A 109,401-nucleotide genomic window follows, 5' to 3' on the forward strand; every position below is an offset into this window, starting at 1 on the left:
GCCGGCCTCGCGGGTGTAATAGCGGATCAGATCGCGGATCGTGTCTTCCGGCACGATCAGTTCGCCATCCTTCAGACCATGGTCCGCCAGTTGCTTGGGCAGGACGTGGCGCTTGGCAATCTCGACCTTCTCGTCCTCGGTGTAGCCCGAGACCCGGATGATCTCCATCCGGTCCATCAGCGGCTGCGGCATGTTCAGGCTGTTCGCGGTCGTCACGAACATCACCTGGGACAGGTCGTAGTCCACCTCCAGATAGTGGTCGCCGAAGGTCGAGTTCTGGGCCGGGTCCAGCACCTCCAGCAGGGCCGACGACGGATCGCCGCGCCAGTCCGATCCCAGCTTGTCGATCTCGTCCAACAGGACGAAGGCGTTGGTGGTCTTGGCCTTCTTCATCGACTGGATGATCTTGCCGGGCATGGAGCCGATATAGGTCCGGCGGTGACCGCGGATCTCGCTCTCGTCGCGTACGCCGCCCAACGACATGCGGACGTATTCACGCCCCGTCGCCTTGGCGATGGACTTGGCCAGCGAGGTCTTGCCGACGCCGGGAGGGCCGACGAGGCACAGGATCGGACCCTTCAGGCTGCCGGTGCGGGCCTGGACCGCCAGATACTCGATGATCCGTTCCTTGACCTTCTCCAGGCCGAAGTGATCCTCTTCCAGGATGTCCTCAGCCTTGGCCAGGTCGATCGGCTTCTGCTTGGCCTTGCCCCACGGCACGGACAGCAGCCAGTCGAGATAGTTGCGCACGACGGTCGACTCCGCCGACATCGGGCTCATGTTGCGCAGCTTCTTGACCTCAGCCTCGGCCTTGGTCCGCGCTTCCTTGGACAGGCGCGTCTTACGGATGCGCTTCTCCAGATCCATGATCTCGTCGCGCGCATCGTCGGTCTCGCCCAGCTCGCGCTGGATCGCCTTCATCTGCTCGTTCAGATAATATTCGCGCTGGGTCTTCTCCATCTGGCGCTTCACGCGCGAGCGGATCTTCTTCTCGACCTGAAGGACCGAAATCTCGCCCTCCATCAGCCCATAGACCTTCTCCAGCCGCTTGGGCACGTCGAAGGTTTCCAGCAGGCCCTGCTTGTCGGCGATCTTGACCGACAGATGGGCCGCGACCGAGTCCGCCAGCTTGGAGGCGTCGGTGATCTGGGGGATGGAGCTGAGGGCCTCGGGCGGAACCTTCTTGTTCAGCTTCACATAGTTTTCGAACTGCTCGACCACGGCGCGCAGCATGGCCTCGGCCTGCGAGGCGTCGCCGGCTTCGTCTTCGATCTCGACGGCCTCGGCCTCGAAATACTCCTCACGGTCGGTGAAGCGGGTCAGGCGCGCGCGGCCCTTGCCCTCGACCAGCACCTTCACCGTGCCGTCGGGCAGTTTCAGCAGTTGCAGCACCGAGGCCAGCACGCCGATGGGATAGATGGCGTCCGGCGACGGATCGTCGTCGACGCTGTTCTTCTGGGTCGCCAGCAGGATCTGCTTTTCGCCCTTCATGATCTCGTCCAGCGCCTTCACCGACTTCTCGCGTCCGACGAAGAGCGGCACGACCATGTGCGGGAAGACGACGATGTCTCTCAGCGGCAGGACGGGCAGGATTTTTGGTTCAGTCATGATGCGTACTCCTGGGCCATTGATCATCTCCGGCCCGCCGTCAGGGTCCGCCGGGCAAGAGGCCCGACCGGCGCATGACGGCCCGTCGATTCCGACGGCGTTCGGATGAGTATGTGGTTTGAAAGACCCGCGGTTCAAGCGTGACCGCGGAACGGCCCACATCTGCGTGGCCACAAGCCCTTCCGATCACGTCGCTTTAGGTCCGCATTACGCCCGGCGGCGCTTTCGACATGGCCGCTTTACGGGGATCGGGCGTCTTCTGCCGCTCCAAGGAGATGACCATGAGCCGTTCCCACCTGCTGGCCGAGACCCTGAAACGTCCCGCCCCAGCGCCGACAACCCTTCAAATGGCGCTGACCTTCATCGGCGCCCTGTTCGGCGCCCCGATCCGCAAGGGCTGCGCGCGATGATGCAGGGCCATGTCGAGGGCGGCGTGACCCGCGCCGCCCCTCCCCGACGATACAGGGTCGTGCCTCGCGCCAGCGGTTGGGCCGTGGCGGTCAACAACGCCTGCACCCGCCCCCTGCCCGATCGCATCTCGGCCGAACGTCTCGCCGCCCGACTTCAGGCCGAGGCCGACCGCCTGAACCGCGACCAACATCGCCTCACACAATGATAATGCCGCTAGCCTCACCACCCGCGTTCGAAATCCTGACGATCCAGCCTGTCGGCGATCGCTGGCGCATCACCTCGAGCGACGGCCTGTTCGAAGGCGTCTTCACCGACGCCAAAAGCGCCGTCCGCTGCGCCAGAGCCGAGGCCGACGCCCACCCAGGCCATATCCTGATGCTGGCCGAACCCGCCTGATCGCCCCAGATCAAGAAAAAGGCCGGAGCGAGATCGCTCCGGCCTTCGTCATTTCAGGACTCTTCGCCGGTTCAGGCGGCGCCGTCGGCCTTCTTCTTGGAGGCTTCCGAGTAGATCAGCAGGGGCTGGGCCTTGCCGTCGATGACCTCGGCGTTGACCACCACCTCTTCGACGCCTTCGAAGGTCGGCAGTTCGAACATGGTCTCCAGCAGGATGCCTTCCAGGATCGAGCGCAGACCGCGTGCCCCGGTCTTGCGGGTGATGGCCTTTTTGGCGACGGCGATCAGAGCGTCGTCGGTGAAGGTCAGTTCGACGTTCTCCATCTCGAACAGGCGCTTGTACTGTTTCACCAGGGCGTTCTTCGGCTCGGTCAGGATCGTGACCAGCGCCGTCTCGTCCAGGTCTTCCAGCGTCGCCAGCACGGGCAGACGGCCGATAAACTCGGGGATCAGACCGAACCGCATCAGGTCGTCAGGCTCGACACCCTTCAGGATGTCGCCCGTGCGACGTTCGTCGATCTCCTTGACCTGGGCGCCGAAGCCGATCGAGGCGCCCGCGCCACGTGCGGAAATCACTTTCTCCAGGCCGGCGAAGGCGCCGCCGACGATGAACAGGATGTTGGCGGTGTCGACCTGCAGGAATTCCTGCTGCGGATGCTTGCGACCGCCTTGCGGCGGCACGGAGGCGACGGTGCCTTCCATGATCTTCAGCAGGGCCTGTTGCACGCCTTCGCCCGACACGTCGCGCGTGATCGAGGGGTTGTCCGACTTGCGCGATATCTTGTCGATTTCGTCGATGTAGACGATGCCGCGCTGAGCCCGCTCAACGTTGTAGTCCGACGCCTGAAGCAGCTTCAGGATGATGTTCTCGACATCCTCGCCCACATAACCGGCCTCGGTCAGGGTCGTGGCGTCGGCCATGGTGAAGGGCACGTCGATGATGCGCGCCAGCGTCTGGGCCAGCAGCGTCTTGCCCGAGCCGGTCGGCCCGATCAGCATGATGTTCGACTTGGCCAGTTCCACGTCGTTGTTCTTCGTCGCGTGGTTCAGGCGCTTGTAGTGGTTGTGGACGGCGACCGAGAGCACCTTCTTGGCGTGCGCCTGGCCGATGACATAGTCGTCCAGCACGTCGCGGATTTCCTTGGGCGTGGGCACGCCGTCGGTCGTCTTCTTGAAGCCGATCTTGTGCTCTTCGCGGATGATGTCCATGCACAGTTCGACGCATTCATCGCAGATGAAGACGGTCGGGCCCGCGATGAGCTTGCGGACCTCGTGCTGGCTCTTTCCGCAGAACGAGCAGTAGAGGGTGCTTTTGGCGTCGGTGCCGGCTGCTTTGGTCATAGACCCTTATCTCACTCCCGCGGGGCGGACCGAAATGGCCCGAAACGCGCTTCCCTCACATTGATTCCAGCACTCTGGATGCGAAGGTCTTCAAAAAATGACAATCACCCATCACACGTTCCGGAACAACCCCGAAGGCGGCAAGGGATTGTTGCAGTGCGTGGATGGATCAGTGTCGACGGGGATCAAGGCGAATGTCTGACATGGGTATCGTGCAGGAAATACGCCAGTCCACGGCGAATGGACCTGCCATCGTCGCCTTCGATTTCGACGGCACGCTGACGATTCGCGACAGTTTCACCGAGTTCCTGCGCTGGCGCGCCGGTCCGGGCGCCTGGGCGCTGGGGTTGGTCAAGCTGGCCCCCGCGCTGGCCGCCTATGCCAAGGATCGCGACCGGGGCCGGATCAAAGCGGCCTCCGTCAGGGAGTTCCTGCTTGGCGTGAGCCGTCAGACATTGGAAGTGGAAGCCGCAGTCTTCGCCGAAGAGATCTGGCCGCGGTTCATGCGACCCGATGCGCTTGAGGTGTGGAACGACTGGGGCGAACGCGGCGCGCACCGCGTCATCGTGACCGCGTCTCCTACGACGACCGTCGCGCCGTTCGCCCGCAAACTGGGGGCCGAGGCCCTGCTGGGCACCGAATTCGTCTTCGACGCCAACGATCGAATCACCGGCGACTTCGCCGGCCCCAACTGTCGGGGTGAGGAGAAGGTGCGGCGGCTGAAGGCGGCCTATGGCGAGAACATGACCCTGACGGCCGCCTATGGCGACACCTCGGGTGACACCGAGATGCTGGCGATGGCCCAGCAGCCCGGCTTCAGGATCTTCCGCCAAAAGCCCTGAGGCTTAGTTGCCGTCGGCGTCCACATCGAACACCATCGCCTTGCCGCGCGAGGCCGGATCCCAGCCGGCCTCGATCGCCGAGGCGATAGCGGTGCGGACAGCGTCGACGTTGACGCGCTGCTTCTCCACATCCGGTCGTCCATTGGGCCGAAGCGGCGGCGGAAATTGGACGACGGCTTCACGCTTGAAGTCCGCGTGGCGAAGGGACACAGCCATGCCCTCCCAGACGTTGCCGCCCTTGGGCTGAGGTTGGCGACGAAGCTCCCAGACGTAGCTTTCGCCATCGACATCGACCGTGCCGCTTTGATCTCGTGTAAACTGCATGGCGGTTCCGATAGCACAAAATGAAAAGGGCGCGCCGCAACGGGCGCGCCCTTTCGTCTTTCGACAGCTGTCTTAGTTGCCGGGCGTCTTCACGCCGTCGGCGTCAGCCTGCTCGCGGCGATCGTAAACATGGTCAACGATGCCCCAGGCCTTGGCTTCCTCGGCCGACATGAAGTGGTCGCGATCCAGGGTCTTTTCGACCTCCTCATACGTCCGACCGGTGTGATGGACATAGATCTCGTTCAGACGACGCTTGGTGTAACGGATGTCGGCGGCATGCAGTTCGATGTCCGACGCCTGACCCCGGAACCCGCCCGAGGGCTGGTGCACCATGACCCGCGCATTCGGCAGGGCGATGCGCTGGCCAGCGGCGCCCGCCGTAAGGATCAACGAGCCGGCCGAGGCCGCCATACCCATGACCACGGTCGAAACCGGGCTCTTGATGTATTGCATGGTGTCATAGATCGCGAGCGCCGAGGTCACCTGACCGCCGGGGCTGTTGATATACATGCTGATCTCCTTCTTCGGATTCTCCGATTCAAGGAACAGCAGCTGGGCGCAGATCAGTGACGCCATACCGTCCTCGAACGGTCCCGTCAGGAAGATGATCCGCTCGCGCAGCAGGCGCGAGAAGATGTCGAAGGAGCGCTCGCCGCGGCTGGACTGCTCCACCACCATCGGCACCAGGTTCATGTTCATCAGTTCGATCGGATCGCGCATTTAGCCTTCTCGGATGCAGTGGCGACGATTCAGCGTCGTCAGCCGGTTATGCTGCATATCGCGTTCGATGACACCCTGCGCAAGACGCCGGGTTCAATCGGACTGCGCGTCTTGCTGGTTCGCCGCTGCACGACGCCCTTTCTGTAGTCGTTCCGCGACCGCCGCCTCCTGCGCAGCAGCGGATGCGCGATCGGGCTCCGCTTCATACAGCGCCTGCAGATAGGCGCGATCCCAGTCCGTGAGGCCGGTCACGTTCTGGGGATCACCAAATAGATTCAGCACAGTGGGCTGATCGGAGTAGTCGGCGCGGGGATCGACCTGGGCCACGACGACCATCGCGGCATAGTCCATCAAAGCCGGCAAAAGCACGCCACTGGCCTTGGTCATATCAATGACGACGGTCGCAGAGTTCAGGTCATACCGCAGCGGCGACCTCATGCGGCTGACGTTCCGCGATCCAATCGAAGGCGGCTCTTCACCGGCGACACGGGCCGCCAGTTGGCCCGTGTCTGCTGAGACCGGCAGGGAAATGTGCCACCATCGCACTGGCGCATCGCTGGTTTTGAACCGTTCCAGCGCCGCCAAACCCATGTTGGTGTTGTCGATTGGAGGACGGAAGCGACGACGCCAACCTTCCACCAGTGCCGATGCGACGCTGGGACCATCCTCTGTGGCGATTATGAGCACATTGGCCGAGCAGCCAGGCTCGCCCACTCGAATTTCAAGGTCATGAGCGATTTCGCCGATGCGATCGGCAAGCATCTGACCGTAGGGCGCCTTCAATCCGGCGACGCTAACGCACAGCGGCGTATTCCACCGTCCAAGCCGCGCACCGGCGGGCGCGGTCGCAACACGCTGGACAAACTGGCGCGCAGCCTGCCGCGGCGACTGACCCTCGACCGTGATTTCCTCCAGGTCTGTCGGCGGCGGCTGTCCCGGATCCTGCGCCTGCGCGCCTGCGGTAATGAGGGCGGCCAGAGCGACAGCGGAAAAAGACATTGACGACATACCTGAAAAGCAAAATGGGCCCGCACTGCGGACCCATTCGACTTACAATCCAGACGCCACAACCGCCAGTTACGGTCGTGTAATCGAGCGGAAAATCAGCCCTCGTCCTCATCTTCCTTCAGCAGCTCTGCCTTGGTGATCGGCTTGTCGGTCACGTCGGCGACGCCCACGATCAGGTCGACGACCTTCTCTTCGTAGATGGGCGCGCGCATCTGGGCGGCGGCGTTGGGGTTCTGGCGGTAGAAGTTCAGGACGGCCTGTTCTTGGCCCGGATAGTTGCGGGCTTCCTGCAGGATGGCGGCGTTCAGTTCCTGGTCGGTGACCTGGACGTTGTTGGCGCGACCGATTTCGGCCAGCACCAGGCCCAGACGCACACGGCGTTCGGCGATCTTGCGGTATTCAGCCTTCAGATCTTCGTCCGACTTGGAGGCGTCTTCTTCCGGCAGACGACCAGCGGTCTTGTCAGCCTCGACCTGCTGCCAGATGCCGTCGAACTCGGCGGCCACCATCTTCGGCGGCAGCGGGAAGTCGTGGGCCTCATCCAGCTGGTCCAGCAGGGCGCGCTTCAGCTTGAAACGGGCCGCGCCGGCGTACTGCTGGTCCAGGTTGGACTTCAGCAGTTCCTTCAGCTTGTCCAGCGACTCCAGACCGATGCGCGTGGCGAAATCGTCGTCGATCTTGGATTCGGCTTCCGCCTTGATGGCCTTCACCTTGATGTCGAAGGTGGCCTTCTTGCCGGCCAGATGGGCGGCTTGATAGTTCTCGGGGAAGGTGACCTCGATGGTCTTCTCGTCGCCGACCTTGGCGCCCGTCAGTTGCTCTTCGAAACCGGGGATGAAGCGGCCCGAGCCGATCACCAGGTCCGCGTCCTCGGCGGCGCCGCCTTCGAAGGGCTCGCCGTCCAGCTTGCCCAGGAAGTCGATCGTCAGTTGGTCGCCCTCGGCGGCCTTGACGGTCTTGCCCTTCTTGTCTTCGTAGGTCTTGGCCTGACCGGCCAGTTCCGTCAGGGCCTCGTCCAGATCGGCGTCCGACGCTTCGTAGGTCGGGCGCTCCAGCTTCAGGGTCTTGGGATCGACCGGCTCGAAGTCCGGCATGATTTCCAGCGACATTTCATAGGCCAGGTCTTCCTGACCGGCGATGACCTTGTCCATGTCCGAGGTCAGCTTCATCTCGGCCGGCGCGGCGGGACGGATCTTGGCCTCGTCGAGCGCCTTCTGGCTGGTTTCGTTCAGCTCGGCGTTGATGATCTCGCCCATGAACTCACGGCCGAAGGTCTTCTTGACGTGGGCGACCGGCACCTTGCCCGGACGGAAGCCCTTCAGCTTCACCTGCGGGGCGACTTCCTTGACGCGGGCTTCGAGCTTTTCATTCAGCTCCGCGACGGGAATGGTGACCGCGATCACGCGGCTGAGGCCTTCGTTCGACTTTTCGACGACTTGCATGGTCGGGATTCTGACGCTCTGGGGCGCATGAGCCATCGAGACGGCCGGCGCGGAATGGATAAAGCAAGAAGGCCGCCCCGTGTGGAGCGGCGCCTCGAAGCCCGCCCTTATGTCGAGAAGGGCCCGAAAGGTCAACGCGGGCGTAGTCAGAGCCGGTGGTTTCGCGGCCTTTGCGTGGCTATGTTGACCAAATGAGCCAACCCGCCTCCCCCATCGGCGTCTGCGTCACGCCCGTCACCCCGCTTCAACAGAACTGCACGACCGTCTGGTGCACCGCCACCAACAAGGCCGCCGTGATCGATCCCGGCGGTTCGGTCGATGCGGTCCTGGGCGAGGTTGCGCGACGCGGCCTGACGCTGGATCAGATCTGGATCACCCACGGCCATCTGGATCACGCGGGCGGCGCGGCCGAAATGCAGGAGAAGACCGGCGCCCAGATCACCGGCCCTCAGAAGGCCGACCAGTTCTGGATCGACCGAATCGTGGAGAGCGGCCGGATGTACGGCCTGCCCGACGCCCGCCCCTTCACGCCCGACCGCTGGCTGGAGGATGGCGACACGGTATCGTTGGGGGAAACGATCTGGGAGGTGCGTCACTGCCCCGGCCATACGCCCGGGCACGTCATCTTCTTCAATCGCGCGGCGCGATTCGCTCAGGTCGGCGACGTTCTGTTCAAGGGTTCGGTCGGTCGCACCGACTTCCCGATGAGCGATCCGCCCGCACTGATCCGCTCCGTGATCGAAAACCTTTGGCCGCTGGGCGACGACGTCACCTTTGTGCCGGGCCACGGGCCGATCTCCACCTTTGGTGAAGAGCGACGGACCAATCCGTTCGTGTCTGACGCCGCAATGCGACAGGCCCCGATCCAGCGAGAGCCGTCGGGGCCTGCCTGAGCCTGCTGATCGCGTGGTTTATCGACGCAGGATCATGCCGATGATGACGCCGATGCCCAGTGCATAGAGCGTCGCCTTCATCGGATTGTCCTGAATGTCTTCCTGCACGCGATGAACGCGTCCGGAAATCTTCTCACGCACCAGGCCCGCATCTTCTCTGACGGCCTGACGGACCGACGTGGTCTTGCCAAAGCTGCGGCCCTCGCCTTGGGCAAGAATTGCGTCGGCCTGTCGGTCCAGACGTTGGGTCAGATCATCGTCCTCCAGGACGATGTCGTCGGGTGATGTCGCGCTTATCGGGGTGTTGGTCATCTCGATCTCCGTGGTTCGCTGAACAAACCGGTGTTGCGACCCATGGTTCCTTTTTGAACGCGGGCGATCAGGGTGCGTTGGTTGATCGCACAAGGAGCCGCTCATGACCTATATCGAACCCACTCCGACCACTCCGCAACCCGAGATCCAGCCTGAGCCGGCGCAGCAGCCGGAAATACAGCCTTCAGACACGCCCGATGAAGTTCCGCCGATGGAACCGGATGGTGGCGGCGAAGGTGATTCGCGGCCTTACGGTGCTGGGTAAAGTCAAACTCACGAGCCCTTGAGGATCGCGACAGTAAAACGGAGTTCCCGACGGAACCGTCACCGAGTCACTGGGTTCACTTCAGCAAGCGCAACGGCAGCACTGAAAGGAACACGATGGACAGCCAACCCACACGCCCCTCCGGCGTTTCCAAGCGAGGTTTCGCCTCCATGGATCCCGAACGTCAGCGCGAAATCGCGCGCAAAGGGGGCGCAAGCGTCCCCAGCGAAAAACGCAGCTTCTCCCAAGACCGCAGCCTCGCCGCACAGGCGGGCCGCAAGGGTGGAGAAGCGTCGCACGGAACCAAGAAAGACGCGGACGCCGCCGACGGGCAATAGTCGGCGAAACTCGATACAAACAGGGCGGCCCATCGATCGATGCGCCGCCCTTTTTCTTGTCCGCGATCAGCCGCCCATTCGGCTCAGGCGCGCAGGACCGCCAAGGCCACGCTCGGCGCCGGAGAGGTGTCGATGCGGACGACCGTCCAGCCGGCGGCGGCCGCCATGGTCTGGATCGATCCAGGCGTGAACTTGCGCGAGCTTTCAGTGTGGATCGTCTCGCCGGTCATAAAGCGGAATGTCCGATCTCCGATGCGCGCGGTCGTAGGCGCGATCGCTTGCAGATGCATTTCCATGCGCGAGGCGTCCGGGTTCCACACGGCGCGGTGAACAAAGGCGTCCACGTCGAAATCAGCATCCAGCTCGGTGTTGGCGCGGATCAGAACATTGCGATTGAACGCCGCCGTCACGCCCTGGCTGTCGTCATAGGCGGCGACCAGGATCGCAGGGTCTTTGACCAGATCGACGCCCAAAATGAACAACGCCCCCTCGCCCAGCATCCGACGCGCCGCGGCCAGGAATGCTTCGGCCTCGTCAGGTTGCAGATTGCCGATGGTCGAGCCGGGGAAGAAGCCAATTCGCCGTCCCGACGGCAGGTCTTCGGGCAGCGGCGCCAAATGCTCGAAATCTCCCAGAACCGGCTGCACGCGCAGCTTCGGATAGTCAGCGCGGACGCGAATGGCGGCGTCCATCAGGGCGCTCTCGCTGATGTCGAGGGGGACGTAGGCGCCGAGCTCGGTGGCGGCGTCCAACAGAATCCGCGTCTTCTCGCTGGCGCCGGATCCGAACTCGACCAGCACCGCATCGGGGCCGAAGTCGGCTGTCAGTTCCGCCGCGCGATCGCGCAACAGCGCCATTTCCTGCCGGGTCGGATAGTATTCGGGCAGCAAGGTGATGTCTTCGAACAGACGCGACCCGTCCGCGTCATAGAACCACTTCGGCGGCACGGCCTTTTGCGCACGCGACAGCCCTTCGATCATATCCTTTCGAAAGGCGGCGGTTTGGGCGTCGTCCGCTGCGGCGTCTCGCGCCACGGTCCGATCTTCAGCCAGTCTCAAACCCATGAAGGCCCACCTCTGTTGCGGATAGAAGAAGTTGCGATAGGTGATGCGGTCATGGCCCGGCGGCGTGGCGAAAGATCCGCCTCGCAGCACCATCTGATTGGCCATGAACTTGCCGTTGTATTCGGCGGCGGTGCCCGGCGTCGGCTGAAAACCGGGATAGGGCGCATAGGCGCTGGACGTCCACTGCCACACTTCGCCAGCCAGGTTCGAGAACGCATCAGGCGAAGAGGCGGCGGCATGTTCCCATTCCGCCTCGGACGGCAGTCGCTTGCCGGCCCAACGGGCAAAGGCGTCGGCCTCATAAAAGCTGATGTGGCGAACCGGCGCAGCAGGATCGACAGGTTTACGCCCCGTCAGACCCATCACGGTCCAGTCGCCATCCGCCAAACGCCAATACAGCGGCGCGGTCCAGCCCTCAGCCTTGACCGTCGCCCAGCCGTCCGACAGCCACAGCTCGGAACGCGAATAGCCGCCATCCTGGATGAAGGCGATCCAGTCGCCGTTTGTCACCAGATCCGCAGCCAGAGCGAACGGCTCCAGCCAGACGCGGTGCGACGGCCCCTCATTGTCGAAGGCGAAACCCGATCGGTCGTGGCCGATCGTCACCAGACCGCCTTCGAACGCCACCGTTCCAACGCGCGTGTTTTGAAGCGCCTCGGCTCTGGGCTCAATCTCATAGGCGGCGGGGTCGAGCGGAGAGCGCGACATCAGGTTCAACATATCCATCAGGAAAAGCTCCTGATGCTGCTGGTCGTGGTGCAAGCCCAGCTCGAACAGATAGCGTTGATGGCCGCTGGTCTCGCCCTGTGCCAGCCAGGCGACCATGCGGCGGTCGATCTCTCGGCGATAGGCCAGGACCTCATCGACGGAGGGGCGAGTCATCAGCCCGCGCTGGTCCCGCCTGACCCGCTCGCCCAAAGCCTCATAGTAGGAGTTGAACAGCTGCTGAAAACGCGGATCGACGGGCTGGTATCCGGGATCGGACGACAGGATCATCGCCTCGAAAAACCAACTGGTGTGCGCCAGATGCCATTTCCCTGGGCTGCAATCCGCCATCGACTGAGCTGACAGATCCTCGGCAGACAAACCTTCAGCCAGAGCGATCATGCGCGCGCGAACGGACTTAAACCGCGCCACGTCTGACGCAACCCGCGGGTCGGGCTCGGAGCGCGCATTCATGTCAGCTGTCCCGTCCGACACCAGCCCCAGCGCCTTGTCAGTGCCGAACAAACGCACCAACAAGGCCAAGGTTCCCAAGCACTTGGCGTTCGGGATCACATATCAGCGCATCGGGCGGCCGCCATGTTTGGCGTATTCCAACCGCGCGATGGTGCGATTATGGACTTCGTCCGGGCCGTCGGCGATGCGCAAGGTGCGGACACCCGCGTAAAGCTCGGCCAAAGGCGTGTCGCCCGAGACACCGGCGCCGCCGAACGCCTGAATGGCGTCGTCGATGATCTGCAAAGCCATCTTCGGCGCGGCGACCTTGATCTGGGCGATCTCGGAACGCGCGTTCTTGGCTCCCGCCTGATCCATCATCCAGGCGGCCTTGAGCACCAGCAGGCGGCACATCTCGATGTTGGTGCGAGCCTCCGCGACGCGCTGTTCCCAGACCGAGTGTTCCGCCAACTGCTTCTTGAACGCCGTCCGGCTCAGCAGCCGCCTCACCATCAGTTCCAGCGCCCGCTCGGCTGCGCCTATCGTGCGCATGCAGTGGTGAATACGGCCTGGGCCAAGCCGCCCCTGAGCGATCTCGAAGCCCCTGCCCTCGCCGGCGATCAAGTTCTCGACCGGCACGCGGACATTTTCCAGCACGACCTCGGCGTGGCCGATCGGCTTTTCGTCATAGCCGAACACCGACAGCATCCGCTCGACGCGGAAGCCAGGCGTGTCGGCCGGCACGATGATCTGCGACTGCTGGGCGTGGGATGCGGCGTCCGGATCCGTCTTGCCCATGACGATGGTCACGGCCAAATTCGGATGGCCCATATTGGTCGACCACCACTTGCGGCCGTTGATGACATAGTGGTCGCCGTCCCGCTCGATCCGGGTCTGGATGTTGGTGGCGTCGGATGAGGCGACTTCAGGCTCGGTCATCAGGAAGGCCGAACGGATTTCGCCGGCCATCAGGGGCTTCAGCCAGCGCGCCTGCTGTTCGGCGTTCCCGTACATATGGAGCACCTCCATATTGCCGGTGTCGGGGGCGTTGCAGTTGAACACCTCGGCCGACCACAGATGCCGCCCCATCATCTCGGCCAGCGGCGCGTATTCCAGATTGGTCAGACCCGCCCCGTGTTCGCCGGGCAGGAACATATTCCACAGTCCGGCTTCCTTCGCGGCCGCCTTCATCGTCTCCATGACCGGCGGCTGACGGTTCGAATCCTCGCGCACCTGGGCGAAATATTCGGCTTCGCGCGGGATGACCTGCTCGTCCAGGAAGCGACGGACGCGGGCGTGCCAATCCAGGGCGCGGTCGGAATGTTTGAAGTCCATGTCGTTTCCTCTTTCCCGTTCGCGTCTCTGCCGGACGCTCGATACGAAAACGGCGCGGTCCCTGGTCGGGAGCCGCGCCGCCATAGCTGGTCGTTCAGACCGGCATCAGCGCTTCAGCAGCGGAGCCAGTTTCTGGGCGATCATCATGTCGCCGGCGATCTTCAGCTTGCCCTGCATGAAGGCCATCATCGGGTCCAGCTTGCCTTCCGACAGGGCCATGAAGTCATCCCACTTCATCGAGACGGTGGCGTCGGCTGGCTTGTCTTCGTTGGTGACCGTATTGGGCGTGGAGGCGCCATCGATGTAGATCTTGCCCTCGTCGCCGAGGTCGAGCTTGACGGTCTTGCCGAGGCCGGAGTTGTCGCCGACGGCGCCGCGGATGTGTTCGGTGACTTGTGCGAGATCGGGCATTGGGGGCGTCTCCCTGTTGGACGTTGTGAACTACGGGTTAGCCCGCATCGGCGGGGGCGCCAAGATCACGTCGGGGAAAGCTCGGTCACTTCTCGTCAGCGGATCTGGAAAACAGGCTGGCTGCGCCTAGCGCGACCATGAAGAAGGCAAACGCCGTCACGATAGCGGCGACGAAGGGAACAGCGGATTGCGGCATTGGAAATCTCCTCTGCCCCCGCTCTGCGCCCCATCGCGCCAGCGCGCCTTGATCAGGATCAAACCGCTATTTGTCGGGATCGCCGTCGCGGAACCGCCACTTCATCACAAGCACGCCGGACGCCATCACCAGCGCGCAGGCGTTGGCGACCGTGACAGGCCAGGCCTGCGTCATGACGCCATAGACGACCCACAGCACGAAACAGGTCACCGTCAGTGAGTAGGTCTTCAAGCTGACCGACGACGCGTCGCGCTCCTTCCAGATCTTGACCGCCTGAGGCGCGAAGCTGGTGATCGAGCAGATCGCAGCCGCTGAGCCGACGATATTGCCGATCAGGTCGCTCATGCCGCGATCGTCGACATGACGTTGAGGCTAGATCTGCACATGCCGCACTCTCAGCGGCCGCCCCAAAGGATGTCAGCGTCGGACGCCAGGCGGCGGCCGTCTGGCCTGGGTCACCTGTTCGAAGGCGTAACCCAGCGAAAGGATGCGCGCATCGTCCCACTTCCCGCCGAGGAAGCTGATTCCCACCGGCATTCCCCGATCGAAGCCCATCGGCACGGTCAGGTGCGGATAGCCGGCGACGGCGGCCAGCTGGCTGGCCGATCCCTGCATGTCGTCGTCGTCCTTGGAATCGTTGGTCCAGGCGCGCGACGTGGTGGGCGCGATCAGGGCGATGACGCCATTCTCCCTCATCAGTCGATCGATGCCCTCCGGCCCCGCAAGTCTGAGCGAGTTCGCGCGCGCCTCCAGATAGTCGGCGTCGGTCAAATCGCCCATCGCCTGGGCGCGCTCAAAGATGTCCTGACCGAACAGCACCGTCTCGCGCGGTTCGGCGGCGTTGAAGGCGATGACGTCGGCCAGGTTGCGGGTGCGGACCTGCTGCGGGTCGGTCGAGGCCAGATAGACGTTCAGATCGTGCTTCAGCTCATAGAGCAGCACCTTGAACTCGGCCGCGCCTATGACCCGGCCATCCGGTCCCTCGGGCAGATCGACCAGGACGGCGCCGGCATCGCGCAGGGCCTTCAGGTTCTGCTCGAACACCGCCTGGGTTTCTGGCGAGTAGCCTTTCAGGAACCGCATCACCCCGATCCGCGCGCCGCGCAGCGCATTGACGTCCAGCCCGGCGGCGTAGTCGACCTTGCGCGCATCGGCCTCGACCGTCGCCGGATCGGCCGGATCGGACCCGGCGATGACCGTCAGCACCCTGGCCGCATCCCTGACGGTCGTCGCCATCGGCCCGGCGGTGTCCTGCGAATGGCTGATCGGCACGATGTGGGTGCGCGAGACCAGGCCCACGGTCGGCTTGAACCCGACCACGCCGTTGACCGACGCCGGGCAGGTGATCGACCCGTCCGTCTCCGTTCCAATGGCGACGGGCGTCAGCCCCAGCGCCACCGCCGCCCCGCTGCCGGACGACGATCCACAAGGCGTGCGCGCGGGATCATAGGGGTTCAGCGTCTGGCCGCCGACGGCGCTCCAGCCGCTGATCGAGTCCGACGAGCGGATATTGGCCCACTCCGACAGGTTGGTCTTTCCGACGATCACGGCCCCGGCGGCGCGCAGTCGCCCGACCAGCGGCGCGTCCCGTCCCGGCGCATTGTTCGCCAGCGCCAACGACCCGGCGGTGGTCGGCATGTCCGCCGTCTCGATATTGTCCTTCAGCAGTATCGGCATGCCGGAAATCGCCGACACGCCCCGGCTGGGTGATGTCGCGGTCCAGACCAGCACCGAATGGGCGCTGTCATTGGCTCGCCCCGCCGCGACCACGGCGGATGCAGTTGGATAAGCGCCCTGCCCGGTCGCGCAGCCCGCAAGGGCCAGCGCGACCGCAGCCGCCGGAATCAATCGGCCTTGGGTTCGGCCCGCTTGCCGATCGTGCGGTCCAGGAAGTCGAGATAGGTGCGCCATTGTTGCAGTTGCCTCGGATCGCCGCGGACGCCGTGCCGCTGGCCGGGATAGAGCATCATCTCGAACGGCACGCTCTTGGCCTGCAAGGCGTCGATGACGCGCGTCGCATTGCCGAAGATGACGTTGTCGTCGGCCATGCCGTGCAGCAGCAGCAGCCGCCCCGTCATGTCATCCAGTCGCGGCAGGACGTCGGTGGCGGCATAGCCTTCCGGATTGGCCTGGGGCGTGGACATATACCGTTCGGTATAGTGGGTGTCGTACAGGCTCCATTCCGTCGGCGCCGCGCCCGCCAGCGCCGAGGCCAGGCCGGCGTCCTTGTCGGTCAGGGTCAGCAGGCTGAGGAAGCCGCCGAAGCTCCAGCCCATCACCGCGATATGGTCGGCATCGACGTAAGGCAGGGTCTTCAGCCATTGCGCGGCCTGGGCCTGATCCTCGACGGCCGGAATGCCCAGACGGCGATAGATGCTGGTCTCGAACGCCTGCGACCGATCACCCTCTCCGCGATTGTCGACGCGGAAAACGATGTAGCCCGCCTCGGTCAGCAGTTGGTTGGTCAGGGGCTGCCAGCTCTTCTGCACGCCCGCCCCGGTGCCGGGGCCGCCATAGACCTGCATCACCACCGGATACTTCTTGGACAGATCGAAATCGGGCGGCGTGGTCATGCGCCAGACCAGGGTCTGGCCGTGGCTCTGCATCGTGCCGAACTCAGGGGCGCGCAGGCGCGAGACGTACGGGGCGAACGGATGGCTGGCGTCGAGCTTGTTCTCTTCGATCCAGCGTACGCGCGTGCCGTCAATGCGGTATAGCGCCGACTGCGTCGGGGTCGCCGGGTCCGAATAGTTGCCGACATAGGCCGTCGCCGGCGCGTTCACGGACACCGTCCACCAGCCGCCGCCCGGCGTCACCGCGACAGGATCGACCGTGCGGTTCAGATTGGCGCGGAACATCTGCTGCTCGATCGGCAGTTCCTTGCCATCGCGCATCGAGGCGGTGAAATAGACGTCGCCGGTCTGCTCGTTGACGCCGTCCAGGTGCTTGACCGGATAATCGCCGCGCGTGATGGCCCGCAGGCGACGCCCGTTGCGGTCGTACAGATACAGGTGCCGCCAGCCCGAATCCTCATTGGACCAGATGAACCGGCCGTCAGACAGGACGCGGAAGTCGTCGTTCAGATCGACCCAGGCCTGCGCCTTCTGGCTCAGGATCACGCGTGACGCGCCGGTCGTCGGATCGACGCTCAGCAGGTCCAGTGTCTTCTGGTCGCGCGATTGACGCTGGACATACAGGGTCTTGCCATCGCCGGACCAGTTCACCCGCGCCAGATAGATGTCGGTGTTGGATCCCAGGTCCACCTTGACCCGTCCGCCGCCCTGCAGGTCGCGCACGTACAGTTCGACCACCGCATTGGGTCGCCCCGCGCGAGGATAGCGCTGCTCGACCATCGTCGCGCCGTCGCCGGTGATCTCGAAGCGCGGCACGATATCGACCGGGCTTTCGTCCACGCGCGTCATGGCGATGTAGCGCTCGTCGGGGCTCCACCAGTATCCGGTGTCGCGATCCATCTCCTCCTGGGCGATGAACTCGGCCGTGGCCCAGGTGATCAGACCCGCGCCGTCGTCGGTGATCGGCGTCTCCTTGCCGCTCGCCAGATCATAGACGACCAGATTCTGATCGCGGACATAGGAGACATAGCTGCCCTTCGGCGACACCTTGGCGTCGATCTCGTCAGCCGGCGTCTCGGTCAGGCGGCGCACCTTGCCGTCCGCCCGGTTCGCCAGGAAGATGTCGCCTTCCAGCGGCGCCAGGATGTAGCGGCCCTGCTGGTCCCACGAATATTCGACCACGCCGCGCGCGCTGATCCGCATCCGCTCGCGCCGGGCCTTTTCGGCCTCCGACAGTTCGCCGGCGTCGGGCACCAGCGCCCGTGCGTCGATCAGCTTGTAGGGCTCTCCCTCGCCCGTCGGCGCGGCCCACAGGTCCTGCACATCCACATTGTCCTCGCGCGAGCGCAGGAAGGCGACCAACTGGCCGTCCGGCGACAGGCTGACCCCCTTGGCCACCGGCCCGTTCAGGCTGGGGCTGGAAAAGACCCGCTCGGGCGTCAGGATGTTGGAGGGCGTCTCCTGCGCAAGGGCCGAACTGGCGGACAGGAGGATGGTCGAGGCGAGAAGAAGGGTGCGCATGGGTCGGGACGCTAGCGGTGCTTCTGCAAGCCGTCACGAGGAAATGTCGTCGCCGGGTGAAAGGCTTGTCCTTCCCTGCGAGGGGTTCTCAGATTAGAGAGACGGCACGATGACAGACGCCGCCCTCTCCCCCGCCCCCGTGAAAGCCAGTCCGTTTAACGAGCTGGAGGTTCTGTGGGTGCGCCACTGGACCGACAGCCTGTTCAGCTTCGGCGTCAAACGGCCCGAGGACTTCCGCTTCCGCTCGGGCGAGTTCGTGATGATCGGCCTGCCGGGCGAAGATGGCGGAAAGCCCGTCCTGCGCGCCTATTCCATCGCCAGCCCCTGCTGGGCCGAGGAGTTGGAGTTCTTCTCCATCAAGGTCGCCGACGGCCCCCTGACCTCGCGCCTGCAGAAGATCCAGCCCGGCGACACCGTCCTGATGGGCAAGAAGCCGACCGGCACCCTGGTCCTGGACGCCCTGACCGGCGGCGAGCGCCTGTTCCTGATCGGCACGGGAACGGGTCTTGCGCCCTGGCTCAGCGTCGCGCGAGACCCAGAGACCTATTCCCGCTTCGGCCATGTCTATGTGATCCACACGGTCCGCAGCGTCGCCGACCTGGCCTATCGCGACTTCTTCACGCGGGAAATTCACGACGACCCCCTGATCGGCGACGAGGCCAAGGCCCAGCTGACCTATTACCCCACCGTGACCCGTGAGGATTTCCAAACCCCCGGCCGGATCACCGACCGCATCAAGTCCGGCGACTTCTTCCGCGACCTGGGCCTGCCCGAGGGCTTCAACCCCGCCCGCGACCGCGCCATGCTGTGCGGCTCCATGGCCATGATCAAGGAAGCCGGCGAACTGCTGGAGACCTATGGGCTGAAGGAAGGCTCCAACGCCGAACCGGCGGACTATGTGCTGGAGCGGGCCTTCGTCGGTTGACGGCCTTGGCTTGGGCGGCCTGACCCGCTAACCCGACGCCATGTCAAAGCCTGCCCTAGTCGCCGTCGACGCGCGCGTCGATCCCGCCGAATGCCAGTCGATGGCCGAGGTCCGCCAGGGCGTCGACGCCCTGGACCGCGCCCTGGTCGCCCTGCTGGCCGAGCGCCAGCGCTACATGGACGCCGCCGCCCGCATCAAACCCGACCGCGACGCCGTCTTCGACCAGGCCCGGATCGACGACGTGGTCGCCAAGGTTCTGGTCTCGGCCGAGGCCCACGATCTGTCGCCCGACATCGCCGAACCCGTCTGGCGCCTGCTCATCGACCGCTGCATCGCCCACGAGTTCGCGACCTACGACCGCACGCGCAGCTGAACGCGACAAGCCCGACTAGGTCTTGAGGCTTCTCAGCATGATTTCGTGCCGATAGGCCGCGACATCAGCCAAGGCCGTCGCCAGCGCATCGCGCACCCGCTCAACCGCCGGCGCGGCCAGCTTCTGATCCACCGCTTCCGCCTCGGCGCAGATCGCCGCCAGGTCTCGCGCGCCGATGCCCGCCGCCGCGCCTCGGATCGTATGGACCCCGTCGCGCCAGCCCTCGACCTTGGGATCCAGCATGACGGACCACAGGCCGGCCTGATTGACGAACAGGCCCAGCACCTCCTCATTGATGGCGTCGTCCCCGCCCGTCATGCCGTTCAGCACGGCGAAATCGACGGCGCCCGTCAGATCGCGCAACGCCATCAGGCCGCCGTCTCCTCGCCCTTGGCAAGGCGGGAGTTCCGCGAGGACCACAGCAGATAGATCGCCACGCCGACCACGTTCCAGACCACGAAGCCGATCTGCGTCACCGGCTTCAGGCTCAGGAAGAAGACCAGGCAGCCGATCACGCTGACCGCTCCAACCACCGGCCACAGCGGCGCCTTGAACACCCGCTTGCGACCCGGCTCGCGGATGCGCAGTACGATCAGGCAAACCCCGACCGAGCAGAAGGCCGCCAGCGTCCCGGCGTTGGCCAGAGACGCCAGTTCGTCCAGCGGCAGCAGCCCCGCCAGGATCGCCACGACGATGGCGGTGAACACGGTCACCACCGCCGGCACGCCCCGGCTCGACACCTTGGCCAGGCGGCGCGGCAACAGGCCGTCGCGCGCCATGCCCAGGAAGATGCGGCTCTGGCCGAACAGGAAGGCCAGCAGGACAGTCGGAAGCGCGATCACCGCCGCCGCCGCAATCCACTGGGCCGCCGTCCCCTGTCCCATCTGGCGCAGGATCAGGGCCAGCGGCTCGGGACTGCTGGCGAAGGTTGCCACCGGCCGCGCACCGATGGCCGCGGCCGCGACGACCAGATACAGCGCCGTGCAGATGAGCATGGAGCCGACGATGCCGATGGCCAGGTCACGCTCGGGCTTCTTGGTCTCTTCCGCCGCCGTCGAAATGGCGTCGAAACCATAGAAGGCGAAGAAGATGATCGCCGCCGCCGCCATCACCCCCGTCTGGACGAATGGCGCGCCGAACCCATTGGGCATGAAGGGCGTGAAATGCTCGGGCTTGAAGGCCGGCAGGGCGATGGCCACGAACACCACCAGCGCCGCGATCTTGATCAGGACCAGCACCGCGTTCAGTGTCGCGCTTTCCTTGGTGCCCAGCAGAAGCAGGCCCGTCACCACCCCGATGATGGCCACGGCCGGCAGGTTGATGATGCCCCCCGCATGCGGCCCGGCGACCAGCGCCGTCGGCAGATCGATCCCCAGCCCGCTCAAAAAACCGACCGCATAGCCGGACCAGCCCACCGCCACGGCGCTGACGACTAGCGAATATTCCAGGATCAGGCTCCACCCCACGACCCAGGCGATCAGCTCGCCCAACACGGCGTAGGAATAGGTGTAGGCGCTGCCCGCCGTCGGCATCATGGTCGACAGCTCGGCATAGGCAAGAGCCGCGCAGGCGCAGACCAGTCCCGCAAGGCCAAAGCTGATCAACACGGCCGGGCCCGCCAACCCCGCCCCGACCCCGATCAGCGTCAGGATGCCGGTGCCGACGATGGCCCCCACGCCCAGGGCCAGCAGGTGTGGCCAGCTCAACGTCGGCTTCAGCCGCGGTCCGTCGTGCGGCGCCATCATGGTGTCGATCGATCGACGCCGGTTCCAGAAGGCCATGATGCTCGCTCCCCCGCCGCTTGCCGCGACTGATTCCACGGGGACCATACTCCGTCGCAGAAAGTTTGCGAAAGCGCTTGCCAACCCCCGAACCGCTGGGTAGTAGGAGCGCCCTTCGGCAAGGCCTCGCCTCCGAAGACGCAGACGATCGGTCGGGTGATTAGCTCAGTTGGTAGAGCAGCTGACTCTTAATCAGCGGGTCGTAGGTTCGAACCCTACATCACCCACCATCGTCTTCCTCTAGCTTCCCAACAGCCTCTTGGATTTCGCGCGGCGTGGCTTAAATGCCGATGCCTGCCGCTGAACGGAATCCGACCTATGGCCGACTACGACTACGACCTTTTCGTCATCGGCGCCGGTTCGGGCGGGGTGCGGGCGGCGCGGCTGACGGCGCTGGATGGCAAGAAGGTCGCGGTCGCCGAGGAATATCGGGTCGGCGGCACCTGCGTCATCCGTGGCTGCGTGCCTAAGAAGTTCATGGTCATGGCGTCCGAGGTCAGCCACGCGCTCGAGATCGCCGAGGGCTACGGCTGGTCGTTCGACAATGCGAAGTTCGACTGGCCCACCTTCCTTGAAGCCAAGGATGTCGAGATCGCGCGCCTGTCCGGGATTTATGCCGCCAATCTGGGCAAGGCCGGGGTCGAACTGGTCCACGGCCGCGCGGTTCTGCAAGACGCCCACACGGTCGAGATCGTCGGCAAGGATCGCACAATCACCGCCGAGAAAATCCTGATCGCCACGGGCGGCCGCCCCTGGAAGCCGGACGAACTGCCGGGGATCGAGCACGCCATCACGTCCGAAGAAGCCTTCCACCTTCCGGAACTGCCCAAGCGTATCCTGATCGCAGGCGGCGGCTATATCGCGGTGGAGTTCGCCGGCATCTTCGCGGGGCTGGGCGTGGAGACAACCCTGATCTATCGCGGCCCCAACATCCTGCGCGGCTTCGACGACGATGTGCGCGCGCACCTGGCCGGAGAGATCGAAAAGCGCGGCATCAAGGTCATTCTGGGCTGCCAGCACGAGAAGATCGAAAAGACTGACACCGGTCTGGTCAACCACCTCGAAAACGGCATGAAGCTGGAGACGGACGTCGTCATGTTCGCCACCGGCCGCATCCCTTACGTCAAGGATCTGGGATTGGAGAGCGCAGGGGTCGATCTGAATGAGGCCGGCGCCATCAAGGTCGATCCCCATTCCAGGACGACGGCGGACAACATCTGGGCCATCGGCGACGTCACCGACCGGATGAACCTGACGCCCGTCGCCATCCGCGAAGCCGTCGCCTTCCATCAGACGGTCTATCGCGACAATCCCCAGCACTTCGACTACGAGGCCGTGGCCACCGCCGTCTTCAGCCAGCCGCCGGTCGGGGTCGTGGGCCTCAGCGAGGCCGAGGCACGTCGCTCCTGCTCCAACGGCGTCGATGTCTATGTCACCCGGTTCCGGCCGATGAAATACGCCTTCACCGGCTCGGATGAGCGGGTGCTGATGAAGCTGGTGGTCGATGCCGACAGCCAGCGGGTGGTCGGCGTCCATATCGTCGGCCCCGACAGCCCCGAGATGATTCAGTTGGCCGCCATCGCGGTAAAAGCCGGCTTGACCAAGGCGCAGTGGGACGCCACTTGCGCCGTCCACCCGACCATGGCGGAAGAGCTGGTCACGCTGAAGGAGAAGCAGTCGGGCGCGACCTCGGCCGGCTGACGCTTGCCCTCAGGGCCTGGGCCGCTCGCGGAACCGTTCCAGCAGGTCTAGCCTGGCGCTGAAGGGCACGGGCGTCACGGCCGGTCCCCGATTGCCGAAGTTCATCAGCCGGGTGTCCACACGGGTAGCCGCAGACCAGCGCGGCCGCCCGACGCCGTTGGGATCGCCCGAGCGCGCGAAGGCGGTCCAGTAGCCCATCATGGCCTCCGACGCCTTCCGGTCCCGATCCTCGACCGGATACGGCAGGGTGTTCAACGTGCCGAACACATAGGGCCGCTCGATCGCATGGGTCGCGCCGCCATGCGGCTCCGGATTCTGCGGCGACGAGATATCGAACCGATAGAGCCAGGCCGGATGGCCCGCCTTGGCATGCAGCCGCGCCAGCATCCGGGCCGGCTCGGAGAACACCAGATCCGTGATCGCCAGCTTGTCGAACGCCTCCAGCCCGCCATAGGCCTGGACGGCGTCGGCGCGCTCGAGCCAAGTCATGTCGTCGTCGATCTGACCATAGCCGTTGCGATCCGTGGGCCGCATCCACCAGAACTCGGCGCTGTTGCTGCCGATGATGAAGGGCACCGGGGCCTGACGCCCCGCCTTGAAGGCCGCCTCTACCGTGGACGGCACGACCCGCCCGTCGATCAGCGTCAGGTCGCCGTTGGCGAAGACCGGAGGCGGCGTCAGGAACAGATCGGCCGGCGCCGCGCGCAAATCCGCCGCCGTTCGCAATCCCGCGCCATAGGCCCAGACCTCGCCGCGCTCCCGCGCGGAGGGCGCGCCATAGGCGCCCTTACGGTCCAGCGGCGTCTGCAACTCCCGCCCCAGGCCGGACTGAACGATCGCCCGATCGAACAGACCGCGCGCCGGCGGAGAAATCATCAGCCGCGTGACGATAGCCCCGCCCGCCGATTCGCCGAAGATGGTCACGTTCCTGGGGTCGCCGCCAAAGGCCGCGATATTGGCGCGCACCCATTTCAGCGCCGCCGTCACGTCCATCAGACCGTAGTTGCCAGCCGCCTCGCCTGCCGGCCGCTCGGCCGCCAGCGCCGGATGATCGAAGAAGCCCAGCCGCCCCAGTCGATAGTTCAGCGTCACCACGACCATGCCGCGCTTGGCCAGGTTCGTTCCGTCATACAGCGGCGCGGTTCCCGACCCGTTCACCAGGCCGCCGCCGTGGATCCAGACCATGACCGGCGCGGGCTGAGCCGCGCTGATGGGCCGCCAGACATTCAGGTTCAGACAGTCCTCGCTCATCGGCAAGGGACCGACGCCGGGGTCGCCGTTCGGGGGCGCCTGGATGCACAGCGGACCGTAGGCCGAGGCGTCGCGCTGGCCCTGCCAGGTCGGCGCGGGACCGGGCGGTCGCCAACGCCGCTCCGCCGTCGGCGGCGCGGCATAGGGAATGTTCTTGAACGCCGCCACATCGGCATCCGCGCGTCCGTTCAGGACGCCTTGCTGAATGCGGACGGTAGGCTGGTCGGCTGCGGGCGCCATCATGAGCGAGAGGGTGGCGAAAACGCCGGCGATTGTCATGCGCACTGATTAGCAAATTACAGCGGCGCGCCAATCATCTTGCGATCACAGATCACGACACACGGTGAGAGAACCGATTTCAATGTGGCGCGTTATCGCCAAGCTGTGCGGGGTAGGCGTTGAACGAAACAGTGAAATCAAGCGACCTGACCGTCGATCTGGGCGCGGCCTTCGAGGCATCGCCCAATCCTTACGTGCTGATCACGCCTGACCTACGCATCGCCGAGGTCAACCAGGCCTATATGGATGTGACCGGAGCCAAGCGCAGCGATGTGCTGGGTCAGCCTCTCTTTGCTGCCTTTGACTCCGGCCCCGGATCCGATGCCCCTGAGAATGTTCGACAGGTCCGCGCCTCGCTTGAAAAAGCGCGAGACACACGACAACGCGATCATCTCGCCGTGGTGCGCTTTTCGATGCCTCGAGTGCTGGCTGACGGCACCGAAGGTTTTGAGGAACGCCTCTGGAGCGCCACCCATACGCCCATCCTGAACGCCGACGGCGAAGTGGTCATGCTGCTTCAGCACACCACGGATGTGACGGATCTGGCACCCGTCATCCGCCCGGATGAGCCGACCACCGCGCTGGACGCCATTGTCGGCGGCTCGGTCCTGCGTCGCGCCCAGTCGGTGCAGGAGGACAATCGTCGACTGGAGACCGAGCGCAATCGTCTCGTCGAAATGTTCATGCAGGCGCCCGGCTTCGTCGCCATCCTGTCCGGGCCGGACCACCGGTTCCAGATGCACAACGACGCCTACAGCCAGCTGATCGGCCACAGGGATATCGCCGGCAAGCCGGTCAGACAGGCCCTGCCGGAACTGGAAGGCCAAGGCTTCTACGAGTTTCTCGACAGCGTCTTCGCCACAGGCGAACCCTATGAAGGCCGCGAAAGCGCGGCCCAGCTCCAGCGCAAGCCCGACGGGCTGCTCGAAACCGTCTATCTCAACTTCATCTATCAGCCGATCCGCGACGACGCGGGCGCGGTCGTGGGCATCTTCGTTCAGGGCCACGACATCACCGAAAACGTCCTGGCCGCGCAGCGTCAGAAGCTGATGATCGACGAACTGAACCACCGCGTGAAGAACACCCTGGCCACGGTCCAATCCATCGCCATTCAGACGGCCCGCTCCAACACCGATCCGGCCAGCTTCGCCGAGACCTTCCAGTCCCGGATCATGGCGCTGTCACACACCCATAATCTGCTGACGCAAAGCCATTGGGAGGGCGCCGACCTGCGCGCCATGTTGGAGCATGAGACTGAAGCTTACGGGCCGACCCGCATAAGCCTGAATGGCCCGCCGGTGTCGCTGGAGCCCGCCGTCGTCCTGTCTCTGGGCATGATCTTCCATGAGCTTGCGACGAATGCCGCCAAATACGGAGCGCTGCACACGCCGGACGGTCGCATCCTCATCGACTGGGGTCTGGCGGATCAGCGCGACCGCAAACTGAAGCTGAGCTGGCGCGAAATCGGCGGCCCCAAAGTTACGGTTCCGGACAGAAGAGGCTTCGGTAGCCGTTTGATAGAACGAAACATTCGACATGATCTGGCGGGCGAGATCGATCTGGTCTACGCCCCCGATGGATTGATCGCGGAACTGACGGTTCCACTGGACAGGACGGCCGCACAATGACTCAACCTCTGACCGGTCGCCGTGTCCTTGTGGTCGAGGACGAGTCGCTCGTCGCCATGCTTCTGGAAACGATTCTGGAAGACATGGAATGCGTGCCGATCGGTCCCGCCTCCAATGTGGATGACGGTCAAAAGCTGGCTCGGGACACGGAAAATCTCGACGCCGCCTTGCTGGATGTGAACGTCGCCGGCCGTCAGGTCTTTCCCGTCGCCGAGGCGTTGAAGGAACGCGGCGTGCCGTTCGTCTTTTCAACCGGCTATGGCGAAGGCGGTCTGCCCGACGAATGGCGCGGCCAACCCACGATCCAGAAGCCCTTCACTGAAGCCGCCATCCGCGACGCCCTGATGAAGGCCATGGGTGTCGCCGGCGTTTAGAAACCTGCTTCAGTGCTGTTATAAAGAAGCGGCTTGCCGACCCAATAGCAAAGCTCGGCTGGCCGCGAGATGTCCCAGACGGCGAGGTCGGCAGCCTTGCCCAGTTCCACAGTGCCGATTTCGTCCAGCAGGTCCAGCGCCCTCGCCGCCTCCCGCGTTGCGCCGGCCAAGGCTTCTTCCGGCGTCAGACGGAACTGGACGCAAACCAGATTGAGCGCAGTGGTCATCGAAGCGACGGGCGAGGTGCCCGGATTGCAGTCGGTGGCGACGGCCATACGCACGCCGTGGCGGCGCAGGAGATCGACGGGCGGGGCCTTGGTCTCGCGCAGCATCAAATAGGCGCCCGGCAACAGGACGGCGACCACGCCCGCGGCGGCCATGGCGGCGACGCCTTCCTCGGTCGCATGTTCGATGTGATCGGCGGACAGAGCCTGATAGCGCGCCGCCAAGGCCGCACCGCCGCCGTTCGACAACTGGTCGGCGTGCAGCTTGACCGCAAGGCCGAGGGCGCGCGCCCTGTCGAAGAGACGCGACACTTCTGCAGTGGAGAAGGCGATGGGCTCGCAATAGGCGTCGACCGCATCGACTAGGCCCTCGGCATGGGCGGCGGGCAGGATCTCGTCGATGGCCAGATCAACATAGGCGGCCCGGTCGTCGCGATATTCAGGCGGCACGGCATGCAGACCCAGATAGCTGGTGCGGACACGCACCCCGCCCTCGCGCCCGATCCTGCGCGCGACGCGCAGCATCTTCAGCTCCGTCTCAAGGTCGAGACCATAGCCGGACTTGATCTCGACGGTGCTGACTCCGGTGGCCTTCAGCCCCGCCAACCGCGTCATGGCGGAGGCGAACAGGTCATCTTCCGACGCGGCGCGCGTGGCCTTCACCGACGAGACGATGCCGCCGCCGGCCCGCGCGATCTCTTCATAGGTCGCGCCGACCAGCCGCTGTTCGAACTCGGCCGAACGGTCGCCGCCGAACACTAGGTGGGTGTGGCAGTCGATCAGGCCAGGCGTGATCCATCGCCCGTCCAGCCGCACGGTTTGAGCCGCCTCCACAGCCTGCAGGTCAGCGCGTGGCCCCACCCAGGCGATGCGGCCATCGGCGACGACCACGGCGGCGTCATGGATGGCGCCATAAGGGACCGGTCCCTCGGCCATGGTGGCGACATGGCAATCGATCAGCAGACGATCGGCCTTCATCAGCGAGGCTCCTTTGCTAAAACGGGTGAATGGGCTGACGAGAAGCGCGCCATCAGATCGTAGCGGTCGCCGGGAAAAATCTGCCACACCCGCGTGACCCCCTGTCCGTCCCGCCATGTCCGGCGTTCGACGCACAGGCAGGCGGCGCCGGGCTTGAGTTCCAGTAGGCGTGCGGCGCGGGCATCGGCCGCGATCGCTGAAATGCGGTTCTCAGCCTCGGTCCAGGGCGCCGAGTCCAGCAGCCAGCTTCCCGGCGGAACCGTATGAAAATCGACGTCTATGGCTTGAGGCGCCGCGCCGAGCGCGATGAGCCTGTGTTCCAAAGCCAGGGGCGCGCCGTCGGCGCTGTGCAGACAGGTCAGGTCCAGCAGAAGACCACCGGATGCCAGTTCGATTTCGTCCTCACCGTCCGGCTTGCGTGCGATCCGCTCCAGCAGGACATAGCCGTAAGCCTGCCCGCGCTCGATCACCTCGGCCCGCAGGTCGGGAATAGCCAGGACGGCGGCGTGGGCCTTGGGTTGGGCGACGAAGGTGCCGGCGCGACGTCGGCGCGTCACCAGCCCCCGCCCCGCCAGTTCCGAAATGGCCTTGGACACCGTCATGCGCGAACAGTCGTAGCGTTCGGTCAGCTCATGCTCGAACGGAATGCGGTCGCCGGGCGATAGCGCGCCGGACAGGATAAGCCCCTCAAGATCGGCATAGATGCGGCGATGCAGGCTCACCCCAACACCGCCGACAAGGCCTTGCGATAGCGCGCCTCGATGCCGTCCCGCGCGATATGGCGGCCGTCTTTCACGACCTCCCGCCCCGCGCGCCACACCGAACGGATCGAGCCCGCCGGCGCGCCGAAGATCCAGCTGTCGAGCACCGCATCGCCCGACCGTCCCGCAAAGGCGACGCCGCTCGTATCCAGCGACACGATGTCCGCCGACGCCCCGACGCTCAGACCCGACGCCGCGCCCGTCGCCTGGACGCCGCCCGCCAGCGCGCGATCGAACAAGGCGCGGCCCGTCGAACGTTCAGGGTCCGCCATGACGGCGCGACCGCGCAGCGCCAGCCGCTGGCTGTACTCCAGCATTCGCAGTTCCTCGGCGACGCCGATCTGCACGTTGGAATCGGTCCCGATGCCGAACCGCCCGCCGGCGCGCGTGAAATCGACCGCCGGGAAGACGCCGTCGCCCAGATTGACCTCGGTGATCGGGCACAGGCCGACGACGGCGTCGCGCGCGACGACGCCGCGCCACTCGGCCTCAGTCACATGCGTGGAATGTATCAGGCACCAACGCGGATCGATCGGCGCATTGGCCAGGAGCCATTCGACCGGCCGCGCGCCCGACCAGGCCAGGCAGTCCGTGACCTCCTTGGTCTGTTCCGCCACATGGATATGGATCGGCCCATCGCCCGCCAGCGAAGGCATGGCCGTCAGTTCATCCGGACTGACCGCGCGCAGGCTGTGCGGCGCGACCCCGACCACGGCGTCGGGCAGATCGGCGGTCAGGGCCCGGCATCGCGCGACCAGATCGGCAAACCCGTCCAGATTGTTGATGAAACGCCGCTGTCCATGCGCCGGCGGCTGTCCGCCGAACCCGGCATGGGCGTAGAAAACCGGCAGCAGGGTTAGGGCGATGCCCGTCGCCTGCGCCGCCGCTACGATCTGCGCGGCGATCTCGGCTCGGTCCAAATAGGCCGCGCCCGACGGGTCGTTGTGCAGATAATGGAACTCGGCGACGCGGGTGAAGCCGCCCTCCAGCATTTCCATGAACGCTAGGGCGGTGATGGCCTCGATCTCTTCCGGACCGCCTCGATCCAGAAAGCGGTACATCAGCTCGCGCCACGTCCAGAAGTCGTCGTCCGAAGGCCCTCTAGCCTCGGTAAGGCCCGCCATGGCGCGCTGAAAGGCGTGGCTGTGGACATTGGCGACGCTCGGCAAGGCGATACCGCCCCCTGCGTCCACCGGGCTGCGCGCAACGTCTGTTTCCAGACTGACGATCCGCCCGCCAGCCACGCCGATCCTCACGTCGTGTGCCCAGCCGTCCGGCAAAAGGGCCGCCCCGAACCAGAGGGTGCGATCCACAGGCTGCGGCGGAAGGGTCACTGGACAGGTCCATGTCATTGCGATCAATATGTCTAGACATACCACGATGGATCGATTTGGCGAGGGAGGCCGAACGGATGCAGGACTGGCTGACCATCCACGAAGGTTCGGCCCCGCTGGTGATCGGCCTGCCGCATACGGGTACCGACATTCCGGCCGCCATCAAGGCGCGGATGACCTCACCCTGGCTGGCCCGCAAGGACGCGGACTGGTGGGTAGATCGGCTGTACGACTTCGCGATCGACATGGGCGCAACCTTGGTGCGCACGGGCGTGTCGCGCAGTGTCATCGATGTGAATCGCGATCCGTCAGGCGTCTCCCTCTATCCCGGTATGACCACGACCGGCCTGTGCCCGACCGAGACCTTCGACGGGGAGCCGTTATATCGCGCAGGTCAGGAGCCCGACGCGGCCGAGATCGCCGAGCGACGCGCGACGTGGTTCGATCCCTATCACGCCGCCCTGCAAGCCCAGCTGGATCGACTGCGCAGGTCCGGTCCGGTCGTCCTCTACGACGCCCATTCGATCCGATCTGTCGTGCCGCGCCTGTTCGAAGGCGAACTGCCTCAGTTCAGTATTGGCGACAACGACGGCGCCACCTGCGCCGGTGAGCTGACGCAGGCTGTCGACAAAGCCTGTGCGATCAGCGGCGACAGTGTCGTCGTCAACGGCCGCTTCAAGGGCGGCTGGACCACGCGCCACTACGGCCGTCCCGAGGCCGGTCTTCACGCCATCCAGATGGAACTGGCTGACCGGGGCTACATCCTCGATCCCGCCGGCCCGGTGTCGCCGAACAACTGGCCCAGCCGCTATGAGCCGGACCGCGCCGAGCCGATGCGCGGCCATCTGCGCCGCATCCTGACCGCCTGCATCGCCTTCGCCGAGAGCCAACGATGAACACGCCCAACGCTCGGATCGTCCGCAGCCCGCGCGGACCGAAAAAGACCGCCAAGACCTGGGCCGCCGAGGCGGCCATGCGCATGCTGATGAACAACCTCGATCCCGAGGTTGCCGAGCGGCCTCAGGACCTCGTCGTCTATGGCGGCATCGGCAAGGCGGCCCGGGATTGGGCGGCGTTCGACAGGATTGTCGAGGCCCTGCAGGCGCTCGAGGCCGATGAAACCCTGCTGGTGCAATCGGGCAAGCCGGTCGGCGTCTTCCGCACGCATGCGGACGCCCCGCGCGTGCTGATCGCCAACTCCAACCTGGTGCCGAAATGGGCGACCTGGGAGCATTTCAACGCACTCGATCGCAAGGGTCTGATGATGTACGGCCAGATGACGGCTGGATCATGGATATACATCGGCACCCAGGGCATTGTTCAGGGCACCTATGAGACCTTCATGGAGGCCGGTCGCCAGCACTACGGCGGCGACTGGTCGGGCAAGTGGATCCTGACCGCGGGCCTGGGCGGAATGGGCGGGGCCCAGCCCCTGGCCGCGACAATGGCCGGTGCTTCCTGCATCACGATCGAATGCCAACGCAGCCGCATCGAGGTCCGCCTGCGGACACGCTACGTCGACGTCATGGCCGAAACCCTGGACGAGGCCCTGGCGCTGCTGGAGCAATCGTTCCGGCACAAAAAACCCTTGTCGATCGGCTTGTTGGGCAATGCAGCCGATCTGTTGCCTGAAATGGTTCGCCGCGGCGTGCGGCCCGATCTGGTCACCGACCAGACCAGCGCGCACGATCTGATCAACGGCTATCTCCCCTCGGGCTGGACCGTCGCGGAGTGGGAAGACAAACGCGTCAGCGATCCCGACAGCGTCGCCGCCGCTGCGCGCGCCTCCATCGTCGCTCATGTGAAGGCCATGCTGGACTTTCAGGCGATGGGCGTGCCGACCACCGACTACGGCAACAACATCCGTCAGGTCGCCTTCGACGCGGGCGTGACGAATGCTTTCGACTTCCCCGGCTTCGTGCCCGCCTACATCCGCACACTGTTCTGTCGGGGGATCGGTCCGTTCCGCTGGGCGGCCCTCACCGGCGATCCGGAAGACATCAAAAAAACAGATGCGGCGATGAAGCGCCTGTTCCCCGAGAACGCGGGTCTGCATCGCTGGCTTGGCATGGCGGGCGAGCGCATTGCCTTTCAAGGGCTTCCGGCCCGTATCTGCTGGATCGGATTGGGTGATCGACACCGCGCCGGTCTGATGTTCAACGACATGGTGGCGTCGGGCGAACTGTCCGGCCCCATTGTGATCGGCCGCGATCATCTGGACAGCGGCTCGGTCGCCAGCCCGAACCGCGAGACCGAGGCCATGGAGGACGGATCGGACGCCGTGTCCGACTGGCCGCTGCTGAACGCTCTGTTGAACACGGCCTCTGGCGCCAGCTGGGTGTCGCTGCACCACGGCGGCGGCGTCGGCATGGGCTATTCTCAGCACTCGGGCGTCGTCATCGTCGCCGACGGCACGCCGGAGGCCGCCCAACGGCTTGAGCGAGTGCTGTGGAACGACCCCGCGACGGGCGTCATGCGTCACGCCGACGCCGGCTATGAGATCGCCCGCGCGGCCGCGCGCGAGCACGAACTGAACCTTCCGAGCCTGAAGGCCTGAGCCATGACCGCGATCACCCTCGGCCAATCGCCTCTCACCTTGGCGCAGCTTCGTGCGGTGCTGGAGGGGGCCGCTACCGTCTCATTGACGCCCACCGCCTGGACCAATGTGGACAGGGGCGCAGCGACCATCGCCGCCATCGTGGCCGAGGGGCGCACCGTCTATGGCGTCAACACCGGCTTCGGTCTGCTGGCCAACACCTCCATCGCGCCTGAAGATCTGGAAACGCTGCAGCGTAATCTGGTCCTCAGCCACGCCTGCGGGGTCGGGCCGCTACTGCCGGATGCGGTGACGCGTCTTCTGATGGTGCTGAAGATCGCCAGTCTGTCGCGCGGCGCCTCGGGCGTTCGGCGCGAAACGCTGGAGGCCCTGATCGCCCTGGTAAACGCGGACATCCTGCCCTGCATTCCGTCGAAGGGATCGGTGGGCGCCTCGGGCGACCTGGCGCCCCTGGCTCATATGTCCTGCGTCCTGATCGGCGTGGGCGAGGCGCGGCTGAACGGCGAAACCTTGGAGGCCGAAGCGGCTCTGGCGAAGGTCGGCCTTACGCCTCTGACGCTGGGCCCGAAGGAAGGCCTGGCCCTGCTGAACGGCACCCAGTGTTCGACGGCGCTGGCCCTTGCCGGTCTGTTCGCGGCCGAGGCGGCGTTCGCCGCCGGAATCGCTGCCGGAGCCTTGTCGGTCGATGCGCTGAAAGGTTCCGACGCACCCTTCGATCATCGCATCCACGCCCTGCGCGGCCAACCGGGCCAGATCGCCGTCGCCGCCCGCCTGCGCGAGTTGATGGCCGGCTCCGCCATCCGCGACAGTCACCGCGACGACTGCACCAAGGTACAGGACCCCTACTCCCTGCGCTGCCAGCCCCAGGTCATGGGCGCAGTCCTTGATGTGCTGACCAGCGCCGCCGCCACGCTGGCGCGTGAAGCCAACGCCGTGACCGACAATCCGCTGGTCTTCATCGAGGATGGCGACGTGATCTCGGGCGGAAACTTCCACGCCGAACCCGTTGCTTTCGCTGCCGATCAGATCGCCATGGCTCTGTGCGAGATCGGCAATATTTCGGAACGTCGCACCTCGATCCTGGTCGATCCCAAGATGAGCGAACTGCCGGCCTTCCTGGTCAAGGAAAGCGGGCTGAACTCCGGTTTCATGATCGCCCAGGTGACGGCGGCCGCCCTGATCGCCGAGAACCGCATGGTCGCCCATCCATGCAGCGTGGACACCGTGCCGACCAGCGCCAATCAGGAAGACCACGTCAGCATGGCCACTCACGGCGCGCGGCGCCTGCTGGACATGGCCGAGAACACGGCGACTGTCGTCGGCATCGAGCTTCTAGCGGCGGCGCAGGGGCTGGAATTCCATCGGCCGCTCACCAGCTCGCCGGCGCTGGAACAGGTTTTCGCCATCGTGCGAGAAGCCGCCGCCCCCTATGCCAGCGACCACTATTTCGCTCCGGACATCGCTCGCGCGACCGACGCCGTGCGCGCGGGTCGGTACCGGATCTTTGCGGCGGACCTGCTACCCTCGGCCTGATCCGGCTCAGCCGCCGAGAACACCCAGGTGTTCCAGCAGGATGGCCGTGCCCAGACCGATGAGGGCCACGCCGCCGATGATCTCGGCCGTCTTGCCGAAGCGCGTGCCCACGGCCTTGCCGATCAGCATGCCGATGGTGGTCAACACGAAGGTGGTGAAGCCGATCGAGGCGGCGATCACCCAGATATTGGCTCCGATGAAGGCCAGCCCCACGCCGACGGCCGCAGCGTCGATGCTGGTGCCGACCGCCGTCGCCACGAGCGCCCAGGGGCCGGACCGGCGCGGCGCCTCATCTTCGTCCGCGCCGCGAGGTTGAACGCCTTCCCAGATCATCTTGCCGCCGACGATCAGCAGCAGGGTGAAGGCGATCCAGTGATCCACCTTTTCGACCAGCCCGGCGGCGATGATGCCCAGTCCCCAGCCGATCAGGGGCGTGATCGCCTCGATCACGCCGAAGACCAGACCGGCCTTGACGGCGTCCTTGACGGCGGGTCGATGCGACGCCCCGCGTCCGACGGCGGCCGCAAAGGCGTCCGTGGACATGCTGAGCGAAAGAATGGCGATGGCGCCTGGGGTCATGAAACAGCACTCGACCGGACGCGTGACAGCGGTCCTGCACCGGCCGGTCGCGGCGTCAGGACACGCTGGTCTCGCTAGGCGGTGATTCCGCTGATCGCGCCACGCGCCGAAACGCGAGTATGTTGACGCGATCCCGACGACGAACGCCGGAAGCTACTCCCCAACAGGAGGCGGCTCTCTACACGCCGCTTCGCGCGCTTGGCAACCTCGCAGGTCGATCAGCCGCCCGACTTAGGAGCCATGACGGCGCATCATCACGCGCCGAGGCCGATGCGCCCGCCGGTTGGCGCTCGACCGTCAGGGCGTAGGCGCCCATCTGATTGGGTCCATAGGCGCGAGCGCGCACGACATACCAGCCGTCGTCCGGCGCGGTCCAATCCAGCTTGGCGTGCGCGTCGGACAGGCTGTCGTCATCTGTGGCCAGGCTGGTGAAATCGCCGTCTTCGTCTTCCTTGCCCAGGTCGATGAAGGAGTCGAAGGCGTTCGAAACCATCGTCAGACGCAGCTTCTCGTCCTTCTTGGCCTGGAAGCGGTAGGCGTCGAAAAAGGCGCCTTCGTCGCTGAGCGCGGCGCTGTTCGACAGGGTTCCGCGCACGGTCGACCCGATCAGCAGGCTGCCGGGCTTGGGCTCTGGCCCGCGATCCAGCAGTTCCAGCGAATAAAGGCCCTTGCCCTCCGCATCCAGCGGCATGGCGCGGACCACATAGTTCCCGGCCGAAGGCAGGGTGAAGTTCAGCCGCGAATCCGTGCCCTCGGCCAGGCCGTCGTCATCGCTGGCCAGGGCCTCGAACTCACCGTCGGCCTTGCCGATCTCCAGATAGGCGTCGAAGTCGCCGGACCGCAGGATCGCCTGGACACGCTGACCTTCCGTTCCAGCAAAGACATAGGCGTCATAGCGTTTGCCATCGTCGCCCTGGGGGTCCTCGTCGGTGATCTCGCCCTCCACGGTTTGACCCAAAGTCGCCGTGGTCGGCGGCGGCGGCGGCGCGGTTTCGGTCAGCTTCAGCGTATAGTCGCCCTCGGCCTCGTCGCTGAATCCCCGCGCCTCGATGATGTAGTCGCCGTCGGCGTCCAAGGTGCGCGCGATGCGGGCGTCGGTGCCCGAGCCGGCGCCGTCATCATCCTCCGCAAGGACGGTATCGTCCGAAGCACGGCGAAGCGTCAGATAGGCGTCGAAGTCGCTCGACTTCATCTCGATGGCGACGCGCTGGCCGTTCGTTCCGGTAAAGCGATAGGTTTCCGCGCGCTGGCCACCGTCGTTCGTGGCGCTGTCCGAGCCCAGTTCACCCTTGATCTCGTCACCGATCGCGATGGGCTTTGACGGCGGCGCGGGCGGCGCCTCTGCCAGGCCCAGTTCGTAACGACCCAGCCCGTCTTCCAGCGACGTGGCCCGGATCACGTATTCGCCGGCCGTCGGCGCCGTGAAGGTCAGGCGTGAATTCAGCCCGCCGCCGGGCGCATCGTCGTTCGAGCTGATCTCGATGAAATCGGGACCGTTCATCCGCCCTACCCGCACCAGAGGATCGAAGGCCTCGGAGTCCAGCGTCACGACAAACCGATCGCCGGCATTGGCGCGGAAGGCGTAGGCGTCATAGCGGCCGCCGTCCTCCTGCTCTGGATCGCGGGCCGTAAGTTCGCCGCTCTGGGTCGCCCCAACGCGAATGCCGCCGGGTCGCGGCGCACGCGGCGGCGCCGGGCGTTCCTGCAACGACAGACGATAGTCGCCGCCGTCCAGTCCGCTCAACGTCCGGGCCCTCAGAACATAGGTCCCCGCCTGGTCAGGCGTGAACCGCAGCCGCGCATTGGTGCCGTCCCCCAACCCGTCGTCGTCGGACGCCAGCGGCTCGCCCGCTGCGCCGTCGTCGTAGACTTCCAGATAGGCGTCGAAAGCGTCCGATCTCAGCGTAGCTTCCAGCCGCTGCCCCGCCCGCGCCTCGAACCGATAGTCGTCGTAGCGATATTCGTCATCCGCCGCCTTGGCGTCGCCGTCCGTCAGGGCGCCGTTCACATTGGCGCCGATGCGCAACGGCTGCGCGTCTTGGGCCACGGCCGGCGCGACCGCCCACAAGAGGGCCAGGGCGCTGACAGCGGCGGCGAGCGACGGACGGTTCATGAATTCCTCCAGCATAGGCTGCAGATCATAGACGCCGAACCGTGACGGCTGTAAATCGCCGCCATCCTGATTTCCCGCCAGACGGAGCTGCCATGTCGGCCCAATCCACGCCTGCGACCCTGATCGACGGCAAGGCCTTCTCGGCCGCCCTGGTGGAACGCGTCGGCGCGGCCGTCGCCCGGCTGGAGGCCGCGCACGGCGTCAAACCCGGCTTGACGGTCGTCATCGTCGGCGAGGATCCGGCCAGCCAGATTTACGTCCGCAACAAGGGTGAGACGACGCTGCGCGCCGGCATGCGCTCCGACACCCACCGCCTGGCCGAATCGACAGGCCAGGACGAACTGCTGGCCCTGATCGCTCAGCTGAATGCGGATGCGGGCATCCACGGCATCCTGGTCCAACTGCCCCTGCCCGCCCACATCGACGCAACGGTGGTTCTGGACGCCATTTCGCCGGACAAGGATGTGGACGGCTTTCATGTCGTCAACGCCGGTCGTCTGGCCGTCGGCCTGCCGGGTCTGGTCCCCTGCACCCCCCTGGGCTGTCTGATGCTGCTGAAGGATCGGCTCGGCGATCTGTCGGGCCTGAACGCCGTCATCGTCGGCCGTTCCAACATCGTCGGCAAACCAATGGCGCAACTGCTGCTGGCCGAAAGCTGCACAGTCACCATCGCCCACTCGCGCACGCGGGATTTGCCCGAGGTCTGCCGCCGCGCCGACATTCTGGTCGCCGCCGTCGGTCGGCCCGAGATGATCAAGGGAGACTGGATCAAACCGGGCGCGACCGTCATCGACGTGGGCATCAACCGCGTTCCCACGGACGATCCCGTCAAGGCCGCCGAGGGCAAGACCCGCGTTGTCGGCGATGTCGCTTTCAAGGAGGCGGTCGAGGTCGCCGGCCGCATCACGCCGGTGCCGGGCGGCGTCGGCCCCATGACCATCGCCTGTTTGTTGGCCAACACCTATTCGGCCGCCTGCCGCCTCAACAATATCCAACCGGAGCCATTGGACGCTTGATGCATTCATTGGGCCGGTGAATAGTCCCGCTGAACGGCGCTATCGCCGAACGGGAGATGTCATGGTCCGCCTCAATGCCCGCGCCGTCGCTCTGACCGGTGCTCTGATGATCGTCCCCGCCGTGGCGGGCTGCGGCTACAACACCATTCCGACCAAGCAGGAACGCGCGGAGGCGGCCTGGGCCGGTGTGCAGAGCCAGTATCAGCGCCGCGCCGACCTGATTCCAAACCTGGTCGCGACCGTTCAAGGCGCCGCGATCCAGGAACGCACCACTCTGACCGACGTGATCAACGCCCGCGCTCGCGCCACCTCGGTCAACGTCTCGGCCGACGACCTCGATAATCCGCAGGCCTTCCAGCAGTATCAGGAAGCACAGGGCCAGTTGTCCGGCGCCCTGTCGCGCCTGCTGGTGACGGTCGAAGCCTATCCGCAACTTCAGGCCAACCAAAACTTCCTGACCCTGCAGTCCCAACTGGAAGGCACCGAGAACCGCATTCAGATCGCGCGCCGCGACTACAATGAGGCCGTGCGCGACTACAACACGACCTTGCGCACCTTCCCGCAGGTGATCTGGGCCAAGACCCTGCACGGCGGGTCGCAGCCGATGCAGTTGTTCACCGCCACCGCCGCCGCCCAGTCGGCGCCGCAAGTCAACTTCAACCTGAACGCCCCGCCCGCCAACGCCTCGGCGCCCGGCGGCGGCGCACCGGCCGTGGCGCCGGGCGCGATCCCGCCCGCCCAGTGACGACCATCCAAGCGGCGGCGCGGCGTTCGCCGGGAGTCGCCGCCCTCCTTTTCAGCCTTGTCATCGCCTTGCTGCTGGTTCTGCCGGCGACGGCGCAGAGCAAGATCGACTTCCCGCCCCTGACCGGCCGCGTGGTCGATCAGGCCAATCTGCTCGATCCGGCGACGGAACAGGCCCTGACCGAAAAGCTGGCGGCGCTGGAAGCCAGTTCGACCGACCAGTTGGTCGTCGTGACGGTCAACAGTCTTCAGGATCAGGAGATCGAGGACTACGGCTATCAGCTGGGTCGCGCCTGGGGCATCGGTCAGAAGGAGAACGATAACGGCGCCTTGCTGATCGTCGCACCGAATGAACGCAAGGTCCGCGTGGAGGTCGGCTATGGGCTGGAGCCCATTCTGACCGACGCCTTCTCGTCCCAGGTCATTCGCAACGACATCCTACCGTCGTTTCGAGACGGCGATTACCAGGCGGGCGTGATCAAGGGCGTCGACGCCCTCATAGCTCAGTTGTCGCTCGACCCGGCGGAGGCGCAGGCGCGCGCCCAGGCCGCCGCGGCCGAGCAAGCCGACACCAAAGGCGAATCCATCATTCCGCTGGTCATCATCGCCGGGCTTTTCCTGTTCATCTTCTTGATCGCCATGCGGTCCGGACGCGGACGACGCAGCAATGTCAGCTCAGTCCTGTTGTGGGCGGCGTCAGAGGCTCTGCGGAACTCCGGCAAAGGCGGCGGCGGTTGGGGCGGTGGCGGCGGCTTTGGCGGTGGCGGGTTCGGCGGTGGCGGCGGCAGTTTCGGCGGCGGCGGCGCGTCGGGGGGATGGTGATGCAGATCACGGACAACGACCGCGCCCGCATCGCCGAAGCCATAGCGGCGGCCGAGCGTCAGACGTCGGGTGAAATCTTCTGCGTCGTCGCGCGTCGTGTCTCGACCTATGTGGACGTCAGCCTGGCCTGGGCGGCGGCGATGGCGCTTTTGGCCCCGATCGTCTTCGTTCCGTTCGTGCTAGATCTTCGCTGGCCCAGCGATGGCTGGGAGGCGGCCCACCAGGCCGCGCAAGAGGCCACGACGGCGCAGGCCTTGGGCCTTTATGCCCTGTCGCAGGCCGTCGTCTTCGTTGCTGTCTTTCTAATGACCCGTATCCCAGCCGTGCGCCGTCTCGTGACGCCCGCCGGCGTCAGGCGCGGCCGCGTCAGGGAGGCGGCCCTGCATCAGTTCATGGCCCAAGGCGTCCATGTCACGCAGGAGCGCACGGGCGTGCTGATCTTCGCGGCGATGGACGAGCATCAGGTCGAACTAATCGCCGATGAGGGCATCTACGCCAAGGTCGATGAGGACGCCTGGGCTCAGGCCGTCGCCGTCCTGACCCGCGAACTGCGCGCCGACCGCCCCGTCGGTGGTTTCGCGGCCGCCATCGGTCTGTGCGGCGAGGTTCTGGCCCGCCACTTTCCACCGCGCGCCGACAATCGCAATGAGTTGCCCGATCATCTGATCCTGCTCTGATCGTCGCATCGGGGTCGCATTCGCGGGCCAGAAGGCCTAGCCCACGGTCAACGTTCAAACAGCCGCCAGTTCATGCCTCGCCTTCTTACCTACAATGTCCACCGCTGCGTCGGCACGGATCGCCGTCTGGATGTCGGCCGGATCGTCGCCGTCATTGCCGAATTCGAGCCGGACATCGTCTGCCTGCAGGAACTGGACGTGGGCCGCGCGCGCACGGGCGGGGTCGATCAGGCCGAGGCGATCGCCGACGGTCTGGCCATGACCTCGCGTTTCCATCCAGCGATGCGGGTCGAGGCGGAACAGTACGGCGACGCCATCCTGACCCCGCATCCCGAACGGCTGATCCGCGCCGGCGCCTTGCCGACGGTGAGCGGCATTCCGGGCCTGGAACCGCGCGGCGCGATCTGGTCGGAAATCGAGATCGACGGCACGGCCGTCAACGTCATGAACACCCACCTGGGTCTGGTTCCGCGCGAGCAGCGGCTTCAGGCCGCGGCTCTGGCCGGATCCGGCTGGATCGGCGGATGCGAGGGACCGATCCTGCTGGCCGGCGATTTCAACGCCACTTCGATCACACGCCCCTATCAGACCCTATGCCGCACCCTGCAGGACTGCCAGCGTCAGTTGGGCCAGAAGCCCAGCGTAAAGACCTTCCCGTCGGCCTTCCCCGCCATTCGCATCGACCACTGTTTCGTCAGCCCGCATATCCGCATCCGCGCGGTACGATCCGCCTTCTCGCCCCTGGCCCGCGTCGCCTCGGACCACCTGCCGCTGATCGTCGATTTCGAGGTCGTTCAACCCGGCGCGTGACCGCCCTCGGACGCTGGTCGCGTGCGTTGCGAACGGTTCAGACGCTTCCAAGGCCGCCAGGCGTCGCTGGACGACGTCGGGTCGCCCAACTGCCATTCGGCGAACATCCGCTGGATACGCGTCGGCGGCTCCGAGCCCAGCGGCTTCAGCCGATCGGTTTCGAAGTTGCAGATCGCCTGCCCCACCGAGCCGAAGACGCCCTCGACCGCCGCATAGTCTTCCGTCGCAACGCCCAGCCAGTGAGCAATCGTCCGGTGACGGTGCGCCGTGATGAAGGCCCGACCGGCCGCATCGACAGGCTCGGCGGCGATGTCGCATTCTGTATCTAGGCCCATCGACCGGTTGTTCAGATTGGTGGACCCGATCCGCAGAAGCCGATCATCGATAATCGTCACCTTGGCATGGACGATGATCCGGTCGCCGTCGGCGGTCAGCGGGGCGAAGGCGAAAAAGCGGTTGTATTTGTCCGCCTGCTCCAGCCGGTGCAGCACCTCGGCCCGGGCCGTGTCCATGGTCATGCTGTCGAACCAGCTCGGGCTCTTGGCGGTCGAGATGACGATGACTTGCGGTCCATCCACCTCGGCCAGTCGTTCGGCCAGCGCGGCGGCGATGACCGGCGAGGTGAAATACTGGTTTTCGATATAGATCAACCGCTTGGCGCGCCGGATGGATTCCAGGTGCAAGGCCTCGCTCTCGCGCACCTCCTGCCGCCCCGACCATTTCGGCTCGGTGCGGGCGATGCCGACGGGCACGTCCGTCATCTGCACCGGCACGCCATCGGGCCAGGGATCGTCCTCGACGTCGTCCGCGATGGTGCGCTCCCAGGTCGCCTTGAACCAGCGTTCGCGCGCCAGATCGCCCAGCGCCCGCGCCGCAGGGCCGTCCATCACGCTCATCACCTCGTGACGCGCCTTGCAGATCAGGCCGCTGGGGAGGGCGCGGCGCGGGTCGCCGTCCAGATGTTCGTCGGAATCCCAGCGATCGGTCGAGATGTCGCCGCCGCCGCAGAAGGCCACCTTGTCGTCGATGACAACCACCTTCTGGTGATGACAGGCGCCGATAGGGCCGGGGGAATCGAGCCGGAACTCCACCATCCGCTTACGGAACCAGCGCTGCGCCTTGTGCGGATAGAAGCCTTGCGACGCGGCGATCAGCAGCGGCGATTTCCAGATGAGCAGTCGCACATCAAGGTCCGGCTTCTTCTTGACCAGCATCCGCAGTTGGCGACCGATCTCGGCCGATTTGTCGCCGGGCCGCGTCTCCGGATCCAGATGAGTGCGTGGATCGAACTGCCATCCCAGCAGCACGATGGAGCGTTGGGCCTTGTGAATCGCAGACGAGAGGGCGTCGAAATAGGCCTCGTTTTCCATCAGCACCGAAAAACGGTGCGCGACGGCGGACGTCCACAGGGCGGGGCCCGGTTCCAGCAGGCTGCCTTCGTAACTGTCGCCGGCTAAAGTCATGCGACCTATCTGTCTGATTCGCGTGACATGGTGTCGAAGCGCCTGCATCCTCCGTTCCACGCGCGTGTCCTTCGGTCAATCTTTCAGGGCGGGATTGTGACGTTCGCCGATTTGGCGCATAAGGAGCGTAGCCATACAGGCTGCGAGGGAGGGTAGAATGCAGGCGCTTGTCGAACTGATCGCTGGCTTCATCGCCCTGCTGGCCGCCGCCGTCCTGACGCAGTTCGGCGTCGACACCCACAACCCCAACCACGGCGACCGCGAAGTGCGTCGTGTGGTGGAGTGTCGTGACACCGGCTCCAACACCACGCTGCTTTCCGAATCCAAGCGCGACTGCTGAACGCTGCGGCGCTTTGCGCTGCATGACGCGGTTCATCGACAGGTTGCGGGCTTGAGTCGGTTTCGTCCGCATCGATCATGCTCTAGGGTTTCCTCGGCGCTGTCGGACGCCCGCGTAGAGATCGAGTTTTTGAGCTTATGAAGTCTCCCAAACGGCCGCCGCTGAAGCTGACCGACGACGAGGCCGTCGCGCCGGCTGATCTTTCGTCCTCAGATGAAATGCCGGTCGAGGAGGCGACAACGTCGCTCGACCCGATCTCCGAGCCTAATTTCGAGATCGTGCAGCCGACGTTTGAGCCCCCGATGTCGGAGCGTCGTCGCCGTCGCCTGCTGGAAGAGCAACGGCAGGCCGAGGAACGCGCCCTTGCCGCCGAACGGGGCGCCGCCCCCGTCAATGCGAAACCGACACCAGAGACTCCTGTCGACATGGCCGTCGCCGCCGGTCAGCCGCCCGCGCCGTTCGAGCTGTCCAAACCGCCGGCTGTGAAGACCGTTCAAGCCAAGGCCCAGCCCGAGCCGTCCGGGCGCCACGCCTATTTGATCGCAGGCGTCGCCTCCGCCCTGTGGATCGGCGGCGTCGCGTCCTGGGCCGCATATGAGTTCGGCGCCGGCGGGGCCGAACTGGACCCGCTGCGGATCGCCATCTACGCCCTGATCGCCCTGGCCCCTGCGGGCCTGGCCATCATGCTGGCCCATGCCGTCCGACAGGGCGCCGGTCTGGCCGCAGAGACGCGTCGCGCCCGCCAACTGGCCGAGGCCCTGGTGGCCCCGACAGCCCTGGCCGCCCAGCAGACCGGCGAGGTGCTTCAGTCGCTGCGCTCCGACATCGATCACGCCACTCTGGCGGCGGAACGCGCACGCAACGACATGGCCCTACTTCGAGAGGCGCTGGCCCAGGAGACAACGCGCCTGAACGAGGCGGCCGAGAACGCCGGCCGCACTGCGCGTCGTCTCACGGAAAACCTAGGCCGCGAGCGCGACCAGATGCAGACTCTGGGCATCCATCTGGATACGCAGGCGTCGGGCGTCATCGACGCTGTAGAGCGTCAGTCGCGAATGGTCGCCGACGCCTCTGATTTGGCTCAGGCGCAGCTTCGTGAAGCGGAGGCCGCCCTCGCCGCGCGCGCCGCCGACCTCGCCGCCGCCGCAGGCGAAGCCCAGGACGCCGCCCGCGTGGCGTCCGACGATCTGGCGCGCCAGACCATCCGACTTGAGAACGCCGGTTCGGGCGTCGCCGAGCAGATCCAGTCCGTCGAGGAAGGCCTCAGCCAGCAGCGCGCCGCCCTGGTCACCGCCGCCTACGCCCTGCGCACCGATCAGGAGGATTTTTCGGCCCAGGTCGAAAGCCAGCGCGCTCAACTGATCGAGCATCTCTCCGCCACGCGCAGCGCCGCGGGCGATCTGGATCGCACCACCCAGACCTCGGTCGAGTCCATGCGCGATCTGGTCGAGGCGGCCACCGACCAGTTCCGCGCTCTCGTCGACATGTCGCAACGCGAGGCCGACGGCTTCGACTCCGCCACCAAGCTCGCCCTCGACCGCTTCGAGGCCCTGGCGGCCGAGGCTCGCGACGCCCTCATGGAAGAGACACGCCGCGCTCTGGAGCAGATGCGCGCCACGGCCGAGGATTCTCGCGCCGCCGCCGCCGACGCCGCCGAACAGGCGCGTCTGCGCACCGACCGCCTGGGCGAATCCTTGTTCGACGCGGCCCAAAAGGCCGACACCGCCGCCGACGCCCGCATCGCCGACGCCCGCCGCATCGTCACCGAAACGTCCGGCTTGGTCGAAGAGACCGGCGAGCGGATGGTCAGCCGCCTGGAAACCCTGGTGGCACGTCTCAACAGCGCCTTGTCAGAAATCGACACCGCCGTCGCCGACATCGACGAGCGCGCTGCGCGCCTGCCTCAGGAAGCTCGCGCTCGCGCCGACGCCGTGCGCGCCACGGTCGAGGAAGGCCTGGCCTCCCTTTCCGCCGCCTCGCGCAAGGCGGCCGAGGACACCGAGGCGCTGGATGTCGGCTTCCAGGATCGCGTGCGCCGAAACTACGACATGCTGACCGAGGCCGTGCGTCTGATGGGCGTGGTGTCGGGCGATACGACGCCGGCGCGTCGTCGCGAGCCGGCCGCAGAGATCGAAGCCCGGCCCGAACCTCGTCCCGAGCGCCGGACCGATCGCCCAACGCCTCCTGCCACGCCGCCCGTCGAAGAGCGGCGATTCGGTCTACGCAGTCGCCTGCGGCTCGAGCCTGCAGAGACGCCCCCGCCGGCGACGGACAAGGGCCTGGATTGGAGCGATCTGATCGACGGCGACGACGACAACGAGGCGCCGCTGGAGTTGGACACGCCCTCCCCTTCGCCTGCCGAGGCCGAAGCCCTGTCCGACCGGGTCGCCGCCGCCATTCGGCGCATGGGGGTCGATCCCAACGCCCTTCTGCCTCGTTCTCGCGTCGAAGAGGCCGCCCGCGCCTTCAGCAATGGCGACCCCGACGCCGCGCGTCAGATCGTGCGTCGCGTCGCGCCGGCCGCTGTCCGCAGCGTGTCTCGCCGTGTCCTCAGCGACGCCGAACTGCGCGCCGACGCCGAACGCTATGTCCGCAACTTCGCGGTCATGCTGAACGCTTCCGCCCGCGCTGGAGACAGCGCAGCGGTTCAGTCCAGCCTGGCCTCGGACAGTGGTCGCGCCTTCATGTTGCTGGATGCGGCGGTCGGCGACCTGGGCTAAGACTTTTGCGGACTTGACGGCGTCCGGAAGTTACAGCCTCTTGCACGTCACCGAACTGTCATGGATGGGGCTATGGCTGGCACGATGAACCAAATCGACAGTCGTGCCAGTGGTGATCGCCGCCCTGGCATCATCATCTGCGCCTATGACGGCGACGATGACGGGTGGGATTTGGTCGAGGATCTGTCGGGCGAAATCTGGAGCCCCAGCGGGGCCCGCGCTGTGCCTATCGCCGCCGCCGATCCCGACGAACTGGCCTCGACCCTGGCCGCCCGTCTCGGCAGCGGGGAATGCCGGGCCGTCCTCCTGGTCGGACGCACGCAAAAGGGCGCAGGCTTCCGGGTCCAGATGCGCGCGGAAAACCGCACTCTCGACTACAAGCACCGCCTGTCCAGCACCGGGCCGGGCGTGGCCCGCACCACGGCGCCCGTCGCCGACATGGTTCGCGCCCTGACCGCAGCCGGGCTGCAAGCCGACGCCTCGTCCGACATCGAGGAGGACGCCGGCTCTTACCTGCTCTACCGCGTGCTCTCGGACCTTCCGGATGGGCCGCTGACGCCATCGATCGGCCTGCTACGCGCGCCCGCCCCCGCCAACGAAGCGGCGGTGCGCAAGGGCGTCAAGGCCGCCGCCTCGGCCATGGCCAGCCACCTGACGCCGCTGCCGCGCGCCGGTTAACCTTCCTGGGTCGCAGACATCGGCGAACTGGCGGTTTAGGGTTTCGAAATGACAGTGAGTCGCAACCTGATCATCTTCGCCGCATTGAGCGGCGCCTTGGCCGTGGCGCTGGGCGCCTTCGCCGCGCACGGCGCCGGGCCGCAGATTAAGACCCTGCTGACCACCGGCGCCCAATATCAGGTCGTCCATGCGGTCTTCGCCTTCACCTGCGCCCAATGGACCGGTGGCGGCGGGCTGGCGCGGCTTGCGGGCTGGCTCGGATCGATCGGCGGCCTGATCTTCTGCCTCGCCCTGGCGGCGATCGCGTTTCTCGGTGTGCCGGCGTTCGGCGCCGTGGCCCCGATCGGCGGCCTGTTGATGATCGCCGGCTGGCTCTGCCTGGCCTTTGCGGCCTTGCGTTCTCGCCCCTGATTCCCTCGTAGAAAGACCAAGCATCCATGGCCTTCCCCACGCCCGCCGAGCCGCGTCGTGTGCTCCACCCCGAGATCGAGGCCTATGCCTCGGGTTGGATGCCGACCGAAGGCGTGCATGAAATCTATTATGAGGAATCCGGCAATCCGCACGGCCTGCCGGTCCTGGTTCTGCACGGCGGGCCTGGCGGCGCGGTCAATCCGGGCATGCGCCGCTTCTTCGATCCCGCCGTCTATCGCATCATCATGTTCGACCAGCGCGGTTGCGGTCAGTCGCGGCCCCACGCCTCGCTGGACGACAACACGACTTGGACTTTGATCGACGATATTGAGCGTCTGCGCGCCCTGTGCGGCGTCGACAAATGGGTCGTGTTCGGCGGGTCCTGGGGTTCGACCCTGTCAATGGCCTATGCCATCACCCATCCTGAGCGGGTCATCGCGCTCTTGCTACGCGGCATCTTTCTGCTGACGAAGAAGGAGTTGCACTGGTTCTATCAGGACGGCGCCTCGATGATCTTCCCAGACGCCTGGGAACGCTTCATCGCCCCCATCCCCGAGGCCGAGCGCGGCGACCTTATGGCCGCCTATTACAAGCGGCTGATCGGCGATGACGTCGCCGAGCGCGAACGGTGCGCCGTCGCCTGGTCCAGTTGGGAGGGCGAAACTGTTAGCGTCGAGGGTCCCAACGCCCGCCCGGACAAGTTCGCCGAGCCCGACTTCGCCGTCGCCTTCGCGCGGATCGAGAACTGGTTCTTCACCAACGCCGGCTTCTTCGAGGAGGACGGATGGCTGCTGAAGAATGTGGACCGGATGCGGCATATCCCGTGCTGGATCGCGCAGGGCCGATTCGACGTGGTGACGCCGATTTCAGGCGCCTGGGCGCTGCATCGCGCCTGGCCCGAGGCCCATCTGGACATCGTCGGCGACGCCGGCCACGCCTCATCGGAACCGGGCATCGTCGACAGTCTGGTGCGCGCCGCTGACTGGGCCGCAAGCCTTAAGGCATGAAAAAGCCGCCGCGCAGGCCAGCGCGGCGGCCTTTCGATTCTGGAGAAATCAGAACCGCTTTGCGGTTCGATTGTCGATGCTCCACGCGCCTGGGCCGGCGGTGAAGATGTACAGGAAGATGAAGCAGTACAGGATGGCCGTGTCGCCGCCGTTCACCGCCGGATAGGGGCTGCTGGGGAAGTGGAACATCCAGTACGCCACAGCCATTTGGCCCGAGGCGATGAAGGCGGCCGGACGCGTGAACAGGCCCAGGATCAGCATCAGGCCCGTGATCAGCTCGATCACGCCGCCGATGCCGAACAACGACATCAGCTCTTGCTGACCGGGCTCGGCCCCGGCCGGAAAGCCGAAGACCTTGATGACGCCATGCGCCAGGAACAACAGGCCGGCGACGATCCTGAGCGCCGCCAAGGCGCGGGAAGACCAGCCATTCACTTGATTGAACATTCTCTTTCCTCGCCTTTTTGATGCGTTTGTTCACGGTCGGATCGGGCCCGACCGTGAAGCTTGATCCGAAAATCAGGCGGCGTCCACCAGCACGATCTCGGCGTCGGACAGCGCCTTGACCGTCACGACATCCTCCTGAGCGATGGCCGCGCCGTCGCGGGCGTTCAGCCGGACGCCGTTGACCTCGACCTCGCCCTTTGCCGGCACCAGATAGGCCCGCCGCGCAACGCCCAGCGGATAGTCGGCGCTGTCGCCCGCCTTCAGCGTCGCCGCCACGATCCGCGCATCGGTGCGGATCGGCAGGGCTTCCGTGTCGCCTTCGAAGCCCGAGGCCAGGACTACGAATTGGCCTGACCGCTCGCCCTTGGGGAAGGGCTTGGTGCCCCAACTCGGCGCATCCCCGCGTCGGGTCGGCTCGATCCAGATCTGGAAGATCCGCGTCAGGTCCGGCTCGGCGTTGTATTCGGCGTGCCGGATGCCGGTTCCGGCGCTCATCACCTGCACATCGCCCGCGACGGTGCGGCCCTTGTTGCCCAGACTATCCTCATGGGTGATGGCCCCGTCGCGGACATAGGTGATGATTTCCATGTCGGCGTGGGGATGCGGCGGGAAGCCCGTCCCGGCGGCGATCTCGTCGTCGTTCCAGACCCGAAGATTGCCCCAGCTCATCCGCTTGGGATCATAGTAGTTGGCGAAGGAGAAGTGGTGTTTGGCGTTCAGCCAGCCGTGGTTGGCGCCGCCGAGGGTTTCAAATGGTCTGCGCTCGATCATCGCACTCGTCCTTTCGCGTCGGAACTTTCCGACGCCTTTGCTTGACGTCAAGATAGAGATCGGCGACCGATCAGAAATAGAAACAACCGAAACTCATCGTTTCAGGACGCGAGGCCGCCCATGTCCCGCCTGCCCGATCTGGAAGCCCTAGCCATCTTCGCCAAGGTCGCCGACAGCCAATCCTTTTCCGGCGCAGCCGAGACGCTGGGCCTATCCAAGGCCACCGTATCCAAGGCGATCACGCGCCTGGAACAGCAACTGAAGACCACACTGCTCCACCGCACGTCGCGGCGCTTCGCCCTCACCGATGCAGGTCGCACCCTGGCCGCCCGCGCCGCCCACATGCTGGCCGAGGCCGAGGGCGCGGTGTCGGAGGCGTTGGACATGTCCGTCACCCCGCGCGGCTTGGTGCGACTGGCGGCGCCCATGTCGTTCGGCATGGCCTATGTGGCCCCAGCCCTGCCCGAGTTCCTCGCCACTCACCCAGACGTGTCGGTCGATCTGCACCTGTCGGACGAGGTCATCGATCTGGTCGGCGGCGGCTTTGACTGCGCGCTGAGGATCGCCGCCCTGGCCGATTCCTCGTTGACGGCGCGCAAGCTGCGGCCTGTGGCCCGCGCCCTGGTGGCCTCGCCTTCCTATCTGGATCAGCGGGGTCGCCCCACCCATCCCGACGATCTGGCTCGTCACGCCTGCCTCGGCTACGCCTACATGCCCAGTCCCGACACCTGGCGGTTCAGCAATGAGGCGGGTGAAGAAGTGGTCGTGCATCCGCGCGGGCCGCTGCGCGCCAACAACTCCGACGCTCTGACGGCGTCGTTGTGCGCGGGTCTGGGGCTATTTCCACAGCCGGACTTCATCTATTGGAAGGACGTCGCCGATGGCCATCTCGAGACGGTGATGACCGACTGGCGGCTGCCGCCCATCGCCCTGCATCTGGTGGCGCCCAGCGGCGGACCGCGCCCGGCCAGGGTCACGGCCTTCATGGACTATCTGGCGGCGAAGTTCAGCGGACCGCTGTGGCCGGGCGATACGGTGGGGCGCTAACGCTCAACCGCACTTCACTTCGCGCACGATGTTGGTCGCCTCGTCATAGACGAAGTTCACCCGATTCTCGCGATAGTCCATGGTCGCGGCGCAGGTGGTGCACAGCACACGGAAGGTCTGGCCGGCGGGCGCGGTCGGGATGGTCGAACGGTTGCGGCCGACATAACTCTGATAATCCGAAACCTTGCACGCCTTGAAGGCGGTGTCCGATCCGGGCGCAGGCTCGGCGGTGTGGACCGGCGCGCAGGCTGACACGGCCAAGGCTCCAGCGGCCAACAGGGTGCTCACGATGATCTTCATGGTCGTCTCCTTGCGTCTGGGTCAGCCGCAGCGGACCTGTTCAATGATGCCGGTCTGTTCGTTGTAGAAGATGTTCAGACGATAGGCGGAGAAGTCCTGCGTCACCGGGCAGGTGGTGCAGGTGACACGCCGATTAACGACGTCCACGGGCACGGGGATTTCGGTCCGGGACTTGCCCACCAGATACTGCATCTCGCCGGCCTTGCAGACGTCCTCGGTCTGCCCGGTCGGCATCCGGCTGCCGACGGGCGGATTCAACTGGGCCTGCTCGACCGCACGCGGCGCGGGCGCCTCAGAAACCGGCGTCGAACAGCCGGCCAGCAGAACCAGTCCGATCAGGCCGCCTTTTCCCAGCGCCCTTCGTCCGTTTGACGCCAATAGGCCAGGTTCGCGCCCTGCCCCTTCAGCGCCTTCCAGCGTCCCCGCGCGTGTTGCAAAGCCGGCTCGTCGCGACCGTCGAAAATAATGAAGCATCTTTCGAACCCTTCCGTCCCGCCCAGTTCTGCGTCGTCGACTATGAACAGCGCCTGAGCGCCGTTCAGGTTCTCGCCCGTCTCGCTCAACAGCACAGGCTGACGCTCGGCATGGGGCTGATAGGCCCGGCCGTGCGGCAGGAAGCTGTCATCGCGAAACGTCCACAGCGTCTCGTCGACCTCATCCAGTCGATGCGAATGCGACGATTTGATCATGGCCCGCCAGCCCCGCTCGATCGTCTTTTCGAGCAGGGTTGGCAGCACCTGATCCAGCGATGAACGCTCCAGGTGATAGAACCAGATTTCGGGCTTGTCGCTCACCCGGCTCTACCTCCCGACCGATCAGCCTTCGTAGGAATCCGCGACCATCCGGTCCAGAGTCCGCACAGCGAAGCCGACGCCGCCTTCCGGCACGGTGGGGCTGGGGCTCTTGTTGGCCCAGGCTGTCGGGGCGATGTCCAGGTGCGCCCACGGCACGCCGTTGGTGAAGCGTTGCAGGAACAGGGCGGCGGTGATCGAGCCACCGGCGCGGCCGTTTCCGGTGTTCTTCACATCGGCGATCTTGGAATCGATGTGCTGCTCGTAGATGGCCGGGATCGGCATGCGCCAGAAGTTCTCGCCGACCTTCTTGGCCGCCGCCAGGATCGGGTCGGCGACATCGTCGGAGTTCGAGAAGACGCCGGCGTAATCCAGACCCAGAGCCACGATCATCGCACCCGTCAGGGTGGCCAGGTCGATCATGAATTTCGGCTTGAAACGCTCCTGCGTGTACCAGAGGGCGTCGGCCAGGACGAGGCGACCTTCGGCGTCGGTGTTGATGACCTCCACCGTCTGACCCGACATGGACACGACCACGTCGCCCGGACGCTGGGCGTTGCCGTCCGGCATGTTTTCGACCAAGCCCAGAACGCCAATGACGTTGGCCTTGGCCTTGCGGCTGGCCAGGGCGATCATGGTGCCGGTCACGGCGGCCGCGCCGCCCATGTCCCACTTCATGTCTTCCATACCGTCCGCCGGCTTGATCGAGATGCCGCCAGTGTCGAAACAGACGCCCTTGCCGACGAAGGCCAGGGGCTGAGCGCCGGCTTCGCCGCCGTTCCACTTCATGATCGCAAGCTGGCTTTCGCGACGGCTGCCCTGGCCCACGCCCAACAGGGTGCGCATGCCCAGCTTCTCCATCTCGGCCTCGCCGAGGATTTCGACCTCCAAGCCCAGGCTCTCCAGCGCCTTCACCCGCTTGGCGAACTCGGCCGGATACAGGACGTTGGCGGGTTCGGACACCAGGTCGCGCGCGAAGATCACGCCGTCGGCCACCGCCGACAGCGGCTCCAGCGCGGCTTCTGCGCCTCGCAGGTCGGTTGTGACCACGCGGATGGCGGTGATCGACGGAATCTTGTCGGCCTTTTGCGTCGTGCGATATTTGTCGAAGCGATAGGCGGCCAGACGCGCGGCGAAACCGACGCGGGCGGCCTGCTCAGGCGACAGGTCCGAAGCGTCGATCGTCAGCACCTCGGCGCCCGACAGCTTGACCGCCGCATAGGCGTTGCCGCCGAAGGCCTCGACCGCCAGATCGTCCATCTTGTCCTTGGCGCCGGCGCCGACCAGCAGCACGGCGTCCGCCTCGACACCCGCCGGCGCGGCGATGCTCAGGCTCTGCCCGGCCTTGCCGGTGAAACGCCCCTTGCCCGCCGCCTTGGTCAGGGCGCCGTTGGCCTTGCCGTCCAGCGCGGTCCCGGCGGCGGTGAAGCTGCGATCTTCAAAAACCGGAACGGCCAGGATTTCGGCGGCGTCCACGGCGGCGACGAATTCGATCTTCATTCAATCAACTCCAGCCAGGCCCCACCCGGCGTCTGCAAACAGCAAAATGACAACGGCGCGTCTGCTTGTCGCGGACGCGCCCTGATGTGCTACTAGATGCGCCTCAATGTCGCCGCCTGCAACCGGGCGAAGTCCATCCGCCCATGACCCTGATTCAAAGATACCTTTTTCGCCAGATCCTGTTCCCTGTGATCGCCGCGTGCGCAGCGCTGGCGGGAATCGGGATTTTGAGCCAAAGCCTCGACCAACTCCAGGTCATCGTGGAGCGGGGTCAGAGCGTGTGGATCATGGTCAAGCTGACCCTGCTCGCCCTGCCGCAACTGCTGTCGGTGATTCTGCCGATCGGCCTTTTCGTCGGCGCGCTCATCGCCCTGACCCGTCTGCAACGCGAACAGGAGCTGACAGCGGCCTTCGCCGGGGGCATGACCCGGTGGCAGGTCATATCCCCCGCCGCCCGTATCGCCGTGCTGGTCGCCCTGGTCGCTCTGTTGGTCAACGTCTTCATTCTGCCTTGGGCGCAGCAGGAAGCGCGGCGACAGGCCTTCGACATCCGCACGGACCTCGCCGCTCTGCTGGTCGAGGAAGGCCAGTTCGTTCAGGGGCCTGACGGTCTGACCGTCTATGTGCAGCAGATCGAACAGAACGGTCTGTTGAAGAACCTGTTCGTCTATCTAGACGACAAAGACAAGGTCACGACCTGGAACGCGTCGGAGGCGCGCTTCAGCCGCGACGCCGGCGGCATTCCGATCCTGACCATGATCGACGGCTCGGCCCAGCGCTATTCGTCGGGTGGCGTACTGGAGACGCTGTCGTTCGGGCGATACGATTTCTCTCTCGCGCCCTTCGTGGGGGTGACCGACACTATTCGCTACAAGCCGACCGACCTCTATCTGCGCCAGCTGCTAAACCCGACGGCCAAGGTGCTCGAGGTCGCCGGCTCGCGTGGCGAACTGCTAGCCGAGGCGCATTCTCGGCTGGCCTCGCCGCTCTACGCCATGGTCGCCATGGCCCTGGCGCTTTCGGCCATTCTGGGCGGCGCCTTCAGCCGCACCGGCTATACCTTGCGCATCGCCAAGGCGGCGGGCCTGTTCCTGGTCCTGCGCGTCGTTGGCTATGGCCTTGTCGCCGCCAGCGCCTGGAACGGCTGGATGAATGTGCTCCAATACGTCGTGCCGGTCGTGGCCATTGTCGTCGCCCTGCGAGTTCTGTTCCGCGCGCTGAAGCCGCGTCGCAGCCGGACAACCGCCGCCCTGCGCGATTTGAAGGCCAAGTTCGCATGACCGCCGTCGTCGCCTCCGCCCGTCGTTCGCCGCATATCCCCCGTCTGGGTGGGATCGAACGCTATGTGCTGGTCCAGCAGCTGAAATCGCTGGGCGTGGCCCTGGCCGTAATTTCGGCCCTCGTCATGCTGATCGACTTTGTCGAGGTCTCGCGCGGCGTCGGCTCGGCGCAGGATTTGTCGGCCGTCCGCATTTTCGGCCTGGTGCTGCTGAAGTCGCCCTCGGTCATCGTGCAGTTGATGCCGTTCGTCTTCCTGTTCGGCACCCTGTCGGCCTTCATCAGCCTGAACCGACGCAGCGAACTGATCGCCATGCGCGCGGCGGGCGTCTCCGCCTGGCGTTTCGTCCTGCCGGCGGCCGGCATGGCCTTCGTCCTGGGCGTGCTGACCGTCACTGTATTGGGTCCGATGGCCTCGGCCGGCGACGGTCTGTGGCAACGCGAACGCGCACGGATTTCCGGCACCGCGCCCGGCGGCGATCCCAAGGAGGCGATCTGGCTGCGCGAGGGCGACGATCAGCGCCAGATGATCATCCGCGCCGGCCAGCAGGACCGCGCCAACGCGCGCCTGCTGAACGTCAGCTTCTTCATCTATACGACCGCCCCCGGCGGCGGCCGCACCTTCTCCGAACGGATCGACGCCAAGTCGGCCTCTCTGAACGCCGGCAGCTGGCGCCTGACCGATGCGGTCGGCGCCCAGATCGGCCAGCGCGCCGTCACCTATTCCAGCCTGACCCTGGTCTCCAGCCTTGCGGACGACGAGGCGTTCGATCGTTTCGCCCGCCCTCAGGCCACGCCCTTCTGGTCGCTGCCCAACCAGATCAGCCGAATCGAGAACGCGGGCTTCACCTCCACCGCCTATCGCCTGCGCTTCCAGCAACTTCTGGCCACGCCGCTGGTGTTCGCCGCCATGTCTATCCTGGCCGCCGCCTTCTCGCTGCGGCTGATGCGTTTGGGCGACCTGGCGCGCATGAGCGTGGCGGCCGTGGTGCTGGGCTTCGCCTTCTTCTTCCTGAACCAGTTTTCGTCGGCGATGGGATCGGCCGAGGTCGTGGCGCCGTTCGTCGCCGCCTGGCTACCGCCTGTTCTTACGGCGCTCGCAGCCTTGACCTTGCTGTTTTATACCGAAGACGGCTAATCGGGCGCTCGCTTCTCAGACTACGGATGGCCTATGCAGGGTGATCGGCGCTTCGACGCTTTCAAAGCAAGGCTTCTCGCCGGTGCGGCCCTGGTCGCCTGCGCGCCCTTGGCGACGCCCGCATGGGCGCAAACGACCCCTCCTGCCGCTGCCGCGCCTTCCGACGGCCTGCCGCCCGAAGCGGTCTATGTCGATGCCGACAATGCGCGTCGCGAAGGCGACAACATCATCGTCAGCGGCACGCCCGAGAACCGCGCCTATGTCCGCACGCGCGGCCATGTGCTGCGCGGCGAGAACCTGTCCTATGATTTGAACGCCGGTTCGGCGACGGCCGAAGGCCGCGTCGAGGCTATCGCGCCCGACGGCACCGTGGTCTACGCCAGCCGTCTCGAGCTGGACGAAAACCTGGAGACCGGCGTCGCCGTGGATTTCGCCACGCGTCTGGCCAACGGCGCCAGTCTGATGGCCGCAACGGCTGTGCGTCGTAGCGAGAATGTCAGCGAGCTGAACTACGCCCGCTTCACCCCCTGCCCGATCTGCGACGATGGTGGTCCCAAGACGCCGACCATCTCCATCCAGGCGGAAAAGGTGACGCAGGACGAGCAGTTGCGCGCGATCCTGTATCGCAACGCTGTGTTCTACATCGGCCCGGTGCCCGTCTTCTACACGCCCTTCTTCGCCCACCCCGATCCCTCGGTGGAGCGGGCCTCAGGCTTCCTGGTGCCCATCGTCAACTATGACGAGGGTCGCGGCGTCTCCGTCGAGGTTCCCTATCTGCAAGTCGTATCGCCGTCCGAGGACTGGCTGATCAGCCCGCAGATCAACACCAGGGTCGCCCCGCTGCTGAACCTGCAATGGCGCCGAAGGTTCGCCAACGGCATGATCGTGGCGCGCGGCGGCTATACCTACGAGCGCGAGTTCGGCGACTTCGATCGGGACGGCGACGGCGATTTCGAAAGCAACGTCAAGTTCGGCGATCGCGAACACCGCAGCTATCTGTTGTCGCACGGCGAGTTCGATCCGGATGGCCCGTGGCGGTTCGGCTTCACGGCCGAGCGCACCTCGGACAAGACGCTGTTCGATCGCTACGATGTGCGCTCTCCGTATCAGGACAACGGCCTGTATTACGGCGACCGCCGTCGTCTGATCAGCCAGATCTACGCCGAACATCAGACCGATCGGTCCTATGTTTCGGTCGCGGCCTTCTCGATCCAGAGCCTGCGCCTGAACCCGGCCTTCGCCGCGACAGATTTCCGCGACGCCAACGGCTTCAAGGTGTTCGAGGACGACGACACCCTGCCCTTGGTCGCCCCGTTGATCGATGCCCGCTGGGAACCGCGCGAGCTCGTCTTCGGCGGCCGGCTGCGCCTGAAGGGCTCGGCCGTTTCTCTCTACCGCGACGCTTTCGTCGGCGCGCCGATCCTGAATCCGGAAATCGTTCCCCCCGTCACGACAGGTCTGGCCGGCGTGGACAGCCGCCGCATCACGGGCCAGGTGGAATGGCGACGGGCGATCATCCTGCCCGTCGGCGTGCGGGTGGAGCCGTTCGTCGATACGCGCGTCGATCTCTATTCCATGTCCGACCTGCCTCCGATGATGGGCGTCGACACCGACGAGACGGTCAGTCGGTCCAGATTCAGCGCGGGCGTGGATGTCGCCTATCCTCTGATCAAACGCATCGCCGACGCCGACATCATCTTGGAGCCGGTGGGTCAGGTCTCGGTCTCTAACAAGGTCAGCCTGGACCGCCGCATCCCCATCGAGGACTCCCAGGTTCTGGAGTTGGACGAGTCGTCGCTGTTCCGCATGGATCGCTTCTCCGGCTACGATCTGCTGGAAGGCGGCGCGCGCGTGACGGCGGGCGGGCGCGCCACGATTCGCTGGGCTGAAGGGCGCAAGGCCAGCCTGTTCGTGGGACGCAGCTATCGTTTCGACCAGCAGGACGACTTCAAGACGTCCATTCCCGATGATCCCGCGCGTCTCTATGACCCGACGGGTCTGGCCTCCGAGACCTCCGACTGGGTGGTCCAGGGCGACTTCTCGCCGTCGGATCGCATCCGCAGCTGGTTCCACGCCACGGTGGATGGTTCTGGCGAGGTACGTCGCGCCGAAGCGGCGCTGGACGGCCGCTGGGGGCGCCGCAACCTGGCCACCGTCAGCTACATTCTGGATCAGTCGAACCCCGTCGACGGGCCGCTGAACCGCAACTACGAATTCGTCCAGTTGGCGGGACAGCAGTTCGTCTTCCAGAACTGGGGCTTCACCGTCGCCGGCATCGCCGATCTGGACCAGAACGAGATCACGCGATCCGAAGTCGGCGTGCTGTTCGACGACGACTGCCTGCGGTTCGAACTGGGCTATCGGCGCGACAACACCCGCGCACGGCCGGGCGGCCCGTCGGAAGGCATCTATGTGCGCCTAAACCTCGCCACTTTCGGAGGTTCAGGTTATGGACAGGGCGATATGCGTTGAGCATGACGCTTTACGGGGCGCGACCGCCTGCCGGCCTGGCTGGCGGACCGCTGTGAGGAATCAGGACGACCAATGGGTTTGATGCGTTATTCGACGGGGGCTGCGCTCGCGGCAGTCCTCCTCGCCGGTTCGGCCTATGCCCAGACGGCGCCCGCTCCGGCACAGACCCCCACGCCCGCGCAAGGTCCTGCGGCCGGCGCGCCGAACCCGGCGGCGGAGGAAGCCCCGACGACGGCGCGCCCCGCCCCTCAGTTCGAAATGGCGGACGGCATCGTCGCCACGGTCAACGACAAGATCATCACCGGCTTTGATCTGCGTCAGCGCATGCTGATGCTGATCGCCTCGTCTCAGGTTCAGCCGACCGAGCAGAACCTGCCCGCCATTCAGCAGGCCGCCCTGAACGCCCTGATCGAGGATCGCCTCAAAGATCAGGAGATGGCCAAGTTCGAGACCCTGAAGGTCACGGACGAGGAAGTCGACGGCGAGATCGCCGAAATGGCCCGCGCCGCCGGCACGACGCCGCAGGCCTATATGCAGTTCCTGCAACAGGGCGGCATCCAGCCCGCCGCCTTCCGCGACAACCTGCGCACCCAGATCGGCTGGAGCCAGCTGATCCCGGGTCGCTTCAACAGCCGCGCCCGCGCCAGCACTCTTCAGGTCGATCAGGAAGTCCGCCGGCTGAACGAGGCCGCCTCCAAGCCCCAGTTCCTGCTCGGTGAAATCTATATCGACGCCGCCCGGGTCGGCGGCGCGCAGGCGGCCCTGAACGGCGCCCGTCAGCTGGTTCAGCAGATCATCCAGGGCGCGCCGTTCCAGGCCGTCGCCCAGCAGTTCTCCGCCGCCCCCTCGGCCAGCGCCCGCGTGCCGGGCGATGCAGGCTGGGTGGTCAAGGATTCGCTTCAGCCGGCTGTGCAGTCAGTGTTGGAACAGCTCCAGCCGGGCCAGCTGTCGAACCCGATCGTCGTCGATGGCGGCGTCTATATCCTCTACCTGCGCGACAAGCGTGACGGCGCCTCCACCAGCCTGGTATCGCTGAAGCAGGTCATGGTCGAACTGCCAGAAACCGCGTCGGAAGCTGATCTGGCCGCCGCGACCGCCAAGCTGGAAGGTCTGCGTAACGGCTTGACCTGCGACAACATCATCTCCCAGGCCCGCGCGACACAGGGCGTCCTGGGCGCCGATCTCGGCGAATCCGACGTCGCCAACCTGGCGCCCCAGTTCCAGCAGTTCGCCCGCACCGGCGAAATCGGTTCAGTCTCGACGCCGATCCGCACCCCGCTGGGCCTGCACTTGGTCGCCGTCTGCGGTCGTCGTGTCGGCGGACCGGAAGCGCCGAACCGTCAGCAGGTCGAAAACCGTCTGCGCGCCCAGAACCTGGCCGTGCTGGAGCGCCGCTATCTGCGCGACCTGCGCAGCGACGCCCTGATCGAGTTCAAATGACCCCAGCGGTCGCGCCTCTGGTTCTGACGCTGGGCGAACCCGCCGGCGTCGGGCCGGAGATCGTGGCCGCCGCCTGGAAAGCGTTGCGCGCCGAGCCGACGCCCTTCGCCGTCATCGGCGACGCCGCGCTGCTGCGCGCACAAGGCGTCGCCGTGGCTGAAGTCGGGACTCCCGGTGACGCTCGTGATCTGTTCGGCTCCGCCCTTCCCGTCCTTCATCGCTCCCTGCCCGCGTCGGTCCTGGTCGGGTCGCCCGATCCGGCCAATGCCTCGGCCGTCGCGGACGGGATCGAGGAGGCGGTCAGCTTCGCCCTGTCCGGCGAGGCGTCCGGCGTCGTCACCGCCCCGATCGCCAAGGCGCCGATGTACGCCTCGGGCTTTCGCTTTCCCGGCCATACCGAGTTCATCGCCGAACTGACCGCCGATGCGCCCTATGCCGGCACGCGAGGGCCGGTGATGATGCTGACGGCCCAGAATCTGCGCGCCTGTCTCGTCACCATTCACGTCGCCCTGGACCAGGTGCCGGAACTGGTCACGGCCGAGCGTGTCGCCCGCACTGCCCGCGTCGTCCACGAAAGTTTGAAACGCGACTTCGCCATCGCTCGCCCACGCTTGGCCATGGCGGCCCTCAATCCCCACGCGGGCGAAGGCGGCGCACTTGGTCTGCAAGAACGCGACATCCTGATCCCCGTCGCCGAACAGCTTCGCGCCGAGGGCATCGACATCACCGACCCCCGACCGGCCGACACCCTGTTCCATGACCAGGCGCGCGCGACCTATGACGCCGCCATCTGCATGTATCACGATCAGGCCCTGATCCCGGTCAAGACGCTGGACTTCTGGGGCGGGGTCAACGTCTCCCTGGGCCTGCCCATCATCCGCACCTCGCCCGATCACGGGACCGGTTTCGACATCGCCGGCAAGGGCGTCGCGCGTCCGGACAGTCTGATCGCCGCCATTCGACTGGCATCGGAGATGGCGGCGGCCCGCGCCGCGCGCTAACAGGGCGTGTGACCGACCTTCCCTCTCTCCGCGAAACCCTCGACGCCCATGGCCTTTCGGCAAAGAAGAGCTTTGGCCAGCATTTCCTGCTGGACCTGAACGTCACCCGCAAGATCGTGCGGCTGGCCGGTTCCTTCGACGGACGCGCGGTGATCGAGGTCGGCCCCGGCCCCGGCGGCCTGACCCGCGCCCTGCTGGAATCCGACGCCGGCGCCGTGGTGCTGGTGGAAAAGGATCCGCGCTTCATTCCCTTGCTGACCGAACTGGACGACGGCTCCGGTCGCCTGACCATCGTCGAAGCCGATGCGCTGAAGGTGAAGGAGGCCGATCTGGTCTCAGGCCCGACCCATCTGGTGTCCAACCTGCCCTACAATGTCGGCACTCCTCTGCTGATCAAATGGCTGACCGGCCCGTGGCTGCCCCACAGCCTGACCCTGATGTTCCAGAAGGAAGTCGCCGAGCGCGTCGCCGCAGGGCCGGGCGAGGACGCCTACGGCCGTCTGGCCGTCATCGCCCAGGCCGTCTGCACCGCCCGCATCGTCATGCATCTGCCTGCCGCCGCCTTCACGCCGCCGCCCAAGGTGGCCTCGGCCGTCGTCCATCTGGTTCCGCTGTATGAGCGCCCGTCGCCGGAACGCCTGAAGAAGCTGGAACGCGTCACCGCCGCCGCCTTCGGCCAGCGCCGCAAGATGCTGCGGTCCAGCCTGAAACAACTGGGCGGCGCCGCCCTGTGCGAGGCCGCCGGCATTGAGCCCGACGCCCGCGCCGAAACCATTGATGTCGCGGGCTTCCTGCAACTGGCGGATGCCCTTCAATGACCGTCGAACCGTTCCGCGCCATCTCCGTCAGCCGCCTGGCGCATCAGCTCAAGAGCGAAGGTCGTTCGATCATCCATATGGAGTTCGGCCAGCCCTCCACGGGCGCGCCCGCCGCCGCGATTGCGCGAGCGCATCAGGTGCTGGACGCCGATGCGATGGGCTATTGGGAAAGTCCCGATCTGCGCAATCGGATCGCGCGCCTCTACGACGAGCGATACGGCGTCGCCGTCGATCCCAATCGCATCCTGCTGACCTGCGGGGCCTCACCAGCCCTGGTGCTGGCGCTCAGCACCCTGTTCAAGCCCGGCGATCGGATCGCCCTGGCTCGGCCCGGCTATGTCGCCTATCGCAACAGCCTGCGCGCCCTGCATCTTGAGCCGGTGGAGATCGCCTGCGGTCCCGAGACCCGGTTTCAGCTCACCGCCGCCCAACTCCAGGCGCTGGATCCCGCCCCTGCAGGCATCATCATCGCCAGCCCCGCCAACCCGACCGGCACCATCATCCCGGACGCCGAGCTGGCCGCCATCGCCGAGGTCTGCCGCGCGCGCAACATCGCCATCGTGTCGGACGAGATCTACCACGGCCTCAGCTACGTCGGCCCGACGCCCTCGATGCTGCAGTTTGCGCCCGACGCCGTGGTCATCAACAGCTTCTCCAAATACTGGAGCATGGCGGGCTGGCGCCTGGGTTGGCTCCTGGTCCCGGAGGCGCGGATCGACGCCGCCCGCGCCTATATCGGCAACATGTTCCTGACCCCGCCCAGCCTCAGCCAGCATGCCGGTCTGGTCGCCATGGACGCGATCGATGAGCTGGAAGCCCATATCCAGACCTACGCCCGCAACCGCCAGCTCATGCTGGAGGCCCTGCCCGCACTGGGTCTGCGTAAGATCGCGCCTCCCGACGGCGCCTTCTACATCTGGGCGGACATCGGCCATCTGACGAACGACAGCGTGGCCTTCTGCGAGCATTTGCTGCGCGACACCGGCGTCGCCACCGCGCCCGGCGTCGACTTCGACCCCGTCGAAGGCCACCACTTCGTCCGCTTCAGCTTCGCCGTCTCGACCCCCGAGATCGAAGACGCCTTGAGCCGCCTGCGTCCCTGGTTCGCGGCCCTGGCTTAAGCCGCCTTCGCCGGCGCCGCCGTCGATGTCGCCCGGTGCAGGGTGTCGTAGAGCTTCTTCGGCTCCAGCGGCTTGGCCAACCAGTCCGTCATGCCGGCCGCGTAGCAGGCCTGCACCTGTTCGGCCTCCGTGCCCGCGCTGAACCCGATCACCGGGGCGTCCGCATTGGGGCCGTCAGACGCGCGCAATCGCCGTGTCGTCTCGTTGCCATCGATGCCCGGCATATTCACATCCATCAGCACCACGTCGAACGCTTTCTCCGACAGCAGCGCCAGCGCCAGATGGCCGTCAGAGGCCGTGGTCAGATCGACATCCAGCGGCTGAAGCACGAGCGAGATCGTGCGGCGATTGATCTCGTGATCGTCCACGGCCAGGACGCGAAGCCGCCGGGCCAGAACGGGCGCCGCCGTCTCCTGCCCGTCCAAAGCCTGCGTCCGCTGACCCGCTGGCAGATCGACACATAGGGTGAAGGCCGCGCCCTGCCCCGGCGTGCTCTCGACCGTCAGGTCGCCGCCCATCAACCGCGCCAGTTCACGACTGACGGTCAGGCCCAAGCCCGTCCCGCCATAGGTGCGCGCCACCTCGGCGGACCCCTGCGCGAAGGGTGTGAACAGCCGGTTCATCGCGTCTGGCGCAATGCCGGCGCCCTGGTCGATGACGGTCAGGGTCAGACAGTGCTTCCCGTCGCCACGCGGCGCCGACGCTTCAAGACGGATCGCGCCCGACGGCGTGAACTTGATCGCGTTGGACACAAGGTTGTTGATGATCTGGCGCAGACGATAGGGGTCCCCGCGCAGCCACACCGCCTCGCTGTCCACGCCCGACATGTCCAGCGTCAGTCCCTTGTCCGCCGCCGGCGCCGCCCAGAACCGCACCGTATCGCGCATCAAATCGCCCAGCTCGAAGTCGCGGCTTTCCATCGCCATCGCCCCGGCCTCCATCTTGGAGTGGTCCAGCAGATCGTTCAGCATGCCGGTCATCAATCGTCCGGCGTCGATGATCAGGTCGGCCGTCTCCTGGCGGTGCTCCGGCGACTTGCCATCACGAATGACATGGGCGCCGGCCAGGATGGCGCTGACAGGCGTACGCAGCTCATGGCTGACGATCGCCGCCATCGCCGCGCGATCGGCCATGGCCGCCTGCGCCTGCTCCAGCCGCGTTTCCGCTTCCGCCCGGGATTTCACCTCGGCTTCGCGTGATCCGTGCACCCGCCAGTAGATGTTCAGCACCATGCCGACGAACAGGATGGCGGACAGGGTCATGACCACGACCCCGCGGATATCGCCCTGGATCACCTTAATCGCCGGCATCAAGGCCAGCGCCGCCAGATAAGGGCTGCCGCCGATGAAGAATATCCGACGCGAGGCGATGCCGGACGCGACATTGGTCAATAGCCCGCCCGCCATCGTCAGGGCGGCGAGCGTCACCAGCGCTGGATGGTTGGTGGACCAGACCATCAGGGCCATCGCGGCATAGGTCGTCGCCATCACAGTGGTGGACGCCAGGGCGACAAACACGGACAGCGGGCTCTGCGACGCATCGGCGCGTCTGAACGGCGCCATGGCCCACAGTTCGAACGCCTGAACCAGAACCGCGACCGCCAGCCACAGCGGGACCCATCGCAGCATTCCAGCTTCGTTCATGGCCCAACCGACCAAGGCGGCCAGCAAAAGCCTGACCGGGACCTGCCTGACCCTCTCCTTGGCGCTGCTGGCCAGGAGAGGCGCGATCGAATGAAGAAAGCCCATAATACCCCCGTTCACCGCCTGACGTTAGGTCAAGAGGGCGAACAGGACGTAAACCTGAGCCGTTGGGCGGCTACGGGACATTCCCTATGGCCGCGTTTACCGTCCGAAATCTTCTGGGCGGCAAAACAGCGTCAGTAGCGTAGCGTTGAGTACCCCACAGCGCCGCAGGTCCCCACGGCTTGTGGCGCTGTTTTTTTCAGACGGCTTCGTTCAGAAGGGCGGCCTTGTAGTCGCCGACCCACAGGTTCCTGAACCGGCGCGAACGCTCAGCGTGATAGATGTGAGCCAGTTCGGCGTAGGACCGGTCGAAGTCCTCGTTCACCAGTACATAGTCAAAGGCGTCGCAGTGTTCGATTTCGCCCTTGGCGTTGGCCACACGTCGCTCGATCACGTCGTCGGCGTCCTGTGAGCGGGTGACGAGACGGCGACGCAGCTCTTCCAGGCTGGGCGGCAGGATGAAGACGCGCACGGCGTCCTCGGGACATTTCTCGGCCACGTCGCGCGCGCCCTGCCAGTCGATGTCGAACAGGACGTCGCGTCCCTCGGCCAGCGCCTTGTCCACAGGCCCACGCGGGCTGCCGTAGCGATTGCCGTGGACGTCCGCCCATTCCAGGAAGGCGTCCTCGTCGATCAGGCGCTGAAACTCGTCATGGCCGACGAAGTTGTAGTCGCGCCCATGCACCTCGCCTGGCCGAATGCCGCGCGTGGTCATGGAGACGGACAGCTCCAGACCACCGTGATCGGCCATCAACCGGCGGCACAGCGAGGTCTTGCCGGCGCCCGAAGGACTGGCGACGATCAGGAGGACGCCCCGGCGGGGGCTGCGTTCATTCGACATTCTGGACCTGCTCACGCAACTGTTCGATGACGGCCTTGAGCTCCAGGCCGATTCCGGTGAGCGCGGTCGTAGCGGATTTCGAGCACAGCGTGTTGGCCTCACGCATGAATTCTTGCATCAGGAAGTCGAGTTTCCGCCCGGCGGGCACCGAGGCCACAAGCTGACGCGCCGAGGCGACATGGGCGGTCAGCCGATCCAGCTCCTCGCGCACATCGGCCTTGGTCGCCAGAGCGGCTGCTTCCAGAAAAATCCGGTCCTCAAGCCCCGGCGCATCGGGCGCCAGTTCGGAAATTCGGCGGGTGAAGCGATCGCGAATAGCCTCGACCTGCGCGGCCGCCTCACCTTCCGCCTGGGCGACCAGCGCCTCGATCCGAGCGATGAATTCGTCCAGCACCGGCGTCAGTTGCGCGCCCTCGTTCTGGCGTGACGCCTTCAGCGCATCCAGCGCCTCTTCGACTGTGCGGGTCATGGCCGCCTCGACCGCCGCCCGCGCCTCGGGATCGTCCGCCTCCTCGGGCGCCTCGATCACGCCGCGCAGGGCCAGCAGGCCGTCGGCGGACGGCGGCGTTGCGCCGTCTTCAGCCAGTTCGTTCGCCAGCGTCAGATAGCGCGCCAGCACGGCGGCGTTGATTGTGACTGCCGCCTCGCCGGCTTCGGCTCGCTTGGCCTGAACGCCGATGGTGACCTGACCCCGCGCGAACCGCGCCTGGCCGGCCGCCTTGGCTGCGCGCTCCAGCCCGTCGAAACCGTTTGGCCCACGGAATCGGACCTCCAGATTGCGCCCATTGACCGAGCGCGCCTCGACCGACCAGGTCCAGCCTTCGCCGGCCCCGTCGGCCCGGCCGAAGCCGGTCATGCCAGATAGCGTGCTCATCGGGGCCCCTGCGTCGCGCCGGCCGGAAGGGTGATCGTCGCCTGACCATTCTCGATCGACGCGGCGGCCGGCTCGGTCGTCATCGGCGCCGCGCTGGTCCCCGGTGTTGCGGGCGGCGTGGCCTCCGGCGGCAAGCCCGCCTTTTGGCGCTCGATCTGACGCCACCGCGCGACGTTTTGCAGATGCTCGTCATAGGTCAGGGCGAAGGCGTGTCCGCCGGAGCCATCCGCCACAAAGAACAGGGCCGGATCAGCCGGCGGGTTCAACACGGCCTTGACCGCCTCCTTGCCCGGATTGGCGATCGGCGTCGGCGGCAGCCCGTTGATCTGGTAGGTGTTCCACGGCGTCTGAGCCAGTAGCTCCGAGCGCCGGATGCCGCGCCCCAGCGGCCGACCCTTCGTCACGCCGTAGACGATGGTCGGATCGCTCTCCAGCCGCATCCCCGCCCGCAGACGGTTCGTGAACACCGCCGCGACACGCGGTCGTTCCGCCGCCAGCGCGGTTTCCTTCTCCACGATAGAGGCCAGAATCACAGCCTCTTCCGGCGTGCGCGCCACGGTCGCGGGCGACCTCTGGCTCCACAGCAGACGCAGGTTCTCGGTCGCCGCGCGCTGCATCCGGTCGATCACCGACTGGCGCGTGTCGCCGCGCGAAACCTCATAGGTGTCAGGCCACAGGCTGCCTTCCTTGGGCGTTTCGGCGACCGTCCCGGTCAGCACGGCCTCCTTGTTCAGGATGTCCACCGCCTGCAACGACGACCAGCCCTCTGGCAGGGTCACGAAATGGCGCACCACCCGCCCCTCGACCAGCAGGTTCAGCACCCCGGCCAAGGACGTGCCGGACGGCACCTCGTATTCGCCGGCCCTCAACCGACGATCCGCGCCCGTCAGGGTCGCCGCCGCACGGAACAGGTCCGTCGAACGGATCACACCCGCCGCCTTCATCCGCGCGGCGATGGCCGAGACGCCGGACCCGCTGGGCAGGGTGACCACCGTCGTCTGGCCCTGCCGCGCGGACGGTCCCGGCGCATAATAGACCGCCCAGACGGCGATCAGCGCCACCAGCAGGAACAGGCCGAAGGTCGCGGACGCCGTCAGCAGCGAGACCGTAAAGCCCGACCGCCCGCTGGATTTCTCGACCCGCCCGCGCCCGAACATCTCAGTCGACCTTCTTGAAGATCACCGAGGCGTTGGTGCCTCCGAAGCCGAAGCTGTTGGACATTGCCACATCGATCTTCATCGGCTTGGCGGTGTTGGGGACCAGGTCGATGGGCGTTTCCATCTCGGGGTCGCCCAGATTGATCGTCGGCGGCGCGATCTGATCGCGGATGGCCAGCACGCAGAACGCCGCCTCGATGGCGCCCGCCGCGCCCAGTAGGTGTCCGGTCATCGACTTGGTCGAGGAGACGGTCAGGTTCTGCGCATGATCGCCGACCAGCCCCTCGATCCCCTTCAGCTCGATCCAGTCGGCCATGGTCGAGGTGCCGTGGGCGTTGACGTAGTCCAGGTCGGACGGCTGCAGACCGGCCCGTTTCAGCGCCGCCTTCATGGCCCGCACCCCGCCCTCGCCGTCCTCGGACGGGGCGGTGATGTGATAGGCGTCGCCGCTCATGCCGTAGCCCACGACCTCGGCATAGATCTTGGCCCCACGTGCCTTGGCGTGTTCGTATTCTTCCAGCACCAGGATGCCGGCGCCTTCGCCCATGACGAAGCCCGCATGTCCGCGGTCATAGGGACGCGACGCCTTCTCCGGCGTATCGTTATAGGCGGTGCACAACGCCTTGCAGGCCAAAAAGCCCGCGATGCCGATCGGCACGACCGAGCTTTCGGCCCCGCCCGCCACCATCACGTCCGCGTCGTCCAACGCGATCATCCGGGCCGCATCGCCGATGGCGTGGGCGCCGGTGGCGCAGGCGGTCACCGCCGCATGGTTCGGCCCCTTCAGGCCATGACGGATCGAGATTTGGCCACCGGCCAGATTGATCAGAGCGCTGGGAATGAAGAAGGGGCTGACGCGACGCACGCCCTGTTCCTTCAGCACGATGGCCGTGTCGGCGATGGGGCCCAGGCCGCCGATGCCGGAGCCGACCATTACGCCGGTGCGCTCCTTGTCCTCGTCCGTCTCGGGCTTCCAGTTGGCATCCGCCAAGGCCTCATCCGCCGCCGCGATGGCGTACAGGATAAAGTCGTCGACACGCTTCCTGTCCTTGGCGGACATGATCTTCTCGGGATCGAAGTCGCCTTCGCCGCCGCCGCCGCGTCCATCGACGCTCGGCACTTCGCCGGCGATGGTGCAGCCATAACCCGTAGTGTCGAACGACGTGATCGGGCCGATGCCCGAGCGTCCCTCGACGATGCCCTTCCAGCTCTTCTCGACGCCCCAACCCAGGGGGGTCAGCAGACCGATGCCCGTAACGACGACGCGGCGCATGGTGCGTGCTCCCTTATCTCCAGCCCGACCCTTCGGAATCATTGCGGATTCGCGCAGGTCAGAAACAGTAAAGGCCGCCGGGCGTCTCCGCTAGGAGCGCCGGGCGGCCCTGTGAACCGTCAGCCTGTTCGGCCGATATCGGCGACTGAGATCAGCCGGCCGACTTTTCGTCGATGAACTTGACCGCATCGCCGACCGTCTGGATGTGCTCGGCGGCGTCATCCGGGATCTCGATGTCGAATTCTTCTTCGAAGGCCATCACCAGCTCGACGTTGTCGAGCGAGTCGGCGCCCAGGTCGTCGATGAAGCTGGCCTTTTCGGTGACCTTGTCCGGATCGGCGTCCAGATGGTCGATGACGATCTTGCGAACGCGCTCGAGGGTGTCGGACATGAGTGTCTCTCTGCCTGTTTGAAATCGCCGTAGAGGCGGGGGTAGCTCAGAAATCGCCGTCTCACGGCAGCGAAGGCGACGCAAGCCCGAAAGCCCGAACCGCCGACGCATTCAACCCTTTAGCACAGGCTTTCGGGCTGGAAATAGTCTGTTGCGCGACGTGATAAGGGCCGCGGCGCTTAAATCATCGCCATTCCGCCGTTCACATGCAGGGTCTGGCCCGTCACATAGGCGGCTTCGTCGGACGACAGATAGACGGCGGCGGCGGCGATCTCGTCGCCCGAACCCAGTCGGCCCGCCGGAATCCGGCCCAAGATGGTCTCTCGCTGCTGATCGTTCAGGACGTCGGTCATCGGCGAGGCGATGAAGCCCGGCGCGATGCAGTTGACCGTGATGCCGCGCGAGCCGACCTCCTGCGCCAGCGACTTGGAAAAGCCGATCATCCCGGCCTTGGACGCCGAATAGTTGGTCTGGCCCGGATTGCCGGTCACGCCGACGACCGAGGTGACGCCGATGATTCGCCCCGAACGGCGCTTCATCATCCCCTTCACCGCCGCGCGGGTCAGGCGGAAATAGCTCTCCAGGTTGACGGTCAGGACCGACTGGAAATCCTCGTCCTTCATCCGCATCAGCAGGCCGTCCTTGGTAATGCCCGCATTGGCCACCAGGATATCCAGCGGCGCGCCCGCCGCCGTTTCGGCTGCGTTGACCAGATTGTCGACCGATTCCGGGTCCGACAGGTTCGCCGTGGCGAAATGCGCCCGCTCCCCCAGCTCCTTGGCCAGATCGGCCAGCACGGCCTCGCGCGTGCCTGACAGCACCACCGTCGCGCCCTGGGCATGCAGCGCCCGCGCCACCGCCCCGCCGATCCCGCCCGTCGCACCGGTCACCAGCGCGGTCTTGCCTGCAAGATTGAACATTTATGTCTCTCCGAAGTGGCGAGTGATTAGTGTCGAGTGGCGAGGAAAAGCAAAGTCGCGTGACGAAGCCGTCGCCACGCGTCCCGCGTCAGCCCTTGGCGAACGCTTCCAACTCTTCGGGCGTATTCAGCGGCAAGGCCTCGGCGTCCGGTGCGATCCGCTTGGCCATGCCGGTCAGCACCTTGCCCGAGCCGATCTCGACAAAGCGCGTCACGCCGCCTTCGGTCGCCATCCATTCCATGCTCTCGCGCCAGCGCACCCGGCCGGTGACCTGTTCGACCAGCAGGCGGCGGATGACTTCCGGATCGCTCTCGGGCCGCGCCAGGACGTTGGCGACGACAGGCACGACCGGCGCGACAATCTTCGCTTCGGCCAGGGCGGCGGCCATCTCGTCGGCCGCCGGCTGCATCAGCGGGCAGTGGAAGGGCGCCGAGACGTTCAGAGGAATGGCCCGCGCGCCCAGTTCCTTGGCCTTCTCGATGGCCCGGTCCACTGCGGCCTTCTCGCCTGAGATGACGATATTGCCGTTGTTGTTGTCATTGGCGACCACGCAGACGCCGATTTCCGAACCGGCCGCCGCCGCTGCTTCCGCCAGCGCCAGATCGGTCTTGGGCCCGATCAGCGAGGCCATCGCCCCCTGCCCCACCGGAACCGCGCGCTGCATGGCCTGACCACGCAGTTTCAGCAGCCGCGCCGTGTCCGACAGCGAGATCGCCCCCGCGGCCGCCAGGGCCGAATATTCGCCCAGCGAGTGACCGGCCACATAGGCCGCGCTCGCCACGTCAAAGCCGAATTCGGTCTTCAACGCCCGGATCGCCGCCACGGACACCGCCATCAATGCAGGCTGGGCGTTCTCGGTCAGGGTCAGTTGATCCTCGGGGCCTTCGCGTATCAGCACCGACAGCTTCTGGCCCAGCGCCTCGTCCACCTCGGCGAAGACGTCGCGAGCGGATTGGAAAGCGTCCGCCAACGGCGCGCCCATGCCGACGGCCTGGCTGCCCTGCCCCGGAAACAGAAGTGCGAGGGTCATCGACCGCTCCCTGAATCATTTATCAAGAGCGCGGACCCGTAAGCCCAGACTTACCCGAGGGCAAGCGGAGGCGGTGGGTGCTTGTGCGTTGAACCGTTTCCACGACCGCAGGGATGCTGCCCTGAGAGCGCCTAGCGGCGCCGGTATTTTGCGAGCAGTCGATCGCGCGCGGCGTTGACGCGCGCCGCCAGCCCCTCCGTGCCGCCCTGATCGGGATGGGCGCGGGCCATGGCGCGTTTCCAAGCCGCGCGGATTTCCGTCTCGGTCGCGGCTGGCCCGACGCCCAGCACGGCGCGGGCGTCAGCCTCGCTGATGGATTCGGATCGGATGACCGGCCGCATGCGGGAGGACCAGGCCAGATAGAGTCCTGCCCCAGCCAACGCCGCCGCCGTCAGCCACGATCCACGAAACGCCGCCAGCGCGCCGCCCGCCAGCAGCACCGCGCCCAGCAGGGTCGCTGTCACGCGCCAGTGAGCGCGTCCGCGTCGCTCGGTCTGCCGGCCCAGCCGCACTAGCGCCCAAACGGCGATCGCCGCCAGGGCCAGCCAGATCAAACCCATCAGGCGATCAGGCCGCCACGTCCAAAGGGCTCAGCACCTGCTCCAGGCCCATCGCCATCATCAGATTGCGCATCTCCTGGCGCGCAGCGACGTGGGCCAGGGACACCGCGACCGGCCGGATCTCGTTCGACAGGTCGGCCACCGTCAGGCCGAACGGGAACAGCTCGCGATAGATGACCCGGTCGCGCAGGCCCGGACCGACGCGGAAGCCGACGCGTTTGGCCAGCTTGGTCATCCGTTCTTCCAGACGCTTGCGGTTGCGGGCCTCCGCGACGGCGAGGCGATTGGTGACCACCAGCCAGTCGATCGTGGCGTGACGGCCCTGGGCGATGGCGCGCTGCTTGCGCGCCTCCCAGACGCTCTCGGAATAGATGGAGGGCTTCAGCAGCTCCAGGTTGACCGGATCGACATCGCCCAGCAGATCGAAATCGACGAAGCTGTCGTTCATCGGCGTCACGATCTGATCGGCGCGGGCGTGGGCGGCGTTCGAAACGGCCGTGTCGCCGCCGGGCGTGTCGATCAGGATGCAATCGACGCCCCGCGCCGACGCCTCATCGAAAGCGCGCTCGAAGGTGGCGATCTGTTCGGCCACGTCCGCCTTGGCCAAGGCCTTGCCGTCGCCCATGTCAGGAATGAACGGCTGGGGCAGATCGTGCCCGTTCGCGGCCAGCCAGGCCAGACGATTGTGGAAGAAACGCTGCATCGAGCGCTGGCGCAGGTCCAGATCGATGATCGCCACCGAGCGCCCGGCGTGCAGCAGGCCGGTCACGATGTGGATGGCCAGGGTGGACTTGCCCGCCCCGCCCTTTTCGTTGCCGAGGACGATCACATGCGGCTGCGTCATTCGAGGGAATCCTCTGTGCCGACCGCGCGACTCAGACTGCGCGGTCCTAGGTCCGGCGAGACTCGGCCTCAACGGGCCAAACGTCAACGGAACCTTAACGCAGACCTGTGGACGGCGAACCGGGGTCGGTCAGCTGTTGCGCGCGCACCAAGCGTCGGCGACAGCGGCGGAGCGGCATACCGCAGCGGCGGTTTCGGTCGAGACCGGCCCGACCTTCAGCCGCGTCAGCCGACGGCCGTTGACCTCGACCTCCTGATAGATCGGCGACAATCCCGACAGGTCTGACGTAGCCTTCATCCGATCCCAAGCCAGACGCGCGCCGGCCGCACTGGAATAGGCGCCCAGTTGGATTGTTCGCCCGGTTTCCCGCGTCGCCGGAAGGCTGGCGGGACGCAACACCGGCGCCTGAACCCGCGAGATCGCCTCATCCGCAACGGCTTTCACGACCGCCGGCGAGGCAGCCCGTACAACCGCGTCGCGCAGCCCGGTATCCTCACCGACGGGGCGCAGACCCGCCTGAACGTCACGAGCGTCCCACATGGCGTGAGGATCCATGACCGCCACCTTGACCGGCGTGAAGCGCACAGGCCGCAGTCCGGCCTTTTCAGCCACGGCATGCCGGGTTTCGCGATCGCGGGCCGATAGCGGAATGTTGATCGACGCGACGTTGTCGGCCATCGCGCTGAACCGATGGGGATCGCTGTCCACCGCGCCACAACCGGCGACGGCTAGGCTGCTGGCGAAAGCCAGGGCGATCAGAACTGGACGGGTCGCTTCTGCGGGCGTCATAAGCACGACCATAGAGCCCAGACTTTGCGGTCTGGTGCATCAACAGGCTTAAGCGGAGAGGTTAATCGCTTCATCATGATAGACGCCGCCCCCCTCCCCGTCGTCCGCACCGTCGCCGACCTGCGGGCGATCGTCCGGGACTGGAAACGTCAAGGCCTGAGCGTCGGCATGGTTCCGACCATGGGCGCCCTGCATGAAGGCCACCTGACCCTGGTGCGCGAGGCCGCACGCCGCACCGACCGCGTCGTCGCCTCCAACTTCGTCAATCCGACCCAGTTCGCGGCGCATGAGGATCTGGCCAAATATCCCCGTCAGCAGGAGGAAGACGCCCGTCTGCTGTCCGGCGCCGGCTGCCATCTGATGTTCGCGCCCTCAGCCGACGCGATGTATCCGGAAGGCTTCGCGACAACCGTCGCCGTCGCCGGCCCGGCGCTGGGTCTGGAAGGCGACTTCCGGCCGCAGATGTTCGGCGGGGTCGCCCTGGTCGTCACCAAGCTGTTCAACCAGGTCCAGCCCGATGTCGCGGTCTTCGGCGAGAAGGACTACCAACAGCTGATGGTCGTTCGTCGGTTCGTGCGCGACCTGGACCTGCCGGTCGAGATCGTCGGCGCGCCGACGGAGCGGGATGGCTGGGGCCTGGCCCTGTCGTCACGCAACGCCTACCTGTCGGAGACTGAGCTTGAGACCGCGCGCCGGCTGAACGGCATTCTGGCGGAGGCTGGCGTCCATGCCTCAAGCGGCCGCCCCCTGCCAGGCGTCGAGCGTGAAGCCTATGCCGCCCTTCTAAAAGCCGGGTTTGATCGGGTCGATTACGTCGCCATCCGTCACGCAGAGGACCTGACGCCGTTCCGCAACGACATCGTCGACGCCCCCGCCCGTATCCTGGCCGCCGTCTGGCTGGGCAAGACGCGCCTGATCGACAATATGGCGGTCTGAAACGATCAGGGCCGCATCCGTTCGCCGGATGCGGCCCTGTCAGATCAGCCGATCGCGCCGACGCAGCCCTCTGCGTCGCCCGGCGCCAGATCGGCGTCGGTCAGGGCGATGGTCCAGCCGTGATGCGTGTTCAGGCCCCAGCGGCGGGCGCCGCCGCCATCGCCGGCGTCTCCACCCGCCGTGACCACCACGCGTCGGCCCTTGGGCAGAGCCGGCGGATCGATCTTTCCGACCGCCAGAGACGTCGGGGTCTCGCCGCCGTAGCCGTCGAACACGCTCAGCATCGACCATTCGCGGCGCAGACCCATCCACCAGGCGTCCTCGGTATTGATCGCCAGCACGGCGATCCCGTGGCCCTCGGCGGCGAAAGCCAGGGCCCTTTGCGGATCGCGCACCATCTTGATGTCGGCGGCGGCCCCGAAACGCAGGCGCGCGCCGTCATAGGCGCGGGTCGGTTCGATTGGGGCCCAGACCTGGACCTGAAGCCGGCCTTGGCGCGCCAGGCCCCACCCGACAATCTCGCGCCACAGATGCTCGACTGCCTCGGCGTTCTCGGGCTTGGCCTGCTTCAGCATACGCGAGAGGACGGCTTGTTCGCGATCGGGACGCAGCTTGGTGTGCGGTCCCGTGGGCGCATCCTTGGCGCGGCCGACGGTGGCGGCGATGGCCAGGCGTTGCTCGAACAGAGCCAGGATCTGGTCGTCGATGCCGTCGATTTCGGCGCGCAAGGCGGCCAGCGCCTGCTGTTCGGGGGTCAGGTCGGCCATGTCAGGCCAGACTTGCTGAAGGTTGGTATGGGGCATGGAAAAGGGCTTTCGGCATTCTGAGATTCGATATGTGCAGGGGCGTACAGCCGCTCTGGTTCAGAGCGGTCGCCGGTGAAGCAGTCAGGGACGGAGTGCGCCCGACGCCTCAGCCGGCGTATCGAAAGCCGTAAAAGCCGTAGCCGAAATAGAGGCCGGAAACCGCGCGCGAACGGTCGAAAGAAACAGAAAGAGCGCGCAGGCGGGACATGGTCCGGTTCCGGTTTATGCGGATTGTCTTGCGATCCGTGGGTGTCTTAAGGACGCAAAGACCGTGCGCCGTCAACCCTCAGGGAAGCTCAACAGGACAAAACGCGTCTGATTATCGCCGGAATCCTGCAAGTCGTTGCGCAGGATCGACAGGCCGTACACCTCGGCGGCGCCCATCGGGGCGATGGCCGCCCGTGTCGGATCGCCCGCTTCTGCCACATCGCGCGCCGCGCCTGCGGTATCGAAATGCTCGACAACCTCGACATTCAAACCGGCCAGCGTGTCCTTGCATTGGGCCAGGGCGATGGGGTGGCTCTCGACCGTGCGGATATCGGACAGACGCGCGCCGTCGATCGCCATCAGCGCATGACGGATCGGCCGCCAGACCTGGGCGACGGGCTCCACGCCAAGCGCACCGACCAGCGTCGCCGCCGGTTCGACCACGCCGATGGTCGAGTTCTCGACCGGTATCAGGGCGCAACCGCAGTCGCCGGCGCGCAGCGCATCCAGCGCCTGGGCGAAAGTTTCGAACGCCACAGCCTCGTCCCACGGACGCAAGGCCAGACAAGCCTCATGGCTGAACGATCCGGGCGCGCCCTGATAGGCGACCCGTCCAGGCTTCTCCTCAGTTGGAGCCGCTACTTGCATCGATCACTCCCTCGATCTCGGATCGATCTGGCGCTGCCTCGGTGGCGTCACCATGACCGGATCGGCCCGCATTTGGGGCACTGACGACGGCTAGGCCGCCGCCGACTGCGCCACCCGCCCGGCCTTCAGCCGTTCCGCCACCAGGAAGGCCAACTCCAACGCCTGGTCGGCGTTCAGGCGCGGGTCGCAGTGGGTGTGATAGCGGTTGGACAGATCGTCCTCGGTCACCGCCTGGGCGCCGCCGATGCATTCGGTGACATTCTGGCCGGTCATTTCCAGGTGGACGCCGCCGGGGTGGACGCCTTCCGCCTCGGCCACATCGATGAAGGTCCGGACTTCGCCCAGGATGCGGTCGAACGGCCGAGTCTTGTAGCCGTTGCCGGCCTTGAGCGTATTGCCGTGCATAGGGTCGATGGACCAGATGACCTTGCGGCCCGAAGCTTTCACTTCGCGCATCAGCTTGGGCAGGCGCTCGCCCACCTTGTCGTGACCGAAGCGTCCGATCAGCGTCAGGCGACCCGAGACATTGTCCGGGTTCAGGGCGTCGATCAGCGGCAGCAGGTCGTCGGCGGTCATGGTCGGCCCGCACTTCACGCCGATCGGGTTCTTGATCCCCTTCATGAACTCGACGTGGGCGCCGTCCAGCTGACGCGTGCGCTCGCCGATCCACAGCATGTGGGCTGAGGTGTCGAACCATTCGCCGGAACCGCCATCCAGACGCGTCAGGGCGCTTTCGACGTTGAGCAGCAGGGCCTCGTGGCTGGTGAAGACCTCGACCCGGCTGAGGTCCGGATGGGTCTCTGGCGTGACGCCGACCGCCTCCATGAAGGCCAGGGCCTCGGTGATCTTGTCGGCCAGCTCGCGGTACTGGGCGCCGGCGGCATTGTCTCCGGCGAAGCCCAGGGTCCAGCGATGGATGTTGTACAGGTCGGCATAGCCGCCGCCCGCGAAGGCCCGCAGCAGGTTCAGCGTCGAGGCCGACTGGTTGTAGGCGCGGATCAGACGCTGCGGATCGGGCGCGCGCTCCTCGGCCGTGAAGCCCATGCCGTTGATGATGTCGCCGCGATAGCTGGGCAGTTCGACGCCGTCGATCTCTTCCAATGGCGACGAGCGGGGCTTGGCGAACTGGCCCGCGATCCGCCCCACCTTCACCACCGGCTTGCGTCCGGCGAAGGTCAAGACGACCGCCATCTGAAGGATCAGGCGGAAGGTGTCGCGGATATTGTCGGTCGAGAACTCCTTGAAGCTCTCGGCGCAGTCGCCGCCCTGCAGGAGGAAGGCGTCGCCCCGCTCGACCTGGGCCAGCTTCGACGTCAGGCGCCGCGCTTCGCCGGCGAAGACCAGCGGCGGCAAGGCGCGCAGCTCGTCTTCCACCCGCGCGAGGGCGGCAGGATCCGGATAGTCCGCCGGCATATGCAGGGCGGTCTTGGTTCTCCAGCTTTCGGGTGTCCAGCGTGTCATCGCGCAAGAATAGGACTTCGCGCCTATTCAAACAACGAAAAGCCAGGCGGATTTTGCCGCGAAATGTCAGTCTTCCGAAGAAGGCGACTTTTCCGCCGCAGCTTCGGCCTTGCGTTCAGCCTTCGCCGCCGCCTTCTCGGCCGCCTTCAGCGCTGCGGCGCGCTCGCGTTCCTGACGCTCAAAGCTGTAGTTGGGTTTGCGAGCCATCGGCGTCCTCGTCTCATATCTTGATCTTGCGGTGAAGGTGGCGATGCATTGGGCCGGACGCAATCGCCAAATCCAGCACCATGCAAAAGCGGCTCACAGCAGTCTCTCCTTGCGCGTCAAAATCTTGGCGGCGGCGTCGAAGGCGATGAACAGGCGGGCTAGAAGGGTCATGGGGTCTGAACGCTTGGCCCTATTCGATGTTCAGTCCCGCGAACCTTCGTCGCACCCGAAAGACAGGCGCCCATGTCGACCCAACCCATCCTCCTCGGCGGTGTCGAAGCCGGCGGCACCAAGTTCATCTGCGGCGTCGCCGCCGCCGACGGCGTGATTGTCGACCAGATTCGTATACCCACGACGTCGCCCGACGAGACGCTCGATGCGGTTGCAGCCTTCTTCGTCAACGCCCAGTCGAGGCACGGCCGGCTTTCTGCGCTGGCGATCGTCAGTTTCGGCCCTTTGTCCTTGAAACCGGACGCGCCGGATTTCGGCGCTATCACCAGCACGCCCAAGCCCGGCTGGAGCGACGTCAACCTGTTGGCCCATCTGCGCCGTTTCATCGATGTTCCAATGACGCTGGACACCGACGTGAACGGCGCGGCCGTGGGCGAACGCCTGTTCGGCAGCGGGCAAGGGCTGGAGAGCTTCTGCTACGTCACGGTCGGCACGGGCGTGGGGGTCGGGGTGATGATCGACGGCGCACCGCATGGCGGGGCGAACCATCCCGAAGCCGGTCATATCCGGCTGCCCCGCGCCAAGGGCGACGAGAGGTACTCGGGCACCTGTCCCTTCCACGGCGACTGCCTGGAAGGCCTGGCGAGCGGGCCGGCGCTGCAAGCGCGCTGGGGCGCGGCGGCAGAGACTTTTTCTCACGATCATCCGGCCTGGCCGATGGCGGCGGAGTATATCGCCGGTCTGTGCACCAACCTGACCTACACGCTGCGGCCGGAGCGAATCATCATCGGCGGCGGCGTGATGCAGCCGCACATGTACGATCTGGTCAGACAGGCGCTGGTGAGACAGCTCGGCGGCTATGACGCGAGCCTGCGGGATCTGGATACGAAGACCTACATCGCGGAGCCGACCGCGGGGGTGTCCGCCGGCCTTATCGGCGCATTGGCCCTCGCCTACCGTTCCGTCACGGGCGCGTGGCCCAAGGACTGGGCGACGCAAGGCCAGGATCAAATTGGATTGGAGATGGTGGACGCGACAGGGATTGAACCTGTGACCCCCTCGGTGTGAACGAGGTGCTCTCCCGCTGAGCTACGCGTCCTTGCCTTGCGGAGGCGGCGACATAGCCCGGTCGCCGGCCCCGCGCAAGCGCCTGTTTCAGATTCCGGCGGCGCGAACGCCTTCGGGCGTATCGGCTTCCGGGTCGCCCGGCAGCCAGGCGACGTGACCGTTATAGATGTCCTGGTTGAGGATGCGCTCTTCCTTGGCGACCAGCACCGGCACCAGCATTTGGCCGGTCACATTGGTCGCGGTGCGCATCATGTCGATGATGCGATCGATGGCGACGATATAGCCAATCCCTTCCAGCGGCAGGCCGGCGGTCGACAGGGTCAGGGTCAACATGACGATGCTGGTCCCCGGCACGCCGGCCGTCCCCAGCGACCCGAGCACCGCCGTCAGGCCGATCAGGACGTACTGGGTCAGCGTCAGATCAATCTTGAAATACTGGGCGATGAAGATCGAGGCGATGGCCGGATAGATGGCCCCGCACCCGTCCATCTTCACATTGGCCCCCAGGGGCACGGCGAAGGCGGCATAGGCCTGGGGCACCCCCAGACGCTCCACCGTCTGGCGAAGGGTGATCGGCAACGTCCCCAGCGAGGATGAGGTCGCAAATGCGGTCTGCTGGGCCGCGAAGGTGCCGCGGAAAAAGCTGGTCACCTTCAGCCCGTGAACCTTCAGCAGGCCCGAATAGACGATCAGGATGTGGAACAGGCAGGCGGCATAGATGGCCAGGATGAACTTCACCAGGGGCAGCAGCGCCTCCCAGCCGTAGCCGCCGACGACCGATCCGATCAGGCCGAACACGCCGATGGGCGTCAGCTGGATCACCCAGCGGGTGATGCGGAAGATGATGGCCGCGCCCTCATCCACCAGACGCCGAACGCCCTGCGCCCGGTCGCCCAGCGCCACCAGGGCCATGCCGACCAGGGCCGAAAAGAAGATGATCTGCAGCACCTTGCCTTCGGCCAGGGCCGCGAACGGATTGGTCGGCACGACGCCGATCAGGACTTCCAGCGGCGTCGGGATCACCCGGTCCTTGACCTCGCCCAGCGGCAGGTTGGACAGGCCGACGCCCGGATTGATGATGTGGCCGAAGGCGAACCCGACCAACACCGCCAGCAGGGAGGTGATGGCGAACCAGACGATGGTCCGCACCCCCAGCCGCACGGCCCCCGCCCCTTCCCCCAGCTTGGCGATGGAACTGGCGATGGTGAACAGCACCAGCGGCGCCACCACCATGCGGATCAGGTTCAGATAGACGTCGCCGATCGGCTGAAGCCAGGTCTCGGCCCGCTCGCGCAGGATCAGCCCGGCGATGATGCCGAGGATGAAGCCGGCGGCGGTCCGCTGCCACAGCGGGATCTTGAAAAAGCGAGCGAGCATGACGGCACTTTCAACAGGGGTGCGCCAATCTGTCCATCGCCATGACGATCCGCAACCGCAGCAGCGATCATTCAGCCGACAGATTTCCTCTCGGCCGGTATCAGAATTTCAGCGCCCGCCTCACGTAGAAGTCGGAGAGGATGCCGTCGATCGCCTCTTCCACGTCCTCGAAAGCATCGATCAGGATGTCCCCGCCCAGGTCTTCAACGGGCGTCGGCGTAAAGCCGAAGGTCGTCAGAATGCAGGGCATGCCGGCGTCTTTAGCGGCGTCCGCGTCCGGCGCGGCGTCTCCCACCATGATGGCCCGTTCGGGATCACCTGCTGCGATCACGACGGCCTCCTTCAGATGGGCGCCCGAGGGCTTGCGCGCGCTGACCCGATCCGGGCCGACGATGGCGGCGAAATGGCGGGTCAGGTCCAGCTTGCCCAACAACAGCTCCGACAGGTCCGAACGCTTATTGGTGGCCACGACCAGGATTGCGCCCCGCTTGCTGAGCCGCTCCAGCGTCTCGACCACGCCCTCGAAGGGCTGCGAGCCGTCGGCGATATGGGCGGCGTAATCGACCAGGAACCGCTCGAACAGCTCGTCGGACTTGGCCCGCTCGACCGGCGCGCCGGCGGCTTCGAAGCCGTGCACCAGCAGCGCCCGCGCACCCGATCCGATCAGGGTCGAGGCGGACTCCATCGGCACGGGCGGCAGCCCCTCCTCGACCAGCATCCGGTTCAGCGTGCCGATCAGGTCCGGGGCGGAATCGACCAGCGTCCCATCCAGGTCGAAGGCGATGGTCCAGCCTTCCAGGTCGCGATCGCTCATCCACATCTCCCGCTGGCCCGCATGATGGGCTAGATCGCAGGACGACTAGACTGCGAGACGATTCATGACCAGCCAGACGCGCGCCCGCGCCGCCATCATTCTCGCCGCCGGCCAGGGCACGCGGATGAAGTCGCCGCTGCCCAAGGTGCTGCACCCCGTCGCCCACCGCGCCATGCTGGACCACGCCATCGATGCGGCGGAAGGGCTTGGCTGCGAGCGCATCGTCGTCGTGGTCGGCAATCACTCGCCGGAGGTCCGGGCCCATGTCGTCAAACGGCTGGGCGAGGCCGCCATTGCGGTCCAGGACCCGCCGCTCGGCACCGGCCACGCCGTGCGCGCCGCCGAGCAGGCCATGGCCGGCTTCGACGGCGAGGTGGTCGTCACCTATGGCGACGTGCCGTTGCTAAAGGCCGCCGACATCGAGCCCGTCTTTAATGCCGACGGCATCACCGTCATCGGGTTCGAGGCTCGCGATCCCGGCGCCTATGGCCGGCTGATTGTGGAAGGCGACACCTTGACCGCCATCACCGAGGCCAAGGAGGCGTCGGCCGAGATTCTCGCCCTCACCGCCTGCAACTCGGGCGTTATGGCCGCGCCGGCGGCCCTGCTCTTCTCGCTGCTGGCCGAGGTGAAGAACGAGAACGCCAAGGGCGAATACTATCTGACGGATGTCGTTGCTTTGGCGCGCCAGGGCGGCCACCCCACCCGCGCCGTCTTCGCCGCTGAGGACGCCGTGATGGGCGTCAACTCCCAGGCCGAGTTGACTCAGGCCGAGGCCCTGTTTCAGAGCGTGCAGCGCGACACCTTCCTGGCGTCCGGCGTGACGATGGCGGCCCCCGACACCGTTCATTTCGCCTGGGACACCCAGATCGGCGGCGGGACCGTCGTCGAACCGTTCGTGGTCTTCGGCCCTGGTGCGGTCATCGAGGGCGGCGCGCGCATTCGCAGCTTCAGCCATATCGAGGGCGCGCGGGTCGCGGCCGGCGCCGAGGTCGGTCCCTATGCGCGCCTGCGTCCCGGCGCGGACCTGGCGACCGGGGTCAAGGTCGGCAACTTCGTCGAGGTCAAGAACGTGAGGATGGCGGAAGGCGCGAAGGCCAATCACCTGGCCTATCTGGGCGACGGGTCGGTCGGCGCCGGCGCCAATGTCGGCGCAGGGACGATCTTCTGCAACTACGATGGCTTCAACAAAGCGCAGACCCAGGTCGGCGCCGGCGCCTTCGTCGGATCGAACTCCAGCCTGGTGGCCCCGGTGGTCATCGGCGACGGCGCCCTGATCGCCTCGGGCTCTGTCATTACCGAGGATGTGCCCGCCGACGCCATGGCCTTTGGCCGCGCCCGCCAGACCGTCAAACCCGAAGCGGCCGCGGCTTTCCGCGTCGAAGCCAAGGCGAAGAAGGCTGCGAAATCCAAATGAGCGACCTCCAGAAGAAGAACGCCGGCCAGGCCGCCGCCGCTCACGTCGAGGCGGGCATGATCGTCGGCCTGGGCACTGGCTCCACCGCCGCGTGGTTCGTCAAGGCGCTGGCGGCGCGCAACCTTCCCGGCCTGCGCTGCGTGCCGACATCCGAAAAGACCGCAGACCTGGCGCGCGAACTCGGGCTGACGTTGTCGACGCTGGAGGACACGCCGCGCATCGACCTGACCGTAGACGGCGCCGACGAAATCGGGCCGGGTCTGGCGTTGATCAAGGGCGGCGGCGCGGCTCTGCTGCGCGAGAAACTGGTGTGGGAGGCCTCGGCCCGCTGCATCGTCATCGCCGACGCGGCGAAGGTGGTGCCTGTGCTGGGAACCTTCCCCCTGCCGATCGAGGTCGTCGCCTTTGGCCACAAGACGACGGCCAACCGCATCGCTGATGTCCTGATCGATCACGACATCAACCAGCCGGCGCGCGTGCGTCACGCCGATCGCGGTCTGGTTCGCACCGACGGCGGCAATCTGATCTATGACGCGGGCTGCAAGGCGATCCACGATCCGGTCCGTCTGGCCGACGATCTGAAACTGATCACCGGGGTGGTGGAGCACGGCCTGTTCCTGGACCTCGCGGACCTGGCCATCATCGGCACGGACGAGGGCGTTGAGCAGCGTCTTCCCTAGGACACGCCCCGGCGGCTCAGCACCGCCGGAACCGTGCGCGCCAGGATGGCCAGATAGACGCCGACGGTGCGGTTTCTGACCAACCAGACATCCATCGCAACCCGGCGTGGATAGGGCACGGCGTTGCGCCCCGAGACCTGCCACAGCCCCGTCAGGCCTGGGCGAACCGCGCAGTAGTCGGCCAGTCGCCGTCCGTATCGCGCCGCCTCGTCGATCACGATCGGTCGGGGACCAACCAGCGACATCTCGCCTCTCAACACATTGATCAACTGCGGCAGTTCATCCAGGCTGGACCGTCGCAACAGGCGGCCCAGCGACGTGACGCGCGGATCGTGCGTCAGCTTTCGCATCGCCTGCCATTCCGGATCAGACGCTGACGGCAAGGCTTGCTCCGCGCCCATCCTCATCGAGCGAAACTTGAGACAGTCGAATAGTCGGCCGTCGCGCCCGATCCGTTGCTGGCGAAAGATCGCGGCCCCTCCGTCCTGCGCCGTGACGCAGAGGGCTATCAAAACGAAGAGCGGCCAGGTCAGAAGCAGCCCTGTCAGCGCGAATGCGATATCCATGGCGCGGGTCGGGTCGAGACGAACACGGCGTCGATGCGCACCGACACCGCATGTCGACGTTACATCGCACCCGGCCAATTCCGATATCGACATCCAGCGCCCCCAAGCGTCACCATGACCTGGGATTGTGTCCTTGGCAATCTTGACCTGCCGTCAACGCAGCTTGTTTAGGTCAGTCGCCGCCCCACCGGCTCAGCGTGAACGACGTGCGACGGCCGTTCACCGAAACCGTCCCGGTGACAACAGCCGTCTGATCGCCGAGATTGCGCCGCGCCGTCGCCAAAGCGCCCTGATCAATCCGAGCCGACAACTCCACCGGGCCCACGCCAGGCGCAGACCCGCTCATTTGGATCCGATCGTCGGTGACGACATAGGCGTCCGGCAGAACCCTGACCTCGCCCTGCGGCCCGGTCAGCGACAGGATCAGAGGCGGCGAAGCGCGGGAGCCGCCTTCCCAGGCAGCAAAGGCCTCATCCTGTCCGATGAACAGCGATGCCACGGGCTGCATGGATCCCGCGCCTGTCGGGCGATAGTCGCCCGAGATATCGCCGCCCAGACGATGCTGAAACGTCGCTTCCGGCGTCGATGTCGGCGTCGTGGCGTCGCGCCGTTCGCATGCCGCCAGGCTCAGCACGGCTATGACCGCGACGATCACCCATGAATATCTCATCGATCAAGCGCCTGGTCCAAGGCGCGGAACCCGGCGATGGCGATCTCGGTCGCGCTGGTGAAGACCGAAGGCGTGATCCGATCGAAGGTATCGCTCGGTTGATGATAATCGGGATGATAATCGACGCCCATGTACAGGAAGGGCACGCCGGCCTCATGGAAGGCGCCATGATCGGAGGCGTCGACCCAGTTGTTCTCGCCCGTATCCTGAGGAGTGTCCTTGCCGAAGGCGAAGGAGACGGCGCCGTTCGGCGCCACGGCCTCCAGCACGGGGCGCAGATTGGGGTGCTGATAGGTCCCGGTGACCCACAGATGACCGTCCGTCTCCGCCCGCGCCGTCATGTCGAAGTTCAGGTTCAGGCTCAGCGACGACAGCGGCACCGGCGGCGCCTTGACGAATTCTCGAGCGCCCAACAGTCCCCGCTCCTCGCCATCCAGCGCAACGATCAGCACGCTGTGTTCCGGCGGTTGGGCCTTCAGCCGCGCCGCCAGTTCCAGCATCGTCGCCACGCCCGAGGCGTTGTCGTCGGCCCCGTGGAAGATCTGGCCGTCATTGACGCCGACGTGGTCGTAGTGGGCCGTCACCACGATATAGCGGTCGGCGACGCGGGTTCCTGGGATCAGGCCGACGATGTTCACGCCGCTGAAGGTCTTCACGCCCTCGCGCGTGCGGCCCGGCGTCTCAAACCGCTGCAAACGCCCGAACGGCGGCGGCTGAACGCCCATGGCCTCCAGCCGCGAGACGATATAGGCGCGCGCCCGTTCGCCGCCTTCCGAGCCCGTATCGCGGCCCTGCATGTCGTCGGCCGACAGGATGCGAACGTCCTCCAGCAGTTGGCTCGGACCGGTCGCGACGACGCTCGGCGTACGCGGAGCTGTTGCGGGAACGGCGGTGCAGCCGCTGACGATCAGGGCGGCGCCAGCGACGAAAAGGCAGAGGGTCGAACGAGTCATACAGGCTCCGATAGGGACGCGCGAACCTAGCGAAGCGCGGACGGCGCGTCAGCCTACGGTTCTGTCATCATCGGCTTTGCGCGATGCACGGGCGGCGTGTCAGATGATATAACGACGACCATGGCCAACGCGATTCCTCTCGAAGTCCCCGTCGACGACCTTACCGCCGAGACGGCTGCCGAGGCCCTGGCCTGGCTGGCCGCCGAAATGGCCCGCCACGACGCGCTGTACAACGAGGCGACGCCCGAGATTTCCGACGCGGAATACGACGCCCTGCGTGCGCGCAACCTGGCGATCGAAACCGCCTTCCCCGATTTGGTCCGGCCTGACTCGCCATCGAACAAGGTCGGCGCCGCCGCCTCAACCCAGTTCGCCGAGGTGCGCCACGGCGTGCCCATGCTGTCGCTGGACAACGCCTTCGACGATGGCGAGGTGCGCGACTTCGTGGCCCGGATCGCCCGTTTCCTGAAACTGCCGGCCGACGAACCCATCGCCTTCGTCGCCGAGCCCAAGATCGACGGCCTCTCCGCGAATCTTCTCTATGTCGGCGGCAAGCTGACGATCGGCGCCACGCGCGGCGACGGCCGCGCGGGCGAGGACGTCACCGCCAATCTGAACACCATCGCCGATGTGCAGCAGACCCTGGCCGGCGACGGCTGGCCCGACCGGATCGAGATCCGGGGCGAGGTCTATGCGCCCAACGACGCCTTCGCCGCCTTCAACGCCGCCGCCGAGGCGGAAGGCCGCCGGACCTACGCCAACCCCCGCAACTTCGCCGCCGGTTCCCTGCGCCAGAAGGACGCCCGGATCACCGCCAAACGCCCGCTGAACTTCTTCGCCTACGCCTGGGGCGAACATTCCAGCGACTTCGCTGAGACCCAGTGGGAAGCCCTGCAAAAGCTTAAGGCCTGGGGCTTCCCCGTCAACGCCCGCTCGCGCCGGGTCGAGGGCGCGGAGGGGCTGATCGCCGTCTATCGCGAACTGGAACGCGACCGCGCGACATTGGGCTATGACATCGACGGCGTGGTCTACAAGGTCGATCGCATCGACTGGCAACGCCGACTGGGCTTCGTCGCCCGCAGCCCCCGCTGGGCCATCGCCCACAAATTCCCGGCGCAGCAGGCGACCACTGTGCTGGAAGGCATCGACATCCAGGTCGGCCGCACCGGCTCCCTGACCCCCGTCGCCCGCCTGCACCCCGTCACTGTCGGAGGCGTGGTGGTGCGCAACGCCACCCTGCACAATGAAGACGAGATCGAGCGTCTGGATGTCCGCATCGGCGACACCGTCCGCCTGCAACGCGCCGGCGATGTCATCCCCCAGATCCTGGGCGTGGTCCCGGAGTCACGTCCCGCCGACGCCGTCCCCTATGCCTTCCCTGAACACTGCCCCGTCTGCGGCTCGGAAGCCGTGCGCGAAGGCGACGAGGTCAAGCGTCGCTGCACCGGTGGCCTGATCTGCGACGCCCAGATCGTCGAACGGCTGAAGCATTTCGTCGGCCGCCGCGCCTTTGACATAGAGGGATTGGGCGAAAAGCAGTTGGTCGCCTTCCATGCGCGCGCCTGGATCAAGGAGCCGGCCGACATCTTCAGACTGGCGCGCGACGAGGCGCGGCTGAAGGCGCTGGAGCGTGACGACGGTTATGGCGAAACCAGCATACGCAATCTGGTCGCCGGCATCGACGCCCGCCGCGTCATTTCGCTGGACCGGTTCCTGTTCGGTCTGGGAATCCGCGACATCGGCGAACAGACCTCCATCGTGCTGGCCCGCGCCTTCGAGAGCTGGTCCGCGCTGAAGGCCGCCTGCCTCCAAGCCGCCTCGGGCGTGCCGTCCGACGCCTGGACCGACCTTGCCGCCGCCCACGCCATATCGCCCCGCGTCCTGACCCTGATGGCCGAGGCCGCGCCCCCCGCCGTAGATCCCTGGCCCGAGGCGACGATGGACATGAAGATCAGCCAGGCCTTCCCCGGCATGGCCGCTCCGGCCCGCCGGTCTCTGGCGACGATGGCGAACGACTGGTCCGGGCTGGTCGAACTGGCCCGTGTCGCGCGCGAGGACGGCCCGTCCGAAATCCTGAACCAGATCGCCGGCGTCACCGGCGTCGGTCCTGTTGCGGCGGAGGCCCTAGCCCACTTCTTCCACGAGCCCCACAATCTAAAGGTCGTAGAGGCTTTGGAAGCCGAACTGACCGAAATCCTCGATGCTGAACGCCCCAAGTCCGACACGGCGGTCGCGGGCAAGACTGTCGTCTTCACCGGCGCCCTAGAACGCTTCACGCGGGACGAGGCCAAGGCCCGCGCAGAAAGCCTGGGCGCAAAGGTCTCGGGTTCGGTGTCGAAAAAGACCGACTACCTCATCGCCGGCCCTGGAGCGGGGTCCAAGCTGAAGGACGCCGAAAAGCACGGCGTGCAGGTGCTGACCGAGGACGAATGGCTGGCCCTGATCGGCGGTTGAAGTTGACCTAACGGTCGGTTTTCGTTGGTGATCACTGGGGTTTTGGCCTTGTCTTCAACCGAAACCGCGATCAACGTCCGCTTCAACGGGCGGTGCGACCGACCCGACGAAAGGGAACGACTATGAAGATCAAGATCATGCTGGCCGCGGCGACCCTGGCGGGCGCCCTCGCCTCTCCAGCCCTGGCGGGCGACCCGACCGGTCTGTGGCAGACCCCGACCAATGGCGGTCAGGTGCGGATCGCGCGTTGCGGCCAAGCGCTGTGCGGCACGCTGGTGACTTCGGACCACATTCGCGCCGACGCCAATGCGCGCGACGCCAACAATCGCAACGCTGCCCAGCGGAACCGCACCCTGCGCAACCTGCCCATGCTGACGGGCTTCACCGGCGGTCCGACGGAATGGCGCAACGGCTCGGTCTACAACCCGGCCGACGGCGGCACCTATCGCGGCACCATCACCATGACCAATGAAAACAGCCTGCGTCTGCGCGGCTGCATCGTCGCGCCGCTTTGCAAGACCCAGACCTGGACCCGCATCCAGTAGGATCAGCGCGACACACACACACGAAAGGCCCGGTCGGAGCGATCCGACCGGGCCTTTTTCATTTGGCTCGTAGCTCAGCGATTCAGCGCCGCCCGCGCCGCCTCGGCGTAGCGATGCCCCGTCGCCGCGCCCTTGGGGAAGACGGCCTCGATCCGGGCGAGATCCTCAGGCGTCAGAACGATGTCCACGGCCGCCGCATTCTGCTCCAGGGTCGCAATACGACGGGTGCCGGGGATCGGGATCAGATCCTCGCCCTGCGCCAGCAGCCAGGCCAGCGCCAGTTGAGCGGCGGTTATGCCCTTGTCCGACGCAATGGCCTTTACCGCCTCCACCAGATCCAGATTCTTCTGGAAGTTCTCGCCCATGAAGCGCGGATTGGTGCGACGGAAGTCGTCGGCGTCCAGGTCATCGATCGAGGTGATGTCGCCCGACAGGAAGCCGCGGCCCAGCGGGCTGTAGGGCACGAAGCCGATTTCCAGTTCGCGCACGACCGCGAACAGTTCGTCTTCGGGCTCGCGGCTCCACAGCGAATATTCCGTCTGCAGTGCCGTGATCGGATGGGTCGCATGCGCCTTGCGCAGGGTATCGGGCGCGGCCTCGGACAGACCCAGGAAGCGGACCTTGCCCTCCTTCACCAGTTCCGCCATCGCCCCAACCGTGTCCTCGATCGGCGTGTCCGGATCGACGCGGTGCAGATAGTAGAGATCGACGTGATCGACGCCCAGGCGTTGCAGGCTGCCCTCGATGGCGCGACGCACATTGGCCGGGCTGCCGTCGGTCATCAGCTTGGTGCGGTCGGCGTTATAGTTGATGCCGAACTTGGTGGCGATGAACGCCTGGTCGCGCCGGTCCTTCAACGCCTTGCCGACCAGCACCTCGTTTGTGTGAGGGCCGTACATTTCGGCGGTGTCGAACAGGGTGATGCCCAGATCGAGCGCGCGATGGATGACGGAGATGGACTGGGCCTCGTCGGCGCCGCCGTAGAAGGCGCTCATGCCCATGCAGCCCAGGCCAATGGCCGAAACCTCGGGGCCGTTTGCACCCAACTTGCGCGTCTTCATGGGGGCCTTCTCCTGTCGATGTGGGGGATCGGCCACACGGCCGACGATCAGGAGATGGTCGCGGCGACGGCGGGGTGCAATCCCGGCCGTGCTTTGCGATGGTACCGCCTCTCAGGCTTGAACTGAGGACCTCCGGTTCCACAAACCGGCGCTCTAACCAACTGAGCTAAGGCGGCCCGCTCATCGCGAGGCGCGTTCTCTACCGGGCCTGCGGCAGGCGATCAAGCGCCTTCCTCATATTTCCTCAGGAGATTCCGCAGGTGACAGCCCAAACAAAAACGCCCCGGAGATTGCTCTCCGAGGCGTCTTGTCTGTTGCCGTGACGATCACCCGAGGGTGAAGGGCACCCGGACGCGGAAGGTCGCGTCTTGAGCGGCGCCATCGACGGTCCGCGGGGACAGTTGTCCACGCTGAACCACCCGAATGGCGGCGCGGCCGAAGCCCATTCCGGCAGGCTCTTCGGACACCACGCGGCAGTTCGCCGGAGATCCGTTGGAGCGCGCCGTACACTCGACCGTAGCCGAACCGCTGATTTCACGCTCCAGCGCACGCGCCGGGAAGTCATCAGCTGTCGGGCGCGGTTGGCGCGACCACTGAACGTTCGTGATCGTCGACGGACGCGGCGGAGCCGGGGGTGCGGGCGGAGGCGGAGGTCCAGGAATATTGACGGGCGGACCCGTGTATTCAACCCGATCTTCCTTCTTCGTCGGCGTGATGTTGACCGGCGGAGGGGGAACGATGTTCGGGACCGGAGCCGGCACGCGCACCTGAAGCTTCGGCGGCGGAGGCGTATCCGTCGGCGGAGGCGGCGGGGGCGGAGGCGGCGGAGGCGGCGGAACCGGCTCGACCAACTCGACCTCGACGGACTCGTCGACGTAGTTGAACTCCTTCAGCTTGAACTTGGACTGCTGAACAAAGAAGATCAGCAACGCAAACAAGATGCTGACCACCATCAGGCAGACGATCAGCACGGGGTAGGACACCCCCATGAAGCCCTTTTTCTTGGGTACGTCGTAGCGACTGCGATGATATTCGACGTCTGTCATACTATCTCCGCATCCTAACTCGTCGCCTGGTCTTCGCCGACCAGCGCAACGCTATAGAAGCCGTTATCCTGCAGCGCATTCATGACCTGCATGAAGTCGCCGTAACGGGTGTTCTGGTCGCCCCGAATGAAGATCCGCTCATCGGCCGGGTTCCGGGATCCGATCTGTTTTTTCAGATCTTCACCCAGGGCACCGACGTCGGTCCGGAAATCGCCCACATAGACGTCGCCGTCATTCTGGATCGAAATATAGACCGGCTTGGGCGGGTTCGGGGCCGCCTTGGCGACGGCGATTGGCAACTCAACAGGCACCGACACGGAGGCTAGCGGAGCCGCCACCATGAAGATGATGAGCAGAACCAGCATGATATCAACGAAAGGCGTAACGTTGATATCACTGTTGGCCTGAGGCAGGTTGCCAGCGCCGCCCGATTTAATCTTGGCGGCCATCCGTCTTACGCCCCCTTGTCGAGCTGACGCGAGATGCCGTTCAGCAGCTCAGCGGCGAAGCCGTCGGCGCGCGTGCCGTAAGCAGCGATGCGAGTGTTGAAGTAGTTGTAGAACACAACGGCCGGGATAGCGGCGAACAGACCGATACCGGTGGCCAGCAGAGCTTCAGCGATACCCGGAGCCACGACGGCCAGGTTGGTGGTGTTCGACTGGGCGATGCCGATGAAGGAGTTCATGATGCCGTAAACGGTGCCGAACAGACCGACGAACGGACCGATCGAGCCGACCGACGCCAGGAACTGCTGGCCGCCCGACAGGCGCAGGGCCAGACCGGATTGCACGGCGGCGACAGCCGACTGAGCGCGGGCCATGGCCGAGTCGAGGTGATCGCCGGTGACCGACAGACCCGATTGACGCGACAGTTCGATTTCCTCGGTGGCGGCGGCGGCCATGTCGGCCAGCGGGTTGCCGTCGAAATCTTCCTGAGTCGAGACAGCGCGCATGTCAGCGATGGTGCGGGCGCCGCGGAAGTTCTCGAGGAAGTTGTCGGTCTTGCGGTTCAGAGCGCCGAACTCGAACAGCTTGATGAGCAGCAGGGTCCACGACAGGATCGAGGCCAGCAGCAGGCCGGCCATGACGACCTTAACGACGACCGTGGCTTCCATGAACATGGAGATCGGGGTGATGTCGCCGTGACCGCCGCCGACGGCGTCGTTCACCGTTGCGGGATCAGCTTCGCCGGCAGCCGGAGCGGCGGCTGCGGGAGCCGCAGTCGAGGCGGCCGGGGTGGGCTCGGCCGGGGCCTGGGCCAGGACCGGCGAGCTCGCCATCAGCGCGGCGGCGCCGGCCATGGCGAGAAGGATATTCGTCTTTTTGCTGTTCAGCATAATTCGCCAGTTCCTGCTTGGTCTGACTCGTGGAACCAAAGGTGCGGCCATAGTCAGCGACCGCCCCCCAACCTGAAATGTTTCCTTCAACGCGCCCGTCCTTTCGAGGATCAGAGCTCGCTGAAATCTTCGGTGGAGATCGAAACGGTCGCCCGCCTCGTCTCCGCTGGTCGAACCTTCGGAGACACGTCTCCGGCGATCCGCATTAACGTCTTCTTGCGAAGGCGCCTCAACCCTTTGACGAACCCTTACCGGAGCGTCAAGGGACAAGAGGGGCTTTTAACCCGTCGAGAGACATGGAGAAAAGTTCCACCAACCGGCGCATTAGAGTGCAGCCGCGCGACATTTTGATGATGATCTGGCGTCAGATGAAGCAAGTTTGTTCAAAACGAACATCCTGAGCGTGATCATTTCCCGATATTGCGAATGTCGGGCTGATCGCTGCACGCCGGCTGAAAACCCCAGGGCGGCGCAAAGGCCGCAGCGCAGGATCATGCGCTCGAAACAATCGATTTTCACGATGTAGGAAAAGATGGTGCCTGGAGGCGGGTTCGAACCACCGACACGCGGATTTTCAATCCGCTGCTCTACCAGCTGAGCTATCCAGGCGCCGACGCGGCGTCGCGAGAGGCGGGTCTATAGGGGAGGCTTTTCCGCCTGTCCAGCGCCCAATTCGCCCTTTTCGTCATCATCTTCCGCACCCTCGTCCAAGGCGACCGGAATGGCGTAGGCGCCGGTGAACCAGCGTTGAAGATCCACGTCCGAACAGCGGCGTGAGCAGAAGGGCTTGTACTTGGGATCGGCGTCGGCCTTGCGGCAGATAGGACAGGAAGCCACGGCTCAACCCTCTTCTATTCGTAAACGTCCTGGCGGGATCGCGGCATCGGCCTGGATCACCGCTCGCGGTCCCAGATAGGACGCCAGTGGGTCAGCGATCAGGGCTTCTTCGGGCGCGCAACGCGCGGTGATGCGTGGCGATAAGGTATCGGCCAGCAGTTGCCGTCGCAAAGCGCGCACGACAGATATGGCCCGCGTCTGAACCGAGGGGCGTCCGCCGGCGTCGAGCAGAATCTCCTCGATCGGGGTGCGGCGCCAGGGCAGCGACATCTGCAACAGGCCGAATCGACTGACGGGTCCGAAGACGGCCTGGGGTACATGACCGAACGCGGCCCGCGCGACTTTGGACTGCGCCTCGGCGTCCTGACCGTCCCCGACCATGTCGATGACGACCAGGCCGCCCCAGTTCCGCAAGCCGATCAGCCGCGCCGCCTGTTTCACCCCCTCGCGATTCGCAGCCGCCCTGGCCTGTTTCGGATCACGACCGGGGGTGGAGGTGAAGTCGATGTCCACAGCCACCAGGGCGCGGGTGCGTTCGATGGCGAGATCGATTCCATGCGGGGCGAAACCGATCGATTGAACCAGAGCCTCCTCCTCCGCCTCGACCATGGCGTCGATGGCGGCGATGCCAGTGATTGATTCCTCGCCGGGCGCGAGATCGCGCAACTGTTCGGCGATGCTGGGTGCGGGCTGAATCAGGCGGGGCGTCCCCTCCCCCGGTCCTACATACCGAACTGCCGCCCCTTTCCCGGCACGAGGTTCGGCGACGATGACGACTTCCAGCCGCTGGCCTTGGGTAATTCGGTCATTTCTCGGGAACGGGAGAAAGGCGGCGGTCGGTGCGGCGATATCGACGAAGGCGCCGCGCAAGCCGGGGTTCACCTCGATGACACGCCCCACCGAGCGGGCGCCGAGCCGGGTCTGCGCCGCATCATCCTCGCGGTGGATTAGAAGATGAGTATAGCGGCCATCGCGCATGATCGCGCCACGCGTCTCGCCAGGCGTCTCGTCGAGGAAGACCTCGACTGCGCCGCTCATGAACGCCAGCCGACGCCGTGCAAGAGCTGGACGGCCTCATAGACGGGAAGGCCCATCACGGACGGATGGCTGCCGACGATGCGCTGGATGAAGGCGGCCGCTGGGCCCTGGATGCCATAGCCGCCCGCCTTGCCGCGCCAGTCGCCCGTGGCGACGTAGGCGGCGATCTCGTGGTCGGACAAGGGTTTGAAGGTCACGCGGGTTTCGTTGACGCGCGACGATAGTTTTCCGTCGCGCCACACGGCCACGCCGGTGAAGACGCGGTGATTGCGGCCGGACAGCAGTTTCAGAAAGCGTGTCGCCTCGGCCTCGTCCGCCGCCTTCTCCAGAAAACGACGCCCGACAGCGACAACCGTATCGGCGGCGATGACGACCGCGTCGGAGCGGCGCTCTGCGACGACCTGCGCCTTCGAGGTGGCAAGTCGTTCGGCCAGACGCGGCGGGGTCTCGCCCTTCAGAGGCGTCTCGTCGATGTCGGCGGGATCGATATGGTCGGGCGTGATCCCGACCTGCGCCAGCAGTTCGATGCGGCGCGGGCTGGCCGAAGCCAGCACCAGTTCGGGGCGACCCGCAGCCACTTACTTGAAGCGATAGGTGATGCGACCCTTGGTCAGGTCGTAGGGGGTCATTTCGACCAGCACCTTGTCGCCGGCCAGGACGCGGATGCGGTTCTTGCGCATCTTGCCGGCGGTGTGAGCGATGATCTCGTGGTCGTTCTCGAGCGTCACGCGGAAGGTGGCGTTCGGTAGCAGTTCGCTGACCGTGCCGGGAAACTCAAGCAGTTCTTCCTTAGCCATGCGGCCTCTCACGCCCGTTGAATATGCGTTCGACCCCACGCCGGGCGGGCGCGAGGGGCGGAATGGACGGGCCTAATGCCCGAAAACACAGAGATAGTCGAGGTCAGCCGCGACGGTAGAGGGCGCAGAGCAATGTGAACAGGCGCCGCGACGTCTCGTGATCGACCACGATCTTGCCGTCCAACCGCGTCTTCAGCTGCTCGGCCCCTTCGTTGTGAAGGCCGCGGCGGCCCATGTCGACCGATTCGATCTGGCTGGCCGAGGATCCGCGCAGCGCCTCATAGTAGCTGTCGCAGATCATCAGATAGTCTTTGATCACGCCCTTCAGCGGCGTCAGGCTGATGGCGTAGGTGCGCGTGAAGTTGTCGCCGTCGATATCGAACACCAGACGATTGTCCTGAAGCGACAGCTTCAGCCTGTAGGGTCCGCCCTCGGCGCCGACGGGCTCGAAGCTGTTCTTCTCGACCAGATCAAAGATGGCTACGCGACGCTCGTGCTCGATCTCGGCCGTCGCCGCCGGCAGTGTCGCGGCGTCCAGTTCGACCGAGGCCAGCTTGTGATCGGCGCTCATGCCGCAGTTCCTTCGTCCAGTTCGGGCGTGTCCAGGTGGGTCGGCGCGATCCGTGCGGGCCAGCGGTCGGAGATGTCCGTGACCACGGCGTCCAGGCATTCGACGTCGATTCGCAGATCACCGCCGCCGGCGAACATCAGGATGACGCGCCCGCTCAGGTCCTCGGTCGGAATGAATTCTAGCGCGAGCAGTTCGAGTGAGGCGTCAGGGCTGCGCGACAGGCGACGGCTCTTGACCGCCAGAACGTCGCCGAACTGCATGGCGCACATCACCCGCGTCCCGCCGCACTCCCAGCAGAAGCGGCTGAAGGCGATGGTCAGTGTTCGGGCCGCCTTTTCCCAGACGATATCGACGGGGCGCAGGATGGCGTCCTGCAGCGCGGCGGAGATGATCTGAAGATCGTCGGCGTCCTCGGCCAGCAGACGCAGCGGTTCGACCGGCGCCTTGGCTTCGGGGATGACGCCGTCGATCTCAGTGCTCATCACCTGTTCCCTTTATGCGGCGGATGTCGGCTCCGCACGCGCCGAGCTTTTCTTCCAAACGCTCGAAACCGCGATCCAGATGATAGACGCGTCCGACCGTCGTTTCGGCCTCCGCGATAAGGCCCGCGATGACCAAGCACATCGAGGCCCGCAGATCCGTGGCCATCACCTGCGCGCCGTGCAGAACCTCGACGCCGGTGACGTGCGCCTCTCCGGCGTGGACCGAAATGTCGGCGCCCAGTCGCGCCAACTCCGGCACGTGCATGAAGCGGTTTTCGAAGATCGTCTCGCGAATCGTGCTGACGCCCTCCGCCGTCGTCATCAGCGCCATGAACTGGGCCTGCAGATCGGTGGCGAAGCCCGGATAGATGGCCGTCTCGACATCCACGGCCTTCAGTCGCTGCTTGGGGTCGCGCTTGATCAGAACGCCGTCGGCGGTCGGCGACACCTCGACGCCCGCCTCGACCATCTTGTCGGTCAGCGAACCGATCAGTTCGGCCCGCGCCCTGGTCAGGCGCACCTCGCCGCCCGCCATGGCGGCGGAAACCGCGTAGGAGCCCATCTCGATTCGGTCGGGAATCACCGACCAGGTCGTCCCGTTCAGCGACGAGACGCCGGTGATGGTCAGGACGTCGGTGTCGATTCCCTCGATCCTGGCGCCCATAGCCGTCAGACAGTGGGCTAGATCGCCGATCTCGGGTTCGCGCGCCGCACGACGCAGGACGGTCGTGCCCTCAGCCAGCACGGCGGCCAGAAGCGCATGTTCGGTGGCGCCGACCGAGACGAAGGGGAACTCGATCTCGGCGCCCTTCAGACCCTTGGGCGCGCGGGCGGTGACATAGCCTTCGTCCAGCTCGATCTCGGCGCCCAGCGCCGTCAGCGCCTGAAGGTGCAGATCGACCGGACGCGCACCGATGGTGCAGCCGCCGGGCAGCGAGACCTTGGCCTCGCCGGTGCGCGCCAGCAATGGGCCCAGCACATTGAACGAGGCCCGCATCTGGCGCACCAGATCATAGGGGGCGAAGGTCGAGGTCAGGTCCTTGGCGTGAAACAGGCTCTCCTGCCCGTCCGCGCCGTCACGCTCGGTCACTTCGATACCGAACTGACGCAGCAACTGACCCAGGAACCGGGTGTCGGCCAGGCGCGGCATATTGGTCAGCAGCAAGGGCTGATCCGTCAGGATCGAGGCGGCCATCAGCTTGATGGCGGAGTTCTTGGCGCCGCTGACGGGAATGTCCCCGAAAAGCTGGGCGCCGCCCTGAATGGCGATGCTGTCCATGACGTCCTTAAGCGCGCCCGAGGCCAACGCCTCGGGGGGAAGGTTCTCTAGCAAGCCGGCGGGCGCTTGCCAAAGGGCTGCGTGATCGCGAGGCGATGACTTTCAGTTGCTGTCGCGCGGCGCGGCCGGCGTGCGCGCCGGCGCCTTGCGCCGCCGCAGATTGGCCCGGAGCGCGGAGGCCAGCCGCATGGCCTTTTCCGCCTTGGCCCGCGCTTTCTCGAAATCAGGACCCGATTCGACAATCGGCGTCGCCTGCGCGGCGGCGGAGGGCGTATCGGCGTCATGCGGCGTGCGAGTCATGGCGCAATGATGCCGTGATCACGGGCCATGTCCAAACTTTCTTTCAGATCGTCAAAAAGCCGCTTCCCTCCCCGGAAGGGTTTGGCTATACGGCCGCTTCCTCAGTCGGGGCCGCCGTAGCTCAGTGGTAGAGCGCATCCTTGGTAAGGCTGAGGTCGTGGGTTCGATTCCCCCCGGCGGCACCATCTGAGACTTGAAAAGGCCCGGCTTTCGCCGGGCCTTTTTGATTCTCCAGATCGGACGGAAAAGCCTTCAGTCGTAGCCGTACAGGCTGCGGCGGTAGGGATCCCGGTCATCCGCATCGCCGTCCTTGCTCCAGCTGAACCCCATCGACATCGACTTGGTCGTGGTGTCGGCCCCATAGCCTCGACCGCGCCAGCCGCCGCCATAGGGCGAGTAGAAGCCCGGTCCGCGCAGACCATAGCCGCCGTAGCCGTATCCCCAGGGTTCGTTGCGGCCTTCGCGGTAGGCGAGGTCCAGGCGACCGTTCTCGCCAACCGGCAGGGAAACGGCCGCGCCATAGCTGCGATAGCCCCCGGTGCCGATTCCGGCCTCGACCATGCCATGCATCTTGCGCTCGGCCGGGGCGCCCGGCTCTGCACTTTCGTCGAAGGTTGCGCCCGGCGTGCGCGCGCTGATCCAGTTCTGGATCTGCTGTTCAGTTGTCATGCCGTGCGGGGCGGCGTCCTGCGCCGTCGGCGCGGTCAGCGACGCCTCAGGCGCCGCCGCCATGGCCTGGGCCAGGGTGGGCGCGTTTGTCGGCGCCGTGGTCACCACGCCGTCCGGGTCACCGTCCGACGCCGCCAGCGCCACACCCGCCAAGAGACTTGCGATCAGCATAGGCCACCTCCGTTCGACATCATCCTAGCACAGCGATTGAGGCCAAGGTCAGGCGATGCCGTCGCCGCGGTTGAGGGGGTCCGGCAGAGCCTCGCCCTCGGCTACGAAACTGAGCGCGACCGAGTTGATGCAATAGCGGTTTCCGGTGGGCGGCGGGCCGTCGGGGAAGACGTGACCCTGGTGGCTGCCGCAGCGGGCGCACTGGGTCTCGATCCGGATCATGCCGTAGCTGGTGTCGCGGATCGCGTAGACGTGCGCTTCATCGACCGGCTGGGTGAAGCTGGGCCAGCCGGTGCCGCTTTCGAATTTGGTTCCGCTCTTGAACAACGGCAAGCCGCATTCGCGGCAGCAGAAGACGCCCGCCCGCTTCTCGCCCAGCAGAGTGCCGCAGAAGGGCGCCTCCGTGCCATGGGATAGCAGGACGCGCTTTTCCTCAGGGTTCAGATCGGCTTCGAGCCGGGCGCGTTCTTGGGCGTTCGGCGGGGTCAGGTCATAGCCCGACGGCGAACGGAGGGATTCGGAGGTTTGGGCGAGATCGGTCATGGACTGCAAATAAGAAGGGCGGGCCAAGGGTTCCACCCCTGCCCGCCCCTCGTTCATTCGACCGACCGGTCCTTACTTATTGGAACAGCGTCCCGACCCAGGCGCGCACGGCCGCCTCGTCCGTCGCCGATCCGGTATAGGCAAGGCCCTGTGCCGGGGTGAAGGGCGCATCGTTGCCGCGTTGGCGCGTGGTCCAGGCCTTATGACCATAGGTCAGCTCGGCATAGTTCGACGGCAGGCGCAGAACGGTCGGCTCGATAAAGATCGAGTCCTCAGCGGTGACCGATCCGGCCAGGCGCACGTTCGGCAGGCGCGTCAGCAGGTCCAGCGTATCCAGGCACCCGCTGGTGCAGCCGCTGTCGACCAGGACCACGACAGGACCTGCGACGGGGTTTGCTGCGCCCGTGTCAGCCACCGAAGGACGGCCCGGCATGGTGAATGTCGGCTGATTGGCGGCCAGGGCCGAATCGAAGGCGGCGACGATGGCCTGGGTCTGTTCGATCACCGGGCCGGATTCGGCGACGAAGCGCGGGTCGGCCTGCATGCGGGCCAGGGTGTCGGCGAACCACTGACGATTTGCGGTCGTGGCGCGGTAGGTGATTGAGCCGGCTTCAGGCTGACGGCTGACGGTGAACTCCGGCGTCCAGATGCGGTTGGCCAGGCCATAGCCCTTGCCCGTCGCATTCAGCGAAGCGCCGTTCGCGCCGCGCAGGTCGATGACCAGACCCTGCGCACCACGAATGGCGGGAAGTTGGGCTTCGACAGCGGCGTAGAAGGCGTCCCATCCGGCGTCGTCAGCCAAGGTATGGACGTTGATCCACGGACGGCCATCGACCGTCTCGACCGACAAAGGATTGGCGCCCGGCGTGTAGACGGTGGCGCGATAGGCGGCTTCCAGGCTGGCGGCGTCGGCCGGCTGGGGCTGCATCTGGAAGTCGCGATCACGACGGCCGACCTTGAAGGTGCACAGCGAGGGCACACCGCCGGTGAAGGGATTGTTGCGGTTCCACAGCAGATAGGGCGCGGTGCGGACACGTCCGGCTTCCGTCGTCAGGTCGCCTTCCCACCGGTCCAGCCGCTCTTCGGCCAACTGGGCGGCGGTCTTGTCGCCGCACTTGACCAGGGTCGCCCCGAGCGGCGGCACGTTGCGAACGCCGGGCTTCACATAGGAGACGACATATTCGCCGTTGCGCCACGCCGTGGTCACGCCCGGCCAGCTGGTCGCGAAGAAGGGACCGAGGCCTTCATAGGTCGGGCGAATCGCGATGTTCGAATCGCGGAAGCCATTGGCGTAGTAGCGCATCAGATAGGCGTGGCTGTCGCCGCTGTTCACGCGGCCAACCTTGCCTTGCGCATCGGTCAGGCCGGCATCGATCCAGCTGCGAAACGCTTCGCTGGGCGCGCCGGGAATCACGGCGGCGGGGTGATTGGCGGCCAGGGTGTCATGCGCGGCCTGAAGGTCCTGTTGCGCCAGAGCGCGAAAATCCTGTGCGACGGCGGTGCCGGCGGCGACGGTCAGCGACAGAACGGCGGCCGAAGCGGCGGCGATCATTCGGTTCATGGGGTTTCCTGCGGCCTTTGATTTCAAGCTCGTGGGAAAGGTTAAACCCCATGCGTCCAGCGCTTGCCAACCCCACCGCGCGGGATTTTGCCCGATTGTCACATGGGCTGCGGCGATGCGGCGCGCATCAAAGCGGCGCCGACGCCTCGACCGCTGCGCCGAAGATCCGATCGAAGCTGCGCCTCAAGGCCTCGTCCGCCTCGTCCATCGTCGCCAGAACGCCGAGATCGGCAAGGCTGGTGACGCCGTGTTCCTGAATGCCGCACGGGACGATGCCGCCGAAATGATCCAGGTCCGGCTCTACGTTCAGGCTGATGCCGTGGAAGCTGACCCATTTGCGGACCTTGACGCCGATGGCGGCGATCTTGTCTTCACGCGACCAGCCCGCCCCCTTGCGCTCGACCCACACGCCCACGCGGCCCGGCCGGATGTCGGCCTTTACGCCGAACGTATCCAGGGCGCCGATCAGCCACAGCTCAAGCCCGCGCACGAAACACCGGACGTCCTTGCCGCGCCGGTTCAGGTCCAGCATCACATAGGCCACGCGCTGTCCCGGCCCGTGATAGGTGAACTGCCCGCCCCGCCCTGTGCGATGCACCGGAAACCGGCCGGCATCCAGAAGGTCGTCGTCCTTGGCCGAGACGCCGGCGGTGTAGAGCGGCGGATGTTCCAGCAACCAGACCATCTCATGCGCTTTGCCGGCCGCAATGGCGGCGACGCGCGCCTCCATGAAAGCCTCCGCGGCCGCATAGTCGACGTAGCCTTTCGACACGGCCCATTCGACCGGTCGGCCATCGTCGAGACGCAGTTTCTGAAGGGACGGGCTTAACGGCTCAGCAAGCATGACGCTTCAATGTGGTCGCCAGGGCGTTTCTGCAAGAGACGGCCCTCCAGTGAAGAGAGCTTTACGTGACCCAGATCAACGCCGTCGATGTCGAAATCTCAGTGGTGCTGGGTCGCTCGGTGCTGCCGATGTCGCAACTGCTGCGCATGGGTCGCGGCGCGGTGATTCCCCTGGACGCCGCAGAGGGCGACGAGGTCTGGATCCTAGCCAACAACTATCCGGTCGCGCGCGGCGAAATCGAGATCCGAGACGACCGTATCGCCATCACCGTCACCCGCCAGGCGGACGTGTACGACTTCATGGCCGGGTCGGCCTGAGGCTTTGATCCGCGACGTCTTTGCGTCGTTCATTTCGCCCTTTCCTTTTCCAACGGCTTCGTCTATTCGCCGCCGCTCCGATGCGAGCGGTCGTGGCGGAATTGGTAGACGCGCAGCGTTGAGGTCGCTGTGGGGCAACCCGTGGAAGTTCGAGTCTTCTCGACCGCACCATCTGGCTAAACAGGGCGATTCATCGGCTAAGTACGGCTGGACATTCTACCAAGGGAGGCGACCACGTGAGCACCACGGACACCGCCTTTGCTCCAGACGAGACGCTCGATAACGAAGACCACGCCGCCCTGGACGAGGACTATGTCCTCACCCCTCAATTCGTCGAGAAAGTCGTGGACGCCGCCGACGACGGCGACGGGATGCGGCTGCGCTCGCTGCTGGAAGACCTGCACCCGGCCGACGTCGCTGACCTGATGGGCTTTCTGACGGCGGAACACCGCGCCGTCGTCGTGCTGTGGTTGCCGCCCGAGCTTCTGGCCGAGACCCTGCCCGAGCTCGACGACAATATCCGCGAAGAGGTGCTGGAGCGGGTCCCGCACGGCACCCTGGCCGAGGCGCTGCAGGAACTGGATTCCGACGACGCCGCCGCCGTCGTCGAAGACCTGGAAGACGACCAGCGCGAACGCGTTCTGGCCGCCATGCCCGAAGTCGATCGCGCCGCCATCGAAAGCAGCCTGGGCTATGCGGAAGAGTCCGCCGGCCGCCTGATGCAGCGCGAGGTGATGGCCGCGCCCCAGTTCTGGAGCGTGGGCGACACCATCGACCACATCCGCAAACAGGGCGACGACCTGCCCGAGCTTTTCTTCGACATCTATGTCGTCGATCCGCTGAACCGTCCGGTCGGCGGCGTGCCGATCAGCGGTCTTCTACGCGCCGCCCGAACCGTCGCCCTGACCGATCTGATGGAGCCGATCAACGAGATCGCCGTCGATCAGGATCAGGAAGAAGTCGCCTACATCTTCGAGAAATACCACCTGATCTCGGCGCCCGTCGTGGACGCGGCCGGTCGGCTGGTCGGTCAGATCACCGTCGATGACATCGTCAACATCATTCAGGAAGAAAACCGCGAGGACATTCTGCGTCTGGCCGGTGTCGCCGATGAGGACCGCGGTTCGTCCGTGCCCGAGATCGTGCGCGGTCGCGTGCCCTGGCTGGCGATAAATCTGGCGACGGCGGCGCTGGGCGCCAGTGTCATCGGCCTGTTCGAGGCCACCATCCAGCAGATCGTCGCCCTCGCCGTCCTGATGCCAATCGTCTCGGCCATCGGCGGCAACGCCGGCACCCAGGCCCTGACCGTGACCGTACGCGCCCTGGCGACGCGCGAGCTGAACAGTTCGAACGCCCCGCGCACCTTCTGGCGGGAAATGATGGTCGGCCTGGCCAACGGCCTGATCCTGGCCCCCCTGATCGGCATCGCTGCGGGCTTCTGGTTCAGAGACGAAGACTGGAAGATCGGCCTGGTGATCGGCGCGGCCATGATCCTGAACCTGTTGGTCGCCGCTTCGATCGGGGTCCTGACGCCCCTGACCCTGTCCAAGCTGAAGTTCGACCCGGCCGTGTCATCGGCCGTGTTCGTAACGGCGACCACCGACTTCTTCGGCTTTTTGATCTTCCTTGGTCTGGCCACACTGGTGCTGCTCTAGACACGACGCGGACGATCCGGCGCGGCCCTTGCTGGGAGCGGTGCGAGCGCCGCGCGCCTGTTTCCAATTGGGTCAACTGTGTCTGACGTCCTCCCCAAACCCAGCAAGGTGTCCCGCGAGGGCGTCCTGCTGATCAAGAGTTTCGAAGGCTTCCGGCCTCGGGCCATGCAGCGCAGCGACGGTCGCTGGGTCATCGGCTATGGCCACACCCAGTCGGCTCGCGAGGGCGCGAGGGTTTCCGAGGCCGAGGCCGAACTGCTAATGCAGTACGACCTGATCCCGGTCGTGAAGGCCGTGACCGATCATGTCCGCGTTCACCTCAACCAGCATCAGTTCGACGCCCTGGCCAGTTTCGCCTTTTCCATCGGCGCGGACAGGTTCGCCGCCTCCGACGTGGTCGAACAGTTGAATGCGGGGTCTGCCCGGCAGGCGTCCGCCTCCATGAGCGCCTGGGCCGATGAAGCCGCAGCCGAGACCCCAACCCGCCGTCGTTCGGCTGAACACGCGCTGTTCAACGCCGCACCCGGCGCGCCGGTCACCCTGGCGGATCTTCTCGCAGCGCCCCTGCCGTCTCCTTTCGAGACGGATGAGCCGACCCTGCCCGCCGTCGACGGCGCCCTGGATGAAGCCGTCGCCCCCTTCCCGGCTCAGAACGACGTACCGCTGGCTCAAGCGACCACCGCGCCTCAGCCCCCCGCCGTCTATGCCGCGACGGCTGTCGGCCCGGTCCCGGACGTCGTGCCGCTGACAGGGCAATCGGAGACCGTGTCCGTCGCTGCGCCGATCATCGCCGCGAACGACATCCACGCGCCGGTCGAGACCCAACAGCCGGAGACGCCGTCGGGCTTCGCGGGTGCGCAGAAAACCAGCGTGGTCCTGACCGCGCCGGGACTGGCCGAAGCCGCGTCCGGCGACAGCGCCGCCGCACCGGCCATCGAGGGTGATGCGGCAGCCAGCGAAGACGTGCTGAGCACGCGCGAGGTCGTGGCCCGCGCTCGGGCCAAGCGGCGTTCGGGCCTGGGGGAAACCTTGACCTTCGTCATCATGGGCGGCCTGGGCGCCCTGTGCCTCGGCGTCGCCATGGCCGCCTTTCGCCGCGCGTCGATATCGAACAGCAGCGACACCGCCACGGTCGCCTGGGTCCTGATCCTGGTCGCCGTCGCCTGCCTGGGGGTGTCGGGCTACAACTGCTATCGGCGCTGGGGACGGGCTGACCGCGTCTGACAGCGCTTGGCGAAAGGCCGTGCGCGATGCTACGCCCTAGCGCATGAGCATTCCCTTCGCGCCCCAATCCATGGAATTCGGCCTTGGCGATAACGCCGACGCCATCCGCGACACCACCGCCCGCTGGGCCGCTGATCGCCTGGCGCCGCTGGCCGCCGAGATCGACGAAAAGAACGAGTTCAAACGCGAGCTCTGGCCCGAGATGGGCGAACTGGGCCTGCACGGAATCACCGTCGAGGAAGAGTTCGGCGGCCTTGGCCTGGGCTATCTCGAACATGTCGTGGCGATGGAGGAAGTGTCGCGCGCCTCGGCCTCGATCGGCCTGAGCTACGGCGCCCACTCCAACCTGTGCGTCAATCAGATCCGGCGCTGGGGCACGGCCGAGCAGAAGCAGAAATATCTGCCCAAGCTGATCAGCGGCGAACATGTCGGCTCGCTGGCCATGTCCGAGGCCGGATCAGGTTCCGACGTCATGTCGATGCGCACCCGCGCTGAAAAGAAGGGCGATCGCTACATCCTGAACGGCACCAAGTTCTGGATCACCAACGCGCCCCACGCCGACACCCTCGTCGTCTATGCCAAGACCGATCCGGACGCTGGATCAAAGGGTTGCACCGCCTTCCTGATCGAAAAGGGCATGAAGGGTTTCAGCGTCAGCAAGAAGCTGGACAAGATGGGCATGCGCGGCTCGGACACCGCCGAACTGGTTTTCGAAGATTGCGAAGTGCCGGAAGACAACATCATGGGTCCGTTGGGCGGCGGCGCCGGCGTGCTGATGAGCGGCCTGGACTATGAGCGCGCCGTTCTGGCCGCTGGCCCGCTCGGCATCATGCAGGCCGCGCTGGACGTGGTCCTGCCCTACGTCCGCGACCGCAAACAGTTCGGAAAGCCGATCGGCTCGTTCCAGCTGATGCAGGGCAAGATCGCCGACATGTATGTCGCCCTGAACAGCGCCCGCGCCTATGTCTATTCGGTCGCCCGTGCCTGCGACGCCGGCCTGACAACGCGCTACGACGCGGCGGGTGCGATCCTGCTGGCGTCCGAAAATGCGGTGAAGGTCACGATGGAGGCCGTTCAGGCCTTGGGCGGCGCCGGCTACACCAAGGAATGGCCGGTTGAACGACTGGTCCGCGACGCCAAACTCTATGACATCGGCGCCGGCACCAACGAGATTCGCCGCTTCCTGATCGGACGGGAACTGCTGGGCGGCTGACGGCTTGTCTCCGCACAAGGGAGACAGACCATGCCCGCCAAATCCGCCGCTCAGCAAAAGGCCGCCGGCGCGGCCCTGTCGGCTAAGCGAGGAGACACGCCAAAGTCGAAACTTAAGGGCGCGTCCAAGTCCATGGTCGAGTCCATGACGGAAAAGCAGCTGCAAGACCTAGCCGAAACCAAGCGCAAGGGCAAACCCGAGCACGTGCAGGACTGAGACACAGTCGATTTATCTGATCGCCTGTCCGTTCTGTAAGTGGCGATCCGCGCGCCGACCGCCTAGATGGGCGCAATCTCCAGCCGAGCGCCCCGCCTGATGCCCGCCCAACCGCCTCCGAACGACGACCTGCGGCGGTTCTCCGACGTCCTTGAAGACCTCGGCCACGCCCCAGAGCCCAAGCTGACCATGGCCGAATTGGTCGCGTCGTTCGGCGAGCGTGGCTTCGGGGCCATGATCCTGATCCTGTCGCTGCTGGCGCTCCTGCCCTGGCCGCCCGGCGGCAAGGCGGTCTTCGCCGTACCGATCATCCTGATGTCCCTGGAACTGGCCTTCCAGAGACAGAGTGTGTGGCTGCCGCGCTGGATGTTGAAGGCCTCGGTGTCCCGCGCCGCCTACACGTCCTTGATCGCCACGCCGTTCGCAGCCCCGGCCTGGCTACGCCGCTGGGTGCTGTCGGCAAGGGTGCGGATCGCCGGGCGCCGCTACATCTTTTCCGACGGCGTGAGGCGCGCCGTTCGCAGACGCCCGAATGGCCTGAGCGTCTTGAAGATGGTCCGCGCCATCGAACGCTTGACCCGCCCGCGCCTGCCGCTGCTGACCGGCGATGTCGCCGACACCTTCACCGGCTTGGTCTGCGTCGTGTTGGCCCTGATCATGGCCTTGCCCATCCCATTTGGAGACGCCCTGCCCGGCATCGCCCTGGTTCTGTTCGCCCTGGGCATGATGCAGCGCGACGGGGTCGCCATCCTGCTCGGCGTCGTCGCCACCGCAGCCAGCGCTCTCTATCTGTTCCTGATATGGGCGACGGTAGTCGAGGTGGCCCAGCACGTGACCGGCTGGTTCGCCAAACTGCTGCACTGACGGCGACAAAAAGGGCCGCCGGGTTTCCCCGGCGACCCTTCATTGCCTGACCGCGAACGGTCCGGCCGCAACTCAGTCTGAAAGGCTCAGACCAGACCCTCTCCGAGGGCCAGGGTCGCGGTCGCCGCTCGCGATTGATGACAATGAGACACTGGATCACCTCCTTTCGACTGTTGAACAGGGAGGTGAAACATAAGACGGCTCAACGCCTTGCGCCAATGGGCTTCGCGCTTTCGTGAACGCGTGTCGATCTACTGCGTCGGCGACGCCCCGCCGGACAGGCCCTGCATGATCATGCGATTGATATCGATCAGATCCTGAAAGCTCTCTTCGCCCCGCATGATCGCCGAGGAATGGCGATTGATGAACAGGCTCAGGGAAATGATTTGCGCGCGCATCGGAGCGCCCAGGGCGTTGCCGGGATCGCTGCACTCGCCGGCCAGCGTCGACCACAGGCGCCGGTTCCAGTCCAGCGCGTCGATACGGGTGGCGATGTCGGATTCGTCGACGGTTGAGGCGTGAACCAGAGCGCGCGTGACCTGACCGAACAGACGGTATTCCAGGTCGCGCGGGCTCTCAGCCCTCGCTGTCGCCGCTGTGTAGGCCTGAAGCGACATTCAGCACTCTCTCTTCATACTCGACAATCTTACGCGCCGACATCAGGGCCTTGTAGTATTCGCGCGCCAGCACATGACGCGAAGCCGAGACGCATTCGGCCAGGATGTCCGGGTTCTGCGTCGCGCCCATGAATTCGGTGATCCGCAGAGCGAGTTCGTCGAAGAACTTCGACGCCGAACTCTCGTCCAGATACATCATCATGATCGGGAAATAGATGCGGCGTGCGGGCGTGGTGACGTCCTCGGCCTGCATGATGTCCTTCTCGCGCAGGACGCTGGCGCGGTTCTGGAGGATCAGCACGCCGCGACGATCGCCGTTCTGGACCACGGCGCCATTCAGAACGAACTTCTCGCCGGGTTTCAGCGACAGCTTCAAGGCCATTGAGGACCGTACTCCAGTCGTGGTCGAGCCGGTCGCGCACGACAGCTCCGAGTGAATCAGACCCTACCCCGGCATCAGTTAACCATCCCTTGTGAGATCGATCCGCTGGAACGCGTATCGTCGCCGTTGCGTTGGCTTGTCGAAGAGGAGACGACCATGCCGGACAACGACTATCAGGACGATCAGGAACAGTCTGAGACGTTCGACGAAACCCATCTGGACGACGAGGGCGACGGCGAATTTCTGCTGGATGAAGCAGACCAGGTGCTGGACGTGACCCAGGCGGATGGCGACGCCGACGAAGAGGAGTTCGACGAGGACGCCGAGGTCGATCTCGACGACCAGTTAGCTCTCGACGGCATCGAACGCGAAGCCGACGCCCTATTGGGCGTCGATGGCGAAAACCGCGATCAGATCGACGCCGAAGGCGGGCCCCCGTCAGCACCAGATGAAGTCGAGCTCGTCTATTCGGGCCTGATGGAAAACGAACGCGGCGCACAGGCCAGCGCCGCACACTGGGAGGCGAAACGGCTCTCGGATGACGACATCACGGATCTGGGATACGGCCCGGACGGCGATCAAGACGCTTCGGCGTGATAAGGAGAGAATGACATGACCGACGACAAAGCCCGTCACGACGCGTCGCCCGACGCCCCGCACGCCAAGCGCACGACCTCGCAGGACGGCGTGCCGGACCAACTCGACAAGATCGACAAGTCCGACAGCCGCCAGGAAGCTCTGGTCGATGAAGGCCTGGAAGAGACCTTCCCCGCCAGTGATCCGGTCTCGGCCAAGCGCATCACCTGATCGCTGTTCACGACGCAGGCGATCCGCTAACCCACTTCGTGGAAACATGGAGTGGGTTTTTCTATGAGCCGTTTCGAAGGCACGGACCGTTATATCGCGACGAGCGACCTCAAGGTCGCGGTGAACGCTGCGGTCGCACTGGAGCGTCCCCTGCTGATCAAGGGCGAGCCCGGCACAGGCAAGACGGTCCTGGCCTATGAGATCGCCAAGGCCTTCGATGCGCCGTTGATCACCTGGCACGTCAAATCCACGACCAAGGCCCATAACGGCCTTTATGAGTACGACGCCGTCAGCCGCCTGCGCGACAGCCAGTTGGGCGAGGAACGCGTCCATGACGTCCGCAACTACCTGAAGAAGGGCAAGCTGTGGGAGGCGTTCACCGCCCCTGCCCGTCCCGTCCTGCTGATCGACGAGATCGACAAGGCCGACATCGAGTTCCCCAACGACCTGCTGCAGGAACTTGATCGGATGGAGTTCTACGTCCAGGAAACGGACGAGACGATCCGCGCCGAAGTGCGCCCCATCGTGATTATCACCTCCAACAATGAAAAAGAGCTGCCCGACGCCTTTCTGCGCCGCTGCTTCTTCCACTTCATTCGCTTCCCCGACGCCGAGACCCTGTCCGCGATCGTCGATGTGCACTTCCCCGGCATCAAACCGCGCCTGGTTTCTGAGGCGTTGAAGACCTTCTACGAAATCCGCGATACGCCGGGCCTGAAGAAGAAGCCGTCGACCTCAGAGCTTCTGGATTGGCTGAAGCTGTTGCTGGTCGAGGATATCGACGCCGAGACCCTGCGTGAGAAGACGCCGAACAAGCTGATCCCGCCGCTGCATGGGGCGCTGCTAAAGAACGAGCAGGACGTGCATCTGTTCGAACGCCTGGCGTTCCTGAACCGCCGCGAAGGCTCGCGCCCCGGCGGCTGACCCGGTGATTACCGCGATTTCACTGGATCACGCGGCCGCAGCGCGCAGAATGAGGGCCAAGAGAGGTTCGACCATGCGTCATATCCTGCTTTATCTAGCCCTCAGCGCCAGCCTAGCTGCCTGCGACGGCGACAACTCGGTCCGCATCACCACCACCTCGTCCAGCGACGATCAGGGCGCAGGCGTATTAAAGGTGATCGACGCCCTGCAATGCCCGGACAATCTTGGCGTCCTGACGCGAAAGGGCCTGGCGGCGGCAGGCGGCGCGAACTGCGTCTATGGCGGCCCCAAGGGCGCCGACGTCGTGCTACATCTTGTCAAGCTAGACGGGCGCTCAGTCGATGATGTGTTGCGGGACTTCGAGGCGCGCGCCAGCGCCGATCTGCCTCATACAGTCGCGCGGCTGGCCCCGGGCGCAGGCGATGCGCCGCCACCGCCTCCATCAATCGAGGCAGGCGATACGACTTCCGTCCAAGCGCCTGGGGTCGACATCAAGACGCGCGGCGAGGACGCCTCGGTCCGCCTGCCCGGCCTGAAGATCGAGACCCAGGGCGATAACGCCAGCGTCCGCATCGGCGGCATCAACATCCAGTCCAAGGACGGACAAAACGTCCGCACCGAAACCTCGACGGTCAGCGTGGACGCCAACGACAACTCCACTCGCGTGCGCACCCGTGCGCCGGGCGCGGCGACGCGCATGACCTATATCCTGGCTGACGATCAGCCCGGCGATGCGGGCTGGCGCCAGGTCGGCTTCGAGGCACGCGGCCCCAGCGGCGGCCCGATCGTCATCGCCGTGGTCAGGTCCAAGGATCGTAGAAACGACGGCATTTTCGACGACGCCAAGGAACTGGTCACACTGAACGTCGGACGCTGACGCGGCGATTTCCTGCGCCGTCTGGTCCCTCCCGCTTGATCCCGGCGTATCTTTGCGTCACCTGACCAGCCGACAAGCGATCAGGACACGCGATTTGGCCGAGCGCCCCACCAAGAAGAACGCCCCCCGCGCCTGGCAGCGCATGCTGTCCGGTCGTCGCCTGGATCTGCTGGACCCGTCGCCGTTCGACATCGAGATCGAGGACATCGCCCACGGGCTGGCGCGCGTCGCCCGCTGGAACGGTCAGACCATCGGCGAGCACGCCTTTTCGGTCGCCCAGCACTCCTGCGTGGTCGAAGAAATCGCCGCCCACATCAAGCCCGGCCTGGATCCGAAATGGCGTCTGGCCGCCTTGCTGCATGACGCCTCGGAATACGTCATCGGCGACATGATCTCGCCGTTCAAGGCGGCGCTCGGGGCCGGCTACAAGGATTTCGAGGCCAAGCTGGAAGCTGCGATCCATTTGCGCTACGGCCTGCCTCCCAAGACGCCGCAGACGATCAAGACGCTGATCAAGAAGGCCGACAAGGCCTGCGCCTTTTTCGAGGCGACGCAGCTGGCGGGTTTCACCGAAAAGGAATCGCTGGGCTTCTTCGGCAGCCCGCCCGAGGGTTACAGCCTGACGATCGAGCCTCAACCCGCCCCGGTCGCGCAGGCCCGATATCTGGAACGCTACCGCGTCCTGGCTGGCGCTGTCGGCCTGATCCCCGCCGACGACGCCTGGCACACGGAATAACACGATGACCCAGGGGGCGGAGGATGGCGTTCGCATCGGTCTGTCGGCGGTCGTGATGACCTTAAAAGACCGGCAGGCCGTCGTCCTGACGACCCCGACCGAGGACGGTTCGCGGGCCCTGCCCTTCGGGCCGTTTGATCCCGTGCGCGACCGCACCTTCGAGCGCGCTCTGCGGGATTTCGTGACCGCCCAGACCGGGTTTCGGCTCGGCTTCGTCGAACAGCTCTACACCTTCGGCGACGCGGGCCGCGCCTCTCCCCGCGCGACGCC

117 protein-coding genes, 6 tRNA genes and 1 riboswitch (2 of these 124 running past the window's edge) are annotated in these 109,401 nt (G+C 65.9%); of the genes, 54 read left to right on the top strand and 69 right to left on the bottom strand.

All coding sequences use genetic code 11. The features are described 5' to 3' along the window. On the bottom strand, window positions 1–1,608 hold the 5' portion of the coding sequence (gene lon / locus PFY01_RS10880) for an endopeptidase La (protein WP_271041283.1). 789 nt of this gene lie to the left of the window's left edge; only the first 1,608 of its 2,397 coding nucleotides appear in the window; its start codon is at window positions 1,606–1,608; its stop codon lies off the left edge, out of view. A gap of 281 nt (window positions 1,609–1,889) precedes the next feature. Between lon and PFY01_RS10885 the strand changes: the two genes are divergently transcribed. Genes PFY01_RS10885 through PFY01_RS10895 form a run of 3 tightly spaced genes read left to right on the top strand, consistent with a single transcriptional unit; the run spans window position 1,890 to window position 2,415 of the window. Then, on the top strand, window positions 1,890–2,018 hold the full coding sequence (locus PFY01_RS10885; protein WP_271041284.1) for a hypothetical protein: 129 nt from the start codon (window positions 1,890–1,892) through the stop codon (window positions 2,016–2,018). Further along, on the top strand, window positions 2,015–2,224 hold the full coding sequence (locus PFY01_RS10890; RefSeq protein ID WP_055753481.1) for a hypothetical protein: 210 nt from the start codon (window positions 2,015–2,017) through the stop codon (window positions 2,222–2,224). The genes PFY01_RS10885 and PFY01_RS10890 overlap by 4 nt, the downstream gene beginning before the upstream one ends. Window positions 2,225–2,226: 2 nt before the next feature. Then, entirely contained in the window at window positions 2,227–2,415 is a 189-nt protein-coding gene (locus PFY01_RS10895) for a hypothetical protein (RefSeq protein WP_271041285.1), read from the top strand. A 71-nt stretch (window positions 2,416–2,486) separates the two neighbouring features. Here PFY01_RS10895 and clpX read toward each other — a convergent pair whose 3' ends face one another. Beyond that, window positions 2,487–3,755: an ATP-dependent Clp protease ATP-binding subunit ClpX gene (gene clpX, locus PFY01_RS10900; RefSeq protein ID WP_055755232.1), complete on the bottom strand. Its 1,269-nt coding sequence runs from the start codon at window positions 3,753–3,755 to the stop codon at window positions 2,487–2,489. Between the two features lie 194 nt (window positions 3,756–3,949). Here clpX and PFY01_RS10905 point away from each other — a divergent pair, with 194 nt between their 5' ends. Further along, window positions 3,950–4,597 carry an HAD-IB family hydrolase gene (locus PFY01_RS10905; RefSeq protein ID WP_271041286.1) on the top strand — a complete coding sequence of 216 codons (648 nt, stop codon included), beginning with the start codon at window positions 3,950–3,952 and terminating at the stop codon, window positions 4,595–4,597. A 3-nt stretch (window positions 4,598–4,600) separates the two neighbouring features. On the opposite strand, the gene PFY01_RS10910 is transcribed toward PFY01_RS10905, so the two are convergent. The 4 genes from PFY01_RS10910 to tig all read right to left on the bottom strand — a co-directional run bounded on the left by PFY01_RS10910 (window position 4,601) and on the right by tig (window position 8,091). After that, window positions 4,601–4,921, bottom strand: coding sequence for a hypothetical protein (locus tag PFY01_RS10910; protein ID WP_271041287.1), 321 nt, complete (start codon window positions 4,919–4,921; stop codon window positions 4,601–4,603). Window positions 4,922–4,993: 72 nt separating this feature from the next. Next, the gene (locus PFY01_RS10915) at window positions 4,994–5,641 is read right to left on the bottom strand and encodes an ATP-dependent Clp protease proteolytic subunit (RefSeq protein WP_017506180.1); all 648 of its coding nucleotides are present in this window, start codon (window positions 5,639–5,641) and stop codon (window positions 4,994–4,996) included. Window positions 5,642–5,734: 93 nt separating this feature from the next. Continuing rightward, a complete protein-coding gene (locus PFY01_RS10920) occupies window positions 5,735–6,640 on the bottom strand; it encodes a hypothetical protein (RefSeq protein WP_271041288.1) in 906 nt (301 codons plus the stop codon). 104 nt (window positions 6,641–6,744) lie between these two features. Beyond that, window positions 6,745–8,091 carry a trigger factor gene (tig, locus tag PFY01_RS10925; protein ID WP_271041289.1) on the bottom strand — a complete coding sequence of 449 codons (1,347 nt, stop codon included), beginning with the start codon at window positions 8,089–8,091 and terminating at the stop codon, window positions 6,745–6,747. Between the two features lie 191 nt (window positions 8,092–8,282). Between tig and PFY01_RS10930 the strand changes: the two genes are divergently transcribed. After that, window positions 8,283–8,984, top strand: a complete 702-nt coding sequence (locus tag PFY01_RS10930; protein WP_271041290.1) for an MBL fold metallo-hydrolase — start codon at window positions 8,283–8,285, stop codon at window positions 8,982–8,984. A gap of 18 nt (window positions 8,985–9,002) precedes the next feature. On the opposite strand, the gene PFY01_RS10935 is transcribed toward PFY01_RS10930, so the two are convergent. After that, entirely contained in the window at window positions 9,003–9,296 is a 294-nt protein-coding gene (locus tag PFY01_RS10935) for a hypothetical protein (protein ID WP_052689558.1), read from the bottom strand. Between the two features lie 103 nt (window positions 9,297–9,399). Here PFY01_RS10935 and PFY01_RS10940 point away from each other — a divergent pair, with 103 nt between their 5' ends. Both PFY01_RS10940 and PFY01_RS10945 read left to right on the top strand, forming a co-directional pair. After that, window positions 9,400–9,561, top strand: a complete 162-nt coding sequence (locus tag PFY01_RS10940; RefSeq protein ID WP_017506186.1) for a hypothetical protein — start codon at window positions 9,400–9,402, stop codon at window positions 9,559–9,561. A gap of 116 nt (window positions 9,562–9,677) precedes the next feature. Then, on the top strand, window positions 9,678–9,899 hold the full coding sequence (locus tag PFY01_RS10945) for a general stress protein (protein ID WP_039243609.1): 222 nt from the start codon (window positions 9,678–9,680) through the stop codon (window positions 9,897–9,899). 83 nt (window positions 9,900–9,982) lie between these two features. On the opposite strand, the gene egtB is transcribed toward PFY01_RS10945, so the two are convergent. From egtB to PFY01_RS10975, 6 genes are all read right to left on the bottom strand, one after another. Then, window positions 9,983–12,142 (bottom strand): ergothioneine biosynthesis protein EgtB, encoded by a 2,160-nt coding sequence (gene egtB / locus PFY01_RS10950; protein WP_271043053.1) that lies wholly within the window; start codon window positions 12,140–12,142, stop codon window positions 9,983–9,985. Between the two features lie 102 nt (window positions 12,143–12,244). Continuing rightward, on the bottom strand, window positions 12,245–13,456 hold the full coding sequence (locus PFY01_RS10955; RefSeq protein WP_271041291.1) for an acyl-CoA dehydrogenase family protein: 1,212 nt from the start codon (window positions 13,454–13,456) through the stop codon (window positions 12,245–12,247). Window positions 13,457–13,561: 105 nt separating this feature from the next. Beyond that, entirely contained in the window at window positions 13,562–13,867 is a 306-nt protein-coding gene (locus tag PFY01_RS10960) for an SCP2 sterol-binding domain-containing protein (protein ID WP_017506191.1), read from the bottom strand. Between the two features lie 262 nt (window positions 13,868–14,129). Beyond that, on the bottom strand, window positions 14,130–14,408 hold the full coding sequence (locus tag PFY01_RS10965) for a SemiSWEET family sugar transporter (RefSeq protein ID WP_271041292.1): 279 nt from the start codon (window positions 14,406–14,408) through the stop codon (window positions 14,130–14,132). Window positions 14,409–14,480: 72 nt separating this feature from the next. Then, window positions 14,481–15,974, bottom strand: a complete 1,494-nt coding sequence (locus tag PFY01_RS10970; RefSeq protein WP_271041293.1) for an amidase — start codon at window positions 15,972–15,974, stop codon at window positions 14,481–14,483. Next, window positions 15,908–18,157 carry a S9 family peptidase gene (locus tag PFY01_RS10975; protein ID WP_271041294.1) on the bottom strand — a complete coding sequence of 750 codons (2,250 nt, stop codon included), beginning with the start codon at window positions 18,155–18,157 and terminating at the stop codon, window positions 15,908–15,910. Before PFY01_RS10975 ends, PFY01_RS10970 begins: the two co-directional genes overlap by 67 nt. Window positions 18,158–18,266: 109 nt before the next feature. Here PFY01_RS10975 and PFY01_RS10980 point away from each other — a divergent pair, with 109 nt between their 5' ends. Together PFY01_RS10980 and PFY01_RS10985 are read left to right on the top strand one after the other, a co-directional pair. Beyond that, the gene (locus PFY01_RS10980; protein WP_271041295.1) at window positions 18,267–19,082 is read left to right on the top strand and encodes a ferredoxin--NADP reductase; all 816 of its coding nucleotides are present in this window, start codon (window positions 18,267–18,269) and stop codon (window positions 19,080–19,082) included. A gap of 40 nt (window positions 19,083–19,122) precedes the next feature. Next, window positions 19,123–19,455, top strand: a complete 333-nt coding sequence (locus PFY01_RS10985) for a chorismate mutase (RefSeq protein ID WP_091747140.1) — start codon at window positions 19,123–19,125, stop codon at window positions 19,453–19,455. A gap of 15 nt (window positions 19,456–19,470) precedes the next feature. Here PFY01_RS10985 and PFY01_RS10990 read toward each other — a convergent pair whose 3' ends face one another. Continuing rightward, window positions 19,471–19,824: an Hpt domain-containing protein gene (locus tag PFY01_RS10990; RefSeq protein ID WP_271041296.1), complete on the bottom strand. Its 354-nt coding sequence runs from the start codon at window positions 19,822–19,824 to the stop codon at window positions 19,471–19,473. Continuing rightward, window positions 19,824–21,236 (bottom strand): amino acid permease, encoded by a 1,413-nt coding sequence (locus PFY01_RS10995; protein WP_271041297.1) that lies wholly within the window; start codon window positions 21,234–21,236, stop codon window positions 19,824–19,826. Before PFY01_RS10995 ends, PFY01_RS10990 begins: the two co-directional genes overlap by 1 nt. Window positions 21,237–21,390: 154 nt before the next feature. Between PFY01_RS10995 and PFY01_RS11000 the strand changes: the two genes are divergently transcribed. Both PFY01_RS11000 and gor read left to right on the top strand, forming a co-directional pair. Next, a tRNA-Lys gene (locus tag PFY01_RS11000) sits at window positions 21,391–21,466 on the top strand. Window positions 21,467–21,554: 88 nt separating this feature from the next. Further along, window positions 21,555–22,937: a glutathione-disulfide reductase gene (gor, locus tag PFY01_RS11005; RefSeq protein ID WP_271041298.1), complete on the top strand. Its 1,383-nt coding sequence runs from the start codon at window positions 21,555–21,557 to the stop codon at window positions 22,935–22,937. A gap of 9 nt (window positions 22,938–22,946) precedes the next feature. On the opposite strand, the gene PFY01_RS11010 is transcribed toward gor, so the two are convergent. Then, window positions 22,947–24,467, bottom strand: coding sequence for a carboxylesterase/lipase family protein (locus tag PFY01_RS11010; protein ID WP_271041299.1), 1,521 nt, complete (start codon window positions 24,465–24,467; stop codon window positions 22,947–22,949). A 131-nt stretch (window positions 24,468–24,598) separates the two neighbouring features. Between PFY01_RS11010 and PFY01_RS11015 the strand changes: the two genes are divergently transcribed. Together PFY01_RS11015 and PFY01_RS11020 are read left to right on the top strand one after the other, a co-directional pair. Further along, entirely contained in the window at window positions 24,599–26,095 is a 1,497-nt protein-coding gene (locus tag PFY01_RS11015; protein WP_271041300.1) for a sensor histidine kinase, read from the top strand. After that, on the top strand, window positions 26,092–26,469 hold the full coding sequence (locus PFY01_RS11020) for a response regulator (protein ID WP_271041301.1): 378 nt from the start codon (window positions 26,092–26,094) through the stop codon (window positions 26,467–26,469). The genes PFY01_RS11015 and PFY01_RS11020 overlap by 4 nt, the downstream gene beginning before the upstream one ends. On the opposite strand, the gene hutI is transcribed toward PFY01_RS11020, so the two are convergent. The 3 genes from hutI to PFY01_RS11035 are packed head-to-tail and all read right to left on the bottom strand — an operon-like array spanning window position 26,466 to window position 29,766. After that, window positions 26,466–27,671: an imidazolonepropionase gene (gene hutI / locus PFY01_RS11025; protein ID WP_271041302.1), complete on the bottom strand. Its 1,206-nt coding sequence runs from the start codon at window positions 27,669–27,671 to the stop codon at window positions 26,466–26,468. The genes PFY01_RS11020 and hutI overlap by 4 nt on opposite strands. Continuing rightward, window positions 27,671–28,393: a histidine utilization repressor gene (hutC, locus tag PFY01_RS11030; protein ID WP_271041303.1), complete on the bottom strand. Its 723-nt coding sequence runs from the start codon at window positions 28,391–28,393 to the stop codon at window positions 27,671–27,673. Before hutC ends, hutI begins: the two co-directional genes overlap by 1 nt. Then, window positions 28,390–29,766, bottom strand: coding sequence for a formimidoylglutamate deiminase (locus PFY01_RS11035; protein WP_271041304.1), 1,377 nt, complete (start codon window positions 29,764–29,766; stop codon window positions 28,390–28,392). The genes hutC and PFY01_RS11035 overlap by 4 nt, the downstream gene beginning before the upstream one ends. 77 nt (window positions 29,767–29,843) lie before the next feature. Here PFY01_RS11035 and hutG point away from each other — a divergent pair, with 77 nt between their 5' ends. The 3 genes from hutG to hutH are packed head-to-tail and all read left to right on the top strand — an operon-like array spanning window position 29,844 to window position 33,856. Further along, entirely contained in the window at window positions 29,844–30,662 is an 819-nt protein-coding gene (hutG, locus tag PFY01_RS11040) for an N-formylglutamate deformylase (protein ID WP_271041305.1), read from the top strand. Next, window positions 30,659–32,323, top strand: a complete 1,665-nt coding sequence (hutU, locus tag PFY01_RS11045) for a urocanate hydratase (RefSeq protein WP_271041306.1) — start codon at window positions 30,659–30,661, stop codon at window positions 32,321–32,323. The genes hutG and hutU overlap by 4 nt, the downstream gene beginning before the upstream one ends. 3 nt (window positions 32,324–32,326) lie before the next feature. Beyond that, a complete protein-coding gene (gene hutH / locus PFY01_RS11050; protein WP_271041307.1) occupies window positions 32,327–33,856 on the top strand; it encodes a histidine ammonia-lyase in 1,530 nt (509 codons plus the stop codon). 6 nt (window positions 33,857–33,862) lie between these two features. On the opposite strand, the gene PFY01_RS11055 is transcribed toward hutH, so the two are convergent. Together PFY01_RS11055 and PFY01_RS11060 are read right to left on the bottom strand one after the other, a co-directional pair. After that, the gene (locus tag PFY01_RS11055) at window positions 33,863–34,435 is read right to left on the bottom strand and encodes a manganese efflux pump MntP family protein (RefSeq protein WP_066551658.1); all 573 of its coding nucleotides are present in this window, start codon (window positions 34,433–34,435) and stop codon (window positions 33,863–33,865) included. Next, window positions 34,423–34,606: riboswitch (yybP-ykoY riboswitch) on the bottom strand. It overlaps the preceding gene by 13 nt. A gap of 7 nt (window positions 34,607–34,613) precedes the next feature. Beyond that, a complete protein-coding gene (locus PFY01_RS11060) occupies window positions 34,614–36,548 on the bottom strand; it encodes a PPC domain-containing protein (protein WP_271041308.1) in 1,935 nt (644 codons plus the stop codon). A gap of 92 nt (window positions 36,549–36,640) precedes the next feature. Between PFY01_RS11060 and PFY01_RS11065 the strand changes: the two genes are divergently transcribed. The 5 genes from PFY01_RS11065 (at window position 36,641) to PFY01_RS11085 (ending at window position 40,617) form a co-directional block, all read left to right on the top strand. After that, on the top strand, window positions 36,641–37,564 hold the full coding sequence (locus PFY01_RS11065) for a bifunctional methylenetetrahydrofolate dehydrogenase/methenyltetrahydrofolate cyclohydrolase (protein WP_271041309.1): 924 nt from the start codon (window positions 36,641–36,643) through the stop codon (window positions 37,562–37,564). Between the two features lie 61 nt (window positions 37,565–37,625). Then, a complete protein-coding gene (locus PFY01_RS11070) occupies window positions 37,626–38,309 on the top strand; it encodes a LemA family protein (RefSeq protein WP_271041310.1) in 684 nt (227 codons plus the stop codon). Continuing rightward, window positions 38,306–39,130, top strand: a complete 825-nt coding sequence (locus PFY01_RS11075) for a TPM domain-containing protein (RefSeq protein WP_271041311.1) — start codon at window positions 38,306–38,308, stop codon at window positions 39,128–39,130. The genes PFY01_RS11070 and PFY01_RS11075 overlap by 4 nt, the downstream gene beginning before the upstream one ends. Next, window positions 39,130–39,807, top strand: coding sequence for a TPM domain-containing protein (locus tag PFY01_RS11080; RefSeq protein WP_271041312.1), 678 nt, complete (start codon window positions 39,130–39,132; stop codon window positions 39,805–39,807). Before PFY01_RS11075 ends, PFY01_RS11080 begins: the two co-directional genes overlap by 1 nt. A gap of 72 nt (window positions 39,808–39,879) precedes the next feature. Beyond that, complete coding sequence (locus tag PFY01_RS11085) at window positions 39,880–40,617, top strand: endonuclease/exonuclease/phosphatase family protein (protein ID WP_271041313.1); 738 nt, start codon at window positions 39,880–39,882, stop codon at window positions 40,615–40,617. On the opposite strand, the gene PFY01_RS11090 is transcribed toward PFY01_RS11085, so the two are convergent. After that, on the bottom strand, window positions 40,602–42,080 hold the full coding sequence (locus tag PFY01_RS11090; RefSeq protein ID WP_271041314.1) for a phospholipase D-like domain-containing protein: 1,479 nt from the start codon (window positions 42,078–42,080) through the stop codon (window positions 40,602–40,604). The genes PFY01_RS11085 and PFY01_RS11090 overlap by 16 nt on opposite strands. 157 nt (window positions 42,081–42,237) lie before the next feature. Between PFY01_RS11090 and PFY01_RS11095 the strand changes: the two genes are divergently transcribed. The 5 genes from PFY01_RS11095 to pip all read left to right on the top strand — a co-directional run bounded on the left by PFY01_RS11095 (window position 42,238) and on the right by pip (window position 47,236). Further along, window positions 42,238–42,420, top strand: coding sequence for a hypothetical protein (locus PFY01_RS11095; protein ID WP_184278405.1), 183 nt, complete (start codon window positions 42,238–42,240; stop codon window positions 42,418–42,420). A gap of 137 nt (window positions 42,421–42,557) precedes the next feature. Next, window positions 42,558–45,140, top strand: coding sequence for a tipN (locus PFY01_RS11100; RefSeq protein WP_271041315.1), 2,583 nt, complete (start codon window positions 42,558–42,560; stop codon window positions 45,138–45,140). A 72-nt stretch (window positions 45,141–45,212) separates the two neighbouring features. Then, window positions 45,213–45,818, top strand: coding sequence for a hypothetical protein (locus tag PFY01_RS11105; protein ID WP_271041316.1), 606 nt, complete (start codon window positions 45,213–45,215; stop codon window positions 45,816–45,818). A 48-nt stretch (window positions 45,819–45,866) separates the two neighbouring features. Beyond that, window positions 45,867–46,229: a DUF423 domain-containing protein gene (locus PFY01_RS11110; protein ID WP_271041317.1), complete on the top strand. Its 363-nt coding sequence runs from the start codon at window positions 45,867–45,869 to the stop codon at window positions 46,227–46,229. A 26-nt stretch (window positions 46,230–46,255) separates the two neighbouring features. Continuing rightward, entirely contained in the window at window positions 46,256–47,236 is a 981-nt protein-coding gene (pip, locus tag PFY01_RS11115; protein WP_271041318.1) for a prolyl aminopeptidase, read from the top strand. 48 nt (window positions 47,237–47,284) lie between these two features. Here pip and PFY01_RS11120 read toward each other — a convergent pair whose 3' ends face one another. Together PFY01_RS11120 and PFY01_RS11125 are read right to left on the bottom strand one after the other, a co-directional pair. Beyond that, entirely contained in the window at window positions 47,285–47,683 is a 399-nt protein-coding gene (locus tag PFY01_RS11120; protein ID WP_271041319.1) for a DoxX family protein, read from the bottom strand. Window positions 47,684–47,755: 72 nt separating this feature from the next. Beyond that, window positions 47,756–48,454 carry a pirin family protein gene (locus tag PFY01_RS11125; RefSeq protein ID WP_271041320.1) on the bottom strand — a complete coding sequence of 233 codons (699 nt, stop codon included), beginning with the start codon at window positions 48,452–48,454 and terminating at the stop codon, window positions 47,756–47,758. 120 nt (window positions 48,455–48,574) lie between these two features. Between PFY01_RS11125 and PFY01_RS11130 the strand changes: the two genes are divergently transcribed. Next, the gene (locus PFY01_RS11130; protein ID WP_271041321.1) at window positions 48,575–49,501 is read left to right on the top strand and encodes a LysR family transcriptional regulator; all 927 of its coding nucleotides are present in this window, start codon (window positions 48,575–48,577) and stop codon (window positions 49,499–49,501) included. 3 nt (window positions 49,502–49,504) lie between these two features. Here PFY01_RS11130 and PFY01_RS11135 read toward each other — a convergent pair whose 3' ends face one another. Genes PFY01_RS11135 through PFY01_RS11150 form a run of 4 tightly spaced genes read right to left on the bottom strand, consistent with a single transcriptional unit; the run spans window position 49,505 to window position 52,092 of the window. After that, complete coding sequence (locus PFY01_RS11135) at window positions 49,505–49,801, bottom strand: hemolysin (RefSeq protein WP_271041322.1); 297 nt, start codon at window positions 49,799–49,801, stop codon at window positions 49,505–49,507. A 21-nt stretch (window positions 49,802–49,822) separates the two neighbouring features. Further along, window positions 49,823–50,179 (bottom strand): hypothetical protein, encoded by a 357-nt coding sequence (locus PFY01_RS11140; protein WP_271041323.1) that lies wholly within the window; start codon window positions 50,177–50,179, stop codon window positions 49,823–49,825. After that, window positions 50,137–50,595 carry a DNA polymerase III subunit chi gene (locus tag PFY01_RS11145; RefSeq protein ID WP_271041324.1) on the bottom strand — a complete coding sequence of 153 codons (459 nt, stop codon included), beginning with the start codon at window positions 50,593–50,595 and terminating at the stop codon, window positions 50,137–50,139. Before PFY01_RS11145 ends, PFY01_RS11140 begins: the two co-directional genes overlap by 43 nt. Before the next feature lie 21 nt (window positions 50,596–50,616). Then, window positions 50,617–52,092 carry a leucyl aminopeptidase gene (locus PFY01_RS11150; RefSeq protein WP_271041325.1) on the bottom strand — a complete coding sequence of 492 codons (1,476 nt, stop codon included), beginning with the start codon at window positions 52,090–52,092 and terminating at the stop codon, window positions 50,617–50,619. A 143-nt stretch (window positions 52,093–52,235) separates the two neighbouring features. Here PFY01_RS11150 and PFY01_RS11155 point away from each other — a divergent pair, with 143 nt between their 5' ends. From PFY01_RS11155 to PFY01_RS11185, 7 genes are all read left to right on the top strand, one after another. Beyond that, complete coding sequence (locus PFY01_RS11155) at window positions 52,236–53,372, top strand: LptF/LptG family permease (protein WP_271041326.1); 1,137 nt, start codon at window positions 52,236–52,238, stop codon at window positions 53,370–53,372. Further along, complete coding sequence (lptG, locus tag PFY01_RS11160; RefSeq protein WP_153924301.1) at window positions 53,369–54,508, top strand: LPS export ABC transporter permease LptG; 1,140 nt, start codon at window positions 53,369–53,371, stop codon at window positions 54,506–54,508. Before PFY01_RS11155 ends, lptG begins: the two co-directional genes overlap by 4 nt. 108 nt (window positions 54,509–54,616) lie before the next feature. Beyond that, window positions 54,617–56,980, top strand: a complete 2,364-nt coding sequence (locus PFY01_RS11165) for an LPS-assembly protein LptD (protein WP_271041327.1) — start codon at window positions 54,617–54,619, stop codon at window positions 56,978–56,980. A gap of 72 nt (window positions 56,981–57,052) precedes the next feature. After that, on the top strand, window positions 57,053–58,420 hold the full coding sequence (locus PFY01_RS11170; RefSeq protein ID WP_271041328.1) for a peptidylprolyl isomerase: 1,368 nt from the start codon (window positions 57,053–57,055) through the stop codon (window positions 58,418–58,420). Further along, entirely contained in the window at window positions 58,417–59,421 is a 1,005-nt protein-coding gene (pdxA, locus tag PFY01_RS11175; RefSeq protein WP_271041329.1) for a 4-hydroxythreonine-4-phosphate dehydrogenase PdxA, read from the top strand. The genes PFY01_RS11170 and pdxA overlap by 4 nt, the downstream gene beginning before the upstream one ends. Window positions 59,422–59,429: 8 nt before the next feature. Then, window positions 59,430–60,239 carry a 16S rRNA (adenine(1518)-N(6)/adenine(1519)-N(6))-dimethyltransferase RsmA gene (gene rsmA, locus PFY01_RS11180; protein ID WP_271041330.1) on the top strand — a complete coding sequence of 270 codons (810 nt, stop codon included), beginning with the start codon at window positions 59,430–59,432 and terminating at the stop codon, window positions 60,237–60,239. Further along, window positions 60,236–61,360 carry a pyridoxal phosphate-dependent aminotransferase gene (locus tag PFY01_RS11185; protein ID WP_271041331.1) on the top strand — a complete coding sequence of 375 codons (1,125 nt, stop codon included), beginning with the start codon at window positions 60,236–60,238 and terminating at the stop codon, window positions 61,358–61,360. The genes rsmA and PFY01_RS11185 overlap by 4 nt, the downstream gene beginning before the upstream one ends. On the opposite strand, the gene PFY01_RS11190 is transcribed toward PFY01_RS11185, so the two are convergent. From PFY01_RS11190 to PFY01_RS11240, 11 genes are all read right to left on the bottom strand, one after another. After that, on the bottom strand, window positions 61,357–62,988 hold the full coding sequence (locus PFY01_RS11190) for an ATP-binding protein (protein ID WP_271041332.1): 1,632 nt from the start codon (window positions 62,986–62,988) through the stop codon (window positions 61,357–61,359). The genes PFY01_RS11185 and PFY01_RS11190 overlap by 4 nt on opposite strands. Window positions 62,989–63,304: 316 nt before the next feature. Next, window positions 63,305–63,946, bottom strand: a complete 642-nt coding sequence (gmk, locus tag PFY01_RS11195; protein WP_039247959.1) for a guanylate kinase — start codon at window positions 63,944–63,946, stop codon at window positions 63,305–63,307. Then, the gene (locus PFY01_RS11200; RefSeq protein ID WP_271041333.1) at window positions 63,936–64,820 is read right to left on the bottom strand and encodes a YicC/YloC family endoribonuclease; all 885 of its coding nucleotides are present in this window, start codon (window positions 64,818–64,820) and stop codon (window positions 63,936–63,938) included. Before PFY01_RS11200 ends, gmk begins: the two co-directional genes overlap by 11 nt. Then, window positions 64,817–65,977, bottom strand: coding sequence for an endolytic transglycosylase MltG (gene mltG, locus PFY01_RS11205; protein WP_271041334.1), 1,161 nt, complete (start codon window positions 65,975–65,977; stop codon window positions 64,817–64,819). The genes PFY01_RS11200 and mltG overlap by 4 nt, the downstream gene beginning before the upstream one ends. A gap of 1 nt (window position 65,978) precedes the next feature. Further along, entirely contained in the window at window positions 65,979–67,250 is a 1,272-nt protein-coding gene (gene fabF, locus PFY01_RS11210; RefSeq protein WP_271041335.1) for a beta-ketoacyl-ACP synthase II, read from the bottom strand. A 151-nt stretch (window positions 67,251–67,401) separates the two neighbouring features. Beyond that, complete coding sequence (locus PFY01_RS11215) at window positions 67,402–67,641, bottom strand: acyl carrier protein (RefSeq protein ID WP_008264317.1); 240 nt, start codon at window positions 67,639–67,641, stop codon at window positions 67,402–67,404. A gap of 179 nt (window positions 67,642–67,820) precedes the next feature. Next, a complete protein-coding gene (fabG, locus tag PFY01_RS11220; protein WP_271041336.1) occupies window positions 67,821–68,561 on the bottom strand; it encodes a 3-oxoacyl-[acyl-carrier-protein] reductase in 741 nt (246 codons plus the stop codon). Between the two features lie 88 nt (window positions 68,562–68,649). Further along, a complete protein-coding gene (fabD, locus tag PFY01_RS11225; RefSeq protein WP_271041337.1) occupies window positions 68,650–69,591 on the bottom strand; it encodes an ACP S-malonyltransferase in 942 nt (313 codons plus the stop codon). A gap of 131 nt (window positions 69,592–69,722) precedes the next feature. Further along, on the bottom strand, window positions 69,723–70,151 hold the full coding sequence (locus tag PFY01_RS11230; RefSeq protein WP_271041338.1) for a J domain-containing protein: 429 nt from the start codon (window positions 70,149–70,151) through the stop codon (window positions 69,723–69,725). Window positions 70,152–70,158: 7 nt separating this feature from the next. Continuing rightward, window positions 70,159–70,995, bottom strand: a complete 837-nt coding sequence (locus PFY01_RS11235; RefSeq protein WP_271041339.1) for a division plane positioning ATPase MipZ — start codon at window positions 70,993–70,995, stop codon at window positions 70,159–70,161. Window positions 70,996–71,124: 129 nt separating this feature from the next. Next, window positions 71,125–71,784, bottom strand: coding sequence for an SPOR domain-containing protein (locus PFY01_RS11240; RefSeq protein ID WP_271041340.1), 660 nt, complete (start codon window positions 71,782–71,784; stop codon window positions 71,125–71,127). Between the two features lie 75 nt (window positions 71,785–71,859). Here PFY01_RS11240 and panC point away from each other — a divergent pair, with 75 nt between their 5' ends. Beyond that, complete coding sequence (panC, locus tag PFY01_RS11245) at window positions 71,860–72,720, top strand: pantoate--beta-alanine ligase (RefSeq protein ID WP_271041341.1); 861 nt, start codon at window positions 71,860–71,862, stop codon at window positions 72,718–72,720. A gap of 44 nt (window positions 72,721–72,764) precedes the next feature. Here the strand turns inward: panC and PFY01_RS11250 are convergent, their stop codons facing one another. From PFY01_RS11250 to PFY01_RS11265, 4 genes are all read right to left on the bottom strand, one after another. Next, window positions 72,765–73,523 carry a chorismate mutase gene (locus PFY01_RS11250; RefSeq protein WP_271041342.1) on the bottom strand — a complete coding sequence of 253 codons (759 nt, stop codon included), beginning with the start codon at window positions 73,521–73,523 and terminating at the stop codon, window positions 72,765–72,767. Window positions 73,524–73,805: 282 nt separating this feature from the next. After that, window positions 73,806–74,381 carry a prephenate dehydratase domain-containing protein gene (locus PFY01_RS11255; RefSeq protein ID WP_271041343.1) on the bottom strand — a complete coding sequence of 192 codons (576 nt, stop codon included), beginning with the start codon at window positions 74,379–74,381 and terminating at the stop codon, window positions 73,806–73,808. 90 nt (window positions 74,382–74,471) lie between these two features. Beyond that, window positions 74,472–75,842 carry a class II 3-deoxy-7-phosphoheptulonate synthase gene (locus tag PFY01_RS11260; protein ID WP_066551689.1) on the bottom strand — a complete coding sequence of 457 codons (1,371 nt, stop codon included), beginning with the start codon at window positions 75,840–75,842 and terminating at the stop codon, window positions 74,472–74,474. A 66-nt stretch (window positions 75,843–75,908) separates the two neighbouring features. Next, window positions 75,909–76,049, bottom strand: a complete 141-nt coding sequence (locus PFY01_RS11265) for a hypothetical protein (protein ID WP_165116349.1) — start codon at window positions 76,047–76,049, stop codon at window positions 75,909–75,911. A 243-nt stretch (window positions 76,050–76,292) separates the two neighbouring features. On the opposite strand from PFY01_RS11265, the gene PFY01_RS11270 reads away from it, so the two are divergent. Next, entirely contained in the window at window positions 76,293–77,288 is a 996-nt protein-coding gene (locus tag PFY01_RS11270; protein WP_271043054.1) for an ROK family protein, read from the top strand. On the opposite strand, the gene PFY01_RS11275 is transcribed toward PFY01_RS11270, so the two are convergent. The 3 genes from PFY01_RS11275 to PFY01_RS11285 all read right to left on the bottom strand — a co-directional run bounded on the left by PFY01_RS11275 (window position 77,245) and on the right by PFY01_RS11285 (window position 79,479). Beyond that, window positions 77,245–77,319, bottom strand: a tRNA-Val gene (locus PFY01_RS11275). The genes PFY01_RS11270 and PFY01_RS11275 overlap by 44 nt on opposite strands. Window positions 77,320–77,375: 56 nt before the next feature. Next, window positions 77,376–78,665 carry a dicarboxylate/amino acid:cation symporter gene (locus PFY01_RS11280; RefSeq protein ID WP_271041344.1) on the bottom strand — a complete coding sequence of 430 codons (1,290 nt, stop codon included), beginning with the start codon at window positions 78,663–78,665 and terminating at the stop codon, window positions 77,376–77,378. A 100-nt stretch (window positions 78,666–78,765) separates the two neighbouring features. Beyond that, a complete protein-coding gene (locus PFY01_RS11285; protein ID WP_271041345.1) occupies window positions 78,766–79,479 on the bottom strand; it encodes an HAD-IA family hydrolase in 714 nt (237 codons plus the stop codon). Between the two features lie 64 nt (window positions 79,480–79,543). On the opposite strand from PFY01_RS11285, the gene glmU reads away from it, so the two are divergent. Together glmU and rpiA are read left to right on the top strand one after the other, a co-directional pair. Next, window positions 79,544–80,896 (top strand): bifunctional UDP-N-acetylglucosamine diphosphorylase/glucosamine-1-phosphate N-acetyltransferase GlmU, encoded by a 1,353-nt coding sequence (gene glmU, locus PFY01_RS11290; RefSeq protein ID WP_271041346.1) that lies wholly within the window; start codon window positions 79,544–79,546, stop codon window positions 80,894–80,896. Next, complete coding sequence (gene rpiA / locus PFY01_RS11295) at window positions 80,893–81,576, top strand: ribose-5-phosphate isomerase RpiA (RefSeq protein ID WP_271041347.1); 684 nt, start codon at window positions 80,893–80,895, stop codon at window positions 81,574–81,576. Before glmU ends, rpiA begins: the two co-directional genes overlap by 4 nt. Here the strand turns inward: rpiA and PFY01_RS11300 are convergent. The 3 genes from PFY01_RS11300 to PFY01_RS11310 form a co-directional block, all read right to left on the bottom strand. After that, window positions 81,573–82,235 (bottom strand): sugar transferase, encoded by a 663-nt coding sequence (locus tag PFY01_RS11300; protein WP_333780215.1) that lies wholly within the window; start codon window positions 82,233–82,235, stop codon window positions 81,573–81,575. The two genes, rpiA and PFY01_RS11300, sit on opposite strands and share 4 nt — an antisense overlap. Window positions 82,236–82,314: 79 nt before the next feature. After that, window positions 82,315–82,812 carry a hypothetical protein gene (locus tag PFY01_RS11305; RefSeq protein WP_271041349.1) on the bottom strand — a complete coding sequence of 166 codons (498 nt, stop codon included), beginning with the start codon at window positions 82,810–82,812 and terminating at the stop codon, window positions 82,315–82,317. Then, window positions 82,809–83,765 carry a M28 family peptidase gene (locus tag PFY01_RS11310; RefSeq protein WP_271041350.1) on the bottom strand — a complete coding sequence of 319 codons (957 nt, stop codon included), beginning with the start codon at window positions 83,763–83,765 and terminating at the stop codon, window positions 82,809–82,811. The genes PFY01_RS11305 and PFY01_RS11310 overlap by 4 nt, the downstream gene beginning before the upstream one ends. A 120-nt stretch (window positions 83,766–83,885) precedes the next feature. On the opposite strand from PFY01_RS11310, the gene ligA reads away from it, so the two are divergent. Together ligA and PFY01_RS11320 are read left to right on the top strand one after the other, a co-directional pair. After that, the gene (ligA, locus tag PFY01_RS11315; RefSeq protein ID WP_271041351.1) at window positions 83,886–86,219 is read left to right on the top strand and encodes an NAD-dependent DNA ligase LigA; all 2,334 of its coding nucleotides are present in this window, start codon (window positions 83,886–83,888) and stop codon (window positions 86,217–86,219) included. A 122-nt stretch (window positions 86,220–86,341) separates the two neighbouring features. After that, entirely contained in the window at window positions 86,342–86,764 is a 423-nt protein-coding gene (locus tag PFY01_RS11320; RefSeq protein WP_271041352.1) for a DUF2147 domain-containing protein, read from the top strand. 74 nt (window positions 86,765–86,838) lie between these two features. Here the strand turns inward: PFY01_RS11320 and PFY01_RS11325 are convergent, their stop codons facing one another. From PFY01_RS11325 to PFY01_RS11390, 14 genes are all read right to left on the bottom strand, one after another. Then, window positions 86,839–87,825, bottom strand: coding sequence for an aldo/keto reductase (locus PFY01_RS11325; RefSeq protein WP_271041353.1), 987 nt, complete (start codon window positions 87,823–87,825; stop codon window positions 86,839–86,841). 99 nt (window positions 87,826–87,924) lie between these two features. Further along, a tRNA-His gene (locus tag PFY01_RS11330) sits at window positions 87,925–88,001 on the bottom strand. Between the two features lie 150 nt (window positions 88,002–88,151). Beyond that, the gene (locus PFY01_RS11335) at window positions 88,152–88,871 is read right to left on the bottom strand and encodes an energy transducer TonB (RefSeq protein WP_017505195.1); all 720 of its coding nucleotides are present in this window, start codon (window positions 88,869–88,871) and stop codon (window positions 88,152–88,154) included. Window positions 88,872–88,885: 14 nt separating this feature from the next. Beyond that, on the bottom strand, window positions 88,886–89,320 hold the full coding sequence (locus PFY01_RS11340) for an ExbD/TolR family protein (protein WP_017505196.1): 435 nt from the start codon (window positions 89,318–89,320) through the stop codon (window positions 88,886–88,888). Window positions 89,321–89,325: 5 nt separating this feature from the next. Further along, window positions 89,326–90,207, bottom strand: a complete 882-nt coding sequence (locus PFY01_RS11345; RefSeq protein ID WP_271041354.1) for a MotA/TolQ/ExbB proton channel family protein — start codon at window positions 90,205–90,207, stop codon at window positions 89,326–89,328. A gap of 533 nt (window positions 90,208–90,740) precedes the next feature. Further along, window positions 90,741–90,816: transfer RNA gene (locus PFY01_RS11350), tRNA-Phe, on the bottom strand. A gap of 27 nt (window positions 90,817–90,843) precedes the next feature. After that, the gene (locus PFY01_RS11355) at window positions 90,844–91,044 is read right to left on the bottom strand and encodes a DNA gyrase inhibitor YacG (RefSeq protein ID WP_271041355.1); all 201 of its coding nucleotides are present in this window, start codon (window positions 91,042–91,044) and stop codon (window positions 90,844–90,846) included. A 3-nt stretch (window positions 91,045–91,047) separates the two neighbouring features. Continuing rightward, window positions 91,048–92,082, bottom strand: a complete 1,035-nt coding sequence (locus PFY01_RS11360; RefSeq protein WP_271041356.1) for a ribonuclease E/G — start codon at window positions 92,080–92,082, stop codon at window positions 91,048–91,050. After that, window positions 92,079–92,660 carry a Maf family protein gene (locus PFY01_RS11365; RefSeq protein ID WP_271041357.1) on the bottom strand — a complete coding sequence of 194 codons (582 nt, stop codon included), beginning with the start codon at window positions 92,658–92,660 and terminating at the stop codon, window positions 92,079–92,081. Before PFY01_RS11365 ends, PFY01_RS11360 begins: the two co-directional genes overlap by 4 nt. After that, window positions 92,661–92,879 carry a translation initiation factor IF-1 gene (gene infA, locus PFY01_RS11370; protein ID WP_008261544.1) on the bottom strand — a complete coding sequence of 73 codons (219 nt, stop codon included), beginning with the start codon at window positions 92,877–92,879 and terminating at the stop codon, window positions 92,661–92,663. It lies immediately after the preceding gene. Between the two features lie 103 nt (window positions 92,880–92,982). Continuing rightward, the gene (locus PFY01_RS11375; protein ID WP_039247308.1) at window positions 92,983–93,450 is read right to left on the bottom strand and encodes a UPF0262 family protein; all 468 of its coding nucleotides are present in this window, start codon (window positions 93,448–93,450) and stop codon (window positions 92,983–92,985) included. Beyond that, complete coding sequence (locus PFY01_RS11380; RefSeq protein ID WP_039247307.1) at window positions 93,447–93,932, bottom strand: DUF2948 family protein; 486 nt, start codon at window positions 93,930–93,932, stop codon at window positions 93,447–93,449. Before PFY01_RS11380 ends, PFY01_RS11375 begins: the two co-directional genes overlap by 4 nt. Then, a complete protein-coding gene (gene murA, locus PFY01_RS11385; RefSeq protein ID WP_271043055.1) occupies window positions 93,922–95,211 on the bottom strand; it encodes a UDP-N-acetylglucosamine 1-carboxyvinyltransferase in 1,290 nt (429 codons plus the stop codon). Before murA ends, PFY01_RS11380 begins: the two co-directional genes overlap by 11 nt. A gap of 102 nt (window positions 95,212–95,313) precedes the next feature. Continuing rightward, entirely contained in the window at window positions 95,314–95,511 is a 198-nt protein-coding gene (locus PFY01_RS11390) for a hypothetical protein (protein WP_017505204.1), read from the bottom strand. Window positions 95,512–95,621: 110 nt separating this feature from the next. Here PFY01_RS11390 and PFY01_RS11395 point away from each other — a divergent pair. Next, window positions 95,622–95,696, top strand: a tRNA-Thr gene (locus PFY01_RS11395). A gap of 67 nt (window positions 95,697–95,763) precedes the next feature. Here PFY01_RS11395 and PFY01_RS11400 read toward each other — a convergent pair. The 4 genes from PFY01_RS11400 to lipB form a co-directional block, all read right to left on the bottom strand. After that, window positions 95,764–96,351 (bottom strand): hypothetical protein, encoded by a 588-nt coding sequence (locus PFY01_RS11400; protein ID WP_271041358.1) that lies wholly within the window; start codon window positions 96,349–96,351, stop codon window positions 95,764–95,766. A 48-nt stretch (window positions 96,352–96,399) separates the two neighbouring features. Then, window positions 96,400–96,894 (bottom strand): peptide-methionine (R)-S-oxide reductase MsrB, encoded by a 495-nt coding sequence (msrB, locus tag PFY01_RS11405; RefSeq protein WP_271041359.1) that lies wholly within the window; start codon window positions 96,892–96,894, stop codon window positions 96,400–96,402. 76 nt (window positions 96,895–96,970) lie between these two features. Further along, the gene (locus tag PFY01_RS11410; RefSeq protein WP_271041360.1) at window positions 96,971–98,455 is read right to left on the bottom strand and encodes a hypothetical protein; all 1,485 of its coding nucleotides are present in this window, start codon (window positions 98,453–98,455) and stop codon (window positions 96,971–96,973) included. A gap of 127 nt (window positions 98,456–98,582) precedes the next feature. Further along, window positions 98,583–99,299 (bottom strand): lipoyl(octanoyl) transferase LipB, encoded by a 717-nt coding sequence (lipB, locus tag PFY01_RS11415; RefSeq protein ID WP_271041361.1) that lies wholly within the window; start codon window positions 99,297–99,299, stop codon window positions 98,583–98,585. Between the two features lie 65 nt (window positions 99,300–99,364). Here lipB and PFY01_RS11420 point away from each other — a divergent pair, with 65 nt between their 5' ends. The 7 genes from PFY01_RS11420 (at window position 99,365) to PFY01_RS11450 (ending at window position 104,788) form a co-directional block, all read left to right on the top strand. After that, a complete protein-coding gene (locus PFY01_RS11420) occupies window positions 99,365–99,616 on the top strand; it encodes a FliM/FliN family flagellar motor switch protein (protein ID WP_017505209.1) in 252 nt (83 codons plus the stop codon). Window positions 99,617–99,702: 86 nt separating this feature from the next. Beyond that, window positions 99,703–99,787: transfer RNA gene (locus PFY01_RS11425), tRNA-Leu, on the top strand. A gap of 65 nt (window positions 99,788–99,852) precedes the next feature. After that, on the top strand, window positions 99,853–101,271 hold the full coding sequence (gene mgtE / locus PFY01_RS11430) for a magnesium transporter (protein WP_066551775.1): 1,419 nt from the start codon (window positions 99,853–99,855) through the stop codon (window positions 101,269–101,271). Window positions 101,272–101,349: 78 nt separating this feature from the next. Further along, window positions 101,350–102,495, top strand: coding sequence for a glycoside hydrolase family protein (locus tag PFY01_RS11435; protein WP_271041362.1), 1,146 nt, complete (start codon window positions 101,350–101,352; stop codon window positions 102,493–102,495). A 43-nt stretch (window positions 102,496–102,538) separates the two neighbouring features. Then, the gene (locus PFY01_RS11440; protein WP_271041363.1) at window positions 102,539–103,708 is read left to right on the top strand and encodes an isovaleryl-CoA dehydrogenase; all 1,170 of its coding nucleotides are present in this window, start codon (window positions 102,539–102,541) and stop codon (window positions 103,706–103,708) included. Between the two features lie 30 nt (window positions 103,709–103,738). Then, entirely contained in the window at window positions 103,739–103,924 is a 186-nt protein-coding gene (locus PFY01_RS11445) for a DUF3008 family protein (RefSeq protein ID WP_271041364.1), read from the top strand. A 99-nt stretch (window positions 103,925–104,023) separates the two neighbouring features. Further along, window positions 104,024–104,788 (top strand): exopolysaccharide biosynthesis protein, encoded by a 765-nt coding sequence (locus PFY01_RS11450; RefSeq protein ID WP_221414913.1) that lies wholly within the window; start codon window positions 104,024–104,026, stop codon window positions 104,786–104,788. 251 nt (window positions 104,789–105,039) lie between these two features. Here PFY01_RS11450 and flaF read toward each other — a convergent pair whose 3' ends face one another. Both flaF and flbT read right to left on the bottom strand, forming a co-directional pair. Further along, window positions 105,040–105,405, bottom strand: a complete 366-nt coding sequence (gene flaF, locus PFY01_RS11455) for a flagellar biosynthesis regulator FlaF (protein WP_039247294.1) — start codon at window positions 105,403–105,405, stop codon at window positions 105,040–105,042. Next, the gene (flbT, locus tag PFY01_RS11460) at window positions 105,365–105,787 is read right to left on the bottom strand and encodes a flagellar biosynthesis repressor FlbT (protein WP_045811316.1); all 423 of its coding nucleotides are present in this window, start codon (window positions 105,785–105,787) and stop codon (window positions 105,365–105,367) included. The genes flaF and flbT overlap by 41 nt, the downstream gene beginning before the upstream one ends. A 156-nt stretch (window positions 105,788–105,943) precedes the next feature. Between flbT and PFY01_RS11465 the strand changes: the two genes are divergently transcribed. The 6 genes from PFY01_RS11465 to PFY01_RS11490 all read left to right on the top strand — a co-directional run. Continuing rightward, entirely contained in the window at window positions 105,944–106,384 is a 441-nt protein-coding gene (locus PFY01_RS11465) for a hypothetical protein (RefSeq protein WP_271041365.1), read from the top strand. A 15-nt stretch (window positions 106,385–106,399) separates the two neighbouring features. Further along, the gene (locus tag PFY01_RS11470) at window positions 106,400–106,594 is read left to right on the top strand and encodes a hypothetical protein (protein ID WP_017505218.1); all 195 of its coding nucleotides are present in this window, start codon (window positions 106,400–106,402) and stop codon (window positions 106,592–106,594) included. A 63-nt stretch (window positions 106,595–106,657) separates the two neighbouring features. Beyond that, window positions 106,658–107,518 carry an AAA family ATPase gene (locus PFY01_RS11475; protein WP_017505219.1) on the top strand — a complete coding sequence of 287 codons (861 nt, stop codon included), beginning with the start codon at window positions 106,658–106,660 and terminating at the stop codon, window positions 107,516–107,518. 73 nt (window positions 107,519–107,591) lie between these two features. Continuing rightward, window positions 107,592–108,395, top strand: a complete 804-nt coding sequence (locus tag PFY01_RS11480; protein WP_153924051.1) for a methyltransferase type 11 — start codon at window positions 107,592–107,594, stop codon at window positions 108,393–108,395. Window positions 108,396–108,489: 94 nt separating this feature from the next. Then, window positions 108,490–109,131 (top strand): YfbR-like 5'-deoxynucleotidase, encoded by a 642-nt coding sequence (locus tag PFY01_RS11485; protein ID WP_017505221.1) that lies wholly within the window; start codon window positions 108,490–108,492, stop codon window positions 109,129–109,131. 4 nt (window positions 109,132–109,135) lie between these two features. Then, on the top strand, window positions 109,136–109,401 hold the start of the coding sequence (locus tag PFY01_RS11490) for an NUDIX hydrolase (RefSeq protein WP_271041366.1). Its footprint extends 667 nt past the window's final position; 266 of the gene's 933 nt are visible here — the first part of the coding sequence; the start codon lies at window positions 109,136–109,138; its stop codon lies beyond the right edge, outside the window.

Origin of the sequence: Brevundimonas vesicularis (assembly GCF_027886425.1) — a bacterium.
GTDB classification, from domain to species: domain Bacteria; phylum Pseudomonadota; class Alphaproteobacteria; order Caulobacterales; family Caulobacteraceae; genus Brevundimonas; species Brevundimonas vesicularis_C.

Bases quoted from the DNA above. Each gene is read 5' to 3' on its own strand.
- PFY01_RS10910 (WP_271041287.1), bottom strand. From the start codon at position 4,921: ATGCAGTTTACACGAGATCAAAGCGGCACGGTCGATGTCGATGGCGAA.
- PFY01_RS11100 (WP_271041315.1), top strand. From the start codon at position 42,558: ATGAAGTCTCCCAAACGGCCGCCGCTGAAGCTGACCGACGACGAGGCC.
- PFY01_RS11440 (WP_271041363.1), top strand. From the start codon at position 102,539: ATGAGCATTCCCTTCGCGCCCCAATCCATGGAATTCGGCCTTGGCGAT.
- PFY01_RS11120 (WP_271041319.1), bottom strand. From the start codon at position 47,683: ATGTTCAATCAAGTGAATGGCTGGTCTTCCCGCGCCTTGGCGGCGCTC.
- PFY01_RS11475 (WP_017505219.1), top strand. From the start codon at position 106,658: ATGAGCCGTTTCGAAGGCACGGACCGTTATATCGCGACGAGCGACCTC.
- mltG (WP_271041334.1), bottom strand. From the start codon at position 65,977: ATGTTCGGGCGCGGGCGGGTCGAGAAATCCAGCGGGCGGTCGGGCTTT.
- PFY01_RS11185 (WP_271041331.1), top strand. From the start codon at position 60,236: ATGACCGTCGAACCGTTCCGCGCCATCTCCGTCAGCCGCCTGGCGCAT.
- pdxA (WP_271041329.1), top strand. From the start codon at position 58,417: ATGACCCCAGCGGTCGCGCCTCTGGTTCTGACGCTGGGCGAACCCGCC.
- PFY01_RS11085 (WP_271041313.1), top strand. From the start codon at position 39,880: ATGCCTCGCCTTCTTACCTACAATGTCCACCGCTGCGTCGGCACGGAT.
- PFY01_RS10935 (WP_052689558.1), bottom strand. From the start codon at position 9,296: ATGACCAACACCCCGATAAGCGCGACATCACCCGACGACATCGTCCTG.
- PFY01_RS10890 (WP_055753481.1), top strand. From the start codon at position 2,015: ATGATGCAGGGCCATGTCGAGGGCGGCGTGACCCGCGCCGCCCCTCCC.
- PFY01_RS10885 (WP_271041284.1), top strand. From the start codon at position 1,890: ATGAGCCGTTCCCACCTGCTGGCCGAGACCCTGAAACGTCCCGCCCCA.
- PFY01_RS11255 (WP_271041343.1), bottom strand. From the start codon at position 74,381: ATGCAAGTAGCGGCTCCAACTGAGGAGAAGCCTGGACGGGTCGCCTAT.
- PFY01_RS11080 (WP_271041312.1), top strand. From the start codon at position 39,130: ATGCAGATCACGGACAACGACCGCGCCCGCATCGCCGAAGCCATAGCG.
- PFY01_RS10975 (WP_271041294.1), bottom strand. From the start codon at position 18,157: ATGCGCACCCTTCTTCTCGCCTCGACCATCCTCCTGTCCGCCAGTTCG.
- PFY01_RS11465 (WP_271041365.1), top strand. From the start codon at position 105,944: ATGCCGGACAACGACTATCAGGACGATCAGGAACAGTCTGAGACGTTC.
- PFY01_RS11105 (WP_271041316.1), top strand. From the start codon at position 45,213: ATGGCTGGCACGATGAACCAAATCGACAGTCGTGCCAGTGGTGATCGC.
- PFY01_RS10940 (WP_017506186.1), top strand. From the start codon at position 9,400: ATGACCTATATCGAACCCACTCCGACCACTCCGCAACCCGAGATCCAG.
- gor (WP_271041298.1), top strand. From the start codon at position 21,555: ATGGCCGACTACGACTACGACCTTTTCGTCATCGGCGCCGGTTCGGGC.
- PFY01_RS11060 (WP_271041308.1), bottom strand. From the start codon at position 36,548: ATGAACCGTCCGTCGCTCGCCGCCGCTGTCAGCGCCCTGGCCCTCTTG.
- PFY01_RS11340 (WP_017505196.1), bottom strand. From the start codon at position 89,320: ATGGCCGCCAAGATTAAATCGGGCGGCGCTGGCAACCTGCCTCAGGCC.
- tig (WP_271041289.1), bottom strand. From the start codon at position 8,091: ATGCAAGTCGTCGAAAAGTCGAACGAAGGCCTCAGCCGCGTGATCGCG.
- PFY01_RS11310 (WP_271041350.1), bottom strand. From the start codon at position 83,765: ATGACTCGTTCGACCCTCTGCCTTTTCGTCGCTGGCGCCGCCCTGATC.
- PFY01_RS10995 (WP_271041297.1), bottom strand. From the start codon at position 21,236: ATGGCCTTCTGGAACCGGCGTCGATCGATCGACACCATGATGGCGCCG.
- PFY01_RS11250 (WP_271041342.1), bottom strand. From the start codon at position 73,523: ATGCCCCATACCAACCTTCAGCAAGTCTGGCCTGACATGGCCGACCTG.
- PFY01_RS11235 (WP_271041339.1), bottom strand. From the start codon at position 70,995: ATGACGCAGCCGCATGTGATCGTCCTCGGCAACGAAAAGGGCGGGGCG.
- PFY01_RS10985 (WP_091747140.1), top strand. From the start codon at position 19,123: ATGTCAAAGCCTGCCCTAGTCGCCGTCGACGCGCGCGTCGATCCCGCC.
- clpX (WP_055755232.1), bottom strand. From the start codon at position 3,755: ATGACCAAAGCAGCCGGCACCGACGCCAAAAGCACCCTCTACTGCTCG.
- PFY01_RS11070 (WP_271041310.1), top strand. From the start codon at position 37,626: ATGGTCCGCCTCAATGCCCGCGCCGTCGCTCTGACCGGTGCTCTGATG.
- PFY01_RS11055 (WP_066551658.1), bottom strand. From the start codon at position 34,435: ATGACCCCAGGCGCCATCGCCATTCTTTCGCTCAGCATGTCCACGGAC.
- ligA (WP_271041351.1), top strand. From the start codon at position 83,886: ATGGCCAACGCGATTCCTCTCGAAGTCCCCGTCGACGACCTTACCGCC.
- lipB (WP_271041361.1), bottom strand. From the start codon at position 99,299: ATGCTTGCTGAGCCGTTAAGCCCGTCCCTTCAGAAACTGCGTCTCGAC.
- PFY01_RS11230 (WP_271041338.1), bottom strand. From the start codon at position 70,151: ATGGGTTTGATCTGGCTGGCCCTGGCGGCGATCGCCGTTTGGGCGCTA.
- PFY01_RS11265 (WP_165116349.1), bottom strand. From the start codon at position 76,049: ATGGCTCGCAAACCCAACTACAGCTTTGAGCGTCAGGAACGCGAGCGC.
- PFY01_RS10970 (WP_271041293.1), bottom strand. From the start codon at position 15,974: ATGGCGCACCTATCTCGACTTCCTGGACCGCACGATCGGCAAGCGGGC.
- PFY01_RS10915 (WP_017506180.1), bottom strand. From the start codon at position 5,641: ATGCGCGATCCGATCGAACTGATGAACATGAACCTGGTGCCGATGGTG.
- hutH (WP_271041307.1), top strand. From the start codon at position 32,327: ATGACCGCGATCACCCTCGGCCAATCGCCTCTCACCTTGGCGCAGCTT.
- PFY01_RS11450 (WP_221414913.1), top strand. From the start codon at position 104,024: ATGCCCGCCCAACCGCCTCCGAACGACGACCTGCGGCGGTTCTCCGAC.
- PFY01_RS11110 (WP_271041317.1), top strand. From the start codon at position 45,867: ATGACAGTGAGTCGCAACCTGATCATCTTCGCCGCATTGAGCGGCGCC.
- PFY01_RS11170 (WP_271041328.1), top strand. From the start codon at position 57,053: ATGGGTTTGATGCGTTATTCGACGGGGGCTGCGCTCGCGGCAGTCCTC.
- hutU (WP_271041306.1), top strand. From the start codon at position 30,659: ATGAACACGCCCAACGCTCGGATCGTCCGCAGCCCGCGCGGACCGAAA.
- fabD (WP_271041337.1), bottom strand. From the start codon at position 69,591: ATGACCCTCGCACTTCTGTTTCCGGGGCAGGGCAGCCAGGCCGTCGGC.
- infA (WP_008261544.1), bottom strand. From the start codon at position 92,879: ATGGCTAAGGAAGAACTGCTTGAGTTTCCCGGCACGGTCAGCGAACTG.
- PFY01_RS11010 (WP_271041299.1), bottom strand. From the start codon at position 24,467: ATGACAATCGCCGGCGTTTTCGCCACCCTCTCGCTCATGATGGCGCCC.
- rpiA (WP_271041347.1), top strand. From the start codon at position 80,893: ATGAGCGACCTCCAGAAGAAGAACGCCGGCCAGGCCGCCGCCGCTCAC.
- gmk (WP_039247959.1), bottom strand. From the start codon at position 63,946: ATGTCGAATGAACGCAGCCCCCGCCGGGGCGTCCTCCTGATCGTCGCC.
- PFY01_RS11095 (WP_184278405.1), top strand. From the start codon at position 42,238: ATGCAGGCGCTTGTCGAACTGATCGCTGGCTTCATCGCCCTGCTGGCC.
- PFY01_RS11020 (WP_271041301.1), top strand. From the start codon at position 26,092: ATGACTCAACCTCTGACCGGTCGCCGTGTCCTTGTGGTCGAGGACGAG.
- PFY01_RS10980 (WP_271041295.1), top strand. From the start codon at position 18,267: ATGACAGACGCCGCCCTCTCCCCCGCCCCCGTGAAAGCCAGTCCGTTT.
- PFY01_RS10960 (WP_017506191.1), bottom strand. From the start codon at position 13,867: ATGCCCGATCTCGCACAAGTCACCGAACACATCCGCGGCGCCGTCGGC.
- glmU (WP_271041346.1), top strand. From the start codon at position 79,544: ATGACCAGCCAGACGCGCGCCCGCGCCGCCATCATTCTCGCCGCCGGC.
- PFY01_RS11240 (WP_271041340.1), bottom strand. From the start codon at position 71,784: ATGACGCCCGCAGAAGCGACCCGTCCAGTTCTGATCGCCCTGGCTTTC.
- PFY01_RS10920 (WP_271041288.1), bottom strand. From the start codon at position 6,640: ATGTCTTTTTCCGCTGTCGCTCTGGCCGCCCTCATTACCGCAGGCGCG.
- flaF (WP_039247294.1), bottom strand. From the start codon at position 105,405: ATGTCGCTTCAGGCCTACACAGCGGCGACAGCGAGGGCTGAGAGCCCG.
- PFY01_RS11345 (WP_271041354.1), bottom strand. From the start codon at position 90,207: ATGCTGAACAGCAAAAAGACGAATATCCTTCTCGCCATGGCCGGCGCC.
- egtB (WP_271043053.1), bottom strand. From the start codon at position 12,142: ATGAATGCGCGCTCCGAGCCCGACCCGCGGGTTGCGTCAGACGTGGCG.
- PFY01_RS11470 (WP_017505218.1), top strand. From the start codon at position 106,400: ATGACCGACGACAAAGCCCGTCACGACGCGTCGCCCGACGCCCCGCAC.
- PFY01_RS11150 (WP_271041325.1), bottom strand. From the start codon at position 52,092: ATGAAGATCGAATTCGTCGCCGCCGTGGACGCCGCCGAAATCCTGGCC.
- PFY01_RS11480 (WP_153924051.1), top strand. From the start codon at position 107,592: ATGCGTCATATCCTGCTTTATCTAGCCCTCAGCGCCAGCCTAGCTGCC.
- PFY01_RS11215 (WP_008264317.1), bottom strand. From the start codon at position 67,641: ATGTCCGACACCCTCGAGCGCGTTCGCAAGATCGTCATCGACCATCTG.
- PFY01_RS10955 (WP_271041291.1), bottom strand. From the start codon at position 13,456: ATGGACTTCAAACATTCCGACCGCGCCCTGGATTGGCACGCCCGCGTC.
- fabG (WP_271041336.1), bottom strand. From the start codon at position 68,561: ATGTTCAATCTTGCAGGCAAGACCGCGCTGGTGACCGGTGCGACGGGC.
- PFY01_RS11445 (WP_271041364.1), top strand. From the start codon at position 103,739: ATGCCCGCCAAATCCGCCGCTCAGCAAAAGGCCGCCGGCGCGGCCCTG.
- murA (WP_271043055.1), bottom strand. From the start codon at position 95,211: ATGGACAGCATCGCCATTCAGGGCGGCGCCCAGCTTTTCGGGGACATT.
- PFY01_RS11325 (WP_271041353.1), bottom strand. From the start codon at position 87,825: ATGAAGACGCGCAAGTTGGGTGCAAACGGCCCCGAGGTTTCGGCCATT.
- PFY01_RS10895 (WP_271041285.1), top strand. From the start codon at position 2,227: ATGCCGCTAGCCTCACCACCCGCGTTCGAAATCCTGACGATCCAGCCT.
- PFY01_RS11200 (WP_271041333.1), bottom strand. From the start codon at position 64,820: ATGAGCACGCTATCTGGCATGACCGGCTTCGGCCGGGCCGACGGGGCC.
- PFY01_RS10930 (WP_271041290.1), top strand. From the start codon at position 8,283: ATGAGCCAACCCGCCTCCCCCATCGGCGTCTGCGTCACGCCCGTCACC.
- PFY01_RS11320 (WP_271041352.1), top strand. From the start codon at position 86,342: ATGAAGATCAAGATCATGCTGGCCGCGGCGACCCTGGCGGGCGCCCTC.
- PFY01_RS11260 (WP_066551689.1), bottom strand. From the start codon at position 75,842: ATGACACGCTGGACACCCGAAAGCTGGAGAACCAAGACCGCCCTGCAT.
- PFY01_RS11135 (WP_271041322.1), bottom strand. From the start codon at position 49,801: ATGAAGATCATCGTGAGCACCCTGTTGGCCGCTGGAGCCTTGGCCGTG.
- hutG (WP_271041305.1), top strand. From the start codon at position 29,844: ATGCAGGACTGGCTGACCATCCACGAAGGTTCGGCCCCGCTGGTGATC.
- msrB (WP_271041359.1), bottom strand. From the start codon at position 96,894: ATGACCGATCTCGCCCAAACCTCCGAATCCCTCCGTTCGCCGTCGGGC.
- PFY01_RS10945 (WP_039243609.1), top strand. From the start codon at position 9,678: ATGGACAGCCAACCCACACGCCCCTCCGGCGTTTCCAAGCGAGGTTTC.
- PFY01_RS11360 (WP_271041356.1), bottom strand. From the start codon at position 92,082: ATGAGCGGCGCAGTCGAGGTCTTCCTCGACGAGACGCCTGGCGAGACG.
- PFY01_RS11300 (WP_333780215.1), bottom strand. From the start codon at position 82,235: ATGTCGATATCGGAATTGGCCGGGTGCGATGTAACGTCGACATGCGGT.
- PFY01_RS11280 (WP_271041344.1), bottom strand. From the start codon at position 78,665: ATGCTCGCTCGCTTTTTCAAGATCCCGCTGTGGCAGCGGACCGCCGCC.
- PFY01_RS11285 (WP_271041345.1), bottom strand. From the start codon at position 79,479: ATGAGCGATCGCGACCTGGAAGGCTGGACCATCGCCTTCGACCTGGAT.
- PFY01_RS11335 (WP_017505195.1), bottom strand. From the start codon at position 88,871: ATGACAGACGTCGAATATCATCGCAGTCGCTACGACGTACCCAAGAAA.
- PFY01_RS11375 (WP_039247308.1), bottom strand. From the start codon at position 93,450: ATGAGCGCCGATCACAAGCTGGCCTCGGTCGAACTGGACGCCGCGACA.
- PFY01_RS11155 (WP_271041326.1), top strand. From the start codon at position 52,236: ATGACCCTGATTCAAAGATACCTTTTTCGCCAGATCCTGTTCCCTGTG.
- PFY01_RS11410 (WP_271041360.1), bottom strand. From the start codon at position 98,455: ATGAACCGAATGATCGCCGCCGCTTCGGCCGCCGTTCTGTCGCTGACC.
- PFY01_RS10905 (WP_271041286.1), top strand. From the start codon at position 3,950: ATGTCTGACATGGGTATCGTGCAGGAAATACGCCAGTCCACGGCGAAT.
- PFY01_RS11390 (WP_017505204.1), bottom strand. From the start codon at position 95,511: ATGACTCGCACGCCGCATGACGCCGATACGCCCTCCGCCGCCGCGCAG.
- PFY01_RS11125 (WP_271041320.1), bottom strand. From the start codon at position 48,454: ATGATCGAGCGCAGACCATTTGAAACCCTCGGCGGCGCCAACCACGGC.
- flbT (WP_045811316.1), bottom strand. From the start codon at position 105,787: ATGGCCTTGAAGCTGTCGCTGAAACCCGGCGAGAAGTTCGTTCTGAAT.
- fabF (WP_271041335.1), bottom strand. From the start codon at position 67,250: ATGCGCCGCGTCGTCGTTACGGGCATCGGTCTGCTGACCCCCCTGGGT.
- hutI (WP_271041302.1), bottom strand. From the start codon at position 27,671: ATGAAGGCCGATCGTCTGCTGATCGATTGCCATGTCGCCACCATGGCC.
- panC (WP_271041341.1), top strand. From the start codon at position 71,860: ATGATAGACGCCGCCCCCCTCCCCGTCGTCCGCACCGTCGCCGACCTG.
- PFY01_RS11190 (WP_271041332.1), bottom strand. From the start codon at position 62,988: ATGCTGCGATGGGTCCCGCTGTGGCTGGCGGTCGCGGTTCTGGTTCAG.
- pip (WP_271041318.1), top strand. From the start codon at position 46,256: ATGGCCTTCCCCACGCCCGCCGAGCCGCGTCGTGTGCTCCACCCCGAG.
- PFY01_RS11305 (WP_271041349.1), bottom strand. From the start codon at position 82,812: ATGAGATATTCATGGGTGATCGTCGCGGTCATAGCCGTGCTGAGCCTG.
- lptG (WP_153924301.1), top strand. From the start codon at position 53,369: ATGACCGCCGTCGTCGCCTCCGCCCGTCGTTCGCCGCATATCCCCCGT.
- PFY01_RS11090 (WP_271041314.1), bottom strand. From the start codon at position 42,080: ATGACTTTAGCCGGCGACAGTTACGAAGGCAGCCTGCTGGAACCGGGC.
- PFY01_RS11130 (WP_271041321.1), top strand. From the start codon at position 48,575: ATGTCCCGCCTGCCCGATCTGGAAGCCCTAGCCATCTTCGCCAAGGTC.
- PFY01_RS10965 (WP_271041292.1), bottom strand. From the start codon at position 14,408: ATGAGCGACCTGATCGGCAATATCGTCGGCTCAGCGGCTGCGATCTGC.
- PFY01_RS10990 (WP_271041296.1), bottom strand. From the start codon at position 19,824: ATGGCGTTGCGCGATCTGACGGGCGCCGTCGATTTCGCCGTGCTGAAC.
- PFY01_RS11270 (WP_271043054.1), top strand. From the start codon at position 76,293: ATGTCGACCCAACCCATCCTCCTCGGCGGTGTCGAAGCCGGCGGCACC.
- PFY01_RS11065 (WP_271041309.1), top strand. From the start codon at position 36,641: ATGTCGGCCCAATCCACGCCTGCGACCCTGATCGACGGCAAGGCCTTC.
- PFY01_RS11400 (WP_271041358.1), bottom strand. From the start codon at position 96,351: ATGCTGATCGCAAGTCTCTTGGCGGGTGTGGCGCTGGCGGCGTCGGAC.
- PFY01_RS11380 (WP_039247307.1), bottom strand. From the start codon at position 93,932: ATGAGCACTGAGATCGACGGCGTCATCCCCGAAGCCAAGGCGCCGGTC.